Source organism: Salipiger mangrovisoli (assembly GCF_015223355.1).
Taxonomy (GTDB): Bacteria; Pseudomonadota; Alphaproteobacteria; order Rhodobacterales; family Rhodobacteraceae; genus Salipiger; species Salipiger mangrovisoli.
In genome coordinates, this window is record NZ_JADFFK010000001.1 from 444747 (window position 1) to 553123 (window position 108377).

General features: G+C 67.9%; 114 protein-coding genes and 1 other RNA gene (1 of these 115 only partly in view). 57 read left to right on the forward strand and 58 right to left on the reverse strand.

The features are described from left to right. Window positions 1-396: 396 nt before the first annotated feature. Window positions 397-1386, reverse strand: a complete 990-nt coding sequence (locus IQ782_RS02165) for a serine hydrolase domain-containing protein (protein ID WP_240989027.1) — start codon at window positions 1384-1386, stop codon at window positions 397-399. 45 nt (window positions 1387-1431) lie between these two features. Between IQ782_RS02165 and fabG the strand changes: the two genes are divergently transcribed. Further along, window positions 1432-2169, forward strand: coding sequence for a 3-oxoacyl-[acyl-carrier-protein] reductase (fabG, locus tag IQ782_RS02170; RefSeq protein ID WP_194132951.1), 738 nt, complete (start codon window positions 1432-1434; stop codon window positions 2167-2169). A gap of 219 nt (window positions 2170-2388) precedes the next feature. Further along, entirely contained in the window at window positions 2389-2622 is a 234-nt protein-coding gene (locus tag IQ782_RS02175; protein ID WP_007800270.1) for an acyl carrier protein, read from the forward strand. 248 nt (window positions 2623-2870) lie between these two features. On the opposite strand, the gene IQ782_RS02180 is transcribed toward IQ782_RS02175, so the two are convergent. The 10 genes from IQ782_RS02180 to IQ782_RS02225 all read right to left on the reverse strand — a co-directional run bounded on the left by IQ782_RS02180 (window position 2871) and on the right by IQ782_RS02225 (window position 13548). Then, complete coding sequence (locus tag IQ782_RS02180; RefSeq protein WP_194132952.1) at window positions 2871-4574, reverse strand: thiamine pyrophosphate-requiring protein; 1704 nt, start codon at window positions 4572-4574, stop codon at window positions 2871-2873. Window positions 4575-4577: 3 nt separating this feature from the next. Continuing rightward, on the reverse strand, window positions 4578-5936 hold the full coding sequence (locus tag IQ782_RS02185; RefSeq protein ID WP_194132953.1) for a TRAP transporter large permease: 1359 nt from the start codon (window positions 5934-5936) through the stop codon (window positions 4578-4580). Further along, entirely contained in the window at window positions 5933-6439 is a 507-nt protein-coding gene (locus IQ782_RS02190) for a TRAP transporter small permease (protein WP_194132954.1), read from the reverse strand. The genes IQ782_RS02185 and IQ782_RS02190 overlap by 4 nt, the downstream gene beginning before the upstream one ends. Next, window positions 6439-7488 (reverse strand): TRAP transporter substrate-binding protein, encoded by a 1050-nt coding sequence (locus tag IQ782_RS02195; RefSeq protein ID WP_194132955.1) that lies wholly within the window; start codon window positions 7486-7488, stop codon window positions 6439-6441. The genes IQ782_RS02190 and IQ782_RS02195 overlap by 1 nt, the downstream gene beginning before the upstream one ends. A 42-nt stretch (window positions 7489-7530) precedes the next feature. After that, the gene (locus tag IQ782_RS02200; protein ID WP_194132956.1) at window positions 7531-8979 is read right to left on the reverse strand and encodes an aldehyde dehydrogenase; all 1449 of its coding nucleotides are present in this window, start codon (window positions 8977-8979) and stop codon (window positions 7531-7533) included. Between the two features lie 18 nt (window positions 8980-8997). Further along, window positions 8998-9732 (reverse strand): ABC transporter ATP-binding protein, encoded by a 735-nt coding sequence (locus tag IQ782_RS02205; protein ID WP_194132957.1) that lies wholly within the window; start codon window positions 9730-9732, stop codon window positions 8998-9000. Then, the gene (locus IQ782_RS02210; RefSeq protein WP_194132958.1) at window positions 9725-10453 is read right to left on the reverse strand and encodes an ABC transporter ATP-binding protein; all 729 of its coding nucleotides are present in this window, start codon (window positions 10451-10453) and stop codon (window positions 9725-9727) included. The genes IQ782_RS02205 and IQ782_RS02210 overlap by 8 nt, the downstream gene beginning before the upstream one ends. Continuing rightward, window positions 10450-11388, reverse strand: a complete 939-nt coding sequence (locus IQ782_RS02215; RefSeq protein ID WP_194132959.1) for a branched-chain amino acid ABC transporter permease — start codon at window positions 11386-11388, stop codon at window positions 10450-10452. The genes IQ782_RS02210 and IQ782_RS02215 overlap by 4 nt, the downstream gene beginning before the upstream one ends. Before the next feature lie 4 nt (window positions 11389-11392). Further along, on the reverse strand, window positions 11393-12265 hold the full coding sequence (locus IQ782_RS02220) for a branched-chain amino acid ABC transporter permease (RefSeq protein ID WP_194132960.1): 873 nt from the start codon (window positions 12263-12265) through the stop codon (window positions 11393-11395). Between the two features lie 68 nt (window positions 12266-12333). After that, window positions 12334-13548 (reverse strand): amino acid ABC transporter substrate-binding protein, encoded by a 1215-nt coding sequence (locus IQ782_RS02225; protein ID WP_194132961.1) that lies wholly within the window; start codon window positions 13546-13548, stop codon window positions 12334-12336. A 176-nt stretch (window positions 13549-13724) separates the two neighbouring features. Between IQ782_RS02225 and IQ782_RS02230 the strand changes: the two genes are divergently transcribed. Next, window positions 13725-14591, forward strand: coding sequence for an AraC family transcriptional regulator (locus IQ782_RS02230; RefSeq protein WP_194132962.1), 867 nt, complete (start codon window positions 13725-13727; stop codon window positions 14589-14591). A gap of 152 nt (window positions 14592-14743) precedes the next feature. Here IQ782_RS02230 and IQ782_RS02235 read toward each other — a convergent pair whose 3' ends face one another. Genes IQ782_RS02235 through IQ782_RS02250 form a run of 4 tightly spaced genes read right to left on the reverse strand, consistent with a single transcriptional unit; the run spans window position 14744 to window position 17771 of the window. Then, window positions 14744-15793 (reverse strand): dihydropteroate synthase, encoded by a 1050-nt coding sequence (locus IQ782_RS02235; protein WP_194132963.1) that lies wholly within the window; start codon window positions 15791-15793, stop codon window positions 14744-14746. Window positions 15794-15820: 27 nt separating this feature from the next. Next, the gene (locus IQ782_RS02240) at window positions 15821-16471 is read right to left on the reverse strand and encodes an HAD family hydrolase (protein WP_194132964.1); all 651 of its coding nucleotides are present in this window, start codon (window positions 16469-16471) and stop codon (window positions 15821-15823) included. A 41-nt stretch (window positions 16472-16512) separates the two neighbouring features. Next, window positions 16513-17433, reverse strand: a complete 921-nt coding sequence (locus tag IQ782_RS02245; RefSeq protein WP_194132965.1) for a methylenetetrahydrofolate reductase — start codon at window positions 17431-17433, stop codon at window positions 16513-16515. A 23-nt stretch (window positions 17434-17456) separates the two neighbouring features. Further along, a complete protein-coding gene (locus IQ782_RS02250; protein ID WP_194132966.1) occupies window positions 17457-17771 on the reverse strand; it encodes a virulence factor in 315 nt (104 codons plus the stop codon). A 180-nt stretch (window positions 17772-17951) separates the two neighbouring features. On the opposite strand from IQ782_RS02250, the gene IQ782_RS02255 reads away from it, so the two are divergent. The 7 genes from IQ782_RS02255 to IQ782_RS02285 all read left to right on the forward strand — a co-directional run bounded on the left by IQ782_RS02255 (window position 17952) and on the right by IQ782_RS02285 (window position 25725). Then, a complete protein-coding gene (locus IQ782_RS02255) occupies window positions 17952-18644 on the forward strand; it encodes a sulfotransferase family 2 domain-containing protein (protein ID WP_194132967.1) in 693 nt (230 codons plus the stop codon). Window positions 18645-18675: 31 nt separating this feature from the next. Then, window positions 18676-19788 carry a Ppx/GppA phosphatase family protein gene (locus IQ782_RS02260; RefSeq protein WP_194132968.1) on the forward strand — a complete coding sequence of 371 codons (1113 nt, stop codon included), beginning with the start codon at window positions 18676-18678 and terminating at the stop codon, window positions 19786-19788. A 131-nt stretch (window positions 19789-19919) separates the two neighbouring features. Then, the gene (locus IQ782_RS02265) at window positions 19920-20636 is read left to right on the forward strand and encodes an RlmE family RNA methyltransferase (RefSeq protein WP_194132969.1); all 717 of its coding nucleotides are present in this window, start codon (window positions 19920-19922) and stop codon (window positions 20634-20636) included. 83 nt (window positions 20637-20719) lie between these two features. Further along, complete coding sequence (locus tag IQ782_RS02270; protein ID WP_194132970.1) at window positions 20720-21193, forward strand: lipocalin family protein; 474 nt, start codon at window positions 20720-20722, stop codon at window positions 21191-21193. Between the two features lie 131 nt (window positions 21194-21324). Beyond that, window positions 21325-23025 carry a CoA-binding protein gene (locus IQ782_RS02275; RefSeq protein WP_194132971.1) on the forward strand — a complete coding sequence of 567 codons (1701 nt, stop codon included), beginning with the start codon at window positions 21325-21327 and terminating at the stop codon, window positions 23023-23025. Further along, entirely contained in the window at window positions 23025-24293 is a 1269-nt protein-coding gene (locus tag IQ782_RS02280) for a DUF4147 domain-containing protein (RefSeq protein WP_194132972.1), read from the forward strand. Before IQ782_RS02275 ends, IQ782_RS02280 begins: the two co-directional genes overlap by 1 nt. Before the next feature lie 454 nt (window positions 24294-24747). After that, entirely contained in the window at window positions 24748-25725 is a 978-nt protein-coding gene (locus IQ782_RS02285; RefSeq protein WP_194132973.1) for an isopenicillin N synthase family dioxygenase, read from the forward strand. Between the two features lie 28 nt (window positions 25726-25753). On the opposite strand, the gene IQ782_RS02290 is transcribed toward IQ782_RS02285, so the two are convergent. Beyond that, the gene (locus IQ782_RS02290) at window positions 25754-27277 is read right to left on the reverse strand and encodes an MDR family MFS transporter (protein ID WP_194132974.1); all 1524 of its coding nucleotides are present in this window, start codon (window positions 27275-27277) and stop codon (window positions 25754-25756) included. A 137-nt stretch (window positions 27278-27414) separates the two neighbouring features. On the opposite strand from IQ782_RS02290, the gene IQ782_RS02295 reads away from it, so the two are divergent. Together IQ782_RS02295 and IQ782_RS02300 are read left to right on the forward strand one after the other, a co-directional pair. After that, window positions 27415-28068: a MarR family winged helix-turn-helix transcriptional regulator gene (locus IQ782_RS02295; protein ID WP_194132975.1), complete on the forward strand. Its 654-nt coding sequence runs from the start codon at window positions 27415-27417 to the stop codon at window positions 28066-28068. 267 nt (window positions 28069-28335) lie between these two features. Next, window positions 28336-28947, forward strand: a complete 612-nt coding sequence (locus IQ782_RS02300) for a 2-hydroxychromene-2-carboxylate isomerase (protein ID WP_194132976.1) — start codon at window positions 28336-28338, stop codon at window positions 28945-28947. Between the two features lie 16 nt (window positions 28948-28963). On the opposite strand, the gene IQ782_RS02305 is transcribed toward IQ782_RS02300, so the two are convergent. Together IQ782_RS02305 and IQ782_RS02310 are read right to left on the reverse strand one after the other, a co-directional pair. Further along, window positions 28964-31576 (reverse strand): AAA family ATPase, encoded by a 2613-nt coding sequence (locus IQ782_RS02305; protein WP_194132977.1) that lies wholly within the window; start codon window positions 31574-31576, stop codon window positions 28964-28966. After that, complete coding sequence (locus tag IQ782_RS02310; protein ID WP_194132978.1) at window positions 31573-32709, reverse strand: metallophosphoesterase family protein; 1137 nt, start codon at window positions 32707-32709, stop codon at window positions 31573-31575. The genes IQ782_RS02305 and IQ782_RS02310 overlap by 4 nt, the downstream gene beginning before the upstream one ends. 226 nt (window positions 32710-32935) lie before the next feature. Between IQ782_RS02310 and IQ782_RS02315 the strand changes: the two genes are divergently transcribed. The 8 genes from IQ782_RS02315 to IQ782_RS02350 are packed head-to-tail and all read left to right on the forward strand — an operon-like array spanning window position 32936 to window position 38939. Further along, on the forward strand, window positions 32936-33115 hold the full coding sequence (locus IQ782_RS02315) for a hypothetical protein (protein ID WP_194133224.1): 180 nt from the start codon (window positions 32936-32938) through the stop codon (window positions 33113-33115). Continuing rightward, a complete protein-coding gene (gene hemP, locus IQ782_RS02320) occupies window positions 33115-33273 on the forward strand; it encodes a hemin uptake protein HemP (RefSeq protein WP_240989071.1) in 159 nt (52 codons plus the stop codon). The genes IQ782_RS02315 and hemP overlap by 1 nt, the downstream gene beginning before the upstream one ends. A gap of 51 nt (window positions 33274-33324) precedes the next feature. Next, a complete protein-coding gene (locus tag IQ782_RS02325) occupies window positions 33325-34584 on the forward strand; it encodes an imelysin family protein (protein WP_194132980.1) in 1260 nt (419 codons plus the stop codon). Window positions 34585-34598: 14 nt separating this feature from the next. Beyond that, window positions 34599-34895 carry a (2Fe-2S)-binding protein gene (locus IQ782_RS02330; protein WP_194132981.1) on the forward strand — a complete coding sequence of 99 codons (297 nt, stop codon included), beginning with the start codon at window positions 34599-34601 and terminating at the stop codon, window positions 34893-34895. Then, entirely contained in the window at window positions 34843-35328 is a 486-nt protein-coding gene (gene bfr, locus IQ782_RS02335) for a bacterioferritin (RefSeq protein ID WP_194132982.1), read from the forward strand. Before IQ782_RS02330 ends, bfr begins: the two co-directional genes overlap by 53 nt. Next, on the forward strand, window positions 35288-36862 hold the full coding sequence (locus IQ782_RS02340) for a di-heme oxidoreductase family protein (protein WP_420832616.1): 1575 nt from the start codon (window positions 35288-35290) through the stop codon (window positions 36860-36862). Before bfr ends, IQ782_RS02340 begins: the two co-directional genes overlap by 41 nt. Next, the gene (locus IQ782_RS02345; RefSeq protein ID WP_194132983.1) at window positions 36863-37858 is read left to right on the forward strand and encodes an imelysin family protein; all 996 of its coding nucleotides are present in this window, start codon (window positions 36863-36865) and stop codon (window positions 37856-37858) included. A 4-nt stretch (window positions 37859-37862) separates the two neighbouring features. Beyond that, the gene (locus IQ782_RS02350) at window positions 37863-38939 is read left to right on the forward strand and encodes a DUF1513 domain-containing protein (RefSeq protein ID WP_194132984.1); all 1077 of its coding nucleotides are present in this window, start codon (window positions 37863-37865) and stop codon (window positions 38937-38939) included. A gap of 78 nt (window positions 38940-39017) precedes the next feature. Here IQ782_RS02350 and IQ782_RS02355 read toward each other — a convergent pair whose 3' ends face one another. Continuing rightward, entirely contained in the window at window positions 39018-39566 is a 549-nt protein-coding gene (locus tag IQ782_RS02355) for a peroxiredoxin (RefSeq protein ID WP_194132985.1), read from the reverse strand. 280 nt (window positions 39567-39846) lie between these two features. Here IQ782_RS02355 and lipA point away from each other — a divergent pair, with 280 nt between their 5' ends. Beyond that, window positions 39847-40797, forward strand: a complete 951-nt coding sequence (gene lipA, locus IQ782_RS02360) for a lipoyl synthase (RefSeq protein ID WP_194132986.1) — start codon at window positions 39847-39849, stop codon at window positions 40795-40797. A 137-nt stretch (window positions 40798-40934) separates the two neighbouring features. On the opposite strand, the gene IQ782_RS02365 is transcribed toward lipA, so the two are convergent. Further along, window positions 40935-41222, reverse strand: coding sequence for a hypothetical protein (locus tag IQ782_RS02365; RefSeq protein WP_194132987.1), 288 nt, complete (start codon window positions 41220-41222; stop codon window positions 40935-40937). Window positions 41223-41525: 303 nt separating this feature from the next. Between IQ782_RS02365 and IQ782_RS02370 the strand changes: the two genes are divergently transcribed. The 5 genes from IQ782_RS02370 (at window position 41526) to mltG (ending at window position 47061) form a co-directional block, all read left to right on the forward strand. Continuing rightward, on the forward strand, window positions 41526-42227 hold the full coding sequence (locus IQ782_RS02370) for a YoaK family protein (protein WP_194132988.1): 702 nt from the start codon (window positions 41526-41528) through the stop codon (window positions 42225-42227). 140 nt (window positions 42228-42367) lie between these two features. Further along, complete coding sequence (locus tag IQ782_RS02375) at window positions 42368-43651, forward strand: DUF3422 family protein (RefSeq protein ID WP_194132989.1); 1284 nt, start codon at window positions 42368-42370, stop codon at window positions 43649-43651. Window positions 43652-43732: 81 nt separating this feature from the next. Continuing rightward, window positions 43733-44527 (forward strand): glycosyl transferase, encoded by a 795-nt coding sequence (locus IQ782_RS02380; RefSeq protein ID WP_194132990.1) that lies wholly within the window; start codon window positions 43733-43735, stop codon window positions 44525-44527. 112 nt (window positions 44528-44639) lie between these two features. After that, the gene (gene fabF, locus IQ782_RS02385) at window positions 44640-45899 is read left to right on the forward strand and encodes a beta-ketoacyl-ACP synthase II (protein ID WP_194132991.1); all 1260 of its coding nucleotides are present in this window, start codon (window positions 44640-44642) and stop codon (window positions 45897-45899) included. A gap of 1 nt (window position 45900) precedes the next feature. After that, window positions 45901-47061 carry an endolytic transglycosylase MltG gene (gene mltG, locus IQ782_RS02390; protein WP_194132992.1) on the forward strand — a complete coding sequence of 387 codons (1161 nt, stop codon included), beginning with the start codon at window positions 45901-45903 and terminating at the stop codon, window positions 47059-47061. Between the two features lie 123 nt (window positions 47062-47184). Here the strand turns inward: mltG and rsmA are convergent, their stop codons facing one another. The 6 genes from rsmA to lptF form a co-directional block, all read right to left on the reverse strand. Continuing rightward, window positions 47185-48024 (reverse strand): 16S rRNA (adenine(1518)-N(6)/adenine(1519)-N(6))-dimethyltransferase RsmA, encoded by an 840-nt coding sequence (gene rsmA / locus IQ782_RS02395; RefSeq protein ID WP_194132993.1) that lies wholly within the window; start codon window positions 48022-48024, stop codon window positions 47185-47187. Window positions 48025-48091: 67 nt separating this feature from the next. Then, window positions 48092-49075: a 4-hydroxythreonine-4-phosphate dehydrogenase PdxA gene (gene pdxA, locus IQ782_RS02400; RefSeq protein ID WP_194132994.1), complete on the reverse strand. Its 984-nt coding sequence runs from the start codon at window positions 49073-49075 to the stop codon at window positions 48092-48094. Further along, on the reverse strand, window positions 49072-50298 hold the full coding sequence (locus IQ782_RS02405) for a peptidylprolyl isomerase (protein WP_194132995.1): 1227 nt from the start codon (window positions 50296-50298) through the stop codon (window positions 49072-49074). The genes pdxA and IQ782_RS02405 overlap by 4 nt, the downstream gene beginning before the upstream one ends. After that, on the reverse strand, window positions 50289-52454 hold the full coding sequence (locus IQ782_RS02410; protein WP_194132996.1) for an LPS-assembly protein LptD: 2166 nt from the start codon (window positions 52452-52454) through the stop codon (window positions 50289-50291). Before IQ782_RS02410 ends, IQ782_RS02405 begins: the two co-directional genes overlap by 10 nt. Then, on the reverse strand, window positions 52451-53545 hold the full coding sequence (lptG, locus tag IQ782_RS02415; protein ID WP_194132997.1) for an LPS export ABC transporter permease LptG: 1095 nt from the start codon (window positions 53543-53545) through the stop codon (window positions 52451-52453). Before lptG ends, IQ782_RS02410 begins: the two co-directional genes overlap by 4 nt. Continuing rightward, a complete protein-coding gene (gene lptF / locus IQ782_RS02420; protein WP_194133208.1) occupies window positions 53542-54666 on the reverse strand; it encodes an LPS export ABC transporter permease LptF in 1125 nt (374 codons plus the stop codon). Before lptF ends, lptG begins: the two co-directional genes overlap by 4 nt. A gap of 153 nt (window positions 54667-54819) precedes the next feature. Between lptF and IQ782_RS02425 the strand changes: the two genes are divergently transcribed. The 4 genes from IQ782_RS02425 (at window position 54820) to IQ782_RS02440 (ending at window position 58391) form a co-directional block, all read left to right on the forward strand. Then, a complete protein-coding gene (locus tag IQ782_RS02425) occupies window positions 54820-56292 on the forward strand; it encodes a leucyl aminopeptidase (RefSeq protein ID WP_194132998.1) in 1473 nt (490 codons plus the stop codon). Between the two features lie 3 nt (window positions 56293-56295). Beyond that, complete coding sequence (locus tag IQ782_RS02430) at window positions 56296-56715, forward strand: VOC family protein (RefSeq protein WP_194132999.1); 420 nt, start codon at window positions 56296-56298, stop codon at window positions 56713-56715. A gap of 4 nt (window positions 56716-56719) precedes the next feature. Beyond that, window positions 56720-57178, forward strand: a complete 459-nt coding sequence (locus IQ782_RS02435; RefSeq protein ID WP_194133000.1) for a DNA polymerase III subunit chi — start codon at window positions 56720-56722, stop codon at window positions 57176-57178. Window positions 57179-57731: 553 nt separating this feature from the next. Then, window positions 57732-58391, forward strand: a complete 660-nt coding sequence (locus IQ782_RS02440; protein ID WP_194133001.1) for a Crp/Fnr family transcriptional regulator — start codon at window positions 57732-57734, stop codon at window positions 58389-58391. 3 nt (window positions 58392-58394) lie between these two features. On the opposite strand, the gene IQ782_RS02445 is transcribed toward IQ782_RS02440, so the two are convergent. From IQ782_RS02445 to abc-f, 3 genes are read right to left on the reverse strand one after another with little or no spacing between them, the layout of a single operon-like run. Then, entirely contained in the window at window positions 58395-58979 is a 585-nt protein-coding gene (locus tag IQ782_RS02445) for a retropepsin-like aspartic protease family protein (RefSeq protein WP_194133002.1), read from the reverse strand. A 58-nt stretch (window positions 58980-59037) separates the two neighbouring features. After that, complete coding sequence (locus tag IQ782_RS02450) at window positions 59038-59664, reverse strand: MarC family protein (protein WP_194133003.1); 627 nt, start codon at window positions 59662-59664, stop codon at window positions 59038-59040. Window positions 59665-59714: 50 nt separating this feature from the next. Next, window positions 59715-61574 (reverse strand): ribosomal protection-like ABC-F family protein, encoded by a 1860-nt coding sequence (gene abc-f, locus IQ782_RS02455; protein WP_194133004.1) that lies wholly within the window; start codon window positions 61572-61574, stop codon window positions 59715-59717. A 324-nt stretch (window positions 61575-61898) separates the two neighbouring features. Between abc-f and ndk the strand changes: the two genes are divergently transcribed. After that, window positions 61899-62321, forward strand: coding sequence for a nucleoside-diphosphate kinase (gene ndk, locus IQ782_RS02460; protein WP_194133005.1), 423 nt, complete (start codon window positions 61899-61901; stop codon window positions 62319-62321). Window positions 62322-62396: 75 nt separating this feature from the next. Here the strand turns inward: ndk and IQ782_RS02465 are convergent, their stop codons facing one another. The 4 genes from IQ782_RS02465 to IQ782_RS02480 form a co-directional block, all read right to left on the reverse strand. Then, complete coding sequence (locus IQ782_RS02465) at window positions 62397-62747, reverse strand: DUF4112 domain-containing protein (RefSeq protein ID WP_194133006.1); 351 nt, start codon at window positions 62745-62747, stop codon at window positions 62397-62399. Window positions 62748-62824: 77 nt separating this feature from the next. Next, on the reverse strand, window positions 62825-63004 hold the full coding sequence (locus tag IQ782_RS02470) for a YqaE/Pmp3 family membrane protein (protein WP_092422166.1): 180 nt from the start codon (window positions 63002-63004) through the stop codon (window positions 62825-62827). Window positions 63005-63123: 119 nt separating this feature from the next. Next, window positions 63124-63474, reverse strand: a complete 351-nt coding sequence (locus tag IQ782_RS02475) for a TfoX/Sxy family DNA transformation protein (protein WP_194133007.1) — start codon at window positions 63472-63474, stop codon at window positions 63124-63126. Window positions 63475-63478: 4 nt separating this feature from the next. After that, window positions 63479-64666, reverse strand: a complete 1188-nt coding sequence (locus IQ782_RS02480; RefSeq protein WP_194133008.1) for a pyridoxal phosphate-dependent aminotransferase — start codon at window positions 64664-64666, stop codon at window positions 63479-63481. A gap of 344 nt (window positions 64667-65010) precedes the next feature. Here IQ782_RS02480 and IQ782_RS29620 point away from each other — a divergent pair, with 344 nt between their 5' ends. From IQ782_RS29620 to cysE, 18 genes are all read left to right on the forward strand, one after another. Further along, window positions 65011-65352 (forward strand): hypothetical protein, encoded by a 342-nt coding sequence (locus IQ782_RS29620; protein ID WP_240989028.1) that lies wholly within the window; start codon window positions 65011-65013, stop codon window positions 65350-65352. Continuing rightward, window positions 65330-66634: a DNA-packaging protein gene (locus IQ782_RS02485; protein WP_338092534.1), complete on the forward strand. Its 1305-nt coding sequence runs from the start codon at window positions 65330-65332 to the stop codon at window positions 66632-66634. Before IQ782_RS29620 ends, IQ782_RS02485 begins: the two co-directional genes overlap by 23 nt. 305 nt (window positions 66635-66939) lie before the next feature. Then, window positions 66940-68130 carry a phage portal protein gene (locus IQ782_RS02490; protein WP_194133010.1) on the forward strand — a complete coding sequence of 397 codons (1191 nt, stop codon included), beginning with the start codon at window positions 66940-66942 and terminating at the stop codon, window positions 68128-68130. Then, window positions 68123-68374 (forward strand): GTA head formation protein, RCAP_rcc01685 family, encoded by a 252-nt coding sequence (locus tag IQ782_RS02495; RefSeq protein WP_338092535.1) that lies wholly within the window; start codon window positions 68123-68125, stop codon window positions 68372-68374. Before IQ782_RS02490 ends, IQ782_RS02495 begins: the two co-directional genes overlap by 8 nt. 26 nt (window positions 68375-68400) lie before the next feature. Then, window positions 68401-68955, forward strand: coding sequence for an HK97 family phage prohead protease (locus IQ782_RS02500; RefSeq protein WP_194133011.1), 555 nt, complete (start codon window positions 68401-68403; stop codon window positions 68953-68955). A 28-nt stretch (window positions 68956-68983) separates the two neighbouring features. After that, a complete protein-coding gene (locus tag IQ782_RS02505; protein ID WP_194133012.1) occupies window positions 68984-70168 on the forward strand; it encodes a phage major capsid protein in 1185 nt (394 codons plus the stop codon). A gap of 70 nt (window positions 70169-70238) precedes the next feature. Continuing rightward, entirely contained in the window at window positions 70239-70832 is a 594-nt protein-coding gene (locus IQ782_RS02510) for a head-tail connector protein (RefSeq protein WP_194133013.1), read from the forward strand. Further along, a complete protein-coding gene (locus tag IQ782_RS02515) occupies window positions 70829-71167 on the forward strand; it encodes a head-tail adaptor protein (RefSeq protein ID WP_194133014.1) in 339 nt (112 codons plus the stop codon). Before IQ782_RS02510 ends, IQ782_RS02515 begins: the two co-directional genes overlap by 4 nt. Next, on the forward strand, window positions 71164-71571 hold the full coding sequence (locus IQ782_RS02520) for a DUF3168 domain-containing protein (RefSeq protein ID WP_194133015.1): 408 nt from the start codon (window positions 71164-71166) through the stop codon (window positions 71569-71571). The genes IQ782_RS02515 and IQ782_RS02520 overlap by 4 nt, the downstream gene beginning before the upstream one ends. A gap of 25 nt (window positions 71572-71596) precedes the next feature. Further along, window positions 71597-72019, forward strand: coding sequence for a phage major tail protein, TP901-1 family (locus tag IQ782_RS02525; protein WP_194133016.1), 423 nt, complete (start codon window positions 71597-71599; stop codon window positions 72017-72019). Next, on the forward strand, window positions 72020-72343 hold the full coding sequence (locus IQ782_RS02530) for a gene transfer agent family protein (protein ID WP_194133017.1): 324 nt from the start codon (window positions 72020-72022) through the stop codon (window positions 72341-72343). It abuts the gene before it with no gap. Then, a complete protein-coding gene (locus IQ782_RS02535; RefSeq protein WP_194133018.1) occupies window positions 72340-72540 on the forward strand; it encodes a rcc01693 family protein in 201 nt (66 codons plus the stop codon). The genes IQ782_RS02530 and IQ782_RS02535 overlap by 4 nt, the downstream gene beginning before the upstream one ends. After that, entirely contained in the window at window positions 72537-73199 is a 663-nt protein-coding gene (locus IQ782_RS02540; protein ID WP_194133019.1) for a phage tail tape measure protein, read from the forward strand. Before IQ782_RS02535 ends, IQ782_RS02540 begins: the two co-directional genes overlap by 4 nt. A gap of 9 nt (window positions 73200-73208) precedes the next feature. Beyond that, window positions 73209-73841, forward strand: a complete 633-nt coding sequence (locus IQ782_RS02545; RefSeq protein WP_194133020.1) for a DUF2460 domain-containing protein — start codon at window positions 73209-73211, stop codon at window positions 73839-73841. Then, on the forward strand, window positions 73841-74722 hold the full coding sequence (locus IQ782_RS02550; protein ID WP_194133021.1) for a DUF2163 domain-containing protein: 882 nt from the start codon (window positions 73841-73843) through the stop codon (window positions 74720-74722). The genes IQ782_RS02545 and IQ782_RS02550 overlap by 1 nt, the downstream gene beginning before the upstream one ends. After that, window positions 74719-75159, forward strand: coding sequence for an NlpC/P60 family protein (locus IQ782_RS02555; protein WP_194133022.1), 441 nt, complete (start codon window positions 74719-74721; stop codon window positions 75157-75159). Before IQ782_RS02550 ends, IQ782_RS02555 begins: the two co-directional genes overlap by 4 nt. Beyond that, window positions 75159-79067: a baseplate multidomain protein megatron gene (locus IQ782_RS02560; RefSeq protein ID WP_194133023.1), complete on the forward strand. Its 3909-nt coding sequence runs from the start codon at window positions 75159-75161 to the stop codon at window positions 79065-79067. Before IQ782_RS02555 ends, IQ782_RS02560 begins: the two co-directional genes overlap by 1 nt. A 114-nt stretch (window positions 79068-79181) precedes the next feature. Then, window positions 79182-80000 (forward strand): serine O-acetyltransferase, encoded by an 819-nt coding sequence (cysE, locus tag IQ782_RS02565; RefSeq protein WP_194133024.1) that lies wholly within the window; start codon window positions 79182-79184, stop codon window positions 79998-80000. A 123-nt stretch (window positions 80001-80123) separates the two neighbouring features. Here cysE and IQ782_RS02570 read toward each other — a convergent pair whose 3' ends face one another. Continuing rightward, complete coding sequence (locus tag IQ782_RS02570) at window positions 80124-81323, reverse strand: MFS transporter (RefSeq protein WP_194133025.1); 1200 nt, start codon at window positions 81321-81323, stop codon at window positions 80124-80126. A 335-nt stretch (window positions 81324-81658) separates the two neighbouring features. Between IQ782_RS02570 and IQ782_RS02575 the strand changes: the two genes are divergently transcribed. Continuing rightward, window positions 81659-83245, forward strand: a complete 1587-nt coding sequence (locus tag IQ782_RS02575; protein ID WP_194133026.1) for an arylsulfatase — start codon at window positions 81659-81661, stop codon at window positions 83243-83245. A 147-nt stretch (window positions 83246-83392) separates the two neighbouring features. On the opposite strand, the gene IQ782_RS02580 is transcribed toward IQ782_RS02575, so the two are convergent. The 5 genes from IQ782_RS02580 to IQ782_RS02600 form a co-directional block, all read right to left on the reverse strand. Next, a complete protein-coding gene (locus tag IQ782_RS02580) occupies window positions 83393-84715 on the reverse strand; it encodes a pyruvate dehydrogenase complex dihydrolipoamide acetyltransferase (RefSeq protein WP_194133027.1) in 1323 nt (440 codons plus the stop codon). A 10-nt stretch (window positions 84716-84725) separates the two neighbouring features. Next, window positions 84726-86108 (reverse strand): pyruvate dehydrogenase complex E1 component subunit beta, encoded by a 1383-nt coding sequence (locus tag IQ782_RS02585; protein ID WP_194133028.1) that lies wholly within the window; start codon window positions 86106-86108, stop codon window positions 84726-84728. 20 nt (window positions 86109-86128) lie between these two features. Beyond that, complete coding sequence (gene pdhA, locus IQ782_RS02590; protein WP_194133029.1) at window positions 86129-87151, reverse strand: pyruvate dehydrogenase (acetyl-transferring) E1 component subunit alpha; 1023 nt, start codon at window positions 87149-87151, stop codon at window positions 86129-86131. 355 nt (window positions 87152-87506) lie between these two features. Then, window positions 87507-87806: an FtsB family cell division protein gene (locus IQ782_RS02595; RefSeq protein ID WP_194133030.1), complete on the reverse strand. Its 300-nt coding sequence runs from the start codon at window positions 87804-87806 to the stop codon at window positions 87507-87509. Window positions 87807-88014: 208 nt separating this feature from the next. Beyond that, window positions 88015-89193 (reverse strand): phosphoglycerate kinase, encoded by a 1179-nt coding sequence (locus IQ782_RS02600; RefSeq protein ID WP_194133031.1) that lies wholly within the window; start codon window positions 89191-89193, stop codon window positions 88015-88017. 180 nt (window positions 89194-89373) lie between these two features. Between IQ782_RS02600 and IQ782_RS02605 the strand changes: the two genes are divergently transcribed. Beyond that, window positions 89374-89880, forward strand: coding sequence for a peptidylprolyl isomerase (locus tag IQ782_RS02605; protein ID WP_194133032.1), 507 nt, complete (start codon window positions 89374-89376; stop codon window positions 89878-89880). After that, on the forward strand, window positions 89873-90421 hold the full coding sequence (locus IQ782_RS02610; protein WP_194133033.1) for a peptidylprolyl isomerase: 549 nt from the start codon (window positions 89873-89875) through the stop codon (window positions 90419-90421). The genes IQ782_RS02605 and IQ782_RS02610 overlap by 8 nt, the downstream gene beginning before the upstream one ends. Window positions 90422-90506: 85 nt before the next feature. Here the strand turns inward: IQ782_RS02610 and IQ782_RS02615 are convergent, their stop codons facing one another. Further along, a complete protein-coding gene (locus IQ782_RS02615) occupies window positions 90507-91397 on the reverse strand; it encodes a GNAT family N-acetyltransferase (RefSeq protein ID WP_240989030.1) in 891 nt (296 codons plus the stop codon). Window positions 91398-91742: 345 nt separating this feature from the next. On the opposite strand from IQ782_RS02615, the gene guaB reads away from it, so the two are divergent. Further along, window positions 91743-93191, forward strand: a complete 1449-nt coding sequence (gene guaB / locus IQ782_RS02620) for an IMP dehydrogenase (protein WP_194133034.1) — start codon at window positions 91743-91745, stop codon at window positions 93189-93191. Between the two features lie 637 nt (window positions 93192-93828). Here the strand turns inward: guaB and IQ782_RS02625 are convergent. The 10 genes from IQ782_RS02625 to IQ782_RS02670 form a co-directional block, all read right to left on the reverse strand. Continuing rightward, window positions 93829-94062, reverse strand: a complete 234-nt coding sequence (locus IQ782_RS02625; RefSeq protein WP_194133035.1) for a ribbon-helix-helix domain-containing protein — start codon at window positions 94060-94062, stop codon at window positions 93829-93831. Beyond that, window positions 94059-94265: a DUF4169 family protein gene (locus IQ782_RS02630; protein ID WP_194133036.1), complete on the reverse strand. Its 207-nt coding sequence runs from the start codon at window positions 94263-94265 to the stop codon at window positions 94059-94061. The genes IQ782_RS02625 and IQ782_RS02630 overlap by 4 nt, the downstream gene beginning before the upstream one ends. A gap of 241 nt (window positions 94266-94506) precedes the next feature. After that, complete coding sequence (fumC, locus tag IQ782_RS02635; RefSeq protein ID WP_194133037.1) at window positions 94507-95901, reverse strand: class II fumarate hydratase; 1395 nt, start codon at window positions 95899-95901, stop codon at window positions 94507-94509. 204 nt (window positions 95902-96105) lie between these two features. Beyond that, window positions 96106-96576, reverse strand: a complete 471-nt coding sequence (locus IQ782_RS02640) for an SspB family protein (protein ID WP_194133038.1) — start codon at window positions 96574-96576, stop codon at window positions 96106-96108. 107 nt (window positions 96577-96683) lie between these two features. Next, window positions 96684-97934 carry a chromate efflux transporter gene (gene chrA / locus IQ782_RS02645; RefSeq protein WP_194133039.1) on the reverse strand — a complete coding sequence of 417 codons (1251 nt, stop codon included), beginning with the start codon at window positions 97932-97934 and terminating at the stop codon, window positions 96684-96686. Window positions 97935-97976: 42 nt separating this feature from the next. Next, the gene (locus tag IQ782_RS02650) at window positions 97977-98642 is read right to left on the reverse strand and encodes a DUF1194 domain-containing protein (RefSeq protein WP_194133040.1); all 666 of its coding nucleotides are present in this window, start codon (window positions 98640-98642) and stop codon (window positions 97977-97979) included. A gap of 118 nt (window positions 98643-98760) precedes the next feature. After that, window positions 98761-99110, reverse strand: a transfer-messenger RNA (tmRNA) gene (ssrA, locus tag IQ782_RS02655). 27 nt (window positions 99111-99137) lie between these two features. After that, a complete protein-coding gene (locus IQ782_RS02660; protein WP_194133041.1) occupies window positions 99138-99557 on the reverse strand; it encodes a hypothetical protein in 420 nt (139 codons plus the stop codon). A gap of 125 nt (window positions 99558-99682) precedes the next feature. Further along, window positions 99683-100102: a hypothetical protein gene (locus IQ782_RS02665; protein ID WP_194133042.1), complete on the reverse strand. Its 420-nt coding sequence runs from the start codon at window positions 100100-100102 to the stop codon at window positions 99683-99685. A gap of 162 nt (window positions 100103-100264) precedes the next feature. Beyond that, entirely contained in the window at window positions 100265-101764 is a 1500-nt protein-coding gene (locus tag IQ782_RS02670) for a CoA-acylating methylmalonate-semialdehyde dehydrogenase (protein ID WP_194133043.1), read from the reverse strand. Window positions 101765-101860: 96 nt separating this feature from the next. Between IQ782_RS02670 and IQ782_RS02675 the strand changes: the two genes are divergently transcribed. From IQ782_RS02675 to coaD, 3 genes are all read left to right on the forward strand, one after another. After that, window positions 101861-102757, forward strand: coding sequence for a LysR family transcriptional regulator (locus IQ782_RS02675; protein WP_194133044.1), 897 nt, complete (start codon window positions 101861-101863; stop codon window positions 102755-102757). Window positions 102758-102865: 108 nt separating this feature from the next. Then, window positions 102866-103300 (forward strand): CBS domain-containing protein, encoded by a 435-nt coding sequence (locus IQ782_RS02680; protein WP_194133045.1) that lies wholly within the window; start codon window positions 102866-102868, stop codon window positions 103298-103300. A 103-nt stretch (window positions 103301-103403) separates the two neighbouring features. Further along, window positions 103404-103901: a pantetheine-phosphate adenylyltransferase gene (gene coaD, locus IQ782_RS02685; RefSeq protein WP_194133046.1), complete on the forward strand. Its 498-nt coding sequence runs from the start codon at window positions 103404-103406 to the stop codon at window positions 103899-103901. Here the strand turns inward: coaD and IQ782_RS02690 are convergent, their stop codons facing one another. Then, window positions 103902-104063 carry a glyceraldehyde-3-phosphate dehydrogenase gene (locus IQ782_RS02690; protein WP_194133047.1) on the reverse strand — a complete coding sequence of 54 codons (162 nt, stop codon included), beginning with the start codon at window positions 104061-104063 and terminating at the stop codon, window positions 103902-103904. Window positions 104064-104377: 314 nt separating this feature from the next. Here IQ782_RS02690 and IQ782_RS02695 point away from each other — a divergent pair, with 314 nt between their 5' ends. Continuing rightward, the gene (locus IQ782_RS02695) at window positions 104378-104647 is read left to right on the forward strand and encodes a hypothetical protein (RefSeq protein ID WP_194133048.1); all 270 of its coding nucleotides are present in this window, start codon (window positions 104378-104380) and stop codon (window positions 104645-104647) included. Window positions 104648-104780: 133 nt separating this feature from the next. On the opposite strand, the gene gap is transcribed toward IQ782_RS02695, so the two are convergent. From gap to IQ782_RS02730, 7 genes are all read right to left on the reverse strand, one after another. Beyond that, a complete protein-coding gene (gap, locus tag IQ782_RS02700; RefSeq protein WP_194133049.1) occupies window positions 104781-105782 on the reverse strand; it encodes a type I glyceraldehyde-3-phosphate dehydrogenase in 1002 nt (333 codons plus the stop codon). Window positions 105783-105867: 85 nt separating this feature from the next. Beyond that, window positions 105868-106011 (reverse strand): hypothetical protein, encoded by a 144-nt coding sequence (locus IQ782_RS02705; RefSeq protein WP_194133050.1) that lies wholly within the window; start codon window positions 106009-106011, stop codon window positions 105868-105870. A gap of 31 nt (window positions 106012-106042) precedes the next feature. Beyond that, window positions 106043-106579: a helix-turn-helix transcriptional regulator gene (locus IQ782_RS02710; protein WP_194133051.1), complete on the reverse strand. Its 537-nt coding sequence runs from the start codon at window positions 106577-106579 to the stop codon at window positions 106043-106045. After that, window positions 106576-107127 (reverse strand): cytochrome b/b6 domain-containing protein, encoded by a 552-nt coding sequence (locus IQ782_RS02715; protein WP_338092536.1) that lies wholly within the window; start codon window positions 107125-107127, stop codon window positions 106576-106578. Before IQ782_RS02715 ends, IQ782_RS02710 begins: the two co-directional genes overlap by 4 nt. A 65-nt stretch (window positions 107128-107192) precedes the next feature. After that, a complete protein-coding gene (locus IQ782_RS02720; RefSeq protein ID WP_194133052.1) occupies window positions 107193-107441 on the reverse strand; it encodes a PepSY domain-containing protein in 249 nt (82 codons plus the stop codon). Between the two features lie 144 nt (window positions 107442-107585). Next, window positions 107586-108053, reverse strand: coding sequence for a disulfide bond formation protein B (locus IQ782_RS02725; RefSeq protein WP_194133053.1), 468 nt, complete (start codon window positions 108051-108053; stop codon window positions 107586-107588). A 4-nt stretch (window positions 108054-108057) separates the two neighbouring features. Next, window positions 108058-108377: the 3' portion of a YqaA family protein gene (locus IQ782_RS02730; protein ID WP_194133054.1), read on the reverse strand. It continues 259 nt past the right edge of the window; the window shows 320 of its 579 coding nt (coding positions 260-579); its start codon lies off the right edge, out of view; the stop codon is at window positions 108058-108060.

The following is a 108377-nucleotide window of genomic DNA, read 5'->3' on the forward strand; positions in this document are numbered from 1 at the left end:
CGGGCACGCATCGCGCGCCGCGGTGTGATCCGCGCGCAAGGCGGTCGTGCAATCTCTGCCGTGCTGGCGTGCCTGCGTCGCTGCCTGGCGGCCGTAAGGCGCTAGGGTGCTGCGTGGTCTGGCTGGCGGGAGATGGATGGCTGGCTGGCGTCTTGGCTGGCTCGCTATCTATGAACTGTCTCTAGCTGACCGACGATCCGCAGGCAAGAGGCACGGGTGAAAAAATGTAGAAAATCAATTAGTTGACTGAATTTGTCGGGTAGGTGTCGGGCTGGGTGATCGGGGCTAAGGTCTCGGCGCGCATAGATTTCCGCAGCTGCCGGATGGGCACGCGGCCCGCCGAGGCGCGGGACCAATTTGGCCAAGATGACCGCGGCGGCTCCCGTCTCGGGGGCCTCAGGCCCGTGCGAGTCGGACGGCGGCCTGCTCGGCGGGGGCTTCGGAAGGGCCGGGACCGAAGCTGGCCACGGTGACCGGGCGCGGGGCATCCGGGAAGTGGTACACCGCATTGGCGCAAAACGGACCCGCCCCGGAATGTCCGATGGCGCGCCCGGCGGCCCCGAAGGCACCGCTCATCAGTCCGAGCGCGTAACCGCAGTCGGTCCAGGGGCGGCCCGCGATGGCGCCGCCGAGCGGGTGTCTGACCAGCATCTGCCGCAGGCTGCGTGGGGGCAGCAGCGCGCCGCGGAACACCGCGTGCAGCAGGCGCGCGGCATCCGGCGCGGTGCCGATCAGGCAGCCATGGTAGACCCAGCCCGGATGGTAGCGGCGCGCGGCGGGCCAGTGCACGCGTGCGAAATCCGCGCGGCGCGTTGCCAGCGCGAGGCTGTGCAGCCCGAGAGGGGTGGCGAGGCTCTGCCGCACGAGGGTGCCGATGCATGCGCCGGTGACCTGCTCGATCAGTTCGCGCACCAGCATGTAGCCGAGGTTGGAATAGGCCCATCCCGTGCCGGGCGCGAAGAGCGGCCCCTGCGCCATGGTCTGCGCCCAGAGATGATCGCGTGGCCAGGGTTCCGCGTCGGCCGCGACAGCCGCGCGATAGGCGGGCAGGGTGACGTAGTCGGGCAGCCCGGAGGTATGGTTGAGCAGCTGGCGCAGGGTGACCGCCTTGTCCGGCAGGGGCGCGTCGAGGTGCAGGGCCCCCTCCGCCACCAGCCGCAGCGCGCAGATCGCGAGCACGGTCTTGGTGAAACTCCAGTAGGGCAGGATCTCGCTGCCGTCGCCGCCGCGCAACTCGGCGGCGGTGTCGGTGATGCGGCAGGTGAGAAGCGCTGCGTCCGGAGCCATGCAACCGGGGTAGCACGGGGCGCGCGCCCCGCCCAGCCGGGACGGTGCCGCGCCGCAGGTCGGGCGCAGGCTCTTGCCCGAAAGCGGCAGGGATGCCATATCGCCCGGAACGATTTACGGCAAAAGCAGAGGGGCACGGGCCTTATGTTCGATCTGACGGGAAAATGCGCGCTGATCACCGGCGCTTCGGGCGGCATCGGCGGCGCCATCGCCAAGGCGCTGCACGGCGCGGGCGCGACGGTGGCGCTCTCGGGCACCCGCGAGGCGCCGCTGCAGGAGCTGGCCGCAGAGCTCGGCGAGCGCGCCTTCGTGCTGCCCTGCAACCTTTCCGATCCCGAGGCCGTGGCGGCGCTGCCGAAGCAGGCGGCAGACGCGATGGGCGCGGTCGACATCCTGGTGAACAACGCCGGCATCACCCGCGACAACCTCTTCATGCGCATGTCGGATGACGAGTGGCAGTCGGTGATCGACGTCAACCTCACCGCCAACTTCAAGCTCTGCAAGGGCGTGCTGCGCGGCATGATGAAGGCGCGCTGGGGACGCATCGTCAACGTCTCGTCGATCGTCGGCGCCACCGGCAACCCCGGCCAGGGCAACTACGCCGCGGCCAAGGCGGGCCTCGTCGGCATGACCAAGTCGCTGGCCTATGAGGTCGCCTCGCGCGGGATCACCGCCAATGCCGTGGCGCCGGGCTTCATCGAGACCGCGATGACCGACAAGCTGAACGACGAGCAGAAGTCCGGCATCATGGGGCAGATCCCCGCGGGACGCATGGGCACGGCGGATGAAATTGCCGCAGCTGTCCTCTATCTTTCCAGTCAGGAAGCTGCTTATGTCACAGGCGCGACGCTGCATGTGAACGGCGGTATGGCGATGCTCTGACCGCGTGCCTTCGGGTGCGGCGGAAAGCGTTTGCCATCCTGCGAGCTTATGCTATAGGCGCGCAGGACCTTTGATCGGGTGGGTGCACGCGTGCCGGCCTGGTCATTCCCCGGACCTCCGGGGGTACGTTGCCCGGTTCCGGGCGGATTGAGCAGCCACCCCGCTGGGGCAAGGGCAAAGACGGGTCGAGAGACCCAGACACATTGTGAGGACAGAAGAATGAGCGATATCCCTGATCGCGTGCGCAAGATCGTGGTTGAGCACCTGGGCGTTGAAGAAGACAAGGTGACCGAGAGCGCCTCCTTCATCGACGATCTCGGCGCGGACAGCCTCGACACCGTGGAACTGGTCATGGCCTTCGAAGAAGAGTTCGGCATCGAGATCCCCGATGACGCAGCCGAGACCATCCAGACCTTCGGCGACGCGGTGAAGTTCATCAAGGAAGCCTCCTGAGCTTTTCCGACTCCCCAAGCGGAGTTGTGAACGGCGCCCCTCGCGGGCGCCGTTTTGCGTTTCGCGGGGGCTTGTCGCTCCTGTCGTGCCACAGGGGGCGCTGCCCCCTCGCCGCTGCGCGGCTCACCCCCGGCGTATTTTGAAAGAGAAGAGGGGCAAAGGCGGCCGTGCCCTTGCCCCTCTTCTCTTTCAAAATACGCAAATCCGGGGACGGATCCGGGCGCGCCGGCGGGCGGAGGCGCGCCGCCTCAGCCTGCAATGCGCACGTTGAGCAGGGCGCAGCGGCGCTCCTCGCGGATGACCGCGAGCGCGCTGTCGAGGGCCGGGCGGAGCTCACCCTGGGTCTCGACAGCGCGCGCCCAGGCATTGCTGGCCTCGGCGACCTTGCAGAAGTCGGGACTGGGCGCGAGACCGGTGAGCGGCATCACGTTGGCGCGGCCCGCCGCGCCCTCGGGGTAGAGCCCGGTGACAGAGGCGCGCACTGCGCCCCATTCGGCGTTGTTGAGGATCACGATGAGGATGGGCAGCGCCAGCGCCTCGGCGATCTGGTGGCAGGCCACCGGGTTGGCGAACATGTAGCTGCCGTCGCCGAGCGTCGCGACGCAGAGGCGGTCCGGTTCGGCGAGCTGCGCGCCGAGCGCGGCGGGGAAGGACCAGCCGAGCCCGCCGGAGTGTGGCTCCTGGAACCACGAGCGGTGCGCGCGGCGGGGCAGCGGGCCGAGCATCGTGCCGAGCTCGGAGAAGACCGTGCTGGGCGCTTCCTGCGCATCCAGCGCCTCGCCGAGGATGCGGCTGACCGCGGGCTTGGTGAGCAGCTCGCCCTGCGGCTGCGCGGCCTCCGACTGCGCCTTGCGGGCGCGGGCCGTGGTCTCGGCGAGGCGGGCGCGGCGCGGGGCGACGTGATCGCCCTTCGGCAGGTCTTCCATCGCGGCGATCAGGGCAGGGATCGTGCGGGCGTTTTCGCCCGTGATGCTGAGGTCCGAGCGGAAGTTGCGGACCGGGAAGCGCGAGAAGATCGGGTCGGGGCCCATGTTGGCGATCTTCGCCTCGGGGCGCGGCGCATGGGCGTCGGGCATCCAGGGGGCGAGGCAGTCGAGGATCAGCACCACGTCGGCCTGCGCCAGCCAGGGGCCGGGATCGGCGCCGACGTGGCAGGGGTGGTCGGTGGCGATGGCGAGATGCGTCGCCCACCACGAGCAGACCGCGATGCCCCAGTCCTCGGCCCAATCGGCGAAGGCGGCGAAGCTCTCGGCATCGCCGGCACCGCGCTGCGCGATGATCAGCGGCGCTTCGGCCTCGGCGAGCCAGCGGGCGAGGGTGGCCAGCGCCTCGGGGTTCGGCGCGGCCTCGGAAGCGGCCATGGAGGGGGCGACGTCCAGCCCCTCGGTCGGCACGGGCTCGCAGAGCACTTCGCGCGGGATCGACAGGTAGACCGGGCCCTTGGGGGTGGAGCTGGCGATGGCATGGGCGCGGTCCAGCAGCCCCGGCACCTGCTCGGGGAACTTCAGCTCGTACTCCCACTTCGAGGCCTCGCGCACCAGGGCCGCCTGGTCTCGCATTTCCTGGCCCCAGCCGATCGGGACGGTGCGGGCGCCGAAGCGGCCCGCCTCGGTCACCGGTGTGCGGCCAGACATGAGGATCATCGGGATATGCTCGCAGGCGGCGTTGATCGCGCCGATCGCGCCGTTGGCGAGCCCGACGTTGGTGTGCAGCATCACCGCCTGCGCCTTGCCGGTCATCAGGGTGTAGCCATGGGCCATGCCCATCGCGGCGTGCTCATGCGGCATGACCAGCGCCTGCGGCAGATCGATGCCCTCGGCGGCGGCCTGCGCCAGCCCCTCGATGATCGGCGGGAAGTCGGTGCCGGAGTTGGCGAAGACATAGTCGACGCCAAGCGCCTTCAGCCGGGGGAAGATCGCTCCCCCGGCGGTGACGGTCGTTTGGTCTTTCATTGTTCAGCCTCCCAGCAGGGTTGGCAGCCAGAGCGTGAGCACGGGGAAGGCGAGGATCAGCGCGACCCGCACCAGCTCGGCGCAGAAGAAGGGGGCGACGCCCTTGAAGGTTTCGATCATCGGCGTGTCCTTGGCCAGCGCCGAGATGATGAAGACATTCATCCCCACCGGCGGGGTGATCAGCCCCAGCTCGGCGACAATCAAGGCGAGGATGCCGAACCAGACCTTGAGATCCTCGGTGCTCATCCCGAAGCCCGCGCCGTCGGCCGTGGCGTAGAGCCCGCCGTTCAGCTCGACCAGCATCGGCCAGAAGAAGGGGATGACCAGCAGGATCATCGACATGCTGTCCATCAGGCAGCCGAGCAGGATCAGCGCGACGAGGATCAGCACCATGACCATCATCGGGGCCATGCCGCTTTCGGCGATCCATTGCGCCGCCTGCTGCGGCAGGCCGATGCGGGACATGAAGATCTTCATCAGCTCCGCGCCGAGCAGGATGACGTAGATCATCCCCGAGGTGCGGGCCGTGGATTTCAGCGCCACGACGATCTCGGAGAGGCCCACGCGGCGCTTTGCCAGCCCGTAGACCCAGACCAGGAAGACGCCGACGGCGGCGGCGGGGGTCGGGTTGAAGAAGCCGCCGTAGATGCCGCCCAGCACCAGCCCGAAGATCACCATGACCGGCAGCAGGCCGAGCGTGGCGGTGATGAACTCCGAGCGGCTGGCGGCGCCGCCCGCGGGGCCCGCGGCGGGGCGGACGCGGACGTAGATGGCGATGGTCAGGATGAAGAAAAGCACCGCGAGGATGCCGGGCAGCATGGCCGCGGCAAACATGGTGACGATATTGGCCTCGACGATCACCGCGTAGACGATCAGCACCACCGAGGGCGGGATCAGGATGCCCAGCACACCGCCCGCCGAAAGCGCGCCGGTGGCCAGCGCGCCGGAGTAGTTGTAGCGCTTCAGCTCGGGCAGGGCGACCTTGCCCATGGTCGAGGCGGTGGCCAGCGACGAGCCGCAGACCGCGCCGAAGCCGGCGCAGCCGGCAATGGCCGCCATGGCGGTGCCGCCGCGCATCCAGCCGAGCCAGGCGTTGGCGCCGCGGAACAGCGCGTGGCTGAGCCCCGCGACCGTGGCCAGCTCGCCCATCAGCACGAACATCGGCACGACCGAGAGGTCGTAGATCGAGAACTGCCCGTAGGCGAGCGTCTTCAGCTGGCTCAACAGCAGCATCGGGCCGTTGACCAGCGCGATGCCGACACCGCCGACGAGGATCATCCCGTAGGCGATGGGAATGCGGATGGCGATCAGCACGATCAGCACGACCAGCGACAGGATTCCGAGGGTGATGGGATCGCTCATGTCCGGACCTCCGACAGGCTTTCGCGGAAGGTGACGGCGGCGGCGGCGATGAGCAGCGCCAGCGAGACGAGGATCGGCACGAAGGCCCACCAGATCGGCACCTGCAGGATCGTCGTCGTGTAGTTGTAAGCCTTCTGGTCGAGCATCCCGAGGGACATGCGCCACACCAGGATGCAGGCGAAACCGAAGGCGATCAGCGAGGCGATCGCGCGCAGCACCGCCAGCACGGGGCGGGGGGCGTTCGCGGTGAAGATGTCGGCGGTGACGTTGGCGTCGGTCAGCTGGCAATAGGGCAGGAAGGCGAAGACGGCGACGGCCACGCCCATCTCGGTCAGCTCGAAATCGCCGGGAAAGGGTTTGAGCACCACGGCGCCGACAACCGAGGCGACGTTGATCAGCACGATCACCAGCAGCAGCGCGCCGCCCAGCAGCGCCCAGAGGGTGACCAGACGTGCGACCGCAGCGGATACCCCGCTGCGGCCCTGAACTTCTGCGGCGAACATCAGTTGCTCATGCTCGCGTCGGCATTCGCCTTGATCAGCTCGCGCGCCTTGGCGACCATGGCGGTGCCGTCGATGCCCTTGGACGAGACATCCTCGATCCAGCGGTCGACCACCGGCTCCAGCGCCGTCTCGAAGGCGGCGGTCTCTTCCTCGGTGAGCGTCACATGGGTGTTGCCCGCGTCGGTCGCGACCTTGATGCCGCGCTCATCGATGTCGCGCCAGATCTTGCCGACCTGCGCCACCCAGTCACGGCCGGACGCATCGCGGAAGGCCTTCTGGATGTCCTCGGGCAGGCCGTCCCAGCGGCCCTTGTTCATCGACACCTGGAAAGTGGTGGTGCCGAAGCGGGTCTTGTCCGCGCCCTCGATCTGGTACTGGGTCTGGTCCTGCAGCTTCAGCGCCGGGATGATCTCCCAGGGGATGAAGGCGCCGTCGACGACCTTCTTCGACAGGGCCTGCGGCAGGTCAGGGACCGGCATCGACACCGGCGAGGCCCCAAGCGCCTCGATCACCCAGGCACCGGTGCGGGTGGGGATGCGCATCTTCAGACCGGCGAGGTCCTCGGGCTTGCGGATTTCCTTGTCCACGGTGTGGATGGCCTGGCCCGCGTGCACGTGCAGGAACATCGGCTCCACGCCGGCATAGTCGTCCTTCAGGTACTCGTCGTACATGTCGTACATCGCGAGGTTGGTCGCCACCGGATCGTTGGTGAAGACGTTGGGCAGTTCCATCACCTCGGTGCGCGGGAACAGGCCCGGCGTGTATCCGTTCACCGTCCAGATCAGATCGACCACGCCGTCACGGGCCTGGTTGATCAGCTCTGGCGGGCGGCCGCCGAGGGTCATCGAGGGGTAGATCTCGATCTTCACCTTGCCGCCGGAGTTCTCTTCGACCGCCTTGGCCCAGGGTTCGAGCATCTCGGTCTGGGCCGGGGCCTTCGCGCCAAGGAAGTGGTGCAGCTTGAAGGTGTAGTCCTGGGCCCAGGCGCCGCCGGCGGCGACGCTCAGGGCCAGGACCGCAACCGCGGTTTTTGCCAGTTTCAGTTTCATGGATTTCTCCTCCCGTTTTGAACCGATCCGATCGCTTCCAGGTCAGATCGGGTAGTGCAGATCGCCGTCCTGCGTCGTCATCCAGCGCAGTTCGGTGAACTCGGCGACTCCCCACGTGCCGCCGAAGCGACCGTAGCCTGAATCCTTCACGCCGCCGAAGGGCATTTGCGCCTCGTCATGCACGGTCGGGCCGTTGACGTGGCAAATACCACTCTCGATGCGCCGGGCGACCGCCATGGCGCGGGCCTGGTCGCGGCCGAAGACCGCGGCCGACAGGCCGAATTCGCTTTCGTTGGCCACGCGCACCGCCTCGTCGACCGAGCCCACGCGGATGATCGAGGCAACCGGTCCGAAGCTTTCCTCGGAATAGAGCCGCATCTGCGGGGTCACCCCATCCAGCGCCGCGGCGTTGAGAATGGTGCCGGTGCCGCCGCCGCCGATCAGCCGCGCGCCCTTCTGCACGGCGTCCTCGATGAGGTCGCGGATGCGGTCGGCGGCGCCGATGTTCACGAGGCTGCCGAGCGGTGCCTTGCCCTCGCGCGGATCGCCCGCGGTGAGGCTTTCGACCTTTTCAGAGAAGGCCGCGACGAAGGCGTCGGCGATGCCGTCCATGACGATGATGCGCTCGGTCGACATGCAGATCTGGCCCTGGTTCATGTAGGCTCCGAAGCCCGCGGCCGCGACGGCGGCAGGGATGTCGGCGTCATCCAGAACGATGAACGGTGCCTTGCCGCCCAGCTCCAGCAGCGAGGGCTTGAGGTGGCGGGCCGAGAGTTCCGCGACGATGCGACCGACGCGCGTCGATCCGGTGAAGTTCACCCGGCGCACGGCGGGGTGGGCGATCAGCGTCTCGACCAGTTCCGGCGCATCCTCGGGGGCGTTCGAGATGGCGTTGACCACGCCCTTCGGCAGGCCCGCTTCGGACACGGCTTCAAGGATCAGCGCATGGGTGCGCGGGCAAAGCTCCGAGGTCTTCATCACCACGGTGTTGCCGCAGGCCAGCGGCGTGGCGATCGAGCGCACGCCGAGGATCACCGGCGCGTTCCAGGGCGCCATGGCCAGCACCACACCCGCCGGCTGGCGCACCGCGTAGGCGGTCGAGCCGGGGCGGTTCGAGGGCACGATCTCGCCCTTGATCTGCGTGGTAAGGCTGGCCGCTTCCAGAAGCATGTCGGCGGCGAGCATGACGTTGAACCGGGCCCAGGCCTCGGTCGCGCCGATCTCGGCCTTCATCGCGGCGACGATGTCGTCACCGCGCGCCACCAGCGCCTCGGAGGCCTTGATCAGCAGCTTGCGGCGCTGGCCGGGAGCCACGGCGGCCCACTCGGGGAAGGCCGCGGCGGCGGCATCCACCGCACGGATCGCGTCGGCCTTGCTGGCGGCGGCGGCGCGGGTGGCCACCTCGCCCGACACGGGGTTTGCGCGTTCGAATTCGCGGCTGTCCTCGGCGGGAACATGTTCGCCGTCGATAAAGAGGTTGAGGCTATCCATGCCTGTCCGTCTCCTTGGTTAAATCAGTTCGTTTTCCAGCGGTTCCGCCGTGCCGCCCAGGAAGGCGCGCTGCACGGCGGGATCGCTCTGCAAGTGTTGTGCGCTGCCTTCGCCCACCACGCGCCCGGCTTCCAGCAGGTAGCCGCGGGTGGCGAGCGCGAGGCTGGCGCGCACGTTCTGTTCCACGATGAGCAGGGTCAGCCCGGTCTCGCGGATGCGGCCAAGGGCGGCAAACACCTCCTTGGTCACGATCGGGGCAAGGCCGAGGCTCGGCTCGTCGAGCAGCAAGAGGTCGGGGTTCGACATCAGCGCGCGGGCGATGGCGACCATCTGCTGCTCGCCGCCCGACATGGTGCCGACCAGCTGCTTCTGCCGCTCGGCAAGGCGCGGGAAGAGCTCCAGCACCTCGCGACGACGCTTCTCCGCCCCGCCACGCGCGCGGGCCGGATGGCAGCCGAGCGCGAGGTTGTCGGCGACGCTCATCCGGGCAAAGACGCCGCGCCCCTCGGGCACCAGCGCGATGCCGCGCTCGACGATCTCATGCGCGGGCACCTGCGCCAGGTCCTGCCCCTCGTGCAGGATGCGCCCCGAGGCGGGGCGGACCGTGCCGCCCACCGCCTTCAGCAGCGAGGATTTCCCCGCGCCGTTTGCGCCGAGGATCACCACGCATTCGCCCCTGTCCACCGCCATGCTCACCCCGCCAAGCGCCATGTGCTTGCCGTAGGTGAGGCGCAGGTCGTCGATCTCAAGCATCCTCTTCTCCCAGGTAGGCGGCGACCACATGCGGGTCCGACAGGACTTCGACCGTGGGGCCGTCGGCGATCAGCGTGCCGGAGTTCATCACCGCGCAGCGCGGGCAGAGCGCGCGCACCGCGTCCATGATGTGCTCGACCATGATGATGGTGATGCCGGTCTGCTCCAGCTCGCGGATCAGCCTGATCCCCTCGTGCAGCTCGGTCGGGTTGAGCCCGGCCAGCCACTCGTCGAGCAGCAGCAGCTTCGGTGCCGAGGCGAGCGCGCGCGCCAGTTCCAGCCGCTTCTGGTCGATATATGTCAGCTCCGAGGCCTGCTGTCCGGCGCGGGACGTGAGCCCCACCATGTCGAGGCATTCGGCCACCTGCACCTTCAGCGCGCGGCCCCAGAGCCCCTCCGGGCCGAAGGCGGCGGGGACCATGACGTTCTCTTCCAGCGTCAGCGAGGGCAGGATCTTCACCAGCTGGAAGGTCCGCGCCACGCCCGCCTTCGCGATGCGGTGGGGTGCGGAGCCGGTCATGTCCTTGCCATTGATCAGCAGCGCCCCCTCCGAGGATTTCAGCGCCCCCGAGATCAGGTTCATCAGGGTGGTCTTGCCCGAGCCGTTCGGCCCCAGCAGCCCCAGCACCTCGCCGCGCCTGACGGTGAGCGACACGCCGTTCACCGCCGTCAGCCCGCCGAAGCGCTTGGTGAGGCCCTGCGTTTCCAGAAGCACGCTCATGCGCTGGCCTCCTTTGCCGGTTTGGTGGCGGAGGTGCCGTTGCCCCGATGGCGGACCTTCTCAATCGCCGCCAGCACGCCGTCGGGCAGGGCGTAGACCACCGCCATGAACATCAGCCCCAGCAGGATCGAGAAGTGATCGGGGAAGCGCGCCGAGAGCCACTCGAACAGCAGGAACAGCGGCACCGCGCCGCAGAGCGGACCCCAGAGCCTTGTCGCGCCGCCGAGCAGCGCCATGATCACCGTCAGGAAGCTGACCGTCGGGTTGAAGACGATCGAGGGCTCGACATAGACCCAGCGCGGTGCCTGGATCGCGCCGACCAGCGTGATGATCGTGGCCGAGACGACGAAGAGCACGAGCTTGGTGCGGGCGAGGTTGATGCCGGAATGCGCCGCGACGGTCTCGTCGTCGCCGATCACCCGCAGCGCGAGGCCGAGGCGGGAGCGCCGGATCCAGGCCGAGAGCACGAGCGTCGCCGCGCCGAGCGCGAGGAGCTGCCAGTAGATGTGTTTCGCCTCGAGATCGAGGAAGATGTAGCGGCCGAGCGTGCCGGTCACGTTGACCTCGAACCAGGTGATCAGCTGGCGCACAAGTTCCGCCAAGCCGAAGCTGAAGATCACGAAGTAGATGCCCGCGAGCCGCAGGGTGGAGAGCCCCACCAGCAGCGCCATGGTCGCGCCGATCCCTGCGGCGCAGAGCAGCACCAGCGGGTAGGGCAGTACCTCGTTCAGCACCGCGACCGTGTAGGCGCCGACGCCGAAGAAGGCGACCGTGGCCAGCGAGATGTAGCGCGTTGGCCCAGAGAACATCGCCCAGGAGGTGACCAGCGTCACGTAGCCCGCGAGGCCGACCAAGAGCCCGGTGCCGTAGTCGCCGAAGACCATCGGCAGGGCGGCCAGAGCCGCAAGTGCGGGGATCGCAAGAAGATAGCGCATCGGATCAGCCTCCCGCCCTGCCGAAGAGCCCCGTCGGCCGCCAGAGCAGCACGGCAAGGAACATCGTGTAGGTGGCGGCCATCGTCAGGCCGGGATCGATGAAGGCGGCGACGAAGGTCTCGGCGAGCCCCAGCAGCAGCCCGGCGATCAGCGCGCCGAGGATGTTGCCGACGCCGCCCATGATCACGACGATCAGCGCCTTCATGGTGAAGACCACGCCGTCTGTCGCCGAGAAGGTCTGGAACATCGAGACCAGCGCGCCTCCGGCGGCGGCCAGCGCCCCGCCGAGCGCGAAGCCCTGGCGGCCCAGCTTGCCCACGTCGATGCCGACGAGATAGGCCGAGTCCGGGGCCAGCGCCACGGCGCGCAGCGCGCGGCCCCAGCGGGTGCGGATCAGCACGGCGTAAAGCCCGAAGCCGATGACCAGCGAGACCACGAAGGCGATCAGCCGGTTGGCGGCGATGGTGGTGCCGAGGATGCCGATGCCCTGGTTGAGATAGCTGTAGGAGGTGAAGTCGCTGCCGAAAGTGACCAGCATCAGCCCCTGCACGACGAAGAGCAGGCCGAAGGTGGCGAGGATCGTGTCGACCTCGAGCCGGCCTCCGCCGCCCGAACGCTTGATCAGCGGGCGCATCATGACGGTGTGGATGATCCAGCCGAGCGCGTAGCCCAGCGGCACGACGATCAGCAGCCCCCAGAGCGGGCCGAGGCCCCAGCTGGTGAACATCATGGTCACCGCGAAACAGGCGAGCAGCATGAACTCGCCATACGCGAGGTTCATGATCCGGGCGATGCCGTATTGCAGCGACAGCCCCAGCGCCAGAAGCGCGTAGGTGCCGCCGAGCACGAGCCCGAGAAAGAGGGTGGAAAGAAACATCTAGCGTCCCTGCGAGAGGGTTCGGGCGGGGCGGGCACAGGGCCCGCCTCCGCGGATTGACACGTGGATTACCATTCGGGCTTCGGGATGACCGGGGCGGATGCTCCGGTCTGGTCCGCCGGGCTGACGGCGACGAAGTGCTCGCCCTGCCACTGGCCGACCCACCAGAGCTTGCGCAGCTGGTTGTCCTCGAGTTTGACCTCGCCGATCACCGTGTCGAAGCTGCCGGTCGAAAGCTCGGAGGCGAGCGCCTCGTGGTCGAGGCCGACGCGTTTCACCGCCTCTTCGAGCATCTCCAGCGAGGCGTAGGTGATGGCGCTCGCCCAGCTGTCGGGCGGGGTGCCGATGACCTCGGTGTGCTTGGCGAAATACTCGGCGATCTCGGGGCTGTCCGCATTGACGCCGCCGATCGACATGACGCCCTCCTGCTTGCCCTCGGCAATCTTGCCGTAGATCGGGAAGGCCCCGCCGACGCCGATGTAGAAGACCTTGGGGTTGAAGCCCGTGGTCATCGCCTGCTTGGTCACGCCGAAGCTGCCCGGCGGGTAGGAGAAGGCGACGAAGCTGTCGGCACCCGAGCCCTGCACCTCGTTGAGGATGGCGGCGAAATCGGAGGTGCCGAGCGGGTAGCTCTCGTCGTAGACCAGCTCGAAACCGGCTTCCTCGAAGGCGGGGCGGGCCGCCTTCACGAGGTCGATGCCGAAGCCGTCGGCGACCGAGATCATCGCGACCTTGTCGTTGATCGTGCCGGCCTCCTTGGCGGCGGAGAGCGTCTCGACGAGGGCAGTGGCGTAGTCATGCCCGCCCCCGAGCATCCAGAACGAGCGGTCCCAGCGCTTGGCGAACTCGGGGGCCATGTCGGTCACCGAGGTCACCGCCAGCTGCGGATAGCCGAAGCGGTCCATCAGCGGCGCGATGGCGAGGTTGCCGCCGGTGCCCCAGGGCGGCAGGATGAGGTCGACCTTGTCCTGCGTCGCGAGCCGCTCGATGGCGCGCACGAGATCCTCGGCGGTCGAGCGGTCGTCGTATTCCACCACCTCGATAGGGCGGCGAGAGCCGTCGGGCATCTCGAGCCCGCCGGCCTCGTTCACTTCCTTCACCCAGAGCTCGTAGTTGGGGATTGTGGTGATGCCCGCGCCGGTGGCGTTGGGGCCGGATTTCGACACCGCGTACCCGATGGTGACGGGCTCTTGCTGGGCTGCGAGCGGCGCGGCCAGCGCCAGCGCCGAGACCATTGCAAGCGGCAGGGCGCGCAGCACAGCGCGCCTGGTGTTCTGTGTCATGTTGTCCTCCCGGTTGATGCCTTTGCAGCATCGCGTTGCGCCTCAGGCGTCCCTCTCCCCGAGACGTCCTGTGGCGGATGCAGCAGAAGTTATCTGAAAAATGCGTTGATAAAATGCACGTATGAGCGGATGAATTGCACAGATACGTCCAAAAGCGCGCCCAAATCATGAGCACGATGAAAACTTTCCCCCTGCGGCCTGCGGCCCATCACGGCATCACCGCACATGAGATCCGCAGCCCGCTGGCCGAGACCACCTATGGGCTGCGGGCCGAGAACGCCTGTCTGTTGGTGCTGCAATCGGGGCGGGGGCGGGTTCAGAGCGGCGAGCGTGACATGGCGCTGGAAGCGCCGCGATTCGTCTGGCTCGCACCGGGCCGGGATGGCGCGCTGCGCCTGTCACCGGGCAGTCGCGGCGAGCTGGTGACGCTGACCAAGGGGGCGCTCGCACGTGTGCTCCCCGGGTCCGCCTTCGGCGACGAGTTGAGCCAGGTGCTTGCCGCCGACCTGTCGGTACCGCTTGGCGCGCAGCGCGAGCGCGTGGCGCGGCGGCTCGCCGAGCTGCGCGAGGAGCTGACGGAAAGCGCGCCGGGGGTCGAGATCATGGCCGGGCACATGCTGTCGATGCTGCTGATCCAGCTCTGGCGCGGGGTCAAGGAGGGGCGAGCGCGGCCCGACGTGGCGACAGGCGGGCTGGTGCAGGGCTTCGTGCAACTGGCCGGGCTGCACCTGCGCGAGCACTGGGAGGTGGGCGATTATGCCCGCGCGCTGGGGGTGTCGCGGGACCGTCTGGCCGGGGCGGTGAGGCGCGCCACGGGACGCTCGCCGCAGGGTTGGCTGCACGAGGCGCTGCACCGCGAGGCGGCTGAACTGCTGACCAACTCGGGGCTGCAGGTGGCGCAGGTCGGGTTCCGGCTGGGGTTTTCGGACCCTGCCTATTTCAACAGGTTTTTCAAACGGATGGAGGGCGTTCCTCCGAGCCGGTTCCGGCGGCGGGTGATGAAGCGCAGCGCGCCGGCAACCTCCTATGCGGCCTGGCCGTGAGGTGGGGCGTCTGAAACGGGAAGATGCATTCACGATCTCGGTCCCCGCTTGTCCCACGTCCGGGCCAAAGCGGAAGAGCGCATTTCGGATGCGTCCTGTTGCGCCCCTCGGGCTCAGGCTCGGGCGCGTTCCTCAACCCTGAACCGGAGAGGTCAGGCCCGCCGCCGCCGTCCGCCCCGCCGCCCGCCACGGGCCTCGCCGCCGCTCTCCTGGGCCTTGTTCATCGCGATCCAGGCGGTGCCGTGTGGGTCCTGGTTCACAAGGAAATTCGCGGCGCGTATCGCCTGCATCTCGGCGCCGGGGCCGGCGGTCAACGACCCGAGCCCGAAAAGCCGCACGAAGTCCGCATCCTCCAGCGGCGGCAGCATCACCCCGGCGGCCTCCAGTTCGGCCTTCTTGGCGGCGATCTTGCTTTGGCTCACCGGCATGGCCACGGGATTCATGATCGCCGAGGTCATCCCGGCACCGATCGCCATCGGCAGGAAGGCGGTGTTGATCCCGTGCCGGTTCGGCAGGCCGAAGGAGATGTTCGAGGCGCCGCAGGTGGTGTTCACCCCCAGCTCTTCGCGCAGCCGCCGGACCAGTGCAAAAACCTGCTGCCCGGCGGTGGCCATCGCCCCCACCGGCATGACCAGCGGGTCGACCACGATGTCCTGCGCGGGGATGCCGAAATCGGCAGCGCGCTCGACGATCTTGCGCGCCACGGCGAAGCGTATTTCGGGATCTTCCGAAATGCCCGTGTCGTCGTTCGAGATCGCCACCACCGGCACGTTGTATTTCTTGACCAGCGGCAACACGCGCTCCAGCCGCTCCTCCTCGCCGGTGACAGAGTTGAGCAGGGGGCGTCCCTTGGCCGCCGCCAGACCTGCTTCAAGCGCGCCGGGCACCGAGCTGTCGATGCAGAGCGGCACATCGACCGTCTGCTGCACGAGCTCGATCATCTGCCGCATCAACGGGGGCTCGGTCACATTCGGATCGGGGTTGGAGTTGTAGACCACGCCCGCGTTCACATCGAGTACCGCGGCACCTGCCGCCACCTGCGCCAGCGCGTCCGCCACGACGGTGGAGAAGTCTCCCGCCTCCAGTTCCGCCGCCAGCTTCTTGCGTCCGGTGGGATTGATCCGCTCGCCGATCACGCAGAAGGGCTGATCGAAACCGATGATCACGGTGCGGGTCTTCGACTCCAGAACGGTGCGGGTCATCGGTGCTTCTCCTTGCGGGTGTGGGCTCTATTCCAATCTGGCCAGCAGCGCGGCGAGCGCCGGGTCGGTGTAATCGGTGACAACGGTCTGCGCCCCGGCGTCCTGAAGCTGGCGCACCGTCAGCCCCGACGAACGGATGCCGACGGTATGCGCGCCCGAGGCGGCGGCGGCGCGCATGCCCGAGGGGCTGTCCTCGAAGGCGAGGCACTCCCGCGGGGCGACGTCGAAGGCGCGCATGGCGGCGAGATAGGGCTCGGGGTCGGGCTTGGCGCGGCTGCATTCGTCGCCGATCACCAGCAGCTCGATGCGCGGCCGCAGGCCGATCGCGCGCAGCATGGCCTCGGCATTGACCCGCGGCGCATTGGTGACCACGGCAATGCGCCAGCCACGCGCTTCGGCCCGGTCGAGCAGCGCCACGGCGCCCGGCATCGGCGCATGGCCCTCAACGAGCCGGTCGCGGAACCGAGCCTCCTTGAGGTCGGAGAGAGCGTGGGCATCCTCTCCGGGGAAGAGTTCGGGGAAACTGTCGAGGTTGTGCCGCCCGTGGATGTCCGAGAGGTAGCCCGCTTCGGTCAGCTCGCGGCCGCGCTCGGCGTAGAGGCCGGCGAAGACCTCGAAATGCAGCGGGTCCGAATGGAGGAGTGTGCCGTCGAGATCGAAGAGGAGTGCCTTGATCATGCCTGTCCCTTGCGCGTTGGTTGCCTTGACGGACCGGCCCCTCAGACGGCCCGCGAGGCCGGCTGCGCGGCGGCGCCGCCATGTCGGGCGGCCCAGTCCGTCGCCGCAGGGATGCCCCCGAGCGGGAAGAGATGCAACCGCGCGATGGGGAGATCTGGCTCGGCGGCGCAGGCATGGGCGATCTCGGCGACAAACTCGGTGGGCTCATAGGGCAGCATCAGCTTGCTCACGTCGCGGGCGCGCTTTTGCAGCACCTTGAGCGAGGGCCCGACGCCGCAGGTCACGGCAAAGCGGATCAGCGTTTGCAGCTTCGCCGGTCCGGCGATGCCAAGGTGCACGGGCAGGGTGATCCCCTCGGTCCGCAGGCGGCGGGCCCATGCGAGCACCGGCTCCGCGTCGAAGGCGAATTGCGTGACCAGTGCCATCTCTGCGTCGCTGCGCTCGGAGAAGGCCTGCTTCCAGTGCAGCGCCTGCATCACCGCGCGATCGGAGCCGTCGGGATCGATGTCGCGGTTGCCCTCGGGGTGGCCGGCCACGTGCAGCCGGGTGAAGCCGGCGTGGTCGAAGAGGCCGGTGTCGAGCAGCTGCATCGAGGAGTGGAAGTCGACGCGCGCTTCGGCAATTCCCCCGGCGAGGATCAGTCCCTGATGCACCCCCGCCTCGCCCCGGTAGCGGGCGATCCAGTCACGCAGCGTGGCGGCATCGGGGATTGCCCGTGCCGGAAAGTGCGGCATGACGCTGAAGCCGTCCTTGGCAAGGCGCGCGGCGGTGGCCACCATGTGCTCGATTGGCGTGCCGTCGATATGGGCGATGTAGACGCGCGTGCCCTCGGGCAGCAGGGCGCGGAAATCGGTGATCTGCGCGGCGGTGCGCGGCGTTACCTCGATCGAATAGCCCCCGAGCGCCGAGGGCGGAAGATGCGGTGCGGCGGCGCGCCTGCGCCGGAAGGTCAGCAGCTTCATCCGGGTCCTTTCCCTTCTGGCGGTCAGCTCTCCGAGCCGCCTCGATCCGCCAGCGCGGCAAGCCGCTCTGGTCCGTAGTCCGCGTCGAGCCGGGCGGCAAGCGCCGCGGCGATTTCCTGTGCCGTGCCCGTCTGTGCCGGACCCGGCTGTGCGGGCGCGGGCGCTCGGCGCCAGGCCGAAAGATAGGCCTCTGTCGCATGGGCGCCGCTGCGCATGGCGGCGCGGTCGATGGCGGCGGCGAAGCGCTGCGGGAGCACGCATTTCGCCGCGTGCCGCCCGGAGCCGACGATCACCTGCGCCGGGATGTCGCGCCAGTAGAGGATCGTGGTCTGCGTCATCCCGCCCGTATCCGCGCCGCCCGTCTCGCCCAGTCTAGGATGCGCCGCACTGCCCGGGCGGTCAGTTTTCGACCGCATGGCCACCTTGAGCGACGCCGGCCGGGCGCGGGGCGCTTGGCCATTGTGCCCGCGTCTCCGGTTGCTTAGGCTCGCTGTCGTCAGGGAAAGGCAGCGCTGGTCATGGTTATCGCCGTTGAGGCACATCGCATCGCCTACATGGCGCTTCCCAAGGCCGGGTGCACCACGGTGAAGACCGCGCTGGCGCAGATCGATCCCGCCGTGCGGCAACAGGGCGCGCCGGACACGGCAAATGTCCACGCGCTCTATCCCACCCGGCGCTTCCGGCCGCACCGCTGGCAGGGCTACGCGGGCTACTGGCGGTTCTGCGTGGTGCGCGAGCCGTTGCAGCGGCTGCTGTCGGTCTACACCAACCGGGTGGTGGAACTGGGCGAGCTTCACAATTCGCGCCGGCTGCGCCGCGCCAGGCCCGATTTGCCCTGCGATCCCGACCCGGATTTCTTTTTCCGCAACCTTGCCGGCTACCGTGACATGGCGTCCGTGATCCGCCACCACGTGCTGCCCGCCTGGCTGTTCCTCGGGCCGGACCTGGATCGCTATGACCGCATCTACACGACCGGCACGCTTGATCAGCTCGCCTCGGATCTCGCCCTGCGCAGCGGCGCGCAGGTCACCATGCCTCGGGCCAATGCCAGCGCCCGCAGGCTCGCCCCCGAGAGCCTGAAGCCCGAGACGCTCGCCGCCCTCGGGGCGCATCTCGCGCCGGAGTACGAATATTTGAATGCCTTCTTCCCAAACCCGTTCAAACCGGGCGGAAGGTTCTCTTGCGCCGCCTCCTTGCGCCGCGTATCCTGACCGCAACAAGATATACGGAAAGGCGCAGAACATGGCGCCAAGGCGTCCCAGAGGTGCGGGCGCTTTCCCGAAGCCGGTAGAGAGCCCCGCGCCGAACAAACCCGATCCCAATGCGCTTTACGCGGCGCTGGATCTGGGGACCAACAGTTGTCGCATGCTGATTGCCCAGCCAAAGGGCAGCCAGTTCCATGTGGTCGACTCGTTTTCGAAATCCGTCCAGCTGGGCCACGGGCTCGAGCGGAGCGGTCGGCTGTCGCGTGCCTCGATGGCGCGGACCGTTGCGGCGCTGCGCGTCTGCCAACAGAAGATCCGCCGCCACGAGGTGACGCGGATGCGGCTGGTGGCGACCGAGGCCTGCCGCCGGGCGAAGAACTCCCGCGACTTCATCCGCCAGATCAAGCGCGAGACCGGCCTGGAGATGGAGATCATCCAGCCCGAGGAGGAGGCCCGCCTGGCGGTGATCTCCTGCGCGCCGCTGGTCTCGACCCGCACCGAGCAGCTCCTGGTGGTGGACATCGGCGGCGGTTCGACCGAGCTGGTGTGGATCGACCTCTCGTCGGTGCCCAACCGCGACCGGCCGCGCGCCATCATGCGGCTGCACTCGGGCTTCCATCCGCCCGAGAGTCCGTTCCCGGCGGCCAAGGTGGTCGACTGGATCTCGGTTCCGCTCGGCGTTGCGACGCTGCGCGACCAGTTCAACGACGTGCAGGACGACGCCGCGCGCTACGCGTTGATGAGCTGGTTCTTCGAGGAGAACCTCTCGGAATTCGCACCCTACAAGGACGCGCAGAGCCGCGAGGGCTTCCAGATCATCGGCACCTCGGGCACGGTGACCACCGTGGCCGCCTCGCACCTCGGGCTGCGCCGCTACGACCGCACCAAGGTCGACGGGCTGCGCATGTCCTCGGACCAGATCGAGGCGGTGATCGGCAAGTACCTGGAGATGGGCCCGGCCGGGCGGCGGCGTGATCCGCGCATCGGCCAGGACCGCCAGGCGCTGATCATGTCGGGCGCGGCGATCCTGCAGGCGCTGTTGCGCATCTGGCCCACCGACCGGCTGTCGGTGGCCGACCGCGGGCTGCGCGAGGGTCTGCTCTATGCGCAGATGTCGGTGGATGGTGTTCTGGAGGACGGGCCGCTATAGGAGCGGCTTGACTTCATGGGTCATGACCGGAAAAGGGGGCGCTGCCCCCGTCTGCCTGCGGCAGACTCCCCCGGGATACTTGGGCCTAGAAGAAACCTGTTGATCGAAGCGGCTGGAAGAAGAGCGGGACCATGGCGAAGACACCTGACGGCAAGAACACTTCGGGACGTGGCCAGCGTGACCTCAAGGTCAAGGTGAAGTCGGCGCGCGGGCGCAAGCTCAGCTCGACGCGCTGGTTGCAGCGGCAGCTCAACGACCCCTACGTGAAACGCGCCCAGACCGAGGGCTACCGCGGCCGCGCGGCCTTCAAGATCCTCGAGCTCGACGAGAAGTTCCGTTTCCTCGTGCCCGGCGCGCGGGTGGTCGATCTTGGCTGCGCCCCCGGCGGCTGGTGCCAGGTGGCGGTGCCGCGGGTCAACGCGCTCGGCGAGAAGAAGGGCAAGGCGATTGGCACCGTTCTGGGGGTCGATCTGCAGGAGGTGGCGCCGATCGCCGGCGCCGAGATCCATCAGCTCGACTTCCTCGAGGATGGCGCCGACGAGAAGGTCAAGGAATGGCTGGGCGGCAAGGCCGATGTGGTCATGTCGGACATGGCGGCGGCGTCGTCGGGCCACAAGCAGACCGACCACCTGCGCATCATCGCGCTCTGCGAGGCAGCGGCCTATCTGGCCTTCGACGTGCTCGAGGTGGGGGGCACCTTCGTCGCAAAGGTTCTGGCGGGCGGGGCCGAGGGCTCCCTGCAGCATCTCCTGAAGCAGCGCTTCGACAAGGTCGCCAATGTGAAGCCGCCGGCAAGCCGCTCGGATTCTTCGGAAAAATTCGTCGTGGCGAGCGGCTTCCGCGGCTGATTTCCGCCCGTATCGCGGCGCGGTGCTTGCACCTCTCAAGCGGCTGGGACAGGCTGCTCCCGACGTTCCGGGAGTTTGCCGCCATGGCTGTGAAATGCCGTCCATCGCGCCTTGCCGCGCTGCTTTTGCCAGCGCTGCTGCTGGCCTGCGCCGACGCCGCGCCGCCGCCGCCCGCCGAGATCCCGCTGCGCAATCCGACCGCGCCGGTGGGCTCGCAGGCGGACGCGGGGTTGGCGCGGCTCCTGGGCGGCTGGACGGTCACCGAGGCCGCGGGCATGACGCCCGGCGCGCACATCGAGATCGCGGCCGGCGAAATGCGGATCGACGGCGTGGCGCTGCCGCTGCGCGAGGAGACGCCCGGTCGGCTGCGCGTCGGCGATGAGCCGCTTTGGGTGCATTGGATCGACGCCGACAACCGCACCGCGGTGATCGGCGCGCCCGGGGGCGGGCGGGTCTGGATCATGGACCGCCGTGGCGCTCCGGGCGAAAGGCGCACCGCGGCGCGCGAGATCCTCGCGTGGTACGGCTACGATCTGGCGCGGCTTCGGGGCCGCTGATGCTGCGCGGATGGGCGGGGCTGTGGCAATGCCGTGCCTGTGCCGCGCGACCCTGTGCCAAGATCCGGTTTGCACTCGCTTTTCGAGAGTCATTCGGGTGTGATTGAGTGGCAGAAACCCGGTGTGTTCCCATGTCCAAGGCGTTGTCCCGCTCGCTTGCTCCAAGGTCGGTCGCGGTCATCGGTCCCAGTGCCGAGATCGCCCCGGTGATCGCCGCGCTGCGCCGCGACGGCTATCCCTGGACGATCCGGCCGGTGACCGAGGAGGCGCCGACGGTGGCGGGCATCGCCGCCATAGCGCGGATCGCCGATCTGCCCGAGCCGCCGGATCTGGCGCATGTGGTGCTGGCCGGGGCGGCGCTGGACAAGGCACTGACCGAGCTTGCCGAGCTGGGCGCGGGCGCGGCGGTGCTCCCGGAGCTTGGGGCCGAGGCGCTGGCAGGGCTGGCGGCACCACTGCCGGTCTTCGCCGGCGGGTTGCTGTCGCCCGCCGCGAGGCTGCCGCTCTGGCGGGACATCGCGCCGCTGGAGCCGGTGACTCGCGGTGTTGCGGTGCTGCTCTCGGACGCGCGGGGGGTGGCGCGGCTGCTGGCATTGCGCCACGGGCTGCCGCTGGCCATGGTCCTGCCGCTGGCCGGCTGGCAGGGACCGGGCCTTGCGGCGCTGGTGTCGGCGCTTGTGGCGGACGACCGCATCACCGCTCTGGCGATCGAGACCGCGGGACCGGGGTCGGCGGAGCAGGTGCTGGCGCTTGGGCGGCTGGCGCAGAAACATGGCAAGCCGCTGATCTTCCTGACTCCCGACCTGCCATCCGGTCCCGCCGCGGTGTTGCGCCGCGCCGGGCTGTCGCATGTCGCGGAGACCGCCGCGCTGGTCGAGGCGCTGTGGATTCTTCACCTTGTCGGCCCGCTGCCGGCCAATGCGCTTTCGGTCACCGTCTTTGATGCGGGGCTGGTGGAACGGGCGGCGGTCCTCGCCGGGGGACAGGGCGTCGAGCTTGCCCCTCTCAGCCCGTTGCAGGAGGAGGCGTTGCGGCGCGATCTGCCCGAAGGGCGTGCGCCGGGCAATCCGCTGGATGCCTCGGAGCTGCTCACGCATGACGAAGCGCGGATCGCGCGGGTCCTGGCCGAGATGATGGCGGGGGCTGCGGTGCTTTCCCTTGGGGTGGTCCGCAGGGCCGACGATGTCGCCTGGGCGCGGGTGCAGCGGGCTGCGGCGCGGGCACGGGCGCGGGTCGGGATGCCGCTGGCGCTGCTGTCGCTCAACCGTGTCGAGATGACCGAGGCGCGCGCCCAGGCTCTGCTCGCCGACGGGGTGATCCCGCTGGCGGGACTCAAGCCGGCCCTCGCTGCGCTGCGTGCGGTGATCGAGATCGGCTCGCAGGCACCGGGTGGTGCGCCGCTGCTGATGCCGGCGGGCGGCGGTGCAGGGCGCGCGCGCCGGCGCGGTGCGGAGGCCGGCGCGATGCTGGGCCTCGAGATGGCCGCGGCGGCAGAGGGCGACGCCGGGCTGCGGCTGGTGCTGACCTCGGATGTGTCCTTCGGCTATCTCGTCACGCTTACGGCAGCGTCGGGGGGCTCGGCCTCGGGACTTCTGCCGCTTTCACCGCCGGCGTGCCGGGACATGGCCTCGGCGGTGGCGGGCAGCGCCCCGCAGCAGGAGGCCCTGGTGGCGCTCCTGGAGGTGGTGCAGGATCGGGTCACAGAGGCGGCGGGGGCGCTTGCGGGGCTGGAGATCGCGCTCGATTTGGGCGAGAACGGGCCTGCGCTCGCGCGGAGCATTGAGCTTTGCACCTGGATCGAGGACGCGACCACGCCGAAGAGGAGCCCGTAGTGACCGACGAAAAAGCATTTCTTGCCAGTCTCTTCGAGGCCGCTGTTGCGGCGGCGGACCCAGAGCGGGCCCTGCGCGCCGCGCTGCCCGAGGCGCCCGAGGGGCGCACGGTGGTGATCGGTCTCGGCAAGGGGGCGGCGCAGCTTGCGCGCGCCTTCGAAACGCTCTGGGAAGGGCCGCTCGAGGGGGTGGTTGTGACCCGCTACGGCTATGCCGCGCCCTGCGCGCGGCTGCAGGTTATGGAGGCGGCGCACCCTGTGCCCGATGCTGCCGGGCTCGCGGCCAGCGCGGCGCTTTTCAAGGCGGTCGAGGGGCTGACCGAGAAGGACCTCGTGGTCGCGCTGGTGTGCGGCGGCGGCTCGGCGCTGCTGCCCGCCCCACCGGACGGGCTGACGCTGGAGGACGAGCAGGCGCTGAACCAGGCGCTGCTCGCCTCGGGCGCCCCGATCGGGGTGATGAACGCGATCCGCAAACACGCCAGCCGGATCAAGGGTGGGCGGCTCGCCGCCGCCTGCGCGCCCGCGAAGGTGGTCAGCCTTATCGTCTCGGACGTGCCCGGCGACGATCCGGCGCAAGTCGCCTCGGGCCCGACCGTGCCTGACGCCGTGGATGCCGCGGCGGCGCTGGCGATGGTGGATGCCTGGAACATCGCGCTGCCGGAGAGGATTCTCGCGCATATGCGCAGCGATGCCTCTGCCGCGCCGAAGCCGGAGGATCCCCGGTTTGCCCGTAACGAGGTCCGCGTGATCGCCTCGGCGCGGCTCTCGCTCGAGGCGGCCGCGGCAAAGGCCGAGGCGGCCGGGTTTCCGGCGGTGATTCTCTCGGATGCCATGGAGGGCGAGGCGCGGGATGTCGGCCGGGTGCACGCGGCCATGGCACGCGAGGTGGTCGCGCGCGGGCGTCCCTTCGCCGCGCCGGTGGTGATGCTCTCGGGCGGCGAGACCACGGTGACCCTGCGCGGCAAGGGCGGACGCGGGGGGCGTAACACCGAGTTCCTGCTCGCCTTTGCCCATGCCATCGACGGTGTTGTCGGCATCCACGCGCTGGCGGCCGACACCGACGGCATCGACGGCACCGAGGACAACGCCGGGGCCTTTGCCGACGGCACCAGCGCGGCACGGCTGCGGGCCGCGGGAGGAGACGCCATGGCCGCGCTCTCGCGCAACGACGCCTGGGGCGCTTTCGACCTGATCTCCGATCTCTTCGCGCCAGGGCCGACGGGAACGAATGTCAATGATTTCAGGGCTGTGCTCATCAAGGCAGAGTGACGCCCTCTGCCGAAGGCCCTAGTCCCCGGCGCCGGTTCCGTCACCGCAACGTCATGGCCCTGTCACGACTCCGTGATGCCCTTGGGTCAATCTTGGGGTGCCGGGCCAGGGGACGTTCCGGCGTGCTGCAATCCGGGGACAAGAGCCATGATGGTCATCGATCCTGTGCGTTTCGTGCTGACCTGCTGTTTCCTGCCGGCACCGAACGGGCGCATCGCACAGCTGCTGCGGCGCACGCTTCGCTGAGCTTGACCCAGGCTGACACGACGTCATCGCTGCCCGCCGCCAGAAGATTCTGAGCTTTCCGATCAAACCGGCGCGATTCCGCGCAGTTCGGGTTGCCAAACCGCTTGCGAAGCCCTTCGGATGGTGGAGAATTGCCGAACCTGTCCGGAAGGTGCTGCGACACTCGCTGCGGCATCCGGCAGGTCCGGTCCACGGAAGGAGAGCAGCGATGATCCCCGTGCTCGATTTCGAAGATCTCGACGACGATCCCGAGGGCTTTGCCTTCGCGCTCGGGCAGGCATGCCGCGAGGATGGGTTCTTTCTTCTCGCCAACCCGCCGATCCCCGAGGCGCTGATGGCACGGGTCTTCGCCGCGTCCGAGGCGTTCTTCGCGTTGCCCGAATCGCGCAAGGCGCAGCTCGGCATAAGCTCCAACGCCCGCAACCGGGGCTGGGCCGGGCTCGGCTCGGAGCAGCAGGACGGCGCCAGTCATCCTGATCGGAAGGAAGCCTTCAACATCGGGCTCGACCTGCCCGCCAATGACCCGCGGGTGCTGGCCGGCGAGCCCTTCCGTGGCCCGAACCTCTGGCCGGACCTGCCGGATTTTCGCGACGCGATGCTGGCCTATTATGCCGCGGCGATGGCGCTGGGGATCAAGCTGCACGAGGCGGTCGCGATGGATCTCGGTGTGCCGCAGGGATTCTTCGCACAGCATTTCACCGAGCCGATGGCGACGCTGCGACTGCTGCACTATCCTCCGGGCACCGGCGCGACGGATGAGCGCGGTGCCTCGGCGCATACCGACTACGGCGCGCTGACGTTGCTGGCCACGGACGGCGAGCCGGGCTTGCAGGTGCGTCCTCGCGGCGGGCATTGGATGGACGTGCCACAGCTTCCCGGCGCGCTGATCGTCAATATCGGCGACTGCCTGATGCGCTGGACCAACGACATCTACGTCTCGACCACCCACCGGGTGCTGCCACCGGTGCGGACGCGGCATTCCGTGGCCTTCTTCCTCGATCCGAATCCCGAGAGCCTGATCGCCGCGCTGCCGGGCACCGGCACCCCGGTCTACCCGCCGGTGCGCGCGGTCGACTACCTGCGCTGGCGGCTGGAAAGCACCGAACCCGAAGCCGAGCAGGCGGAGAGCGGAGCGGCCGAGATACCGGCGCATCAGGCCGGGCAGGCGGCGGGGGCCGCCCCCTGAGAGGCAGCGGCTCGGGCTTCGGGAGGGACTAGTCCTCGAGCGGGCGCTCGCGCAGGAAGAACCCGATGACGCAGGCCAGGGCAGCCCCGGCGGAAGCGATCAGGAACACCGGGTGCAGCGCCGCGCTGAAGCCCTCGATGATCGCCTGCTGCTGCCCGGCGGGCAGGGCGTGGACCATCTCGGCGCTCATGCTGCGGATGCCGCCCTCCATGCCCTCGGGAAGATGCCCCTCGAGGTTGCGCGCGAGCCCAAGACCGAAGATCGCACCGAAACCCGCTGTGCCGATCGAGCCGCCGATCAGCCGGAACATGTTGGCGCTGGCGGTGCCGACTCCGATCATGCTGCGCGGGACCGAGTTCTGGATCGCGGTCACGCCGACGCTGAAGACCGGGCCGAGTCCCAGCCCTACACCCACCATGTTGAGCGCCAGCAGCCAGAGCGGCGTGTCGCCCGACAGCCGGCTCAGGGCCAGCATCGACACGCAGAGCAGTGCCGTCGAGAGGATCGGCATCACCTTGTAGGTGCCACGCTTCGACATGATGCGCCCGGCACCGATCGAGCCGCCCAGCAGCCCGCCCATCATCGGCACCAGGAACAGCCCGGACTGGGTCGGCGAAATGCCCTTGGCGACTTGCAGGAACAGCGGCAGGAAGGTGATCGTGCCGAACATCGCCATGCCGATCAGGAAACCCATGGAGTTGACCGTCAAGAAGGCATTGTTGCGGAACAGCGAAAGCGGCAGGATCGGCTCGGGCGCGCGGCGCTCCACCAGCACGAAGCCGACGAGCGCGGCGAGACCGAGCGCCGCCAGCGCCAGCACGCCGGGGTGGCTCCAGGGCAGCACCGTGCCGCCCATGTTCGAGATCAGCACCGCCGAGGCGAGGATCGTCGCCAGCAGCACCGCGCCCGCGTAGTCCACCGACTTGCGGCTGCGGTCGCTGCGCGAAGGCAGCGCCATGCCCAGCACCACGAAGGCCAGTGCGCCGACGGGGAAGTTCACGAAGAAGATCCAGTGCCAGGACCAGTGCTGCACGATGAAGCCGCCGAGCAGCGGGCCGACCACGGTCGAGACGCCGAAGGCCGCCCCCATGAGGCCCTGCGCCTGACCGCGCTGGCGTGCAGGCAGCAGGTCGCCCACCACCGCCATCGAGGTCACGATGAGCGCGCCCGCGCCCGAGCCCTGGATCAACCGCCCGGCAATGATCATCCCCATATTCGCCGCGAAGCCGCAGAGCACCGCGCCAGCCAGGAAGATGCCGATCGCGGTCTGGAGCACCGCCTTGCGGCCGTAGAGGTCCGAGAGCTTGCCGGCGATCGGCGCGCCGATGGTCGAGGCCATCAGGTAGGCGGTGATCACCCAGGTGATGTGCTCCATGCCGCCGAGATCGGCCACCATGATCGGCATGGCCGTCGAGACGATGGTCTGGCCGAGCGAGGCGAAGAGCAGCGTGGCCGAGACCGCGAAGAGCGCGAGGCGCACCACCGCCGGGTCCTGCTCGGCAGGGGCGGCAACGGGCTCACGAAGGTCGATGGGGTCGGCGCGGTCACTCATGCGCGGGGGTCCTTGCAGGCTGGCAGGCGCGGCGGCACCGCGCAACAGGCACCGCGCGCGCGCCCGAAAAAGGGCGACTCGCGGGGCACCTTGCGAAAAATGATTGCTGAGCGCATATATGTGCCGAGGGCATATACATGTCAACTGCACGTAATTTGGAGCGCGCCACGATGCCGGACAAGGACGCGAGAATCCGGGACCACCTGCGCCGGGCAGGGATCGACGACGCCTCTGCGCAGGCGGCGATCGAGATCGACGTGGCGCTTCAGAAGTGGCGCCGCAGGGTGATGAAGCGCGAGCTGGGGCAGCGCGCGCTGGCCGATCTGTGCCTGCCCATCGATCTGGCGCAGCTTGATGTCCTCTTGGCGGTGCGCGCGCCGGAGGGAGAGTTCGAGGAACCCGCTGCCTGTGGCGAAGACGCCGAAACCATGGTCTCGACCGTGGCCGCGCGGCTGCGCATCGACCCGTCGCGCGCCAGCCGGATTGCCTCGGACCTCATCCGCCTTGGGCTGATCCGTCGCGCGGTCAGCCAGCAGGATGCGCGCCGCACGGTGCTCGAGCTGACGCCCTCGGGGGCCGAGATCGTCTCGGCCGTGCGCAGCTACAAGTTTCTTGTGCTGGGCAGCTTCCTCAAGGATTGGAGTGCCGAGGAGATCGCGCTGTTCCTGCCGCTGCTCGACCGCTTCAGTGCCTGGTCGGACCGTGCCGGACAGCACAGCCCCGAGGTGGCCGAGCGCATCTCGGAGCTGCGGAGCGCGCTTTCGGCGCTGCCGGAACGCGACGCCGGCTAGGCGCGCCGGCTTTTCCAAAGCGTTTCAAAACTGCGAATTTTACGGGCTTTCCTGCGCGGGCCTTGGCGGGATCTTGCCGCCCGTGCTTGGGGGCAGAGGTGTCCCTGCACCGCGTGCCGCGCGGCTTGTGGGCGAGACGTTGACCGTCCGGTCGGGTTTTGGCCTCATTGGATCAAAGCGTCCGTCGCCGAGCGGCCCTGCCAGCCGCGATCCCCCGCCGGGCGTGACCGCAGACCTGCCGCCCACGGGCGCCACACGGAGACCCGAATGACCCTACCGCCGGTGATCGACTACTTCTTCGCGCCGATGTCGGGCTATGCCTACCTCGGCCATCAGGAGGTGACGGCGCTGGCGCGGCGCGTGGGGGCCAAGCTGCGCTTCCTGCCGATGGAGGTTGCGCGTGTCTACGAGGCCGCAGGGGTCACGCCGCCCTACGAGCACACTGACCCGCGCCGCAGCTACCGCATCGAGGACCAGGCCCGCTGGGCGCGGATCCGGGGCCTGCCGATGGCGGCCATGCCGCCGAGCTGGCCGACCGATCCGCGCCTGGCCTGCCGCTGCATCCTTGCCGCCGGGCGGTTGGGGCTGGATCAGGACGCGGTCACCTTTGCCTGCCTGCGCGGGGTCTGGGCCGAGCATCGCAACCTGGCTGATCCGGGCGACCTGCAGGAGGCGTTCGAATCCATCGACCTGCCGGCGGCGCGCATCCTGGCGTTGGCGCAGCGCGAAGAGTTGCGCGACGAGGCTGACGCGGTCACCGAGGAGGCGATCGCGCGAGGGATTTTCGGCTCGCCCACCTACGTGCTGCACGGCAAGCGCTATTACGGGCAGGACCAGTTCGACTTCCTCGGCGAGGCTCTGCAACGCGCCGCCGCCTGAGGGCCGGTATCGCTCGCTAGCGCGCCTCTTCCGGCAGCTCGCCGCTCTCGTAACCCAGCATTCGCCCGCCGAGGTCGCGGAAGGCGCGCTGGCGGCAGGTGAGCACGAGGATCTGCAGGTCGCCCGCCTGCCGGTGCAGCGCATCGAACATCCGCTCGATCCGCGCGTCGTCGGTATAGACCAGCGCGTCATCGAGGATCACCGGCGCAGGACGCCCGCCGCGCGCGAGCAACCGCGCGAAGGCCAGCCGCACCAGCAGGGCGATTTGCTCGCGGGTGCCTCCGGACAGCACCTCCATCGGCTCTTCCTGGCCATTGCGCGACAGCGCGCGCGGCAGCGCGCTGTCCTCGTCGAAAACCAGCTCGGCCTCGGGCCAGAGCAGGCGGAGAAGCGGGGTGAGCTCGCGGGTGACCGGCTCGAAGTAGTGCTCGCGCGCCTCCGAGCGGGCGGTCTCCAACGTGTGCTTCAGAAGCACCAGCGTATCGCGCTCGAAGCCATAGCGCTCGGCGGTGTCACGGGCCTTGGCGAGCGCCTCCTCCGTGGCGGCGAGTTCTTCCTCGACGCCCTCGCCGGCGCGCAGGCTGATCTCTGTGTCGAGTGCGGCTTTGCGCTCCGACAGGTCGCGCTGGCGTTTGGCGGCCTGGTCGAGCACGTCCTGCGCGCGGGTCAGCGTGGCCTCGGCGCTCGCCAGGTCGGGGGCCTCGCCCTGCACCTCCGCCAGCGCGGCGCGGGCGGCCGCCAGGGCGGTCTCTGCCTCTGTCCGTGCCTCGGCGAGGGTCGCCGCCGCGCCCTCCGGGTCGTCCGGCAGCGTCTCGCGCAGTTCGGCAAGGCGGATCTCGGCAGCTTCGCGGCTGGTGAGCGCGCGAATCTCGGCCAGCCGGGCCATCTCGTCGCCGCTGCGCGCGGCTTCGAACGCGGTTTCTGCCGCGGCCTGCGCCTCCTCGGCCCGGCTCAGTGCCTCGGCGGCGGCCTCGGCGTCGGGGGCTTCGGTGAACGGGCGCGGCGCGGGCAGGGCAGCAAGGGCATTTTCCAGCGCGCGCAGCCCCTCGGGCGCGATGCCGCGCAGGGCGGCGCGGCTTTCCTGCAGCCGCGCTTCCGCCTTGCGCCGGGCTTGCGCAGCCTCGCGCGCGGCCGCGGCATCCTCGCAGCCGGTGGCGGCAAGCGCCGCGGCAAAAGCGTCGCGGGCCTGGTCCAGCGCGCCGGTCTGCGCGGCAGCGCCGGGATCGAGCGCCAGGCGACCGATCCCGGGCAGATCGAGCGTCACCGGGCGGTTTAGCGGCCGCTCCGTGCCATCGGCCAGCGGTGCGCCATCGAGCAGCACCTCGGCGGCGCCGGACGCATAGTCGAGCCGCAGCCGGGGGGCGGTTCGGGCGTGCAGTTCTTCCTGTACGCGCAAGTCTCCGGCGGCACGGCCGAGCGCCTCCATCGCCGCCTCGTCGGGCCCGCCCCGCGCCGCAGCCGTTGCCTCGGTCTCGGCCTTGGCGAGGGTGCGGGCATCGGCGAGGCGCTTTTCAAGCGCGTCGCGCTCGGCCGCCAGCCGGACCTGCTGCGCCGCTTCCTGCGCTTCGGTCCGGGCCTTCAAAGCCGCGCGCTGTGCGGCGCGGGCACCGTCGCGGGTGGTCTCGGCCGCGGCCAGCTTGGACTTGGACTCGGCGGCGGTCTTGCGGGCTTGTGCCTCGGTGTCCGAAAGCCCCGCCAGCCGGGTCTCGGCCTCTGTGACGGCGGTGCGGGCGCGGGCCAGCGCCTCGGCTTTCTCGGCGGTGGCATCGCGGCCCGCCTCGAGCGCCGAGACCCGCTCGGACGCGCGGCGCTGGCGCTCGGCAAAGGCGCGGGCGGATTCGGCAGCGGCGCGGGCCTCGGTCAGCCGGGCCACGCGCGCGGCCTGCGCCTCCGGGTCCTGCAACTCGGTCAGTTCACGGCGCAGCCGGCGGCGGTCGGCGATCGCCTGCTCGAGCGCCCGAGCGGTGCCGGCAAGCGCCTCGCGGCGCTCGCCCAGCGCGGCGAGCTCATCCTCGGCGGCCTTCAGTGGCCCGCCGGCCTTGGGCTTGCCGGAAGCGGTGACCAGCTCGGCAAGCGCCGCCTCGGTCTGCGCCAGCGCCCGCTCCATGCGGCGGCCGCCGGTCAATGCTTCGACCTCTCCCGCGACCGAGGACAGCAGATCGCGCCGGGCTCGGTGAGCGTGGTCCTGTTCGCGTTTCTCGCCCTGATCGAGCGCCACCAGCCCCTGACGCACCCAGAGCAGCCCCGCCGGGCCGCCGTCCTCGGGGGGCTGGGTGAGGCCCGAGATCCACTCTTCCGCCGCCTCGCCCTTGGCGACGAGCCGGGCGCCCTCGTGCACCTCGGCCATGGGGCGCGAAAGCCAGCGCTTGGTCAGGCGGTAACTGCGGCCATCGTCCTCGATCTCGGCCGAGATCGTCGGCGCGCCGCCCGCATGAGGGCGCAGCGCCGCGATTTCCTTTGCGCGGCTGCGGTGAGGAATGAAGAACAGCGCCTGCAACGCGTCGAAGAGCGTCGACTTGCCGTCCTCGTTGGGCGCCGAAAGCACGTTGAGGCCCGGACCGAAGCCTTGCACGGTGACCGGGCGGGCAAAGCGGCGGACGTCCGAAAGGGTGACGGACAGCAGTCTCATGCGTCGCCCTCCCGGAGCAGCCCGTAAAGCCGGTTGAGCGCCGCCGAGGCCACGGCGCGCGCGCGGCCGTCGGCATCGCCGTCCTCGGCCGCCGCGGCGAGCCGCTCGGCGGCCAGGCGCAGCGCCCCGGCGCGGTCGATGGCGTCGAGATCGGACAGTTCATGCTCGGTGCCGAGGGCGGAGGTGTCGAGCTCGAAGTACCCGAAATCCGGGCCGACGTCGCGACCGGCGGCCTCGAGTTCGGCGCGCCCGGCAAGCGTCGTGCGCCCCTCGGCGCGCAGGCGCAGCAGGTGATCGCGGCGTGCGGCGCGGCCCTCGGGCAGGGCTTCGTGCAGCGCCCGCGTCGCGTCCTGTCCGGGCAGCAGCGGCAGGGCGGTGTCCTGCCAATGGTAGAGCCCGGTCTCGATGCTTTCGATCTGCGGCGCGGCCCCGGCGGCGGTGAGGGTCACCGCCAGGCAGAGGCCGCGGCCCTCGTGGCGGAAGCCATCGCGTTCGGGCGTGCCGGAATAGCGGGTGCGCGGCCCGAGCGCCACCTGTCCGTGCCAGTCGCCGAGCGCGAGATAGTCGAGCCGGGCGGTCTCTGCCCGGTCGGGCGGAATCACCTCGGAGGCGCGGGCGTCCTCTTCGTCGAAGCTGCGCACCGCGCCATGCGCGAGGCCGATGCGCAGCGCGCCGTGCGGCGTCTCGGCAGTGGCCATCCAGGCGGTGAGATCGTAGCCGGGGAACTTGCGCGGCAGCGGCGCGGGCAGGAGCCAGACGCCGGGGACCATCTCGGCAGGCTCGGCCTTGTCGAGCAGGCGCAGGTTGGCGGGCGCACGGGAGGCGACCTCGGCCCAGAGCGCCTCGGCTCCGAGGCTGTCGTGGTTGCCGGGCAGCACCCACCAGGTGAGACCGTCCTCGGCCCCGAGGGCATTGAGCGCCTGGACCAGCACGCGCGGGCTGGGGGTCGGCGTGTCGAAGAGGTCCCCGGCGATCAGCACATGCGCTGCCTGGGCTGCGCGGGCGGCAGCGGCAAGCCGTGGAATGGCGCCGTGGCGCGCCTCGGCGAGATGCGGACGGATGTCCTCGGGCATGGCGGCGAAGCGCCGTCCCAGGTGCAGGTCCGAGGCGTGGATGAAGCGGAAGTCTGCCATGATGTCCCCTTTGCGCAAGTGATTGCGCATCTCTCCGGCGAACGCAACGCGAACAGGGCGGAATTTCGCACGTGCCTGCTGAGGTTGTGAAGTCCGACCGAATTTGTCGGATTGACAAACCCGATCTATTTGCTCAGTTTTGGCCGAAAGCAAGCCACCTCGTGCCGGTTCGTGCCGGAGCCCGAGGAAGCCGACAGACGAGGGCACTTGGACAGAGGGAGCCGTTGTGAAGCACGAGATCGGATATGCGACCGCGGCTCAGGCGCGCGAGATGCAAGCGGAGCTTCTGGCCATGGTCTTCGGGGCGTTCTGGCCGGCGGAGGGCGCGCTCGAGGCGTTGCTCGACCGCGTAGAGATGTCGCGCGACGTGCCCGGTGCGCGTTCCGCACGAGGAGTAAAGCAATGATGATCGACCGGTTCCAAGCTGACGCAGCACATCCCGCAATCCCGCGCCACGACGCGCGCCTGCTGACCGACAGCGGCAACCTCGCCGAAATCGAACTGGACGGACAGGTCTACACGCTGCGCATCACCAAGGCGGGCAAGCTGATCCTGACCAAGTAAGACGTCTTCACCAGCCGCAAGAACAAGAAAGCCACGAGGGGACACACCTAGATGAAATTCCTGACCACATCCGCGCTCGCGCTCTGCATTGCCGCACCGGCGCTGGCCGCCACCGACAAGGCCGCGGTGATCGAAACCTACGCGAATATCGCGCAGGCCGGATATGAGGACAGCCTGAGCACCGCCAAGGCGTTGCAGGAGGCCGTTGCCGCGCTGGTCGCAACGCCCTCCGCAGAGACGCTGGCCGCAGCCCGCGAAGCCTGGCTCGCCGCGCGCAACCCTTATCAGCAGACCGAGGTCTTCCGCTTCGGCAACCCGATCGTGGATGACTGGGAGGGCAAGGTGAATGCCTGGCCGCTCGACGAGGGTCTGATCGACTACGTGGACGGGTCCTATGGCGGCGCGTCGGACGAGAACCCCTTCGCGGCCTCGAACGTGATCGCCAACCCGGTGCTGGAACTGGCGGGTGCAGAGGTCGACGCCTCCGAGATCACTCCCGAGCTGATCGCCGAGACGCTCAACGAAGCCGATGGCATCGAGACCAACGTGGCGCGCGGTTACCACGCAATCGAGTTCCTGCTCTGGGGGCAGGACCTCAATGGCACCGAACCGGGCGCGGGCGAGCGTCCCTACACCGACTACGTCACCGGGGATGACTGCACCGGCGGCAACTGCGACCGCCGCGCGGCCTATCTGACCGCGGCGACGCAGCTGCTGGTCTCGGACCTCGAGGAAATGGCGGCGAACTGGGCCGAGGGCGGCGCAGCGCGCGAAGAGGTCAGCGCCAATGCCGACGCCGGCATCGTGGCGATGCTGACCGGCATGGGCTCGCTCTCCTACGGTGAGCAGGCCGGCGAGCGCATGCGCCTCGGGCTGATGCTGAACGACCCCGAGGAAGAGCACGACTGCTTCTCGGACAACACCCACAACTCGCACTTCTACGACGGCAAGGGCATCCAGAACGTCTATCTTGGCAGCTACACCCGCGTGGACGGCAGCACCGTCGAGGGTCCGTCGCTGAGCGATCTGGTTTCGGAAACCTCGCCCGAGCTTGACGCCGAGATGAAGGGCAAGCTCGACGCCACGATGACCGCACTCGGTGAAATCAAGAGCGCGGCCGAGGGCGGCTTTGCCTACGACCAGATGCTCGAAGCGGGCAACGAGAAGGGCGAGGCGCTGATCATGGGCGGCGTCAACGGCCTGATCGACCAGACCCGCACGATCGAGCGGATCGTCACCTCGCTGGCGCTTGAGGGCATCGAGTTCGAGGGGTCGGACAGCCTCGACAACCCGACCTCGGTCTTCCAGTAACAGGAGCCTTTCAGATGATCGTCTGCCACTGCATGGGTATCTCGGATCGCGACATTCACGCCGCGATCGACTGGATGCGTCAATCGGATCCGCAGACGATCATCACGCCCGGCAAGATCTATCACGCCTTGGGAAAAGCTGCCGATTGCGGAGGTTGCATGCCGCTCTTCTTGCAAACCATGCGACGTAACGACAATCTGGAAGTTCCCATGCACCTCCGTGGCCTGCGCGGCCACGGAAAAACACAGGAAGGCGGATATGAAGGGCGACGAGAAGGTCATCGAGTACCTCAACAAGGCACTCCGTTCTGAACTCACCGCGGTCAGCCAGTACTGGCTCCACTACCGGCTGCAAGACGACTGGGGACTTGGCCACATGGCCAAGAAAAGCCGCGAGGAAAGCATCGAGGAGATGCACCACGCGGACAAGCTGATCACACGGATCATCTTCCTCGGCGGCCATCCGAACTTGCAGAAGCTCGATCCGCTGCGCATCGGCCAGACGCCGAAGGAAACGCTCGAGGCCGATCTCGCGGCCGAAGAGGAGGCCCGCGCGCTTTACAAGGAAGCCCGCGAGTACTGCAATTCGGCGGGCGACTACGTGACCATGAAACTCTTCGAGGAGTTGCTGATGGACGAGGAAGGGCATATCGACTTCCTCGAAACACAGCTGGACCTCTACGAAAAGCTCGGAGAAGAACGCTATGCGCTTCTCAATGCGTCCAAGATGGACGAAGCCGAGTAGCCTCGCGCTTTGCGCCGCCCTCGCGGGCGGCGCTTCCCACGCTGCCGAGGGCACGCCCTCTGACAAGATGGTGTCCGGGCTGCAGGACCTGCATCTTCACATCCTTCCCCGCACCGAGGACGAGACCGCGCGCATTGCCGCGGTGACCGCCCCGCCGCAGGATTTCTCGGCTCCCGAACAATTCGAGGACTTGCCCGCCGGGGCCGCCACCGTCCGCCCGCGGCGCAATGCCGAGGCTTTCTCGCAGCCGTCGGGCAACATGGAATTCGACCGCGAGCTCGAATTCAAGGTGGGCAACGGGCTGTTCCGCAAGCTCTGGGTCTCCTCGCCCTCGTCGACGCTCGCCTCCGACGGGCTCGGGCCGCTCTACAACGCGCGCGGCTGCCAGAACTGCCACCTGAAGGACGGGCGCGGCCATCCGCCCGAGGGGCCGAACGACGGCGCGGTATCGATCTTCCTGCGCGTCTCCGTGCCCGCGCGGCCCGGTGCAGAGATGCCGGAGATCGCGGAGTGGATCGCGACCGAGCCCGACCCGGTCTACGGCAGCCAGATCCAGGACTTCGCCACTGTCGGGCAGGGCGGCGAGGCGCGCTTCGAGGTGCGCTACGCGGAAATCGACGTGCCGCTCTCCGGCGGCGAGATGGCCTCGTTGCGGGAGCCGACCTATGCGGCTGCGGATCTCGGCTACGGTCCGCTGGGCGAGGGCGCGATGCTCAGTCCGCGCGTTGCGCCGCAGATGATCGGCCTCGGCCTGCTCGAGGCGATTCCGGCGCGGGACATCCTTGCCCATGCCGATCCCGAGGATGCCGACGGTGACGGCATCTCCGGCCGCGCGGCGATTGTCTGGTCGCTCGAGCAGGGCGCGCCGATGCTCGGCCGCTTCGGGCACAAGGCGGGCATGGCGACGATCCGCGAGCAAAGCTCGGCGGCTTTCGCCAGCGACATCGGCATCTCGACCCCGCTGCATCCCGAGAAATGGGGCGATTGCACCCCGGCGCAGGTGGCCTGCCGCGAAGCGCCCGGCGGCGACGATGCCGCGCACGGCGGCTTCGAGGCGGACATGGCCGCGCTCGATCTCGTCACCTTCTACAGCCGCAACCTTGGCGTGCCGGCACGGCGCGATGTGGACGATCCGCAGGTGCTGCGCGGCAAGAGGGTCTTCTACGAGACCGGCTGCCCCGCCTGTCATACCCCGAAATTCGTCACCCACCGGCTCGACGCTCAGCCTGAGCAGAGCTTCCAGCTGATCTGGCCCTATAGCGACATGCTGCTGCATGACATGGGCGAGGGGCTGGCGGACCACCGCCCCGAGGGCCGCGCCACGGGGCGCGAATGGCGCACCGCGCCTCTCTGGGGCATCGGCCTCACCCAAAGGGTGAGCGGCCACACCACCTTCCTGCACGACGGACGGGCCCGCAGCCTGCTGGAGGCGATCCTCTGGCACGGCGGCGAGGCCGAAACGCAGCGCGCGCAGGTGGTTTCCATGGAGCCCGCCGAGCGCGCGGCTCTGATCCGGTATCTGGAGAGTTTGTGAATGAAGAAAACACTGACCGTTTGTGCCGCGCTGCTGGCAGCGCCGCTTGCGCTCCCGGCGCGGGCCGGTGTGCCGGAGGCGCTGAAAGAGCATATCCTGCCCGGCTACGCGGGTTTCGCGCAGGCCACCGAGACGCTCGCAGGGGCGGCGCAGGCCGATTGCACGGCGCCGGCGCTCCGCGGCGCGTGGATGCATGCCTTCGACCTTTGGAACGCGGTTGCCGATATCCATATCGGACCCTCGGAGACAGGGGCGCTGCCGGTCGCCTTCTGGCCCGACAGCCGCGGCTTCACCCCCAAGACGCTGACCAAGCTGATCTCGGGCGAGGAAGAGATCGGCCACGACCCGCTCGGCTACGGCGATGTCTCGATCGCGGCGCGCGGGCTCTACCCGCTGGAATTCATGCTCTATGATCCGCAATTCTCGGACTACGAGAAGGGCAGCTATGCCTGCACGCTGGTGCAGACCATGACCCGCGACCTGGCGCGGCAGGCGGCGACGCTGGATGCCGGATGGGAAGAGCAGTTCGCCGATGTGCTGCGCACCGCAGGGCAGGAGGGCAACGCCACCTACATGGGAGAGGACGAGGCGGTCCGCGCGATCTACACGCAGATCCTCACCGGGCTGGAGTTCACCGCCGACACCCGCCTCGGCCGTCCTCTCGGGACCTTCGAGCGGCCGCGCCCGACCCGCGCCGAGGCCTGGCGCTCGGGGCGCAGCCTGCGCAACGTGCTGCAGGATTCCAAGGGTGCCTACGACATGGCCGCGGCGCTGGCAGACTGGGATTTGCCGCAGAGCAAGGCGGCGCTGGATCGGCTCTACGAGCTGGCCGAGCGCGTCGAGGATCCGAGCTTCCAGAAGGTCGAGGATCCGGGCGAGCGGCTGCACGTCGAGATCCTCCAGCAGCAGGTGCGCGCCCTGAGCGACGCGCTCGAGCAGGAGATCGGCGTGCGTCTCGGCATCCAGCCGGGCTTCAACTCGGGCGATGGAGACTGACGCCATGACAACCAGACGCAGTTTCATCGCCAGCCTGCTGGCCGTTTCGGCCGCACCTGCGACCGGCTGGGCGGCGGTTGGCGATCCCAGCTACCTTGCGGCCGCGAAGCAGGGCGACGGCAGCTTCGTGCTGATCGGCCTGCGCGAGGGCGGCGACGAGGCCTTCCGGGTGCCGCTGCCGGCGCGCGGCCACGCCGCCTGCGCCCATCCCAGCCGCGCCGAGGCGGTGGGCTTCGCGCGCCGTCCCGGCACCTACGCGCTGGTCATCGACTGCATCTCGGGCGAGGTGCTGCACGAGCTGAGCGCGCCCGAGGGGCACAGTTTCAACGGCCACGGGGCCTTCTCTGCCGACGGCACCGTGCTCTTCACCTCCGAGCAGGTGGCCGAGGGCAGCGAGGGGCGGGTCGGCATCTGGGACGTCGATGCCGGTTACGCGCGGGTCTCGGATATTCCGACGCATGGGCTTGGCCCGCACGAGCTGCGGCTGATGCCGGACGGGCAGAGCCTGGTGGTCGCCAATGGCGGCATCCAGACCGACGCCTTCGACCGCAACCAGCTCAATGTCGACACCATGCAGCCGAGCCTCGCCTATGTCGGCTTCGACGGCAGCCTGCTGGAGCGGGTCGAACTCGACCCCGAGCTGCATCAGAATTCGATCCGCCATCTGGCGCTGCGGCCCGATGGTCTGGTCGGCTTCTGCATGCAGTGGCAAGGCGAGGCGGGAGCGGCAACGCCGCTGCTGGGGCTGCACCGCCGCGGCGCGGCGCCGGTGCTCTGCGAGGCGCCGCTGGAGGATGAGCTGGTGATGTCGGGCTACGCGGGCAGCGTCGCCTTTGCCGGAGGCGGGAGCGAGATCGCCATCACCTCGCCGAAGGGCGGGCGGATGCACCGTTTCTCGGATGCGGGAGAGTTTCTCGGGGCGGTGTCGCGGACGGATGTCTGCGGGCTGGCCACGCATGACGGCGGCTACATGGCCAGCGACGGGCTGGGCGGGCTGATCCTGGTGCAGGGCAAGACCCCGAAGCCGCTGCGCCGGGCCGAGGTCGCCTGGGACAACCACCTGGTGCGCATCGCGGGCTAGGGGCAGGGCCACGCCGCCACAGGTCAAGAGAAAAGCGGGCCGCAACGGCCCGCTTTCAGCATCGGATGGGGGGAAGCCTCAGGCCGCCGCTTCGGTCTTCGCGTTGGCGAGGTACTCGAGCAGGTTTTCCGGGCTCGACACGCCGTAGGGATCCTCGCCGTGGTTGTCGCACAGGCCCGGCTCCTCGAACCATGCCTCGACCACGCCGTCGTCGATGATCGCCGCATAGCGCCAGGAGCGCATGCCGAAGCCGAGGTTGTCCTTGTTCACCAGCATGCCGATGCGGCGGGTGAACTCGCCCGAGCCGTCCGGGATCACCTTGACGGCCTCGAGGTTCTGCGACTTGGCCCATTGGTTCATCACGAAGCTGTCGTTGACCGACATGCAGTAGATCTCGTCGATGCCATTGGCGCGGAAGGTCTCGGCGTTCTTTTCAAAGCCCGGCAGCTGGTAGGTCGAGCAGGTCGGGGTGAAGGCGCCCGGCAGCGAGAAGAGGATCACGCGCTTGCCCTTGAAGTAATCCGCCGTGGTCATGTCCTGCCAACGGAAGGGGTTCGGTCCCTCGATCGCTTCGTCGCGGACGCGGGTGCGGAAGGTGACATTGGGAAGCGCGACGCCGGTTCTCATTCTGATGTCCTTTCGGGAACTTGGGTCATGGGCTCTCCTCCTTGCCGTGGGGATAGGCGGCGGCGACGGCGGGCGCAAGCGGAAGCCGGCCGCTACGGAAAGCTGCCGTCCACTTGTGACCACGGTTGCCCGGCGATTGCGCTTTTGAGCGGATCGGCGTAGGGGAGGCAGCGACACGTGACGCCTCGCGGGGGGTGCCGATCCAGGGTGCGGGGGTGGAACCTCTGCCGGAACGGGTCTATCCTGCGGGCATCTTGACCCACATCGCGGGGGAAACGCTTTGCGAGACCTGAAGATCCCGGCGCAGCGCCATCCGGAGAAGGCGCATCGTCCCGACAATGCCCAGCCCAAGAAACCGGACTGGATTCGCGTCAAGGCACCGGGCGGTGCGGGCTATAACGAGACCCGCCGCATCATGCGCGAGCACAAGCTGGTCACCGTCTGCGAAGAGGCCGGCTGCCCCAACGTGGGCGAGTGCTGGAGTCAGGGCCACGCCACCATGATGATCATGGGCGACATCTGTACCCGTGGCTGCACCTTCTGCAACATCGCCACCGGCCGCCCCGACACCCTCGACGTCTTCGAGCCCGGCCGAGTCGCCGACTCGGTGCAGAAGCTGGGGCTGAAGCACGTCGTGATCACATCGGTGGACCGCGACGACCTCGACGATGGCGGCGCTGAACATTTCGCCCAGACCATCCGAGCGATCCGTCACCGCTCGCCGGAAACCACCATCGAGATCCTGACGCCGGACTTCCTGAAGTCCAAGCCCGGCGCGCTGGAGACCGTCGTGGCCGCGCTTCCCGACGTGTTCAACCACAACCTGGAAACGGTGCCCGGCCTTTATCCCACGGTGCGCCCCGGCGCGCGCTACTTCCATTCGCTGCGCCTGCTGCAACGGGTCAAGGAACTGGATCCGCACATCTTTACCAAATCCGGCATCATGGTCGGTCTGGGCGAGGAGCGTCAGCAGGTTGTGCAGGTGATGGACGACATGCGCGCCGCCGACATCGACTTCCTGACCATCGGCCAGTACCTGCAACCGACGCCGAAGCACCACCGGGTTGACCGTTTCGTCACGCCGGACGAGTTCGCATCCTACGAGAAAGCGGCCTTCGGCAAGGGCTTCCTGATGGTTTCGGCGACGCCGCTGACCCGGTCGAGCTATCACGCCGGCGACGACTTCGCCCGCCTGCGCGCGGCCCGCGAGGCCAAGCTCGCCAACGGCTGACCCGCCCGAAGGGCGCGCAAGCCCCGGACATGGATAGGCCCTCGCAGGTGACTGCGAGGGCCTTTCTCGTCAGTGCCGGGGTCCGGCAGTGCCGTCGCGCAGGGCGGCGGCACCTTGGCGAGACCGAGCGTCGAGGCTCAGTCGGCCTTCGGAAGCATCACGACGGTGGTCGAGATGTTGTAAGGCAGGATTACGATTTCGTGCACTTCGGGATCGCCGCCGGCGAAAGAAATCTGCATTGCTGCTTCGCAGATTTTTTCCTCTGCAGCGGTCATGGAACCGGCCTGTTTTTCGGCTGCGGCGGCGATATCATCCGAAACAGCGATGATGAACTTCTCGCAGTTGACTTGCTTCACATTTGCAAACGCTGCGCTCGACGACATGACAAGCACAAGCGAAATAGCGGAAATTTTCGTGAACTTCATCTCAATAACTCCAAATTAATATGAATCAGACGTTACCTAGGGGCAACCATTCTTGCAACCTAATGTTGCTGGCGCCGGATGTGTAAACTACCATGCTGCGAGTGCAAAATCCTGCACGAGGGTACTAAAATAAGGTCATATCACTCCCGGACGATTTGTAGAAGAACAAGGTTTCTATCCGTCGGACGCGCTGTGTCGCAGCGTTGCGGCCGATCGCGGCGCGGAAATCGCTTCGGATGGGCTTTGCGTTCCTGCCGCGCGCCTCTTAGGATTCCGTGATCACGGCAGGGAAGGGTGCGCGGGATGCTGATCCGGGTTGGGGATGATCGGACCGGGGTCATCGACCTTTTCCTCGCCGGTGTGCTGTCGTCGGTGTCAGGGGCCCTGAACGCGGTGGGGTTCCTGATCGCAGGGTCGTTTACCGCGAATATGACCGGCAATATCTCGGCCTTTGCCGACCATATGGCCGGCGGCGCGGTGCTGCTGTCCTTGTCCTTCCTTGGACTGGTGGCGGCCTTCATCTGCGGCGCGGCGGCCGCGGGTTTCGCGATCCAGTCGGGAGAACGCCATCACCTGCGAACGATCTATGCGCTGGCGATCGTCGCCGAAGCGCTGTTCGTGCTGCTGCTCGGGGTCTTGCTGGCGCTCTGGCCCTCGGTGCCGCAGGGGCTGCTCGTCAGCGCGCTCAGTTTTGTCATGGGGCTGCAGAACGCGGTGACCACGATGATCTCGAGCTCGCGTGTCCGCACCACCCATGTCTCTGGCATGGCGACCGACATCGGCATCGGCCTGGCGCTGCTGTTCGGCAACCCCGGAGCGCGGCGGGATACGCTGCCGAAGCTGCGGCTGCACAGCCTGACGCTGGTCTGCTTCGCCTGTGGCGGGGTGCTCGGGGCCGTGCTCTTCGGGCTTGTCGGCCATTGGCTCTTCACGCTCTGCGGCGCGGTGCTGCTGCTCATCTCCGTGCCACCCGTCCTGCGCGCAGCGGCGTCTTCGCGGCCGTGAGCGCAATCAGGTGGCGGGGAATATCCCGGCTTCATCCTGTATACGAATGTATTCAGTTAATTATCTGAAATAGAAGGATTAAATTCTTTACATCGGGCCGGGTGACGCTAGTGTCCCCGCAACGTCCCGGAGCCAGACCCATGCCGCCCATCACAGATCATCCGCTGCGCTACGAGCTCGCCAACGAGCTTCACGCCCGTCCGTTTCCGTCGCTCGAGGTGCCGTGCCGCGCGATCTACCTCGCCATCAAACGCCCCACCGATGCCGCGTCGCGTGATCGGAACGAGGATCTTGCGCATCTGGTCGACCTGCTGGATCGCCACGGCGCTCCGCACCCGCAGCCCGAGGCGCGGCATTATGCCGGCCGGATTGGCAAGGCCGAGATCAAGTGGGAACTGCACACCGAGTTCGTCACCTATACCGCCTTCCTGCCGGGACTTGGCGAGATGCCCTTCGATCCGCGCGATTTCGGCATTTTTCCCGAGGATTGGCTGCAGACGCTGCCCGGCGTCCGGATGACCTCGGCGATGATCCGCGTCACCGAGCGCCCGGCGGATCCCGCGGCGATCAACGCTGCCTGCGGCGACTGGTTCGTGCCCGACAGCATCGCGGTAAGCCGGATGCTCGACGACGCGCTGGTCACCGCCGGCGATTTCCGCATCGACCCGGCGGGTCATCAGCGCTTCGCCATCTTCGTCAGTCCCGGCGTCGGCGCGCAGCGGGTGGGGCGCGTCGTGCAGCGCATCTGCGAGATCGAGGTCTACAAGACCATGGCCATGCTCGGCTTCACGCGGGTCAGCGCGATCCGGTCCGAGCTGACGCGCATCGACGAGACCCTGACGCGGCTCTCGACCGAGATGTCGCACGGCGATGCCCCCGAGGAGGACGTGTTGAAAGCGCTGCTCGGCGTGTCCTCCGAGCTGGAGACCGTGCAGGCGCAGAGCGCCTTCCGCCTGTCGGCCACGGCGGCCTATGAAGCATTGGTCAACCAGCGCATCACGGTGCTGCGCGAGGAGCGTTTCGAGGGGCGGCAGACCTTCCGCGAGTTCATGGCGCGGCGCTTCGAGCCGGCCATGCGGACTGTCAAGAGCAGCGAGAAGCGGCTCGCCGAGATGTCGGCGCGGGCGATGCGTGCGGGCGAGCTGCTGCGCACCAGCGTCGAGGTCAAGCGCTCCGCCCAGAACCAGGAGATCCTTGCCAGCCTCGATCGCCGGGCCGATCAGCAGCTGCAGTTGCAGACCACGGTCGAGGGGCTGTCGGTTGTGGCGATCTCCTATTACGCGGTCTCGCTTGTGGGCTATCTGCTCTACCCGGTGGCGGATGTCGTCGGCATCTCCAAGGGCGCGCTCACCGCGCTGGCGGTGATCCCCGTGGCGTTGCTGGTCTGGTTCGGCATCCGTCGCATCCGCCATTCGGTGCACTGACGCCGCGCCTGTTCCGCGAGAGGTTGGCCTTTGCCGGCGCTTTGGGCTAAAGCGCTGGCAAGACCGATCCGGAGAAGCATCATGCGCGCCAATATCTTCTGCATCAAATGGGGCACTGCCTTTGGCCCGGAGTACGTCAACCGGCTCTATTCCGGCGTGCGCCGCCACATGGACCGCCCGGTGCGCTTCTTCTGCATGACCGAGCACGCCGAGGGGCTGCATCCCGACATCGAGATCCTCGATCTGCCGGTCGAACCTTTCGCCGAGCCGATGGCCGCAGCGCTGGCCGTGGCCAACCGGCAGGGCGCGATGCGCAAGATTTCCCTGTTCCGTCCCGGACTTGTGCCCGACCTCGAAGGGCCGGTGCTGGGCTTCGATCTCGATGTCGTGATCACCGGGCCGCTCGGCGACATTCACGACCTCGTGCCGGGGACCGTCGCCATGCGCCACGACTGGACCGAGAAGCGCAAGGGCCGGCCCACCGGGCACGGCTCGGTGTTCCGCTTCGATCCGGCGCAGCACGGGTTCCTTTACGAGGATCTGGCAGCCAACGCCTACGCCGAGGTCGAGAGGGCCCGCGGCTCGGAACAGAGATACACCTCTCACAAGGCGATGGACAATGGTGTTTTCACATACATTCCAGAGCCTTGGGTCGTTTCGTTCAAGTATGACTGCAACCCGTTTCCGGGCAATTGGCTGCATGCGCCGCGGCTGCCCGAGGCTGCGCGCGTGGTCTGCTTCCACGGCCATCCGAAGATGTCCGAGGCCCTCGAAGGCTACAACGGCAGCTTCATTCGCCACTCCAAGCGCTGCGACTGGCTGCGGGAGCATTGGATCGACCGGGCGCAGGCGGATCTCGGCTCAGACTGGGCCTGAGCGGTCCGCCGGACCTGATCGGACACACAAATTAACCGTTATGCTTGCCGAGCAAGCCGCCCGCGCGGTATGAGCGGCGTCAACATTGGGAACTTGAGAGAGAGGCAGAGCAATGCGTCGCGTTGTGGTTACCGGGCTGGGGCTTGTCACGCCGCTGGCGGATGGGGTCGAGAAAAGCTGGGAACGTATTCTGGACGGGCAATCCGGTGCCGGGCCGATCAAGGGCTTCGACACCGAGGGTCTGACCACCACCTACGCCTGCGAAGTGCCGCTGGGCGACGGCTCTGACGGCACCTTCAATGCCGACACCTACATGGAGCCGAAAGAGCAGCGCAAGGTCGATACCTTCATCCTGTTCGGCATGGCCGCCGCGCAGCAGGCCGTCGAGGATTCCGGCTGGCTGCCGACCGAGAAGGAAGATCAGGAGCGCACCGGCGTGCTGATCGGCTCGGGCATCGGTGGTCTCAATTCCATCGCCAATACCGCCGTCATGATGCAGGAAAAGGGCCCGCGCCGCGTGTCGCCCTTCTTCGTGCCCGGCGCGCTGATCAACCTGATCTCGGGTCAGGTGTCGATCAAGTACGGCTTCCGCGGGCCGAACCACTCGGTGGTCACCGCCTGCTCGACCGGCGCCCATGCCATCGGCGACGCGATGCGCCTGATCAAGTACGGCGACGCCGACGTGATGGTCGCGGGCGGTGCCGAGGCGGCGATCTGCAAGATCGGCATCGCCGGCTTCAACGCCTGCAAGGCGCTGTCGACCAAGCGCGCCGACGATCCGACCAAGGCCAGCCGTCCCTATGACGCCGACCGCGACGGCTTCGTCATGGGCGAGGGCGCGGGCGTCGTCGTGCTGGAAGAATACGAGCACGCCAAGGCGCGCGGCGCGAAGATCTACGCCGAGGTGCTCGGCTACGGCCTGTCGGGCGACGCCTACCACATCACCGCCCCGTCGGAAGACGGCGACGGCGCCCTGCGCTCGATGGGCGCGGCACTGAAGTCGGCGGGCCTCGAGGCGAGCCAGATCGACTACATCAACGCCCACGGCACCTCGACCATGGCCGACACGATCGAGCTTGGCGCGGTCGAGAAGCTGCTTGGCGAGCATGCTGCCCATGTGACCATGTCCTCGACCAAGTCCGCGACCGGCCACCTGCTGGGCGCTGCTGGCGCGATCGAGGCGATCTTCTCGATCCTCGCGATCCGTGACCAGGTTGCGCCGCCGACGATCAACCTCGACAACCCGGCGGTGGAGACGCCGATTGACCTCGCGCCCAATGCCAAGCGCGCGCGCAAGATCGACTACGCGCTCTCCAACAGCTTCGGCTTCGGCGGCACCAACGCGAGCGTGATCTTCGGGAAGGCCAGCTGAGATGTGGCGCAACATCGCCTCCAACGCGATGACCTTCCTCGTCGTGCTCGTCTTCCTCGCCGGGGGGTTCCTGCTCTGGGCGCAGAACGAGTATAGCGCCGAGGGGCCGCTCACGCAGCCGATCTGCCTTCAGGTGCAGCGCGGCTCGAACTTCGGTCGGGTCTCGCGCGATCTTGCCGAGCAGGGGGCGGTCAGCTCGGACATGCTGTTCCGGCTCGGCGCGGATTACACCGACAAGACCGGCGCGCTGAAGGCGGGTTCCTACCTGGTGCCCGAGCGCGCCTCGATGTCGCAGATCACCGACATCGTCACCAAGGGTGGCGCCTCGACCTGCGGCACCGAGGTGGTCTACCGCATCGGCGTGAACAGCGCCGAGGTGCAGGTGCGCGAGCTCGACCCCGAAACCGGCCGCTACGTCGAGCGGATCGAATTCGATCCCGCCAGCGAGGAGCCGCATCCCGAGGGCTACGAGACGATCAAGTCCGAGGTCGGCACGCGCTTCCGCGTGGCGCTGGCCGAGGGCGTGACCAGCTGGAAGGTGGTCGAGGAGCTGGGCCTCATCGACATCCTAGAGGGCGAGGCGGGCGAGCGCCCGGCCGAGGGCTCGCTGGCCCCCGACAGCTACGAGATCACCCCCGGCGACAGCCGCGCCGATCTCGTCACGCGGATGCGCCAGGCGCAGGAGGCGATCCTCGCCGAGGCCTGGGCCAATCGCGCCGAGGGCGTGCCCTACGAAAGCCCCGAGGAAGCGCTGGTCATGGCGTCGATCGTCGAGAAGGAAACCGGGGTCGCCGACGAACGCCCGCTGGTGGCCTCGGTCTTCGTCAACCGGCTCGAACGCGGCATGCGCCTGCAGACGGACCCGACGGTGATCTACGGGCTGACCAATGGCGAGGGTGTGCTGGGCCGGGGCCTGCGCCAGTCCGAACTGCGCAAGGAAACGCCCTACAACACCTATGTCATCGACGGGCTGCCGCCGACCCCGATCGCCAATCCGGGCCGCGCCAGCATCGAGGCGGCGTTGAACCCGGCGCAATCGGAGTATCTCTACTTCGTGGCGGATGGCTCGGGCGGCCATGCCTTCGCGGCGACGCTCAACGAGCACAACCGCAACGTCGCCAACTGGCGCAAGATCGAAGCGCAGAAGACCGAGGGCAACTGAGGGTTTCCTGCCGAAGACAGAAAAGGCCGGGCGCGATGCCCGGCCTTTTTCGTATTGGGCTGTGTGTGCAGGATGCCTGTCGGCCCGGGCTCAAGCCGACGCCGACGCAGCGGGGCGGGCGTTTCAGCCCTTGATCACCCGCGCCAATGCGCAGAACTGCTCGAGCGAGACCTGCTCGGCGCGCTCGGTGGGCTCGATGCCCGCGGCCAGCAGCTTCTCCTCGATGTCCGGCGCCAGCCCCTTGAGCGCGGCGCGCAGCATCTTGCGGCGCTGGTTGAAGGCCATGGCGACCACCCGTTCCAGCGTCTTGGCATCGGCGGGGAAGCGCGGCTCGGGCAGCGCCTTCAGGTGCACCACGGCCGAGGAGACCTTGGGCGGCGGGGTGAAGGCCGAGGGCGGCAGGCTGATCACGATGCGCGCCTCGCAGCGCCATTGCGCCAGCAGCGCCAGCCGACCGTAGGCCTTCGATCCCGGCTGCGCCACGATGCGCTCGGCCACTTCGCGCTGGAACATCAGCGTCAGCGTCGACCAGAACGGCGGCCAGTCGGTCGGGGTCAGCCAGCGCACCAGCAACTCGGTGCCGACGTTGTAGGGCAGGTTGGCGCAGATGGCGATCGGCGGGGTCAGCTTCTCCAGCGGGTCGACCTGCAGCGCGTCGCCATTGATCACCTCGAGCCGGCCCTCGTAATGCCGCGCGATCTCGTCCAGCGCCGGCAGGCAGCGCTCGTCCTTTTCCACCGCAAGCACCCGGCGCGCGCCCTCGGCGAGCAGGCCGCGGGTGAGGCCACCCGGGCCGGGGCCGACCTCGAGCACGTCCATGCCCGAAAGGTCCCCCGCCGCCCGCGCGATCTTGGCGGTCAGGTTCAGGTCGAGCAGGAAGTTCTGGCCCAGCGACTTCTTGGCGCTGAGCTGATGCGTCGCGATCACCTCGCGCAGCGGAGGAAGGCCGTCGATCCCGCTCATGCTGTCATCTTTCCTTGAATACTCCGGGGTGTGCCCGCAGGGCGAGGGGCAGAGCCCCTCTATACCCTTACCCGCGTGCCGCGCCAGCCGAAAGCTCGGCGGCCATGCGCAGCGCGGCCAGCGTCGAGGAGGGATTGGCGATCCCCTTGCCCGCGATGTCGAAGGCGGTGCCATGGTCGGGCGAGGTGCGCACGAAGGGCAGGCCCAGCGTCACGTTGACGCCCTCGTCGAAGCCCAGCGTCTTGACCGGGATCAGCGCCTGATCGTGGTACATGCAGACCGCCACGTCGTAGCGGGCGCGGGCGGCGGCGTGGAACATGGTGTCGGCGGGCAGCGGGCCGGCAAGGTCCATGCCTTCGCCGCGCAGCCGGTCCAGCAGCGGGGAGATCATCTCGATTTCCTGCATCCCCATGCGTCCGCCTTCGCCGGCGTGCGGGTTCAGTCCCGCGACGGCGATGCGCGGATGCGGAATGCCGAAGCCCGCCATGGCGTCATGGGTGATCCTGAGCCGCGCTTCCAGAAGCTCCGAGGTCAGCGCCTGCGGCACCTCCTCGAGCGCGATGTGGATGGTGGCGGGCACCACCTTCAGCTCGGGGCAGGCGAGCATCATCACCACCTCGGGCACGCCGCCAAGATGGGCAAGGAACTCGGTGTGGCCGGGGAAGGCGAAGCCGCATCCCTCGGCCAGCGCCTGCTTGGAGATGGGGAGGGTGCAGAGCGCCGCCGCCTCGCCAGACCGGCAGAGTGCGACACCGCGCTCGATGGCCGCCACCACGCCCGCCGCCTGCACCGCCTGTGGCACGCCGGGCAGGCGCGGACCCGGCATTTCCTGCACCAGCACCGGCAGACCGCGGGTCGCGGCCCCGGCTGCCTCGGCGGGGCGGTCGATCACAACGTGCGGAACGCCGCCCGGAAGGTGCCGGGGCTCGCCGATCCAGAAGAACGGCAGCGAGGCCCCCAGCTCTGACCAGCATGCCTCGGCAAGCTCGGGACCGATGCCCGAGGGCTCGCCGCAGGACAGCGCGATGGGCAGGGCCGGGGCCGCGCTCATTTCTCCACGATATGCGCGTTGGCGCGCAGCTGGGCGAGATAGGCCTCGGCCATCTGGTTGAGCCGCTGGTTGCGCAGCCCGATGGTCACCTGCTGGCGATCGGCGTCCGCCGCGACGCTGGCGGTGCGGCCGCACAGCATGAGCACCATCAGCGTCTGCCCGTTCGAGCGGGTCAGCGCCGTGGAGATCTCGCCCGGATCAAGCTTCGAGAGCTCGTAGGCGATGTCGGTCGGAAGCTCGGAAGGCGCCATCGATTGGCGCTGGAGCACCTCGGCGGGCTGACCCTTGGCATAGCCATAGAGATCATCGCAGCGATCGACCTTGCTGGCCAGCACGCGGGCCTTGGCCAGGGTCTCGGGGCTGCGGCCGCCGGCCATGTAATAGGTCGCGTAATCCACCGAGGCGATCTCGGGGGCCGAATAGCCGGTTTCCTCGACCTGGCGCATCTGGAACAGCGCCACGGCCCCCGGGATCGGGATCGGCGCGGTCACCTCGCCCGGCGACAGGCCGATGACCAGCGGGCGCAGCACCGGCGGCAGCTCGGACAGGTCCTGCCAGGGCAGGCGGCCGCCTTCGCCGCGGGTCGCGGTGGCGGAATATTCGCGCGCGGCGGCCGAGAACTCGGCGGTCGAGCGGTACTGCGAGATGCGCTCGGCCAGGCTCTGGACCTGCTGCTCGGTGCCGGGGCGGATCGGGATGATCAGCTCGGACAGGAGCACGCGCACGTTCGAGCCGGTGCCGCTGCCCGAAAGCGCGCGGTCGACTTCCTCGTCGCTGACGTTGGTGCGGGCCTGGAAGCGCTGCTGCACCAGCTGCCGCCAGGCGAAGCCGGCGCGCACGAAGTCGCGGAAGGTCTGTTCTTCAACGCCGTTCTGCGCCAGCACGCCGACGAACTGCTCCAGGCTGAGGTTGCCGCGCTGCGCGAACTCGGTCATGCCGTCGCGAAGTTCCTCGTCGGTCGGCACGATGCCGGCGTCCTTGGCGGCTTGCAGCCGCAGCCGGTCGTCAACGAGCTGCTCGCGGGCGAGGGAGATCGGATCGGTGCCCGAGTTCAGCACCTCGATCATCCGGGCGCGCTGCTGGATCTCGTAGGTGGTGATCACCATCTCGTCGACGAGGATCGCGGGCGAGAAGAGCCCCTGTGCCGGCAGCGCCACCGGGGCGAGCGCCAGCCCGGCGGCACAGATGACGGAGCGGAGGAAACGTGCGGGGATCACTTGCATTGGCGTCGATACTCCTTGGCGCTTTCCGAGGTTCCGAAGCCAGTCAGCGCCACGGAGAGGCCATAATCGGTGGACGGTTCCAGGTTGGTCGAGGACGCGTATTTGCGCGTCACCGAGAAGTCGACCTGGACGCATTCATTGCGGTATTGCAGGCCGAAACCGCTGCGGTCAAGCCGTTGATCGGCAAGGTCGTAGCGCCATTCTGCCGAGCTGGTCCAATTGGTCGCGAAACGGTAGCTGCCTTCGAGTGACCATTCGGACTGGGTCTCGTCGCGCTCTTCCTGAGCGTCCTGTACCAGCAGCAGGTAAGAGGCGCCGAGATCGATACGGTCGTTGGACCAATCGACCCGTGCCTCGGCCTTGTTCAGGTCGCTGGCATCCGCCATCAGCCCGCGGGCAGAGATGGTCAGGCCGCTGTCGTTGCTGAAGCCGGCGGCGACGAGCCAGTCCGACAGCGCGCTGTCGAGGCCCGTGGACTGGCTGAAGTCCTCGTCGACCTCGTCCTGCCAGACCCGGCCCATGGTCATGCTGGCGCGCCAGCCCTGGGGCGCCTCGTGCAGCCAGCGCAGGCCGGCGGCCAGCGTCTGGCCGTGCTCGCGGCGGTCGGCCGCTGGGAAGCGTGACAGCGCCAGCAGGTTGGCCTCGTCGAATTCGACGCGGGTGCTTTCATCGGCGACGATGTTGACCCGGCTGCCGCCCATCAGCCCGTATTGCATCACCGGCTCGAGCAGCGTGTGCGAGCCGTCCGCGCCGTGCCGGACAAGCGGCCAGCGCAGTTCAAGCGCGGTGCCTGCCATGGCGCGCGAGACATCGCTTTCTGACAAGCTGTCCTGGCGGTAGGCGTAGCGGTCGAACCAAAGCTCGGTGGTCACCCCGAAGCGGAGCCCGCCGTCCAGCGTCCAGCGCCGCCGCCAGCTCGCCTCGGCGCTGAGCCGGGCAACATCGCGCCCTTCGATATCGTCCGAAGAGGCGCGGTAGTGGCCATGGATCTCGGTGCCCAGCCGCAGCTCGCCACCGATCCGGTTCGGGAAGAAGCGCTTTTCGTAGGACGTATCGATGATCCAGGACGGCAGCAGCGCGTCCTTTTCCGAGGCGCGCAGGGACTGGTAATGCGCCAGGCCGATCTGCAGCAAGTCGTCCGAGCGTGCGCGCGACAGCTCGATCGTGCTGTCGAGACGGTCGAGATCCTCGTAGTCGTAGTCGTTGAGATAGGCCTCGTCGCTGACCATCTTGAGGTCGAAATCGAGCTGGAACTCGTTGCGCAGGCCGAAATTGCCCTCGGCGAACAGGTAGCCGCGGGTCTCGTCGCTGGTCAGCGTGTCGCGGGTCAGCGCGCCGTTGACCTCGACGTCGCCGTTGACGAAGGCGCGGCGGTAGCGCGTCTCGAGGGTTTTGGTGACCGAGGAGATATAGGGCGTAAGCGTGACGTCCTGGTGATCGCCGATCGGGATGAAATAGGGAATCTTCACTCCGAAACCGAGCAGCGTCGTCGTCCGGTAGGAAGGGACGAGGAAGCCGCGCGCGCGTTTCAGCGAAGGGTCGGGCAGGCGCACGCTGGGCAGCCAGAGGAGCGGCACGTCGAGCACGCGCAGCTGCGCTCCTTCAAGGTAGAATTGCCGGGAGACCTGGTCGTGCACGATGCGCTCTGCGCGAATTGCCCAGAGTGGCACCTCGTCGGGGCCGCAAACCTGGCAGGAGCTCACGGCGACGCGGCTGAGCTGGGTGAAGCGCCCCTCCGCCCGGCGCGCCTCGACCGCGGCGAGCTGGAGCTGGTCTTCCATCACCATGCGGGCCCCAAGCAGGATGCCGTTGCGGATGCCCTCGTCGAGTTGCGCGCTTTCGGCGAGCAAAAGGTTGCCCGAGGCGTCGGTGATGCGCACCGGGCCTTCGATGTCGAGCGTTCCCGACTTCTGGTCATAGACGATCCGGCTGGCGGCAAGCCGCGTACCATCCTGGAGCGCCTCGACATTGCCCTGGGCGATCAGGCGGTTGCCGTCTTCGACAAAGACTTCGTCGGCGACGAGGATCGCCGGACTTTCGCCCTCGGAGGGGGAAATCTGGGTGGAGGTCTGCGCGCGCAGGGTCTGAGGCAGCGCGGCGGCGAGCGGCAGGCTCAGCGCCAGCGCCGTGGCGAGCAGGCGGGTCTTGGGAGTCATCCTTCCTCCATCTGAAGCACCAGTCCGAGCGCCAGCAGCAAGGCGGCGACGGGTGGCACCCATGCGGCGAGCAGCGGGTTGAGCTGCCCGTTTTCGCCGAGGATCTGCGCGAAGTTCCTGACGTAGTAAAGCCCGAAGCCGAGCATGACCGCCGCGAGCACCGACAGACCGGTGTTGGCGAGCCGTGCGGGGCGCATGGTGAACCCCGCGGCGACCAGCACCATGGCCACCAGGAAGATCGGCTGCGCCAGTTCCGATTGCAGCCAGACGATGTGGCGGCGCGCCGAGAAGCCTGCTTCTTCCAGGCCGTGAATGAACGCCGGCAATTCCCAGATGGGAATCGCCGAAGGCTGGCCGAAGCGGTCGCGGATGCCGTCTTGGGTCAGGTTCGAGGGCAGGCGCAGCTCGGCGTAGGTTTCTGCGGCCTGCTCCGGGTTGGCGGTGTCGCCCAGCGGCCAGGTCTTGGCATTGGTCAGAACCCAGTCGCCGGCCTCGAGCTGGCCGCGTTCGGCGACGATCCGCTGCTCGGGTCCGCCGCCCGCAGCGTAGGAGACGAAGCTCACGTCGTAGAGCACACTGGCATCGGGGTTGGTGCGGCTGGCGCGGATCACCGTCTGCGCGCCGCCCGTGCCCTGGCGCAACCACAGGCCCTCGGCGCCGATCGACAGGATCGAGCCGCCGTCGCTGTCCCAGTCCTGTTCGAGGTCCGCGGCCCGCTTCGAGGTGGCGGCGACGATGGGATTGAGCATCCCGACGGCCAGCCCGGCGATCACCAGGGCAACGCCCACCGGACCCATCAGCGCGGCCAGCCCCGACCGGCCCGCTGCCCGGCTGACCACCAGTTCCGAGCTGCGCGCCAGCGAGATGCAGAGCGCGATGGCGGCAAGAATCGTGACCAGCGGCAGGATGGTGTAGGTGCCGCCGGGCAGGTTCAGCAGCGTCATGTGCAGCACCTGCCCGAAGCTCACCTTTTCGCCGAATTTGCGCAGTTGCTCGACCAGGTCGACCAGGAAGAAGAACAGCGCGAAGATCAGCGCGATGGCGAGGAAGAACTTCAGGAAACGCCGGGCGAAGTAGAAATGCAGGATCATGCCGCCGCTCCGGGGACAGGTGTGGTGCGGCTGCGCTTGCCGGGTCGCCGCATCCGAGAGGCGTGCCAGAGCATGGTGCCGCTGATCGCGAAGCCGACGAGACTGGGCAGGTATATGAGCGGCCAGAGCGCGGGGTTCGTCCGCACCGGCGTCGAGACCGAACTCTCGATGATCTTGATCAGCACCAGCAGGAAGATGGCACCGACGATCTGCCGCGTGACGCCGAAGCGCGAGAAGCTGCCGGTCATCAGCGCCGCGTAGCCGATCAGCGCCGCCACCACGCAGAGCAGAGGTTGCTCGAAGCGCATATGCGCTTCCTCGAGGATTTCGCCGATGGTGTCATTGACCTCGATGGCGACGGCCTCGGTGTCGGCCAGCAGCTCGAACGTGCCGATCTGCCGCGCGCGGCGGCCGGGGCGGCGGTCCGGGGTGATGAGGCTCGAGATATCGTAGGTCAGGTCGCTGAAGGTCGTGGTGGACAGCGCCTTGTCCGCGCGGCGCAGGGTCTGTGCGGTGCCCTCGACCATGGTCAACATCGTGGCATCGTTCTCGCTGCGCACGATGTAGGCGGTGCGCGCGGTGTAGATCACCTCGCGGTCCTTCAGGCGGCGGTCCGACAGGAAGACGTCGCGCAGCTCGCCCTCGGGCGAAATCTCGCGGATGTAGAAGGTGACGCCCTTGGCCGGATGCAGGAAGGTGCCCTCGTGCAGCAGCCGGGCCGAGACCGAGCCCGAGATCTCGGCCTCGCGCTCGCGCAGCTGCCCGTAGGAGAGCGGCACCAGCACATGCGCCAGCACCGCCATCATCGCGCCGATGATCAGCCCGAACACCAGCACCGGGCGGGCCAGACGCCATGGCGAGTAACCGGTGGCCTGCACCACGGTCAGCTCCGAATCGTTGCTCGATCGGTTGATCACGTAGACCGAGGCCGCAAAGGCGGCGATGGGCAGCACGATGGCGATCACCGCGGGCAGGCTGAGCAGCGTGAATTCGATGAAGACGCTGCCCGAGTGGCCATCGGCGATCAGGTCACCGAACAGGCTTACCGCGCGGTTCACCCAGTAGACCATCACCAGAACCAGCGAGAAAAACCCGAACAGGACCATGAGCTGCGACAGCATGTATCTGTCGAATCTCTGCACTATTAATCCCCCGGCTTTCCTTTGGTGACGACCCTAGACCAACGCTCATCGCGGGAAAAGGTGCCTCTGGTCAACCCGATTGCGGGGCTCTAGGACTCTCGGACCAGAGACGGCAACAGGGGAGGCAGGCGGATGACGCAGCTGCGCAGATTCGAATTCTCGGCGGTGGACCTCGATGGGCTGGCGGAATGCTCCGGCAGGATGGCGCTGCTGATCAATGCCGAGGGCCGCATGAGCCCGGCTGCGCGGCGTCTCAACCGGCTGACGAAGGGCGCGCTGGCGCGTGTTCTGGCCTCGGATCGCTGGCAAAAGGCGAAAACCGGCGAGATGGTGACGCTGACCTATCCCGCCGGGCTGGCGGTCGAGGCGCTGGACGTGGTGAAACTCGAGCGCCGCGGAACCGCTGCCGAGGCGCGCAGCGCGGGTGCCGCGCTGGCGGTGGCCACAGGCACCATGGCGCTGACCGTTGTCGCGGAAAGCACCGCGCGGCTGCCGCATTTGGCGCTGGGTCTGGCGCTGCGGGGGCACGCGGTGGTCAATCACAAGTCCGAGAGTTCCGAAGCGCCGGCGACCGCGACCATCCTTTGTGCCAAGCCCGATGAGACCAGCAAGGCCGCGGCCTCGCTGCTGGCGGTGGGCGAGGGAGTCGCCTTCACCCGCGATCTGGTGAGCGAGCCCGCCAACGTGCTGACCACCGAGGAGTTCGCGGGCCGGCTTCAGGAGTTGACCGCGCTCGGGATCGAGGTCGAGGTGCTCGAAGAGGCCCGCATGGCCGAGCTTGGCATGAACGCGCTGCTGGCCGTGGGGCAGGGCTCTGCCGCGCCGTCGAAGATGGTGGTCATGCGCTGGAAGGGGGCCGAGGGCGATCCGCTGGCGCTGGTCGGCAAGGGCGTGGTCTTCGACACCGGCGGCATCTCGCTGAAGCCGGGTCCGGGAATGGAAGACATGACCATGGACATGGGCGGCGCGGGCACCGTCGCGGGCGTGATGAAGGCGCTGGCGCTGCGCAAGGCCAAGGCGCATGTGGTGGGGCTTGTCGGTCTGGTCGAGAACATGCCCTCGGGCACGGCGATGCGTCCCGGCGACATCGTGGCGTCGATGAAGGGCGACACGATCGAGATCCTCAACACCGACGCCGAGGGGCGGCTCGTACTCTGCGACGTGCTGTGGTACGCGCAGCAACACGTGAAGCCCATCGCGATGGTCGATCTCGCGACCCTGACCGGGGCCTGCATCGTGGCGCTGGGGCACGAGAACGCGGCGGTCTACGCCAATGATGACGGGTTTGCCGACGCCTTCCTCAAGGCCGCGAAGGCCGAGGGCGAGGGCGCCTGGCGGATGCCACTGGGACAGGCCTATGACGATATGCTGAAGTCGCCGCTGGCAGATATGAAAAACATCGGCGGGCGGCCCGCGGGCTCGATCACCGCGGCGCAGTTCCTCAAACGCTTCGTGAAAGACGACATGCCGTGGATCCATCTGGACATCGCCGGCGTTGCAAAGCTGAAGTCGGCCTCGCTGCTGGCACCCGCCGGGGCCACCGGCTGGGGGGTCCTGTCGCTCGACCGTCTTATCCGTGACCGTTTCGAGAGCAAGGACGGCTGAGGCATGATCGTTCCCGCGCTGCGCTATCGTGACACCGAGGCGATGCTCGCCTTCCTGACCGGGGCTCTCGGGTTCCGGGACCATGCGGTCTATCGCGATGCGGAGGGTGGAATCCTCCATGCCGAGCTGAAGCTTGGCGACGGGATCATCATGTTCGGCCCGGCAGCGCACAACAACGACTTCGGCAGGCTGATCGTCTCGCCCGAGGCAGCGGGCGGCGTCACCGGCACGATCTATGTGGTGGTCTCCAACGTGGCGGGGCATTACGCCCGTGCCGTGGCGGCAGGCGCCGAGGTCGTGCTGCCTTTGGAAGAGCAGCCCTATGGCGGGCAGAGCTATACGGTGCGCGATCCCGAGGGGCAGATCTGGACCTTCGGCGAGTACCATCCCGAGGCCGATCACGGCGAAACCGAGGAGGGCTGAGGCCATGGGTGTCGCGATGTTTTATCATCTCACGCAGCGGCCGGTCGAGGAAACCCTCTCGATGCTGCTGGAAAAATCCCTCGCGGCGGGCTGGCGTGTCGCGGTGCGCGGCGGCGACCCGCGGCGGCTGGACTGGCTGGACGAGCGCCTGTGGCTGGGCCCAGAGGACGGTTTCCTGCCGCATGGCCGGGCCGGGGGTCCGCATGACGCGGATCAGCCGGTGCTGCTGACCGAGCGGGCGGATCTGCCCAACAGCCCCAGCTGCCTGATGTCGGTGGACGGCGCGGCGGTCTCCGCCGAAGACGTTGGCGCGATGGAGCGGGTCTGCATCCTTTTCGACGGAATGGATCCGCAGGCGCTCGACGTTGCGCGCGGTCAGTGGAAGGCGCTGACCGGCGCTGGAATCGCCGCGCAATACTGGTCCGAGGAAAGTGGGCGCTGGGAGAAGAAAGCGGAATCCTGAGCGTGGCGCTTGTCGCGCTTTGGACACTGCTTGCCGGGGATTTACCCTTCGGAACTCGCGCTTAAGGTGATCATGTTTGACATTTGGGCAATTTTTCGCCCATCGTGAATGTAAGTGGGCGTGTTTCCATGCCCAGAAAAAAAATGAACAAATAAATAGAAAATTTCTTGAGAATAATGAGAGCAGTGTCGTCTCACTTACACAGATCGGCGGAAAATCACCTACATGGAAGCCGCAGGCCCGATGCCTCTGGCATGTTTTTCGGGGCTCGAGCCTGTCTTGTGCGGTCCTTGCCGCGCGAGGGTGAGGGTATACGAGTATCGGCCATTTCGGCATCGTCTTCCGTCGCCGCCGCAAGATTGGATCGTTTCGGTCTTGGGCGACGCAGGCACGATGCCGAAATGGCCATGTCTCATCCACGCCGTGCAATGCACATGCCGGGCCCCTGTGCCCCGGAGCGGCTCGTCCTCGGGCCGGTTTTTTGTGCGTCCGACAACAATTTCACGCGTTTTGCCCTTGCGTCATCCCGCCAAGTGGCTATCGGACTGATTTCATGACAACTCCTATCGAATACGGGCCGCTGCTCGATTGTCCTCTCTTCGAGGGGATGGGCCGCGAGCAAACCGAAGCCCTGCTTGGCGAGTGCATCGTCCAGCGCCATGAAGCGCCGACCGACATTCTGCGGCAGGGCGAGACCACGCCGTATATGTACCTCATCGCGAAGGGGCGGGTCGAAGTGATCTACCTCGACAAGCAGGGCAATGCCGCCGTCTTGCACGTTGCCGGGCCGGGCGAGGTGCTGGGAGAGGTCGAGGGGTTGTCCGGAACGACCTGTTCGTCGACCTGCCGCACCTTGCCGGACGCCGTGGTGCTGGCCTGTTCCTTCGAGCTGCTGCTGAAGCACATCCCGCCGGCGCTGTTGCTGCGCAACTCCGCGGCGATCATGCAGACCCGGCTGACCCGCGACAACGAGCTGCGGGCCATTGCGCAGTTCTTCTCGGTCGAGGAGCGGCTTTGCATGTACCTGCACCAGTTCACCACCGAGACCCATCGCGAGGCACGGCTGAGCCAGTCCTACCTGGCCTCTATGGTCGGCTGCTCGCGCCAGACGATCAACAAGCTGCTGGGCGACCTGCGGCGCGACGGCGTGATCGAGATTCGGCGCGGTGCCATCGCGGTGCTCGACCGCGACCGTCTGAAGATCGAGGTCTGAGGCTCAGCGCCGTTCGAGCACCATCTTGCCACCGGAGATTTCCAGCCGGTCGAAGCGCTGAAGGTAGCTCATTCCGAGCAGCGAGTTGTCCATCTCGCCGCCGTTGACGAAGGCCGGAAGGTTGCGGTCCTCGATCGCCCCCAGCGCGACCCGGTCGAGCCGGACCGGCGCGGTTTCCACCGCGCCGTTTGCCGTGCGGGCGCTGGCGTGAAAGGCCAGGTCGTCCGGGGTGATTCCGACGCGCTCGGCGTCCTGCCGGGTCAGCACCATGCCGGTTGCGCCGGTATCGACGACGAAATTCACCGGCGTGCCGTTGATCAAGAGCGTCATGTAATAATGCCCGTCCGGCGCGCGCGGCAGCTCGATCCGGCCCTGATCGGCAAAGACCGACTGCTGCGGTGCCACCGTGTGGCGGATGTCGTCCCACAGGCCGATCGCGGCGATCACCGCCAGGAAGATCAGCCCCCAGGCCGCGAGCTGCTGGAGTTTCTGCACCAGCCGTCCGCGGTGCTGCACGAACATCCACAGCACCAGCGCCGTGAGCAGCAGGCCGAGATAGCCGAGGCGGCCAATTTCAATGTCGGACAAATGCGTGCTCCCCTGGCTTCAAGAGCAATGTAGGGGCTTTGCCCGCATCCTGCTACTCTCAGCCGAAGACGCCGGACCAGTCGATCCCGCGGATGCCGTCGATGACGAATTGCACCGCCAGCGCCGCGAGCAGCATGCCGAAGAGCCGGGTGACCACCACGATGCCGACATGGCCGAGCGCGTGCTCGATCGGGCCGGCGACGAAGAAACAGGCGAGGGTCATCAGCAGCACGACCACCAGCACGCCAAGCACCATGGCGGTTTCGAGCGGGCCGCCGGACTGACCGACCAGCAGGATGATCGAGGCGATGGCGCCGGGGCCGGCGATCAGCGGGATTGCGATGGGGAAGATCGAGGGATCGGGCATGACCTCGTCCTCGACCTTGTCCTCGCGCCGCTTGGTGCGGCGCTCGAACAGCATGTCGAGCGCGGTGAGGAACAGCAGCAGCCCGCCCGAGATGCGGAAGGCCGACATCGAAATCCCGATGAAGCCCAGCACCGCCTCGCCGAAGAAGGCGAAGAGCATGAGGATCGCCAGCGCGGTGATGCAGGCCCGGATCCCGACGGCCCGCCGGTGCGGGGCATCGGCGCCCTGGGTCAGCGCGATGAAGACCGGGGTCAGCCCGATCGGGTCGATCACCACGAAGAGCGTGGCGAAGGCGCTGATGAGAAAGGCCATGTCCATGCGAAATGGCTAGGGCCTTTGGATGGGCCTGTCCAGCGAAGCCTTGCGTCTCAGCCGGCTTGTGCGATCTCGAGCTTCTCCATCGCCGCTTCCCACAGCGCCTCGGCGCGGTGCAGCCCGTCCATGACCTCGGCGTACTTGCGGTTCCAGGTCTCCAGCTCACCGGCGCGGCTGGTCTCGTAGAGGTCCGGGTTGGCGAGCTTGGTGGCGAGCTTCTCGCGCATCTCCTCGATCTTGGCGACGCGCTCCTCGCATTTGCGCGCCTCGGAGCGCAGCGCGAGGATCTCGTCGCGGCTGGCGCGCTTGGGCTTCGCCGCCGCTTTCTCCGGCTTGCCCGGCTTTTCGGGCTTGTCCTGGGTCAGCAGCAGCTTGCGGTAGGCCTCGAGGTCATCCTCGTAGGGGGTGACCGTGCCGTCCTTGACCAGCCACAGCCGGTCGGCCACCAGTCCCAAGAGGTGCATGTCGTGCGAAACGAGGATCACCGCGCCGGAATAGGCGGTCAGCGCCTCGACCAGCGCCTCGCGGCTTTCGATGTCGAGGTGGTTGGTCGGCTCGTCGAGGATCAGCATGTGCGGCGCATCCAGCGTCGCCAGCAGCAGAGAGAGCCGCGCCTTCTGCCCGCCCGAGAGGCGGCCCACCTCGGTCTCGGCCTGGTTGGCGCCGAGCCCGAAGCCCGCGAGCTGCGCGCGCAGCTTCGAGGGGGCGGTGTCCGGGCGCTCGCGCTGCAGGTGCTGCAAGGGCGTTTCGTCGAGATGCAGCTCGTCGACCTGGTGCTGGGCGAAATAGCCGATGCGCAGCTTGGAGCTTGACGTCATCTTGCCGTCCATCAGCGCCAGCCGCCCGGAAAACAGCTTCGACAGCGTCGACTTGCCCTGGCCGTTGCGGCCGAGCAGCGCGATGCGGTCGTCCTGGTCGATGCGCAGCGAGAGCTTGCGCAGCACCACCTTGTCGCCGTAGCCGGTCGAGCCGTTCTCGATGGCGAGGATCGGAGGCGACAGCTCGTCGGGCTGCGGGAAGGTGAAGACGCGCTTCGCCGCCTCCTCGGGCGCGGTGATCCGCTCCATCTTCTCGAGCATCTTGACGCGCGCCTGCGCCTGCCGGGCCTTCGAGGCCTTGGCGCGGAAACGGTCGACGAAGCTTTGCAGGTGGGCGCGGCGCTCGTCCTGCTTCTTGGCCGCCGCCGCGAGCACGGCGCGGCGCTCGGCGCGGGTGCGCGCGAAGGTGTCGTAATTGCCCTGGTAGAGCACCAGCTTGCGCTCCTCGAGGTGCAGGATCGCCCCCACCGCGCGGTTGAGCAGGCCGCGGTCGTGGCTGATCACGATCACCGTGTGCGGGTAGCTCTGAAGATAGCTTTCCAGCCAGAGCGCCCCCTCGAGATCGAGGTAGTTGGTCGGCTCGTCGAGCAGCAGCAGGTCCGGCTGGGCAAAGAGCACGCCCGCGAGCGCCACGCGCATCCGCCAGCCGCCCGAGAAGTCCGAGCAGGGGCGCTGCTGCGCCACCTCGTCGAAACCGAGCCCCTTGAGGATGGTCGCGGCGCGCGCCTCGGCGGACCAGGCGTCGATGTCGGCGAGCCGGGTCTGGATGTCGGCGATGCGGTGCGGGTCGGTGGCGGTCTCGGCCTCGGCCATCAACGCGGCACGCTCGAGATCGCAGGCCAGCACCGTCTCGATCAGCGAGACATCCGAGGCCGGGGCCTCCTGTGCCACGCCGCCGATCTTGGCGCGGGCGGGCAGCTCGATCTCGCCGCCGTCGAGCGTCAGCTCGCCGCGGATGAGCCGGAAGAGCGTGGTCTTGCCCGCGCCATTGGGACCGACGAGGCCAACCTTGTGGCCCGCGGGAATCACGGCGGAGGCCTCCTCGAGCAGAGGGCGGCCTTCGACGGAATAGGAGATGTCTCGAATACTCAGCATGGCCCGCCCATAGCAGAGCCTTCGGGCGGGCAACATCCCCCTTCGCGCGCATATCGCCTTTGCCCACCGATCCTCTCGACCGCGATGCTGCGCCGTGCGTATTTGGGAAGAGAAGAAGCACGCCTCGGCCCGGATTCTTCTCTTCGAAAATACGCCGGGGGTGAATTGGCCTTTGGCCAAGAGAGGGCGGAGCCCCCTTTTTGCCTAGGGAAAAGGCACGAAGGGCGCTCGGGGTCTTCCCAATTCCTCAACCCCATGGTAACGCCCCGTCGAGAGAATACCGGCCGGGCCACCGCCCGGCCTTATGACATTGGAGAGACCAAAATGGCCGTCGAACGCACCCTGTCGATCATCAAGCCCGACGCAACCCGCCGCAACCTGACCGGCAAGATCAACGCCAAGTTCGAAGAAGCTGGTCTGCGCATCGTCGCGCAGAAGCGCATCCAGCTGACCCCGGCGCAGGCCGGCGAGTTCTACAAGGTGCACGCAGAGCGTCCGTTCTACGGCGAGCTGTGCGACTTCATGGCGTCCGAGCCGGTTGTCGTGCAGGTGCTCGAAGGCGAAGGCGCGATTGCCAAGAACCGCGAAGTGATGGGCGCCACCAACCCGGCAGACGCCGCTGCCGGCACCATCCGCGCAGAGTTCGCCGAGTCGGTCGGCGAGAACTCGGTGCACGGCTCGGACGCGCCGGAAACCGCCGCGGAAGAGATCGCCTACTTCTTCTCGGGCCTCGAGCTCGTCGGCTGAGCCTGAGGCTCGCCAAGGTCGAACGAAGGGCGCCCCGCGGGGCGCCCTTTTTTGTACGGCGTTCGGTGTGGGTGTTCAGGCCGCGGCGTCGATCGGCCGGTCCGGGGTCACCGCGGGGGCGCTGCCCGGCGTCGCCTGACGGCTTTCGAGCCAGCGCCGCAGCAGGGCCGCGTTGCGCGTATTGGCCCGGAAGCCGATGTCGAAGACATCACCGACCAGCGGGATGAGGCCCGCGACCCAGTCGGTCGCGAGGTTCGCACCCATCTGGCCGAGCAACACCTTGGGCGCGCCCATGCCATGGGCCTCCTTCACGATCCACAGCGCAGGGGCGAGAGCCAGCGTATCGCCAATGCCCGGCACGAGCCCGAACATTGCGTCCCAACCGAAGCGGATCCCGGTGAAGGGGATGCGGTAGGCGCGGTCCATGCGGCGGGCCTAGCGGTCGATCCTCTCGAGCCGCTGGAAGTCCGGGTGCAGGGTGTGAGGCTGTGCGCTCATGGCGATCACGCGTGCTGGCGGCTCGGGCCGGTGCGGGCGATTACCCAGACCGCGTGCACGATGCCCGGAATGTAGCCGAGGATGGTCAGCAGGATGTTGATCCAGAAGTGCTTGCCCAGACCCACCTGCAGGAACACGCCGAGCGGCGGCAGGAGGATGGCGAGGATGATGCGGATCAGGTCCATGTCGGTCTCCCATTGGGGTGAATGATGCGTTGGCGAACCAACTCGGAGACCGGGCCCGGAGTTCCCTTGGGGTCCGAGGCGTGACGTTTAGAGCGTTGTCACGGCGTTGAAAAATTGACCTATTTGCGCGGGCGACGCAGCGGGTCGATCACGCCGATCTCGTCGAGGATCGCCTCGATCCCCGCCAGCGGAGCGTCGCTTTTCCGCTCGGCGACCAGCGCGTCGAACCGGGCCCGGAGTTCTTCTTTCTCCTTGCCCCGTGCGTCGTTCCACGGGCGGCCCTGCAGCGCCATGTGCAGCACGTAGAAGCCGATGAAATGCGGCTTGGTGCCATGGGCCAGAAGGCGGCGGTAGGTCTCGTCGGCGCCGAGCGCGCGCAGGGTTTCAGCGTCCTCGATCCCCGCGCGCCTGCAGGCCGCTTCCACCGCGGGTCCGAGATTGCGGATGCTGGAGATCGGCGTGCCGGACATGGGGTCAGGCGGCCCTGGAGAGCGTGGCGGCAAAGCCGGTGAGGGTGGCGAGGGCCTCGGCGAACCTGTCGTCGGGGATGGTCAGTGCGACGCGCAGGAACCCGGTGGCGGAGGGGCCGAAGCTTTCGCCCGGCATCACCGCGATACGGTGGGTGTCGAGCAGCGCGTCCGCGAAGTCGATGCCCGAAAGGCCGGTCGCGCGGATGTCGAGGAAGAGGTACATCGCCCCGCCCGAGGGCAGGAGGCCCACCGCGCTTTGCCGGGCGAGGATGTCCTGCGCCAAGGCGCGGCGGCGGCGGAAGGGCTCGGCGACGCGCGGCTCAAGCGCCGGATCCGCGGTGAGCGCGTAGAGCGCCGCGTCCTGGATGTAGCCGGGCACGCCATAGGTGGTGTTGGTGGCCAGATCGATCAGCGCCGCAATGGCGGGTTCGGGGGCGATCAGCCAGCCGATGCGGCTGCCGGTCATCGCGTGGCTTTTCGACAGCGAGCCGATCACCATGGTGCGCCCCTCCATGCCGGGCAGCGCGCGGGGGCTGAGGTGTTCGCCCTCCCAGATCTGCGTGTCGTAGACCTCGTCGGAGATCAGCCAGAAATCCTCGTCGCGGGCGGCCCCGGCGAGGCCCTCCAGCGTGGCGCGCGGATAGATCGCGCCGGTCGGGTTGTTGGGCGAGTTGACCAGCAGCGCCGAGGCGCCGGTCTCGCGCGCCTTGCGGCGGACCTCGGCGGCATCCGGGAAGAAGCGGTGCTCCGGGCGGGTCTCGATGCTGTGCGGGATCGCCCCGGCGGCGCGGATTGTGCCGGGGTAGGTGACGTAATGCGGCTCGATCATCAGCGCGGCGTCGCCGGGGTTGCAGGCGGCCATATGGGCGGCAAAGAGCGCAGATTGCCCGCCCGGGGTCACCAGCACGTTGTCGCGGCTGGTGGCGACGCCGGTGCGCTCGGTCACGCGCGCGGCGATGGCGTCGCGCAGCGCCGGGATGCCGGGCACGATGGCATAGCCGGTGTGGCCCGCCGTGGCGGCGCGGTGCATCTCGGAGAGGATCGCCGGATCGGTGCGCTCGTCCGGCTCGCCGATGGTCAGCTCGGTCACCGGCACACCGGCGGCGCGCAGGGCGCGGGCCTTGTAGAAAATCTCCCAGCCGTCTCCGCCACCGGCGTTGAGGGAGGTGATGCGGCTGGACAGGGTCGGCATGGCGGGCTCCGCGAGATGTGTGTTGGGAGCGTTGTGCCAGAGCTCCGGAGGGGCGGCAAGAGTGCGGGTGCAAAGGCGGCAGCGCGCGGAGCTGAAGCGGTTTATTATTGAATATAAACAGATGTTTACCTTCGTACGTTCGGGCGGGTAATCTTGACTTTGCGGACGGTTCCGGGTAGCTTTTCCTGATGCTGGACGAAATGGGCAGGCGGCCCCGGGGTGACCCCGGCGGCCGCTTTTTCGTTCCGCACGCATGCGTCCCGACGTCGGCGTTCAGATCGGCGCGGCCGCCTGCGAGGCACTCTCTACAGGCAAGACCATACAGGCAAGAAAGGTATCGAGCGATGATCCTCATCCATCTCGAAGAAGAGCTGACCCGTCTTGAAGAAGAGCGGGAGCAGCTGGCCGACATGCTGCGGCATCTCGGCAACGACATGCGGCGCCTGCGCGACCGCTTCGACGAAGACGGAACCCTGGACAAACCCGAGACCTCCAAGGCAGCGGCGGACCTGCGCTACTGGCTGAAGGTCGCCCATGAAACGGAGGCACAGATCAGACATGTCAGACGCAAGCAGAAGGGAATTGCCGGAGACTGGGCGCTCGATCTCGAGCGCGCACGGGTTGAGGTCGGCTGCCGCATGGCTCGCCTCCGCCGGTGCTGCGGTGCAGGAGAGCTTCCTGAATGAACTGTCGGAGGGGGAGCGCCTGGCGCTCCCCTTTCTGTTCGAGTTCTGGGCGTTGGAGCACCAGCTGCCGCCCGAAGGGAACTGGCGCAGCTGGGTGATCATGGGCGGGCGCGGCGCGGGCAAGACCCGGGCCGGGGCGGAATGGGTGCGCGCCATGGTGGAGGGCGCGCTGCCGCTCTCGCAGGGCCGCTGCAAGCGCGTGGCGCTGGTGGGAGAGACGCTCGACCAGGCGCGCGAGGTGATGGTGTTCGGTGACAGCGGCATCCTGGCCTGTTCGCCACCCGACCGGAGGCCGGACTGGAGCGCCACGCGGCGCTGCCTCACCTGGCCGAACGGGGCCGAGGCGATGGTGTTTTCCGCCCATGACCCCGAGGCGCTGCGCGGGCCGCAGTTCGATGCGGCCTGGGCCGACGAACTGGGCAAGTGGCGCAAGGCGCGCGAGACCTGGGACATGCTGCAATTCGCGCTGCGTCTTGGCGATCAGCCGCGCGCCTGCGTGACGACGACCCCGCGCAACATCGCCGTGCTGAAGGAGCTGCTGGAGCTGCAGAGCACCGTGGTGACGCGGGCCCCGACCGAGGCGAACCGGGCCAACCTCGCGGCCAGCTTCCTCGATGAGGTCCGGGCGCGCTACGGGGCCACGCGGCTGGCGCGGCAGGAACTGGACGGCGAGATGGTCTCGGACGTGGACGGCACGCTCTGGACGCAGGAGGTGCTTGAGCGCGCGCGGCTGCGCGAGATGCCGGGGCGGTTCGATCGTATCGTGGTCGCTGTGGACCCGCCTGCGGGGGATGGCGCTGGGTCGGACGCCTGCGGCATCGTGGTCTGCGGGGTGCTGTGTGACGGCCCGCCGCAGGGCTGGGAGGCCTTCGTGCTGGAGGATGCCTCGGTGCAGGGCATGGGCCCCACAGGCTGGGCACGTGCGACGGTCGAGGCCTACGAGCGCTGGCAGGCTGACCGGATCGTCGCGGAGGTGAACCAGGGGGGCGCCATGGTCGAGGCGGTGCTGCGGCAGGTGGCGCCTTCGGTGCCGCTGCGCAAGGTCACCGCCACGCGCGGCAAGGTGCTGCGCGCCGAGCCGGTGGCGGCGCTTTACGAGCAGGGGCGCATCGGCCATGCCCGGCGGTTCCACTTGCTGGAGGAGCAGATGGGATTGATGACCGGGGCTGGATTTCAGGGGCAGGGCTCGCCCGACCGGGTGGATGCGCTGGTCTGGGCACTGACCGAGCTTGTCACCGGGCCGTCGGAGAGCTGGCGCCGGCCTCGGCTGCGGGTGCTGTAGCGGCGGCGAAGGAGGGGGGCGCTGCCCCCCTCGGCCTGCGGCCTACCCCCCAAGCGTATTTGCAAAGAGAAGAAGGCTCTGCAGGCTCCCTTTGCTTCTTCTCTTTGAAAATACGCATGGCGCGATCCTGCCGCTCTGTGTCCCGCCTGTGGGAGGGCGCAGGTCGCGTCAGGGGGCTCCGGACGGGTGTTGCGGGACCGGCGCGCGGCGTGGGAGCGAATGGTTAACAGGACAGGTCTAATTTCTCTCTCAACGCGAACCGGGGCCGTGACGGCCTCGGACCGGAGACCAGCGAGGAGCGGGACATGGTGTTCGACTTTCTGCGGCGGGGAAGCGGGGCGGAAGAGCGCCCCGAGACCAAGGCGTCGGCCGCGGGCAGGCTGATTGCCGTCCAGGCGTCCGGTCGCGTGGCCTGGTCGCCGCGCGATACCGGCTCGCTCACACGGCAGGGTTTCTCGGGCAACCCCGTGGGCTTTCGCGCGGTAAAGCTGATCGCCGAGGCCGCCGCGGCACTGCCCCTGGTGTTGCAGGATGCCGAGATGCGCTATGCGGCACATCCGATCCTGCGCCGCATCGCCGCGCCGAACCCGATGCAGGGCAAGGCGGAACTGCTTGAGGCGCTCTATGGCCAGCTGCTGCTGTCGGGAGATGGCTATCTCGAGGCGGTGGGCGGTGCAGGGGAGGTGCCGGCCGAGCTGCACGTGCTGCGCTCGGAACGCATGCGGCTGGTGCCGGGCGGGGACGGATGGCCGGTTGCCTATGACTACCAGGTGGACGGGCGCAGCCATCGCTACGACGTGCGCACAGAGCCGGCACCAATCTGCCACGTGAAGAGTTTCCATCCGCAGGACGATCACTACGGGCTCTCGCCGTTGCAACCCGCCGCGCAGGCGGTGGACGTTCACAACAGCGCCTCGCGGTGGTCCAAGGGGCTGCTCGACAATGCCGCGCGGCCCTCGGGGGCGATCGTCTGGAGCGGTGGCGACGGCCAGGGTGCCATGGCGCAGGACCAATACGAGCGTCTGGTCTCGGAGATGGAGAGCCTGCACCAGGGCGCGCGCAACGCCGGGCGGCCAATGCTGCTGGAAGGCGGCCTGGACTGGAAGCCCATGGGGTTCTCGCCCTCGGATATGGAGTTCCGCCAGACCAAGGAGGCGGCGGCACGGGAGATTGCCATAGCCTTCGGCGTGCCGCCGATGTTGCTGGGGATCCCCGGCGATGCCACCTACGCAAACTACCAGGAGGCCAACCGTGCCTTCTACCGGCTGACCGTCCTGCCGCTGGCGCAGCGGGTGAGCGCGGCGCTGGGCAGATGGCTGGCCGGGTTCACCGGCGAGGAGGTGGAGCTGATGCCCGACCTGGATTTGGTGCCGGCGCTCTCTGCCGAACGCGAGATGCATTGGCGCAGGGTCTCGGAAGCGGCCTTTCTGACCACACCCGAGAAACGGCGGATGCTGGGACTGCCGCCGCTGGCCGAGGAGGGAACGGGTGATTGAGCGTGGCTCCGGGAGTGATCATGCGCGCGGGCTGGCCTATGAGCCCTTCGCCTGCGCCCCGGCGCTGAGGCTCGAGGCGCACGAACGGCTGAGCGCCTTGCAGACCTCCGCGCTCGAGGATCGGCTCGCGCGGCTGGAAGTGGTGCTTGAACGGCTGGAAAGGCGTCTGTGGCTGGCGGTTTACGGCGTCGCGGCAGGGCTGCTGGCACAGGCGTTGCAGGGGCTGATCACCATGACCCCATGACGGGGTGACAGCGAAGGGAGCTGCCGATGGAACTCGAACATAAGTTCTGCCGCCTGGGCGGGGAAATCACCGCCGAGGCCACCCTCGCGGAGGGAACACGGATCGAGGGCTATGCCTTGTTGTTCGGCAATCCCGATCAGGGGGGAGATATCGTGATGCCGGGGGCCTATGCCGCCTCGCTCAAACGGCTCGCCGCCGAGGGGCGCGCGGTGCGGATGCTCTGGCAACATGATCCCGCACAACCCATCGGAATCTGGGACGAGGTGTCCGAAGACGCGCGCGGCCTGCGGGTCAAGGGGCGGCTGCTGGAGACGGTGGCAAGGGGCCGCGAGGCGGCGGCTCTCATCGCCGCGGGGGCCATTGACGGGCTCTCCATCGGGTATCGGACCGTTGCGGCGGTGAAGGATCGCGAGGGGCGCAGGCTTCTCAGGGAACTGGAACTCTGGGAGGTGTCGCTTGTCACCTTTCCGATGCTTCCCAGTGCGCGGGTGGCGGCGAAGGGAGAAAGCCCCGAGCCGGACATGCTGCGTGAACTGGCGCTGGCCATTGATGCCGCGCGCCTCGATCTGGCGGGCGACTGACGCGCGCCTTCAACACGGGACCGAGCTGATGAGCACAACCGAGAGTCTCTCTCGGACCGGGGAGGACTTGTCCCCGGTCGCCCGAGTGGGCGCCGCGATGGCGGGGCTGACTGCGGACATCAGGGCCATGCGGGCCGACCTTCATGCGAAACTGGACACATACGAAGAGCGATTGACCATGCTGGACACGAAGACTTCGCTTGCCGCGGCACGCCCGGCGCTGGGCACCATGGCCGAACTGGACCTGCCGCATCGCAAGGCGTTCAACGCCTATCTGCGCACAGGAGACGACGACGGGCTGCGCGGGCTGGTGCTTGAGGGCAAGGCGCTCTCGACGACCGTCGCTGCGGATGGCGGCTATCTGGTCGACCCGGCGACATCGGAATCGGTGCGCTCGGTGCTCGAGAGCGGCGCCTCGATCCGGGCTGTCGCCGCCGTGGTGACCGTCGAGGCTGCGTCCTACGACGTGCTCGTTGACCAGGGCGACACCGGCGCGGGCTGGGCCGACGAGGTGGCCGAGACCGGCGAGAGCGAAACGCCGACCATCGACCGCATCCAGATCAAGCTGCACGAGCTTTCGGCCATGCCCAAGGCCTCGCAGCGGCTGCTGGACGATGTCGCCTTCGATCTCGAGGCCTGGCTGGCGGGGCGCATCGCGGACCGTTTCGCGCGCGCAGAGGCCGCGGCCTTCATCACCGGCGACGGCATCGACAAGCCGATGGGCATCCTGTCGCACGACATGATCGACAATGCGCTTTGGGAGTGGGGCAACCTCGGCTACGTGCCCTCGGGGGCGGTGGCCGGGATCGGCGACGGCGATGCGATCATCGATCTGGTCTACGCGCTGGGCGCCGAGTACCGGGCCAAGGGCTGCTTCGTGATGAATTCGAAGACCGCGGGGTCGCTTCGCAAGCTCAAGGACGCGGACGGGCGGCACCTGTGGTCGGACGGGCTGGCGGCGGGCCAGCCGGCGCGGCTGCTGGGCTACCCGGTGCTGATCGCCGAGGACATGCCGGATATTGCCGCTGACGCATATCCCATCGCTTTCGGCGACTTTGGCGCGGGCTACACCATCGCCGAACGTCCGGACCTGCGTGTGCTGCGTGATCCGTTCAGCGCCAAGCCGCATGTGCTGTTCTATGCCACCAAGCGCGTTGGCGGGGATGTCAGCGATTTCGCTGCAATCAAGCTGCTGCGCTGCGCCACCAGCTGAGCAGGTGAATGAAGGCGGCGGGCACGATGTCCGCCGCCGTGCAGCCGCAGCGACAAGCGGAGAGACCTTCATGATGGTGATCGAAGAAACCCAGGTGCCGGACGCGATCCTGCCAGTCGCGGCGCTGAAGCGTCAGCTGCGCATGGGCAGCGGCTTCGCCGAGGACGGATTGCAGGATGATGTTCTGCATTCGTTCTTGCGTGCGGCGCTCGCGGCGATCGAGGCGCGCACCGGCAAGGCGTTGCTGACGCGCGGCTTTCTGTGGACACAGAACCGCTGGCGCGACGACGAGGGGGCGGTCTTTCCACTCGCGCCCGTGGTCAGCGTGACGCAGATGACGGTCGTGGACCGTTATGGCGTGTCGCAGGACGTGCCCGCAGAGCGCTACCGGCTGGAACGCGATGCGATCACGCCCATGCTGCGTCCCCAGCGCGGCACGCTGCCAGAGATTCCGACCGGAGGGTCGGCCGAGATAAGGTTCAGCGCGGGCTACGCCGAGGAGTTCGACGGGTCGCCGCCGGACCTGGGGCAGGCGGTGCTGCTGCTGGCGGCGCATTACTACGAGTATCGGGACGAGACCGCCTTGAGCCAGGGCTGCATGCCCTTCGGTGTCAGCGCGCTAATCGCCCGCTACCGCCCGCTCCGGCTGGGGTTCTCGGCATGAAGACGGTCCGGCTGACGCAGAATCTGGTTCTCGAAACTCCATGGGAGGTGCCCGACGGCACCGGCGGCTTCGAAGCGGGCTGGCAGGTGCTGGGCACGCTCTGGGCGGAGCTGAGTCCACGCTCGGGGCGAGAAGTGCAGGGCGAGGCCGGGCCGGTGGCGCGCGGGCGCTACCGCATCACTGTGCGCGGTGCGCCCGTAGGGGCTTCGAGCCGTCCGGTGCCGGGTCAACGCTTCCGCTTGGGGGAGCGGGTCTTCGATATCCTGACGGTCAGTGAGCGGGATGTATCCGGGCGATACCTGGCCTGCGAGGCGCAGGAGGAGGTGGCGTCATGAGCTACGCGGTGTCCGGAGCACTTCAGGCGGCCATCTACGGGATTCTCAAGGATGATGCGACGCTGGCGGGGTTGGTGGGAGGGGCGATCTACGACGCGCCACCTTCGGGAACCTTGCCGGAGCTATACGTCACCCTGGGGGCCGAGCAGGTGCGCGCGGCCTCGGACGGAACGGCTTCGGGGGCCTGGCACGACCTGACTGTCGCCGTCGTGACCGGGGCGTCGGGCTTCTCGGCGGCCAAGGCTGTGGCCGCCGCGGTGTCAGACCTGCTGCACGAGGCCGACCTCGGGCTGAGCCGCGGTCGCTTGGTGAGCCTGCGTTTCCGCCGCGCCGCGGCGCGACGGGAGAGCGGCGGGCTGCGCCGCATCGACATGACATTCCGCGCGCGCGTCGAAGACGCGTGAGGCGACACAGCAAGGAGGACGCATCATGGGTGCGCAAAACGGCAAGGACCTTCTGATCAAGCTAGACCTTACGGGCGACGGGCAATTCGAGACCCTGGCGGGGCTGCGCGCCACGCGGGTCAGCTTCAACGCCGAAACCGTCGATGTCACCTCGCTTGAAAGCACCGGCGGCTGGCGAGAACTGCTCGCGGGAGCCGGCGTGAAATCGGCCAACCTTTCGGGCTCGGGCGTGTTCCGGGACGCAAGCACGGACGAACGGGCGCGGCAGATATTCTTCGACGGCGAGACCCCTGACTTCCAGGTGATCATCCCCGATTTCGGAACGGTCGAGGGCCCGTTCCAGCTGACCTCGATCGACTACGCGGGCAGCCATGACGGCGAGGCGACCTACGAGATCGCACTCGCCTCGGCCGGGGCCCTGAGCTTCGTGCCGGCGCCGGGGGCGTAAATGGTGAATCCCTGGCGCGGCGAGGTGGAACTGGTGCTGGACGGCGAGCGGCGGCTCATGCGGCTGACGCTCGGCGCGCTTGCCGAGCTTGAAGCGACGCTGGACGAGGGCTCGCTTGTCGATCTGGTGCACCGCTTCGAGGGCGGGGCCTGTTCCAGCCGCGACGTGCTGGCGCTGATCGTGGCGGGGCTCCGGGGCGGCGGATGGCGGGGCTCGGCGGCGGATTTGGTGAGCGCGGAGATCGCCGGCGGACCGGTCGCGGCGGCGCGGGCAGCGGCGGAGTTGCTGGCGCGTGCCTTCGCCTTGCCGGGGGATGCGAGATGACCGGCTTTGACTGGCCCGCATTGCTGCGCACGGGCCTGTGTGGACTCGGGCTGCGCCCAGAGGAGTTCTGGCTGCTCACCCCGGCCGAACTGCGACTGATGCTGGGTGAGGAAAGCGGCGCGCGTCCGATGGGGCGGGCACGGCTTGAGGAGTTGATCGCGGCCTTCCCGGACGCGACTGCAGGAGAACGCAGATGATCGAGACAGACGGGTTCGACGACCTGGAGCGCGCGCTTCAGGAGCTCGAAGGCGGGCTTGGCGGCGCGGCCGCCATGGTCTCCGGGTTCGATGCCGAGTTGAAGCGCATCCACCAGACCTTCTCGGACACCGGGCGCGGGGTCTCGAAACTCGAAGGCACGCTCAGCAGGGGCCTGGCAAGGGCTTTCGATGGCGTCGTGTTCGACGGGATGCGTGCCTCTGAGGCGCTGGAGCGGGTGGCGCGCGGGGTCATCGACAGCGCCTATCGCGCCGCCGTAAGGCCGGTGACCGACCAGCTAGGCGGCGCGCTCACGGCAGGAATGACGCAGCTTTTCGGGGCGTTTTCACCCTTCGCGCAAGGAGGTGCCTTTGCGCAGGGACGGGTCGTGCCCTTTGCCAGCGGCGGCGTGGTCAGCGCGCCGGTCCGCTTTCCCATGCGCGGCGGCACCGGGCTGATGGGCGAGGCCGGGCCGGAGGCAATCCTGCCGCTTTCGCGCGGGGCGGACGGTCGACTTGGGGTCCGTGCTTCGGCGGGGCGGGCGCCGGTCAGCGTGGTGATGAACATCCAAACGCCCGACCTTCAGGGCTTCCAGCGCAGCCGGTCGCAGATCGCCGCGCAGATGAGCCGGGCGTTGAGCCAGGGCGCACGCAACCGCTGAGGTGCCAAGATGAGCTTCCACGAGACACGCTTTCCCGCTGATCTGAGCTTCGGGGCCATGGGGGGACCCGAGCGGCGCACCGATGTGGTGGAACTCAGTTCCGGCCACGAGGAGCGCAACACGCCCTGGGCTGACTCGCGGCGGCGCTTCGATGCCGGGCTTGGGCTGCGCTCGCTCGACGACATCGCGCAGCTGCTGGCCTTTTTCGAGGCGCGGCGCGGCCAGCTCCATGGCTTCCGCTGGAAGGACTGGTCGGATTTCAAATCGTGCCCGCCTTCGGGCACCGTTGCGGCGATCGATCAGGTGATCGCGCATGGCGACGGGGCACGCCGGGTGTTTCAGCTGACCAAGACCTACCGCTCGGGCAGTGCCAGCTACGCACGGCCGATCACCAAGCCGGTGGCGGGCACGGTGCTCGCGGCGGTGCAGGATGTCGAGATGCAGGAGGGGGTGCATTTCGAAATCGACTGCAGCACCGGGCTTGTGACCTTTGCCGAGCCGCCGCTCGCCGGCGTCGAGGTCAGCGCGGGCTTCGAGTTCGACGTGCCGGTGCGTTTCGACACCGACCGGATTAGCGTCTCAGTGGCGAGTTTCCAGGCCGGACAGGTGCCCGACGTGCCGGTGGTGGAGCTGCGGGTCTGATGGGGGCTTCGGATCTTCACGCGCATCTCGCGGGCGGGCCGACCACGGTGGCGCGCTGCTGGGCGCTGACACGGGCGGATGGCACGCGTCTGGGGTTCACCGACCACGACCGCGATCTCAGCTTCGACGGGCTGCTGTTCCGCGCGGGCACCGGGATGAGCGCTTTGGCTCTGCAACAGGTCACCGGGCTGTCGGTGGACAACACCGAGGCGATGGGCGCGCTCTCGGATGCCGCCCTGTGTGACGCGGACATTGAAGCCGGCCGTTTCGACGGGGCCGCGCTGACGGCCTGGCTGGTGAACTGGGCGGATGTGGCGCAACGGCAGCTGATGTTCCGGGGCACGATCGGGGAAATTCGCCGCGGCGACGGCGCTTTCCACGTCGAACTGCGGGGGCTCACCGAGGCGCTGAACCTGCCGCGCGGGCGGGTCTACCAGAAACCCTGTTCGGCGGTACTTGGCGATCGCGGCTGCGGCTTCGATCTTGCGACGCCGGGTTATGTCCACTCTGCGGTGGTGCTGGCGGTTACAGAGAGCCGGCGGTTCGACCTGGGGCCGATGCCGGGTTTCGAGGAGGGCTGGTTCACCCGCGGGCGGCTTGACATGCAGAGCGGCGCGGGTGCCGGGCTGGGCACGGCGATAAAGCGCGACCGCACGGTCGACGGTGTCCGGGTGATCGAGCTCTGGGAGCCGCTGCGGGCCGCGCTGGCGCCGGGCGATATCTGCCGGATCACGGCCGGTTGCGACAAACGGCTCGAGACATGCCGCTTCAAGTTCGACAACCTGATCAACTTCCAGGGCTTCCCCGATATTCCCGAGGACGACTGGATGCTGGTGCATGCGAGCCGTGCCGCGGTGACAGACGGCGGGTCGCGGCGATGAGCGGGGCAGCTATCGTCGGCGCGGCGAGGCAGTGGATTGGCACGCCTTACCTGCATCAGGCCTCGGTGCGCGGCGCGGGCTGCGACTGCCTCGGGCTGCTGCGCGGAGTCTGGCGCGAGGTGATCGGGGCAGAGCCCGAGCCGGTGCCACCCTACAGCCGCGACTGGTCGGAACCGCAGGGCGACGAGGCGCTGCTGCGCGCGGCGCTGCGTCACCTGAGTGCCAAGGCGCTTCGTGACGAGGCTCCAGGGGACGTTCTGCTGTTCCGAATGCGGGAGGCGGCGGTGGCCAAGCATCTCGGGCTTCAGGCGCGGACCGGGGAGGCGGCCAGTTTTATCCATGCCTACAGCGGTCACAAGGTGACCGAAAGCGCACTGACCGCGCCCTGGCGCCGCCGCATCGTGGCGCGCTTTGCCTTTCCCAAGGAGCTAGACTGATGGCTACGATCCTGCTTTCGGCCGCTGGAGCGGCGCTTGGTAGCTCGGTTGGCGGTTCCGTTCTCGGCCTGTCCATGACCGCCGTTGGCCGGTTCATCGGCGCAGGGCTCGGGCGGGCGCTGGACCAGCGGTTGTTGGGCGCGGGCTCCGAGACGGTCGAGACCGGCCGGATCGAGCGCTTCCGTCTTGCCGGGTCGGGAGAGGGGGCGGCGGTGCCGCACGTTTGGGGCCGGATGCGCGTGGGCGCGCAGGTGATCTGGGCGACGGAGTTCACCGAACACATGCGTAAGAGCAAGGTGAGCAGCGGCGGCAAGGGCAGCCCCCGCAGCGAAACCACGGTGAAGAGCTACAGCTATTCGCTCAGCCTCGCGCTGGCGCTCTGCGAGGGCGAGATCACCGGTGTCGGCCGGGTCTGGGCGGATGGCGCGGAAATCGCTCCGCGTGATCTCAACATGCGCGTCTACACCGGGTGCCGCGAGCAGCTCCCCGACCCCAAGATCGAGGCGGTGGAAGGAGCGGGCAATGCACCGGCCTATCGCGGCACGGCCTATGTGGTGATCGAAGACCTGATGCTCGAGCGCTTCGGCAACCGCGTGCCGCAGTTCAGTTTCGAGGTCACCCGTCCCGAGCTCGGGGACGCAGAGGACGTGCCGCGCGCTCTTCGCGGCGTGGCGATGATTCCGGGCACCGGTGAGTACGCGCTGGCGACGCAGCCGGTCTACCTTGAGTACGGCGGCGGGGCACGGGGGGCGGTGAACCTCAACACGCCCGCCGAGGTGCCGGATTTCCTCGTCTCCCTGAACCAGCTGCGCGACGAGCTGCCGGAGTGCCGTGCCGCGTCGCTGGTGGTGAGCTGGTTCGGCAGCGATCTGCGCTGTGGGACGTGCTCCATTCGACCGAAGGTGGAGCAGAGCGAGTGGGATTCGGCGCAGATGCCCTGGCGCGTCTCCGGGCTCGGACGCGACGGCGCGGAGCTTGTGCCGCAGCAGGGCGGTCGTCCGGTTTACGGCGGCACGCCCGCTGATGTCTCGGTGATCGAAGCGCTGCAGGAGATGGCGGCCCGCGGGTTGGACGTGGTGTTCTACCCGTTCGTGCTGATGGACCAGATGGCGGGCAACACGCTGACCGACCCCTGGACCGGCGCCGAGGGCCAGCCGGCGCTGCCCTGGCGCGGGAGGATCACCACCAGCCTCGCGCCCGGGCAGAGTGGCTCCCCGGACGGCAGCGCGGTGGCCGACGCCGAGGTCAGCGCCTTTTTCGGTACAGCCACGGCTGCGGATTTCTCGGTGGCGCCGGGCGCGGTGGTCTATGCAGGGCCCGAGGAATGGTCCTTCCGCCGTTTTATCCTGCACCAGGCGGCGCTCTGCGCGGCGGCGGGCGGCGTCACGGCCTTCTGCATCGGCTCGGAAATGCGTGCGCTGACCCAGATCCGGGGGGCCAGTGGTTTTCCTGCGGTGGCAGGGCTGCGGGCGCTGGCCGCCGAGTGCCGCGCGCTGCTGGGACCGGAGGTGAAGATCGGCTACGCGGCCGACTGGAGCGAGTATTTCGGCTTTCATCCGCAGGACGGTACGGGGGATGTCTATTTCCACCTCGATCCGCTGTGGAGCGATGCGCAGATCGATTTTATCGGCATCGACAACTACATGCCGCTCGCGGACTGGCGCGATGGCGACGATCATGCAGATGCGCATTGGGGGGCGATCTACAGCCCGGACTATCTCAAGGCGAACATCGAGGGCGGCGAGGGGTTTGACTGGTATTACCCCAGCCCCGAGGCGCGCGCGGCGCAGCGCCGCGCCCCGATCACCGATGGCGCGCATGGCGAGGATTGGGTCTACCGCTACAAGGACCTGCGGAGCTGGTGGTCGCGGCTGCACCATGAGCGGATCGCCGGTGTGCGCCAGGATGTGCCCACCGGCTGGCAACCGCAAAGCAAGCCGATCTGGTTCACCGAGCTTGGTTGCGCCGCCATCGACAAAGGTGCGAACCAGCCCAACAAGTTCCTCGATCCAAAAAGCTCTGAAAGTAAACTTCCGCATTACTCCAATGGTTTGCGTGACGAGCTTATGCAGCGCCAATACCTGCGCGCCGTCCATTCCTACTGGAACGATGCAGCCCACAATCCGGTCTCGGAGGTCTACGGCGCGCAAATGCTCGACATGTCGCGGGCGTTGGTCTGGGCCTGGGACGCGCGGCCTTACCCCTGGTTTCCGGGGCTGGGAGAGCTGTGGAGCGACGGGGCGAATTATCGGCGCGGGCATTGGTTGAACGGGCGTGCCTCGGCGCGGACGCTGGCCTCTGTGGTGGCAGAGATCTGCGTGGAGGCGGGATTGACCGGGGTGGATGTGAGCCAGGCCTGGGGGTGGGTGCGGGGTTACCACCTCGACCGGATGGGCGACGCACGTGCCGCGCTGCAACCGCTGCTGCTCGCGCATGGCGTCGATGCGGTCGAGCGCGACGGGATGCTGCGTTTCGTGCAGCGTCGTGGGCGGGCACCGGTCCGGCTCGATCCTGCGGAGTTGGTGCATGACCTGAGGGAAGAGGCCGATCTGCTGCACATCCGCGCCGCCGAGGCGGAAATGGCCGGGCGCCTGCGTCTGCGCTTCGTCGAAGCGGACGGCGATCATGGGATCACCGGAGAAGAGGTCGTGCTTCCCGACACGAAGAGCCAGGGCGTGGCCGAGACCGAACTGGCCATGGCGCTTACCCGTGCCGAGGGGCGCATGGTGCTCGAGCGCTGGCTGGCCGAGGCGCGCATCGCCCGCGACACCTTGCGCTTCGCGCTTCCGCTCTCGCAAATGGCGCTTGGCGCGGGCGATATCGTCGAGCTGCCCGCCGCTTCGGGGCCGCTGCGCGCGCGCATCGATCGGGTCGAGAGCGGCAGTCACCGGAAGATCGAGGCGGTGCGCATCGAACCCGACACCTACCTGCCCGCCGATATGGACGAGGGCGAGCCGCTGCTGCGTCCCTTCGCGGCACCGGTGCCGGTGGAGCCGCTCTTTCTCGACCTGCCGCTGCTGCACGGTTCCGAGATGGACCACGCGCCGCATCTGGCGGTGACGGCCTCGCCCTGGCCGGGCAGCGTGGCGGTCTATGACGCGGCCTCGGATGCGGACTACCTGCTCAACGACATCATCGCGGCGCGGGCGACGGTCGGGGTCACCGAGACGCCGCTCGCCGCCGCACCCGCGGGCCGCATCGACCGGGGTGCGCCGCTTCAGATCGTGCTGCGCTCGGGGGCATTGCAATCGGTCAGCGAGGACGCCTTGCTGGGCGGTGCGAACGTCCTGGCGATCAGCGATGGCGCGCCGGGCAATTGGGAACTGCTCCAATTTCGCGATGCCGAGCTGCTTGCGCCTGGGCGCTGGCTGGTCTCGCACCGGCTGCGCGGGCAAGCGGGCAGTGACGGGCTGATGCCAGAGGCCTGGCCGGCGGGATCCTGGGTGGTGCTGCTCGACGGCGCGCCGCAGCAGATCGCGCTGGCGCCGTCTCAGCGGCGGCAGGCCCGGCACTACCGCATCGGGCCGGCCAGGCGCGGCTACGACGATCCGTCCTACGTGCATCGGGTGCTGGCCTTCGACGGCAACGGGCTGCGCCCCTACCGACCGGCGCATCTGCGCGCGGCCCCGGCCAGCGGCTCGGCGCTGCGCCTGAGCTGGATCCGCCGCACGCGCATCGATGGCGACGACTGGGAATTGCCCGACGTGCCGCTCGCCGAGGAAAGCGAGCGCTACCTGATGCGCGTCCTTCAGGGCGGCGCGGTGCTGCGCGAGGCGTTCTGCACCGAGCCGCAGCTGGTCTACGATCCTGCGCAGGATAGCCTCTCGGGGGCGTTCGAGGTGCAGGTGGCGCAGGTCTCGGCGCGCTACGGGGCGGGTCCTTTCGCGCGGCTCACGCTCTTTGCCTGACAGCGGCTTCCGCAGGGTCTTCCATCTCTGCTCGCGATCCCCTAGATCACAGTTTTGCATGTCGACCCGCAGCGGCTATCTGCTAGAGTAGGCCGCAACCGACGGAGGACTCCCATGGCCAAGACCCGCGCCAAGATCGCCGAACTGGACCCAGTCTGGGCCCGCATCGTCCGCGAGGCCGAAGAGGTTGTCGCTGCCGAGCCACTGCTGGGCGGCTCGGTGCACATTTCGATCCTGCACCATCCGACCATCGAGCGGGCCTTGGCCTATCGCATCTCGCTCAAGCTGGCGAACGGCGAGATGTCCGAGCAGATCCTGCGCGAGATCTGCGACGAGGCCTATAGCTCCGATCCCTCGCTGGCGCTGAACGCGCGGGCCGATATCCAGGCCACCTTCGAGCGCGATCCGGCCTGCCACCGCTACCTGCAGCCGCTGCTCTACTTCAAAGGGTTTCAGGCGGTGCAAAGCCAGCGTGTCGCGCATTGGCTCTGGAACCAGGGCCGCCGCGACCTGTCGTATTTCTTCCAGATGCGCTCGTCCGAGGTGTTCGGCGTCGACATCCACCCGGCCGCGAAGATCGGCAAGGGCATCATGATCGACCACGCGCATTCTATCGTCATCGGCGAGACGGCGGTGGTCGGAGACGACGTGTCGATCCTGCATTCGGTGACGCTCGGCGGCACCGGGAAAGAGGACGAGGACCGTCACCCCAAGATCGGCAACGGCGTGCTGATCGGCGCCGGGGCGAAGGTGCTCGGCAACATCAAGGTGGGCGACCGCTCGCGGATCGCGGCGGGGTCCGTGGTGCTGGCCGAGGTGCCGCCCTGCAAGACCGTGGCCGGGGTTCCGGCGAAGATCGTCGGTGAGGCCGGCTGCGACCAGCCCTCGCGCTCGATGGATCAGAAGCTGACTGGCTGCAATTGCAGCGATTGAGACCGGGTGCTTCCCGGAAACGGAGCTTTCCCGAGAAATTCAAGAAGGCGCGGTCCGCAGGGACCGCGCCTTTTTGATGAAGCGTTGCCCAGGCCCCGGCTGCGGGGCGCAGGGCGCGGGTGATCAGGCTCCGGCGGCCATTGCCGGAAGTACGCGCCGCGCCCGGCTGCGGCCCTCCATCCAGGCCAGACCCAGCATGACGATGCCGCCCGCCGCCAGCGCCGCGCCGACCTGGCCGGTCGATCCCCAGCCGTGACCGGCGGCCAGCGCGCGCCCGGCAAGGAACGGCCCCAGCGCATTGGCGGCGTTGAAAGCGGCATGGTTGAGCGCCGCGGCCAGGGTCTGGGCCTCGCCAGCCACGTCCATCAGCCGCATCTGCAACGGAATGGCGAGGCTCGCCGTGGTGCCGAGCAGGAAGAGCGACAGGCCCATCATCAGCCAGTCGCCGACCACCGCGGTATAGAGCAGGCACATGGCGGTCATGCCGACCAGCAGCAACAGCGCGCCGCCGAGCCGCGACCAATCCGCCAGCCTCCCGGCAATCAGGTTGCCCAGCACCCCGCCGATGCCAAAGCCCGAAAGCGCCGCCGGGATCGCCCATGCAGGGGCGTTGGTGGCGTCGAGCATCGCAGCCGAGAAATAGGAATAGACCGCGAAAACCCCGCCAAAGCCGATCGCGCCAACCAGCAGCGTGCTCCAGACAGCGGGGTTGGCAAGCGCCGAGAGCTCGCGCAAGGGGCTCGGCATCGGGCCGCTCTGCACGTTCGGAGCCATCCGCGCAATCATCAGCGCCGAGGCGGCGGCGATCACGGTGGTGGCGACAAAGCAGAGACGCCAGCCGAAGATCTGCCCGACCGCACCAGCCAGCGGCACGCCGATGACATTGGCCAGCGTCAGCCCCATCAGCACCTGTGCAACGCCGCGCGCCTTGCGGCCCTCGGGCGAGAACTCGGCGGCAAAGAGCATCGAGATGCCGAGAAACGCCCCATGCGGCAGCCCTGCAAGGAAGCGTCCGACGATCAGCAGCGGCAGGTCGGGGGCCATCGCGCTCACCAGGTTGCCGAACCCGAAGAAGCAGATCAGCAGGATCAGCAGCAGCTTGCGCGGGATCATCGCGCCAAGCACCGCGAGCACCGGGGCGCCGACGACCACGCCAATGGCATAGGCGCTCACCGCATGGCCCGCATCGGGCTCGGTCACGCCAAGCTCGGCGGCGTAGTAGGGAAGCAGCCCCATCGCGGCGAACTCGGAGACGCCGATTGCAAAGGCGCCAAGCGCCAGCGAGAGAATCGTCAGCAGGCCCTGACGGTCTTGGGTAGCCATGTCTCAGCTCCGAGGGGAGGATGTGGGTCGGAAATCGGATTTCTGGAGCGCCCGAGCACGGAGGGGGTGACCCATCCGCCGCAGTGCAGCATGGCGCAATCGTATGCCGCGGATGCATCTTCGCAAGCGACGCTTGCGCAATCTCGTCATGCAGGCAGCGCATGACGCATGGCCCGAGGTCCGCGTGCAACCGCCCGATACGGAAGGGCATGACGGTGTAACGTTACGTCACGAGGCGGACAGCGACCCGGATTCTGCGAGCAATACGCGCGGAGGGTGTGGATAATTCCCTTTGGGGAGCATTGCCCAAGCGTCTGTAATTTTGGAGAAAAGTAATGTCGAGGACACATATTCTGGCGGTTCCGCTGTCGGTCCTTGCGCTCGCGGCACCCGCTGTCGCGCAGGAGCAGGCCGAAAAGCCGAACATCCTTGTGATCTGGGGCGACGACGTTGGCTGGTCCAACCTCTCGTCCTACGGGATGGGCACGATGGGCTACACGACGCCCAACATCGACCGCATCGCCATGGAGGGGGTTCGCTTCACCGACCATTACGCGCAGCCAAGCTGCACCGCTGGCCGGGCCGCCTTCATTACCGGCCAGTACCCGATCCGCTCCGGCATGACGACGGTGGGCCAGCCGGGCTCTGCGCTCGGGCTTCAGGCGGCCTCGCCGACGCTGGCGGAGGAGCTGAAGCAAATCGGCTACCGCACCGGCCATTTCGGCAAGAACCACCTCGGCGACCGCAACGAGCACCTGCCGACCGTGCACGGTTTCGACGAGTTCTTCGGCAACCTCTATCACCTCAACACCCAGGAGGAGGCAGAGCAGCGTGACTACCAGCGCTTTGGCGAGGCCTTCTCGGGGTCTCTCGAAGCCTATGAGGAGCAGTTCGGCACCCGCGGGGTGATCCACTCCTTTGCGTCCGAGACCGACGATCCCACCGAGCAGCCGCGCTTCGGCAAGATCGGCATGCAGACCATCGAGGACACCGGCCCGCTCACCCAGGAGCGGATGAAGATGTTCGACGAGGAAGAGGTGCTGCCGCTGGCGATCGACTTCATGTCCGCGGCCAAGGAGGCGGGCGAGCCCTTCTTCGTCTGGCTCAACACCAGCCGGATGCACCTCTACACGCGGCTCAACGACGAATGGCGCTACGCGGCCGAGGAATACACATCCGAGGCCGATCTTTACGGCTCGGGGATGCTGCAACATGACCACGATATCGGCATGGTTCTCGATTGGCTCGACGCGCAGGGGCTCTCCGACAACACCATCGTCTGGTACTCGACCGACAACGGGCCCGAGCACAACTCGTGGCCGCATGGCGGCACCACGCCGTTCCGCGGCGAGAAGATGACCACCTACGAGGGCGGTGTGCGCGTGCCGTCGATGGTGCGCTGGCCGGGACATCTCGAGGCCGGGACGATCCTCAACGGCATCCAGGGCCACCAGGACATGTTCACCTCGCTGGCTGCCGCCGCCGGGATCGAGGACGTGGCCGCCGAGGTCATGGAAGAGAAGCAGCAGTACATCGACGGGGTCAACAACCTGCCGTACTGGATGGGCGAAGAGGACCAGTCGGCCCGCAACAGCATCTTCTACTACTACGAGAGCAAGCTGACCGCTATCCGCATGGGGCCGTGGAAGTTCCACTTCTCCACCAAGGAGGACTATTACGACAGCCTGCAGGCGCGCACCGCGCCGCTGGTGTTCAACATCCGCATGGACCCCTTCGAGAGCTACAGCAGCACTGACGCCTACGGACACCTGATGCAGAAGGTGTCCTGGCTCATGCAGCCGATGAGCGTGCTCATGGGCCAGCACCTGCAGACCCTGGCGGAATATCCGCCGGTGCAGGGCGGGGCGTCCTTCGACATGTCGAATGTCGTGGCGGACTTCATGGAAAAGGCGATGCAGTAAACACTGCGTTGCGAACGAAGGCGGGGCGCGGTCCGGAGGGTCCGCGCCCTTTGCGGTCCGGGGCCGAAAGCGGGGCCGGGGGCCGGGCAAAGCAAAACGGCCCCACCTTGCAGTGGGGCCGTTCTTTGTTCCAGCGATGCGCCCGGATCAGGCGAGCATTACCATCGGGTTCTCGAGGTTGTCGGCAATCGCCTGCAGCAGCTCGGCCCCCAGCGCGCCGTCGATGACCCGGTGGTCGACCGAGAGCGTCACCGACATCACCGTCGCCACGGCGAGCTCGCCATCGGCACCCACGACCGGCTTCTTCACGCCCGCGCCCACGGCGAGGATCGCGCCATGCGGCGGGTTGATCACCGCGTCGAAGTTGTCGATGCCGTACATGCCGAGGTTGGAGATCGCGAAGCTGCCGCCGATGTACTCATGCGGTGCCAGCTTCTTGTTCCGGGCGCGGCCCGCGAGGTCCTTCATCTCTGCCGAGAGCGCCGAGAGCGACTTCATCTCGGCATCCTTCAGCACCGGGGTGAAGAGACCGCCTTCGATCGCCACGGCCACCGCCACGTCCGACGGCTTCAGCTTGAAGATGCGGTCGCCTGCCCAGACGGCATTGGCATCCGGCACCGACTGCAGCGCCAGGGCACAGGCCTTGATGACGAAGTCGTTGACCGAGAGCTTCACGCCGCGCGCTTCCAGCTGCTTGTTGAGCTGGCTGCGGAACTTCAGCAGCGCGTCGAGCTTGATGTCCTTGCGCAGGTAGAAGTGCGGGATGGTCTGCTTCGCCTCGGTGAGGCGGCTCGCCACCGTCTTGCGCATGCCGTCGAGCTTGACCTCTTCGATCTCGCGCCCCTCGTACATCTTGCGCACCGCGTCCGAGGACGGGCCCGAGGGCATCGCCGCGGCCTTCGGAGCCTCGGCTGCCTTGGTCTCGGCTGCTGCCGCCGGGGCGGCTGCCGCGCCGGGCTTGGCGGCCTCGACGTCGGCCTTCACGATGCGGCCGTGCGGGCCGGTGCCCTTGACCTGTGCAAGGTCGAGCCCCTTGTCCGCCGCGATGCGGCGGGCCAGCGGCGAGGCGAAGACGCGGCTGCCGTCGGCCGCCGCGGGGGCAGCCGGGGCAGGGGTCGCGGAGCCGGCTGCCGGGGTGGCCGCCGCTGCCTTGGCCTCTTCCGCCTTGGGCGCTTCGGCCTTCGCCTCGGCCTTGGGGGCCGAGGTGTCGATGTCATCGGCGCTCTCGCCCTCTTCGAGCAGGACCGCGATGGGGGTGTTCACCTTCACCCCTTCGCTGCCTTCCTCGATGAGGATCTTGCCGATCACGCCTTCGTCGACGGCTTCGAATTCCATCGTCGCCTTGTCGGTCTCGATCTCGGCGATGATGTCGCCCGAGCTGACCGTGTCGCCCTCTTTCACCAGCCACTTGGCCAGCGTGCCTTCCTCCATGGTGGGGGACAGCGCGGGCATCAGGATTTCCGTGGGCATGACGCTCTCCTTACCGGTAGGTGACTTGGCGGACGGCGTCGATCACCTCTGCAGTGGTGATCAGCGCGTGCTTCTCGAGGTTCGCCGCATAGGGCATCGGCACGTCCTTGCCGGTGCAGTTGATCACCGGGGCGTCGAGCCAGTCGAAGGCGTTCTGCATGATGTAGGCCGAGAGGTGGTTGCCGATGGAGCCCACCGGCCAGCCCTCTTCCACGGTCACGCAGCGGTTGGTCTTCTTCACCGACTCGATGACGGTGCCGTAGTCGATCGGGCGCAGGGTGCGCAGGTCGATGACCTCGGCCGAGATGCCGTCCTCGGCCAGCTTGTCCGCCGCTTCGAGCGCGTAGGTCATGCCGATGCCGAAGGACACGATGGTGACATCGGTGCCCTCGCGCCAGATCTTCGCCTTGCCGAAGGGCACGGTGAAATCGTCCATCACCGGCACCTCGAAGGAGCGGCCGTAGAGGATCTCGTTCTCGAGGAAGATCACCGGGTTCGGGTCACGGATGGCGCTCTTCAGCAGGCCCTTGGCGTCGGCTGCCGAATAGGGCATCGCCACCTTGAGGCCGGGCACCATCGCGTACCATGCGGCGTAATCCTGGGAGTGCTGCGCGCCGACGCGGGCGGCGGCGCCGTTCGGGCCGCGGAACACCATGGGCGCGCCCATCTGACCGCCGGACATGTAGAGCGTCTTGGCCGCCGAGTTGATGATCTGGTCGATCGCCTGCATGGCGAAGTTGAAGGTCATGAACTCGACGATGGGCTTGAGCCCGCCGAAGGCCGCGCCGACGCCGATGCCGGCAAAGCCGTGCTCGGTGATCGGCGTGTCGATGACGCGCTTGGAGCCGAATTCGTCGAGCAGGCCCTGGGTCACCTTGTAGGCGCCCTGGTACTCGGCAACTTCCTCGCCCATGACGAAGACGTTGGGATCGTTGCGCATTTCCTCGGCCATGGCGTCGCGGAGAGCTTCGCGCACGGTCTGGGTCTTCATCTCGGTGCCCTCGGGCCAGTCGGGCTCGACCGCCTTGGCCTTGGGGGTGGCGGGGGCAGAGGCGGGGGCCGCCTCGACCGGCGCTGCCGGGGCTTCTTCCGCGGCGGGCGCGGGGGCGGTGTCGCCACCCGAAGAGGTCTCGATCGACGAGGCGTCCTCGCCTTCCTCGACCAGCACGGCGATCGGGGTGTTGACCTTCACGCCCTCGGTGCCCTCGGCGATCAGCAGCTTGCCGACGATGCCCTCGTCGACCGCCTCGAATTCCATCGTCGCCTTGTCGGTCTCGATCTCGGCGAGGATGTCGCCCGAGCTCACGGTGTCACCCTCTTTGACCAGCCATTTGGCCAGCGTGCCCTCTTCCATGGTCGGCGAGAGCGCGGGCATGAGAATTTCGGTTGCCATATCCGTCTAGTCCTTCTGCCTCAGGCCTCTACCGCGTCGCCTTGCGGCACTTCGTCGGCGTAGATGTCGGTCCAGAGTTCCTCGAGCGCCGGCTCCGGGCTCTCCTTCGAGAACTCCGCCGAGGCGTTCACGATGTCCTTGATGTTCTTGTCGATCGCCTTGAGGTCGTCCTCGGTGGCATGCTTGCCCTGCAGCAGCAGGTCGCGCACGCTCTGGATCGGGTCACGCTCGTCGCGCATCTTCTGCACTTCCTCGCGGGTCCGGTACTTCGCCGGGTCCGACATCGAGTGGCCGCGGTAGCGGTAGGTCTTCACTTCGAGGATGTAGGGGCCCTTGCCGGCGCGGCAATGCGCCACGGCCTTCTCGCCGGCTTCCTTGACCGCCAGCACGTCCATGCCGTCGACCAGCTCGCCGGGGATGCCGTAGGGCGCGCCGCGGGTGTAGATTTCCTCGGTCGAGGTCGAGCGCTTCTGGGCGGTGCCCATGGCGTACTGGTTGTTCTCGATGACGAAGATCACCGGCAGCTTCCAGATCGAGGCCATGTTGAAGGTCTCGTAGACCTGGCCCTGGTTGGCCGCGCCGTCGCCGAAGTAGGCGAAGGTCACGCGGTCATTGCCGAGGTAGGCGTCGGCGAAGGCGAGGCCGGCGCCGAGCGGCACCTGCGCGCCGACGATGCCGTGGCCGCCGTAGAAATGCTTCTCGCGGCTGAACATGTGCATCGAGCCGCCCTTGCCCTTGGAGTAGCCGCCCTCGCGGCCGGTGAGCTCGGCCATCACCCCGTTCGGGTCCATGCCGCAGGCGAGCATGTGCCCGTGGTCGCGGTAGGAGGTGATGCGCTTGTCCCCCTCGCTGGCCGCGGCCTCGAGGCCGACGACAACGGCTTCCTGGCCGATGTAGAGGTGGCAGAACCCGCCGATGAGCCCCATGCCATACAGCTGACCCGCCTTCTCTTCGAAGCGGCGGATGAGCAGCATGTCATGATAGTATTGCTTGAGCTCCTCGGGCGAGACGTTCGGCTTGGCGGATGGTTTCCGGGCGGCCATGGGGACTCCTCCCAACTAGTTTAGTGTTAAACTTTCTTCCACAGTAAATCGCCCACGCCAGAGTGTCAAAGGGCCGGGACGGCTGTTTTGTCAAAAAATGGCGCGCGGCGACGCAGGGGCAAGCCGAAGGCGGAAGACCGCCGTTCGCGCGCCGTGCAGGCGCCGCGCCCGATGAGCCGGTGCCGCGGCGCGTATTTGGAAAGAGAAGAAGCGGCAGGCCTGGCCCGCGCGCTTCTTCTCTTCGAAAATACGCCGGGGGAGCACGGCGCGCAGCGGCGTGCGGGGGCGGAGCCCCTGCGGCGCAGGCAGGCGCGCGGCAAGGCCGGAAAGGAGGGGGGGAGCGCTGGCGCCGCGCTCAGCGCACGACGATCTCGTCCGAGCGGATCATGCCGAGCACGTCGCGCGCCTGCTGATCGAGCAGGTCGAGATCGAGATACTCGTCCGAGAGGCGCAGGGTGACGTTTTCCATATGCGCCACCTCGGTGTTGATCGAGGCAAGCTCCGAGGCGAGGCGGTCGGCCTCCACCTCGATCTCGGCGCGGCGGAAAAGCCCGTAATCGCCCTGCACGGCGGCAAAGGTGAAATAGCCCGACAGGCTGAGGGTGATCACCGCGAAAACAAGGCCGCCGAAGGCCGGTTTGCGTCTGCCTGTCATCTGCGTGGGTCCTGATGCCTGTCTGCCGTGTGCTCTGCTCGGCGCCGGGATCCCTCTTTGCGCGGGGATGCGTCCGACGTCGGGGAAACCCTGCCACAGCGCGGGACGCATGGAAATCCCCCGCGGCGATGCTTGCTGGAGTTTCTCTGCGATTGCCCGCTGATTGTGGCCGATCGGCCCGCCGAGCGGGCCGATCGGTTCGATGTGGTCAGCCGAGCGCGGCGACGCCGGGCAGGGTCTTGCCCTCCATCCACTCGAGGAAGGCGCCGCCGGCGGTGGAGATATAGGTGAAGTCGTCCGCGGCACCGGCCTTGTTCAGCGCCGCCACCGTGTCGCCGCCTCCGGCCACCGAGACCAGCTCGCCGCGCGCGGTGCGCTTGGCGGCGAATTTCGCCGCGGCATTGGTCGCCGCGTCGAAGGGGGCGATCTCGAAGGCACCGAGCGGGCCGTTCCAGATCAGCGTCTCGGCGCGGGCAATGGCCTGCTCGACATGGGCGACGCTCTCGGGGCCGGCGTCGAGGATCATCGCGTCGGCCGGGCAGCTTTCCGCGGGCACCACCTCAGAGGGCGCGTTCTCGCGGAATTCGCGCGCCACCACCACGTCGCGCGGCAGGATGATCTCGCAGCCCGCCGCGGCGGCCTTTTCGGCGATCTGCTTCGCGGTGCCGGTCATCTCGTGCTCGCAGAGCGATTTGCCCACGTCGACACCCTGGGCGGCGAGGAAGGTGTTGGCCATGCCGCCGCCGATCACCAGCATGTCGACCTTTTCCACGAGGTTGCCCAGCAGGTCGAGCTTGGTCGAGACCTTGGCGCCGCCGACCACCGCCAGCACCGGGCGCTTGGGCGCGCCGAGCGCGGCCTCGAGTGCCTCGAGCTCGGCCTGCATCAGGCGGCCGGCGCAGGACGGCAGCAGATGCGCCAGCGCCGCGGTCGAGGCATGGGCACGATGCGCCGCCGAGAAGGCGTCGTTGCAGTAGATGTCGCCGAGCGCCGCGTAGCGCTTGGCGAGCTCGGCGTCGTTCTTCTCTTCGCCGGGCTCGAAACGGGTGTTCTCCAGCAGCACGACCTGGCCCTCGGCGCAGGCGCCGATCACCGCGGCAGCCTCGTCCAGCGTGGCGAAGTTCACCGTCGTGCCAAAGGCGGCCTCGAGCGCGGGCACCAGCATCTTCAGCGACATCTCGGGCACGACGCTGCCCTTGGGGCGGCCGAAATGCGCCAGCAGCACGGGGGTGCCGCCGCGCGACAGGATATCCTGCACGGTGGGGGCCACGCGCTCGATCCGCGTCGCGTCGGTCACCACGCCGCCATCCACCGGCACGTTGATGTCGACACGGGTGAGCACGCGCTTGCCGGCCAGTTCCATGTCGTCGAGGGTCTTCCAGGCCATTTCGGTCCTCCTGATGTCTTGCTTGCGCAAAGGTCTGCCCCGAGCCGCGCGCAAGGTCAATGCGCCAGCCCCGGCGCCGCGGCGGACGCGGGACCGGCGCGCACCGGCGGGCGGCGGATCTTGGCATTCGCGCCCGGTCGGACTAAATCTCGCGCAAGTCACGCCATAGGGAGTATCGTCATGGCCGAGATCAAAGACCCGGAAAACACCATCCTCATCGAGCTGAAGGGCGGCACCGTCACCATCGAACTGCTGCCCGACGTGGCACCGCAGCACGCCGAGCGCATGAAGGAACTGGCGCGTGCGGGCGAATATGACAACGTCTGCTTCCACCGCGTGATCGACGGTTTCATGGCGCAGACCGGCGACGTCGAGCATGGCGACATGGAAGACGGCTTCAACCTGCGCCGCGCCGGCACCGGCGGCTCGCAGCTGCCCGACCTGCCCGCGGAATTCTCGCGCCTGCCGCATGACCGCGGCACGCTTGGCGCGGCGCGCTCGATGAACCCGAACTCGGCCAACTCGCAGTTCTTCATCAACTTCAAGGACAACCATTTCCTCAACGGCCAGTACACCGTCTACGGCCGCGTCATCGAGGGCATGGAGCATGTCGATGCGATCACCCGCGGCGAGCCGCCTGCCGAGCCCGACCGGATGATCTCGGTGAAGGTGGCATCCGATGCGTAAGCTGGCGCTGCTGCTGTCGGTGCTCGCCTCGCCCGCGTTGGCGGCGGGGCTTGACGTCGAGGTCGCGGGCGAGGGGGCCAATGGCACCTTCCACATCGAGCTCTATGACGATGTTGCCCCGCAGCACGCCGCACGGCTGACCGAGCTGGCCAAGTCGGGCGATTACGACGGGGTGTACTTCCACCGCGTGATCGAGGGCTTCATGGCGCAGACCGGCGACGTGCAGTTCGCGCGCGACGGCGGCGACATCCGCATGGCGGGCATGGGCGGCTCCGACCTGCCGGACCTGCCGGCGGAGTTCTCGGACAAGCCCTTCGCGCGCGGCGTGGTGGGCATGGCCCGCTCGCAGAATCCGGATTCGGCCAACTCGCAGTTCTTCATCATGTTTGCCGCGGCGCCGCATCTCAACGGCGACTATACCGCGGTGGGCGAGGTGACCTCGGGCATCGAGGTGATCGACGCGATCAAGCGCGGCACCGGGCCGAACGGCGCCGTGGTCGGCAAGCCCGACATGATGGTGAAGGTCACCCCGACCGAGTGAGGCGTGCGCCGGTCAGGGGCTCCGCCCCTCGGCGCTGCGCGCCTCACCCCGGCGTATTTCAAAAGAGAAGAAGGGCTGGCCGCCGTCAGGTGGCCAGCCCTTTCGGCAGGTGGCGGGCGAGCGGCGCAAGGGCGCGGCAGCGCAGCCATGTGCCGCCGAGCCGATGCGGCCGCGCGCCGGTGCCGAGCTTGAAACGGGTGACGCCGGGCGCGTCATCGTCGTTGAGAATGCCGAGATCGAGCTGATCGTGACCGCGCGCGGCCAGCCAGCGCATCGCCTCCCACAGCAGCAGGGGCATCGCGTTGGCGGCACGGCCCTGCGCTGTTGCGACGCCGGTGGTCCAGCTTGCCATGCGCCCATGGCGCAGCACCGCGATGGCGGCCACCGGGGTGCCGCCCTGCCGTGCCTCCCAGATCAGCGCGGCACCGGGGTTGGCCTTGGCGAAGGCGGCAAGGAAGGCCGGCGGCAGGTTGCGGTAGCGGCGCGCGCGCGCCTGGGCCGCCTCGGCACCCAGCAGCCAGTGCGCGCCCTGCAGGGGCATGCGGCGCAGCGCCAGATTTCCCCGCGCGCCGCGCGCCAGGCGGTTGCGCCATTTCTGCCGCAGCGCCGCGCGCATCTCCGTCTCCGGGCCGAGCGGCACCAGCGCCAGCGTGGCGGGGGTGAGCAGCGGCCAGAACCCCGCGCGGCGCAGCGCCGCGCCGGAGAGCCCGTCGGCGTTCAGCACCAAAGGCTCCGCCATGCGCCATTCGCGCAGCCAGCTCTCGGCATCCGCGGGCTGCGCCGCGACCGGGCCGCGCGAGAGCAGCGACACCGTCCCGACGAGCGGCAGGCGCCGCGTCTGGAGCTGCCAGCGCAGCGCCGCAGCGCCGGGCAGCATGTCCTCGCCGACCCGGCAGGTGATCCCCAGCACCGCGCAGGCACGGGCGTATTCCGGTGATTGCGGCAGGGGGAGGGGCAGGTCCGTCATGCTGCGCATTTACCACTCATAAGCTGAGCACGTGGTTAACTGCGGCCATGTCCGCTTCGCGCCGCCGCCCGCCCGTTCACGCCCCTCGGCCCCGCCCGACCCGCGCCGCGGCACTGCTCGTCGCGCTTGTCCTTTCCGTGCCCTTTGCCCTGCTCGCGCTCGCCGAGGCGTTGCTCTAGACCCCTTCTTCTAGGCGCAAATATCCCGGGGGAGCCCGCAGGGCGGGGGCGGAGCCCCCTCTGGCCGCGGCCTCCGGGCCGCGCCGAACAAACGTTGGCCCGAGGGGTCTTTCCCCCGCCGATCATCCGTGCAATAGGGACGTGCCAACCGATACCCTCCCAAGGAGCCGCCCCCATGGAGATTCGCGAGGCCTTTACCTTCGACGATGTTCTGCTGTTGCCCGCAGCATCCAGCGTTCTGCCGTCCACGGCCGACACGCGCACCCGCGTGACCAAGAGCATCGCGCTCAACATCCCGCTGCTGTCCTCGGCCATGGACACGGTCACCGAGGCGCGCATGGCGATCACCATGGCGCAGGCCGGTGGCATCGGGGTCATCCACAAGAACCTCGACGTCGAGCGCCAGGCGCAGGAAGTGCGCCGGGTGAAGCGCTTCGAGAGCGGCATCGTCTACAACCCTGTGACGCTCACCCCCGACCAGACGCTGGCCGACGCGCAGGCGCTGACCGAGCGCTACGGCTTTACCGGCTTCCCGGTGATCGATGACCAGCACCGCGTCGTCGGCATCGTCACCAACCGCGACATGCGCTTCGCGCAGAAGCCGGACACGCCGGTGCGGGTGATGATGACCTCGGAGAACCTCGCCATCCTGCGCGAGCCCGCCGACCGCGACGAGGCGATCAGCCTGATGAAGGCGCGCCGGATCGAGAAGCTGCTGGTCACCGACGCGCAGGGCAAGCTGACCGGGCTGCTGACCCTGAAGGACACCGAGAAGGCCGTGCTCAACCCCACCGCCTGCAAGGACGAGCTGGGCCGCCTGCGCGTGGCCGCGGCGACCGGCGTGGGCGATGCGGGCTTCGAGCGCACCTCGGCGCTGATCGACGCGGGCGTCGACATCGTGGTGATCGACACCGCCCACGGCCACAGCGCCGGGGTGATCGACGCCGTGGCCCGTGCCAAGGCGCTTTCGAACCAGGTGCAGGTCATTGCCGGCAACGTCGCGACCGGGGACGCCACCCGCGCGCTGATCGATGCCGGGGCCGATGCGGTCAAGGTCGGCATCGGGCCGGGCTCGATCTGCACCACGCGCATGGTCGCCGGGGTCGGCGTGCCGCAGCTCACCGCGATCATGGATTGCGCCAAGGCGGCGGGCGACGTGCCGATCATCGCGGATGGCGGCATCAAGTTCTCGGGCGATTTCGCCAAGGCCATCGCTGCCGGGGCGTCCTGCGCCATGGTCGGCAGCATGATCGCCGGCACCGACGAGAGTCCGGGCGAGGTGATCCTCTACCAGGGCCGCTCGTTCAAGGCCTATCGCGGCATGGGCAGCCTTGGCGCCATGGCGCGCGGCTCGGCCGACCGCTACTTCCAGAAGGATGCGGCGAGCGACAAGCTGGTCCCAGAGGGCATCGAGGGCCAGGTGCCCTACAAGGGCGCGGCCGGCGCGGTGATCCACCAGCTCGTCGGCGGCCTGCGCGCCGCCATGGGCTATACCGGCAATGCCACGGTCGAGGAGATGCGGCGCAACTGCCAGTTCGTGCGCATCACCAACGCCGGCCTGTCGGAGAGCCACGTGCACGACGTGCAGATCACCCGCGAGTCGCCGAACTACCGGATCGGTTGAGCGATGATCTTCTGAAAAACGAAAAGACCCGGGCGCTTTCCCGCTCGGGTCTTCTCGCGCACGAAGGGCTGGTCCTTCCCGGAGCCGGACAGTGCATCGGGGCCTTGGCTGATACAGACGCAGATGAACTGTCACGCGAACCGATGCGCCTGATGCGTTTCTCGGGGCGGCGCCGAGGTGCGGCGCATTTGCGCGCCGGAGTTTCGTCTGCGCCCTCGTCTGTGCCTTAGTTCGGCGCGACAAGGGGGCGTCAAGAATGGGCGAGATGTCGCCCTTTTCAGCGTGCTGACGGCGGTGGGACCCTCGCGCGGAAAGAATCCCACGGGGTCCCAAGGTCCTTCATCGGCGACGGCTTTGCCTTCTTGCCTGCCTTTTGCGCGGAGAGCATGGCTCAGGTTCCGCGCGGTCCGCCTTGGTGACATTCAAGCGCATCGCGCTGCGTCTATCGCGCAGCGGCTGCAGCGTGCCGTGCAGATCGACATGCGCTGCCGTCGCGAGACACCCTTGGACTGCCTCGGTCCCGCTGCTGTCTGGCCGTACGCCGGAAAATAGCGGCGGAGCAGGGGGGCGCTGCCCCCGCTTCGCCTGCGGCGAATTCACCCCCGGCGTATTTGCAAAGAGAAGAAGCCGCTGCGTGTCAGCGCTGCGCGTCGAGCCGGGCGCGGAGATGTTCGAGCACATGCACGCGGATCGCCGAGGCGAGCCCGGCGTCCACGCCGCGGCGGGTGTCGATCTCGGTGGCGAGCGCGTTCAGCGTCTTGCCCTCGGCCTCGGCGATGCGGCGGAATTCGTCCCAGAACGGCGCTTCCAGCGACACCGAGGTGCGGTGGCCGCGGATGGTGAGCGAATGTTTGATCGGGCGTCCGGTCATCGCTTGGGCGTCGGGTCGGGGGTGTCGCCCGCCTCCAGCCTGTGGCCGTCGAGATCGCGCGCGGTTTTTGCCGCCTCGGTCGCCTCACGCTGCTTTTCGGCCTTGCTCCGCCCGTGGCGCGCGGCGTTCTCATCGGCCTGCGCGCGCTTCTCGGCGCGGGCGCGATCCTTGCGGAACCGGTTGAGGTTGATGACATTGCTCATGGGGGCGGAGAATAGCGTGGCCGGCGCGGGCGGCAATGGGCCGGCGGCGGATTTCGGTGCGGCCCGCGCGTGTGGATGCCGCGCTTGGCCTTTGGGGGGATGGCGCGATCGGGGATGTGTCGCGGGCCGGGGCGGGCATCCACACGGGTGATACGCTGGCCATCGCAAAGCCCGTCGGTCGCTGCGCAAAAGAAAAGCGGGGCCGTGCGGGCCCCGCTTCTCGTGGTCTTCTTGCGAGGGCTCAGCCTTTCGGGCCGATCATGTCCTCGGGGCGCACGATGCGGTCGAAGGTTTCCTCGTCGACGAAGCCGAGCGCGATCGCCTCTTCCTTCAGCGTGGTGCCGTTCTTATGCGCGGTCTTGGCGACCTTGGTGGCGTTGTCGTAGCCGATGGTCGGGGCCAGCGCCGTCACCAGCATCAGCGATTCCTTCATCAGCTTGTCGATGCGCGCCACGTTCGCCTGGGTGCCGACGACCATGTTGTCGGTGAAGGCCGAGGCGCTGTCGCCGAGCAGCTGCATCGACTGCAGCACGTTGTAGCTCATCATCGGGTTGTAGACGTTGAGCTCGAAGTGACCCTGGCTGCCGGCGAAACCGACGGCGGCGTCATTGCCCATGACATGGGCGCAGACCATGGTCAGCGCCTCGGCCTGGGTCGGGTTGACCTTGCCGGGCATGATCGACGAGCCGGGCTCGTTCTCGGGCAGGATCAGCTCGCCGAGACCCGAGCGCGGGCCCGAGCCCAAGAGGCGCATGTCGTTGGCGATCTTGAACAGCGAGGCCGCCACGGTCTTCAGCGCGCCAGAGAACATGACCATCGCGTCATGCGCGGCGAGCGCCTCGAACTTGTTGGGGGCGGTGACGAAGGGCAGGTCGGTGATCTGCGCCATGTTGGCGGCAACCATCTCGGCCCAGCCCTTCTGGGTGTTGAGACCGGTGCCGACGGCGGTGCCGCCCTGCGCCAGCTCGTAGATGTCGCCAAGGCAGGCCTCGACGCGCTCGATGCCCTTTTTCACCTGGTGGGTGTAGCCGCCGAACTCCTGGCCCAGCGTCAGCGGGGTGGCGTCCTGCGTGTGGGTGCGGCCGATCTTGATGATGTCCTTGAACTCTTCGGACTTCGCCTCGAGCGCGGCGTGCAGCTTGCGCAGGCCGGGCAGCAGCACGTCGCGCGCCTGCATGGCGATGGCCACGTGCATGGCGGTCGGGAAGGTGTCGTTGGACGACTGGCCCATGTTGCAGTGGTCGTTGGGGTGCACGGGCTTCTTCGAGCCCATCTCGCCGCCCAGCATCTCGATGGCGCGGTTCGAGATCACCTCGTTCGCGTTCATGTTCGACTGGGTGCCCGAGCCGGTCTGCCAGACCACCAGCGGGAAGTTGTCGTCGAACTTGCCCTCGATGACCTCACCGGCGGCGGCGATGATCGCGTCGGCGACCTTGGCCTCCATCGTGCCCAGTTCCTTGTTGGCCATGGCGCAGGCCTGTTTCACCACGCCGAGCGCGCGGATAATCGGAACCGGCTGCTTCTCCCAGCCGATCGGGAAGTTCATGATCGACCGCTGGGTCTGGGCACCCCAGTACTTGTCGGCGGGAACCTCAAGCGGGCCGAAGCTGTCGGTCTCGGTGCGGGTGTTGGCCATCTGTGCCTCCTGCAAAGCATACCATTGTGTGCCGTTTAGCCGCGTCGCGTGCCGGGGGCAACGGGCAAGCGGCTGGCGAATGGGGTGTTAGCGCAGCGACACCGCGGAGATTTCGTTGGCTGTCGCAGTGAAAACGCAAACGCGCCGGGGCTGGAGGGCACCGGCGCGCGGATCGCGGAGCTTCGGGGCAGAGGCCCCGGCAGGTCACTTGCGGAAGGAATCGAGGCGGACCACCTCGGCGTCCTGCTTGACCGGTGCGCGGGGGCTGTCGTCCGGACCGCCCTCGGGCGGGGTCGGCTCGTCGTCGTCCTCATCCTCTTCCTCGTGCGTCTCGAAGCGCAGGCCGAATTCGACCGAGGGATCGACGAAGGTCTTGATCGAGTCGTAGGGGATGTAGAGCCGCTCCGGCGCGTCACCGAAGTTGAGCGTCACGGCGAAGCCGTCCTCGGTCACCTCGAGGTCTTCGTACCAGTGTTGCATGACCACGGTCATCTCGCCGGGGTAGCGGTCCGAGAGCCAGTCTGCCAGTTCCACGTCGGGATGCTGCGTGTCGAAGGTTATGAAGAAGTGGTGGTCTCCGGGAAGGCCAGTCTCCTGAACCCCTACCAGCACGTCGTTGATGAGCCCGCGCATGGCGCGGTGCATGAGATTGCCATAGTCGATGCCGCCGGGCATTGGCTGCTCCTCGTCGCTTTCGTTTCACCATATTAGATTTGGCGGCGAGGAAAAGGGGACATGGCGGAAAAATACCGTGCTGCGGCATATTCGTGGAAAGTTAAATTTTAATAAAGACTTACTGCGTATGAGGAGAGTGCCGTGACGGCAAGGGTCAGCGGTACCGAACGGCGCAGCGGACCCAACAACAGCGCCGCAAGAAGCGTGAGCGCAAGGGCGACGGGCTGGAGGCTGGCGAGGACGGGCAGTTCCGGCGCGATGGGGCCGAAACTCGGCATCCGCGTTTCGGCGAAGAGCACGTGCAGGGCGAACCACAGCGCCAGATTGGCGATGACGCCAAGCACCGCGGCTGTGATGGCGTCGAGCATGGCCTGTAGCCGGGGCCGGGCGAGCAGCCGTTCCAGATGTGGCGCAAAGGCAAAGATCCACAGGAAACACGGGATGAACGTGACCCAGAGGACCATGGCTCCGGCCGCAAGTGCCAGCGGCCAGCCGCCGGCGGCGAATCCGGTGATCATGCCGACGAACTGGGTCACGAGGATCAGCGGGCCGGGGGTGGTCTCGGCCAGACCCAGCGCGTCGGCCATCTGCGCAGGCTCGAGCCAGCCGCGCGCGGTGACGGCCTCCTGCGCCAGCCAGGCAAGCACCGCGTAGGCACCGCCGAAGGAGAAGACCGCCAGTTTCGAGAACAGCATGCCGATGTCGTAGAGCAGGTCTTGCCCGGCCAGCGCGGCCAGCACCATCGGCGCGAACCAAAGACCCACCCAGAGCGGCCAGACCCAGAGCCGGTCGGTGACCGGGGCGGGGACCGGGTGCAGCTCTCCGGCCGGGGTCGCAGGGGTGCCCAGCCAGCCGACCAGCGCGGCCGCGCCGACGACCAGCGGAAAGGGCAGGTGCAGCACATAGAGCGCGGCGAAGGCGGCGAGGGCAATCAGCGGCGCGCCGCGGCGGGTCAGCACCTTGCGCCCCAGTCGCAGCAGCGCCTGTGCCACCAGGGCGATCACCGTCGCCTTGACGCCAAGCATCAGCCCCGTCACCTCGGGGCGCGCGCCGAAACTGGCGTAGGCCAAGGCGAGCCCTGCGATGACCAGCGCGCCGGGCAGCACGAACAGCCCGCCCGCGATCAGCCCGCCAAGCGTGCCGCGCAGGCGCCAGCCGACCCATGTGGCAAGCTGCATGGCCTCGGGGCCGGGCAGCAGCATGCAGAAGGACAGCGCCTGAAGGTACTGGCGTTCGGTCAGCCATCCGCGATCCTCGACGATCTCGCGGTGCAGCAGGGCGATCTGCGCGGCGGGGCCGCCGAAGCTCAGCAGGCCGATGCGCAGGAAGGTGAGGAAGAGTTGGGAAAGCGACGTCATGGCAGGCATTTGCACCGGCGTCTGTGACGGTTCCATGTCGGTTCAGCCAAGCACGCGCGCGAGCTCGCGCAGGATCTTGCGGCGCAGCGTTTCGGCGAAGCCCTGGTGGCTGCGGGCGGTCATCACGAAGCCGTCGCGGGTGATCAGCACCTGGCGGTAGTAGTTGCTGACCGGCAACCCATGTCCTGGTCCCTCGATCGCCAGCCCGTTCACCGTGACCCCCATGCGCTCGGCCCGCACCCGCGCCGCCGACGCGGAAGGGCCGGAGTTCGGCGTGCCATCGCCCGAGATGTCGATCACCCGCCGCGTGCAGGAGGGGGCGGCTTCCATGGCGTCGAGCGCAGCGGTCAGCGCGGCTCCGGGCGCGGTGTCGGAAAGCACAAAGGCCCTCTGCATGCGCTCGGCGGCCTCGGCGAAGCGGGTCAGCTCGGCAGGTTCGGTGATCTGCGTCCAGTCGAGTGTGAGCGCCTGGTGGGCGGGGCCGGACCATTGCAGCACCGCCAGCGCGATCCGGTCCTCGACCATGAGCGCGGCAATTTCGGGGTCGCGCAATGCCTGCGCAAGCCCCTCGGCCTGGATGGCGTACTCGGCGGGGTCGATGGAGTTCGAGACGTCCATGGCCAGCAAGAGCGCGGTTTCGCAGGCGCGGACCGGCGCGGCGCAAAGCGCGGCGAACAGGGCGACACTGGCAACGGGTGCGGGGGCCATGCTGAATATGCTGGCAGGCAGTTGACCTTCGGTCAATCGTGCTGAGGCGGAGGGCAGGCCCAGAGGCTGATTGTCGCGGAAGCGAGATCCGTGAAGTGGGAACTGTCGAGGGGAAGGAAGTGCAGGTTTCTGTTGCCAGGTACCTGCGAACCCCGCCTTAAGCTGCTAGGCCCAAGGGCTTAAAGTTCGGTTTTTCGGACTGCTTACGCAGCCAGAGCAACCGGAGCACGATTGTTGTTGGCAATTATGCTTTATGAACCGATAACGGTGGTATCTCACCGGGACAAAGCTACATCTTTACGCGTTCGTCGATCCTATTTCGGCCCCATGAACCCCCAACAAGGGTTTATTGGTGGAGCCGCCGGGTACCGCCCCCGGGTCCGATCCGTTTATTCCATGCGCGTTTATGCCCATAGTTCCTTGCGGAACATCCCTCATATAGGCTGGCCGTCCGGCGCTTTCAATGGCTCATCTGTGCCTTGCCGCGTGCTTCTCTCACGCGGTGGTGGCGAACAGCTCCGACAGCTGTGTTTCGGCCTGGCCGAGCAGGGCGAGGGCGCCGGCCTCATCGCGGAACACGTGAATGTCGAGCGGCAGGCGCTTGGCGAGCACCTGCTGCGCCATGCGCGCAACGCCGAAAGAGAGGTCCGAGGGAGAGTAATAGGCGACCCGGATCGTGCATTCCGCAAAAGCCCAGATGCCTTCGAGTTTTTCGCCGAAGCGCTGCATGTCCGGAAAGTCGCCGTGGTAGGTGGTGACCCGGGAGTTATCGACCAGCAGCCCATATTGCGGGCGCCATTCCGGTGCCTTGGCGAGTTGCGTCAGGGTTTCCAGGCACTCGTCGATGTGGGTCTCTCCGGAAAAATTCAAGTAAACCAAGCCACGCTCGGCAAATATCCTGAATTCTCCCGACATATAGACACCTCCGAAGGGCAAAATTTCTCCTGCGTCTTCGACTCATGTGCTATTTCCGGATGGCTCTGTCAAATGGTATGTCGCCAACGCGACAGTTCGGGTGAAGTGACTTCGCGGAAGGGAAATCACCCCGCATTTTCTAGCAATTGCGCGAAACTTGTCTCGGGAGTCCCGAGCAGGGTGAGGCAGCCCAGTTCGCTCTGCTGGACCAGGGCAACCAGCCCATCGAGCCCGTCCCAGGACTTCAGCGCCAGCTGGCTGAGTTCAAAGCCGATGGGCGTGGGGGCATAATAGACCAACATCGTCTGGATCCCGGCGGATGCGAGCGCTTCGATCTTCATGGCCTGAATTTTCATGAGCTCGAGGAAATCTCCGTCCCAGCCGGTCAGCGCGGAAAGGTCGACCAATTGTTTCTGGCCGGGCCGGAAATTGGGATGGGCCACATATTCCGCGAAAGCCGCGGTCGTATCGGTAAGCCGGGCGCGGCCTTCGTAGCGGACGTAGACAAGGCCGTATTTCTGGAGGATACGAAACGTGATGGGCATGACGTCATGATTTATTGAGTTGTATCAAACCTTTGCTGCCGACGGACCATGAGGTCAACGATGAGTCTCAGATACATGTTTGATCGGGCAAATATCTGCCTGCAAACGAAAAGGCCGCCCCGGGGGTCCGGGACGGCCTGAACGTCTGTCGGCGGCAGATGGTCAGTCCATCGCCTTGAAGTTGAACTCGCCACCTTCCTTGATACCCGAGAACCAGCGCGCCGTGACGGTCTTGGTCTTGGTGTAGAAACGGAAGGCGTCCGGCCCGTACTGGTTGAGATCGCCGAAGGCCGATTTCTTCCAGCCGCCGAAGGTGTGATAGGACAGCGGCACCGGGATCGGGAAGTTGATGCCGACCATGCCCACGTTCACCCGGTGCGCGAAGTCGCGCGCGGTGTCGCCATCGGCGGTGTAGATCGCCGTGCCGTTGCCGTAGGGGTTGTCGATCACCAGTTCGAGCGCCTCTTCGTAAGAGCCCGCGCGCACGGTGCTCAGTACCGGGCCGAAGATCTCTTCCTTGTAGATATCCATGTCCGGGGTGACGTTGTCGAACAGCGACGGGCCGACGAAGAAACCGTCCTCGTAGCCCTGCAACGAGAAGTCGCGGCCGTCCATGACAAGGGTCGCGCCCTGTTCGACACCCTTGGTGACAAGCCCGTTGATCCGTGCCTTGGCGGCGGCGGTGATCACCGGGCCGTAGTCCACGTCCTCGCCGGCGGTGTAAGGGCCGACCTTCAGCTTCTCGATGCGCGGCACCAGCTTCTCGATCAGCGCATCGGCGGTTTCCGCGCCCACCGGCACGGCGACCGAGATCGCCATGCAGCGTTCGCCCGCGGCGCCGTAACCGGCGCCCACCAGCGCGTCGGCGGCCTTGTCGAGGTCGGCGTCGGGCATGATGATCATGTGGTTCTTGGCGCCGCCGAAGCACTGCGCGCGCTTGCCGTTGGTGGCGGCGCGGCCGTAGATGTACTGGGCGATCGGCGTCGAGCCGACGAAGCCGACGGCCTGCACGGTCTCGTTGTCGAGGATCGCGTCCACCACTTCCTTGTCACCGTTGATCACCTGCAGGACGCCCGCGGGCAGCCCGGCCTCGGTGATCAGCTCGGCCAGTCGCAGCGAGGTCGAAGGGCAGCGCTCGGAGGGCTTGAGGATCATCGCGTTGCCAGCGACCAGCGCCGGGGCCATCTTCCACAGCGGAATCATCGCCGGGAAGTTGAACGGGGTGATGCCCGCGACCACGCCGAGCGGCTGGCGCATCGAGTAGAGGTCGATGCCCGGGCCGCCGTCATCGGTGAATTCGCCCTTGAGCATGTGCGGCGCGCCCATGCAGACCTCGACCACCTCGAGGCCGCGCTGCACGTCACCGCGCCCGTCGGGCAGGGTCTTGCCGTGCTCGCGGCTGACCAGTTCGGCCAGCTCGTCCATGTGCTCGTTGATCAGCGCGCCGAACTTCATCATCACGCGGGCGCGGCGCTGCGGGTTGGTCGCGCCCCAGACCTTCTGCGCCTCGGCGGCCTTGGCCACGGCGTCGTTCAGCTCTTCGACGGTCGCCAGTGGCACCTTGGCCTGAACCTCGCCGGTGGCGGGGTTGAAGATCTCGGTGAAGCGGCCGGACGTGCCCTTCACATGTGCGCCGTTGATGAAATGCGTAAGTTCCTGCATGGGAGCCTCCTTCTGTTGGCCGAAACAGTAGCCTTGCGGAAATGCAGCGAACAGGGGTATTTCGGCAAAGATGTTTTGCAAAAATACAGGTGCGAAATGCGCGAGAACTGGGATGATTTGCGGATTTTCCTCGCCGTCGCGCGGGGAGAGAGCCTGTCGGCCGCCGGGCGTGTGCTGCGCATGGATCCGGCGACCGTGGGGCGGCGCGTGGCGCGGCTCGAGCAGGCGCTTGGTCATCCGCTCTTTGCCAAGTCGCCGCAGGGCTACACCCTGAGCGAGGCGGGCGCGCGGCTGCTGGTCCATGCCGAGAGCGCCGAGGCCGCACTGGGGCAGGGCGCGCAGGCGCTGATGGGCTCGTCAGAAGGATTCGCCGGGCAGATCCGCATCGGCGCGCCGGACGGCTGCGCCAACTTCCTGCTGCCGCAGGTCTGCGCGCGGATTGCCGAGACCAACCCGGGGCTCGACCTGCAGATCGTTTCGCTGCCGCGGGTGGTGAACCTGTCGCGGCGCGAGGCTGACATGGCGATTGCGGTCTCGGCTCCGACCGCGGGGCGGTTGGTGGTGCAGAAGATCTCGGACTACCGGCTGCATCTCGCGGCCTCGGAACACTATCTTGCCAAGCATCCGCCGATCCGCGCGCGCGCCGATCTGCAGGGCCACCGCATCGTCGGCTACATCCCCGACATGATCTTCGACCGCGAACTCGACTATCTCAGCGATCTGGGTCTCGAGCGGGTGCGGCTGGCGTCAAACTCCGTGGCGGTGCAATTCCACTGGCTGCGGCTCGGGGCGGGTCTCGGGATCGTGCATGATTTCGCGCTGCCCGCGGCGCCGGGGCTGCGCCGGGTTCTGCCCGAGGAGGTCTCGCTGACCCGGAGTTTCTACCTGGTGCGCCACGCCGATGACCGGCGGCATGCGCGGCTTAACGGATTCGCAGCGCTTCTGGCCGAGGCTGTGCGCGGCGAACTCGCGGCGCTCGAAGCGGCGGCATAGCATCGGCGGGCCTCGGGCGGCGCGGGCCACGACCGGAGGTTGCTGTTGACAGAAGATGCCGACGGGCGGACGCTTGTGAGTCTCAGCAGCGCTTAGGAGGAAAGCCGCATGCAGGTACAACAGATTCTCAAGGACAAGTCCGACGATGGCGTGGTCACCGTCACCCCCAAGAGCAGCGTTGCCGATGCCGCACAGGTGCTGAGCGAGCGTCGCATCGGCGGGGTGGTGATCTCGGACGACGGGCAGAGGCCGCTGGGGATCCTTTCAGAGCGCGACATCGTGCGCGCGCTGGCCGCGCAGGGCGCATCCGTGCTCGGCCTGAGCTGCGAGGATCTGATGACCCGCAAACTTCAGGTCTGCACCCGCGACGAGGACACCAACGTGGTGCTCGCCCGGATGACCGAGGGGCGGTTCCGCCACATGCCCGTGGTCGAAGATGGCATGCTGGTCGGGATCATCTCGATCGGTGACGTGGTGAAGGCGCAGATCGCCGAACTGGCGATGGAGAAGGACGCGCTTCAGGGCATGATCATGGGCTTCTGAGGCCCTTCTCTCCGCGAGGAGAGCCGGTTTCGGGGTTGCATTCCGGAGCGCAATATCGTTGCGTGCGCCGAACATGCCCCCGCTGGCGACCCTGGAGGACCTCATGCGCATCGGCCTTTATCCCGGCACCTTTGATCCGATCACCTTGGGCCATATGGACATCATCCGCCGGGCATCGGCGCTGGTGGACCGGCTGGTGATCGGCGTCGCGATCAACCGCGACAAGGGCCCGCTCTTCACGCTCGAAGAGCGCGTGGCGATGATCGAGATGGAATGCGCCGAGCTGTCTCAGGAGACGGGGACCGAGATCATCCCGCATCCTTTCGAGAACCTGCTGATCGACTGCGCCCGCGACGTCGGGGCGCAGATCATCATCCGCGGTCTGCGCGCCGTCGCGGATTTCGAGTATGAATTCCAGATGGTCGGGATGAACCGCGCGCTCGACACCAGCATCGAGACCGTCTTCCTGATGGCCGAGGCCCGGCATCAGGCGATCGCGTCCAAGCTGGTGAAGGAGATCGCGCGGCTGAACGGCGACGTAAGCAAATTCGTCACGCCCACCGTGAACGAAGCGCTGAAGGCGCGCTTCGAGAAGGTCTGATCAGCGGCCGTAGACGGCGGCGCGGGCGGTTTCGTCCTCGCGGCCGATCAGGTCGCAATCGATGCGCGTACGCATCGGCAGCGACATCAGCGCCTGCCGGGTGCGGTGATAGGCGAAGCGGCGGGCGAAGGTGTCACGGACGGCATTGATGGCTTTGGTCATGGCTTTGTTCCATTTCATCGGGGGACGCCTCCATCGGGAAGGCGCCGCATCGGCGGATTGGTCTGTGTGAAAACCGGGGTCGTGAAGGCGGCGACGGGTCTGTCGTCGTTGGCGCTAACTTAGGCCTCGCCGCGATGCAGCACAATTGACGGTTTTCCAGAGCCGCCTTGCACGGGATGCATGGCCCGGACACGGGCCGGGCAAGGCTTTGTAAACCAATGTCGATTAACCCTGATCCGGACAGGAGGGCGCGTTGCGCCCGCCGCGGCCGCTGCAAAAGCGCGGCCGGATCCGTGCCAGAAGGGAGACAAGCGATGGAGATTCCACGCGACCTTGCAGGCTTTGCCAGACCCAGTCGCCCGCGACCGGCCCCCGGGCGGGCCGCAGCGGGGGGCGAACCGGGGGCGGAGGCGCCGCCGCGCCCGCTGCCGCCGCCGGTGCCTGTCACCACGCAGACCTTGCCGCTTGCCTTGCTCTCGCAGGTCACGCCTCGGGCGCGGCCTCTCGGGTTGGTGGCGGCGGAGGGCTACGGCGCGGCGCTTGGCATCGTGCGCGACGGCGCGGCGGCGGATGAAGCGGATTAGAGGCAGCAGGGAAGGCAAGGCGGTGCAGGCAATACGGCGCGGGCCGAAACGCCCTGGCGGAAAACAAGAGGCGGGGCAAAGCGCCCCGCCTCTCATGGTCACGTCGATCCAGCCAGCGCCGGGCCGCTGATCCTCAGATCAGCTTGCCCATCGCCACGGCGGTGTCGGACATGCGGTTCGAGAAGCCCCATTCGTTGTCGTACCACGACAGAATGCGCACCATCGTGCCTTCCATCACCTTGGTCTGGTCGGTGTGGAAGATCGAGCTGTGCGAGTCGTGGTTGAAGTCGATCGAGACGTTCTTCTTGTCGGTGTAGCCGAGGATGCCGCTGAGCTTGCCGTTGGCCGCGACGCGGATGGCGTCGTTGATCTCTTCCACCGTGGTTTCGCGCTCGGCCTCGAACACCAGGTCCACGACCGAGACGTTCGGGGTGGGCACGCGGATCGCCACGCCGTCCAGCTTGCCGTTGAGCTCGGGCAGCACGAGGCCGACGGCCTTGGCCGCGCCGGTCGAGGTCGGGATCATCGACAGCGCCGCTGCGCGGGCGCGGTAGAGGTCCTTGTGCATCGTGTCCAGCGTCGGCTGATCGCCGGTGTAGCTGTGGATGGTCGTCATGAAGCCCTTCTTGATGCCGACGGTGTCATGCAGCACCTTGGCGACGGGCGACAGGCAGTTGGTGGTGCAGGAGGCGTTCGAGACCACGAGGTCGTCCTTGGTCAGCGTGTCGTCGTTCACCCCGTAGACGATGGTCTTGTCGGCCCCGGCGGAGGGCGCGGAGACCAGCACGCGGCTCGCGCCATTGGCCAGGTGCGCGGCGGCCTTCTCGCGGTCGGTGAAGATGCCGGTGCATTCCATCACCACGTCGACATGCGCCCAGGGCAGGTCGGCCGGATTGCGCTCGGCGGTCACCTTGATCGGACCGCGGCCCGCATCGATGGTGTCGCCGGACACGCTGACCTTATGCGGGAAGCGGCCGTGCACACTGTCGAATTGCAACAGGTGGGCGTTGGTCTCGACCGGGCCGAGATCGTTGATCGCCACGACCTCGATGTCGGTGCGGCCAGATTCGATGATTGCGCGCAGCACGTTGCGCCCGATGCGGCCGAAGCCGTTGATCGCTACCTTGACGGTCATGATGTCTCCTCGCTGTCCGAGAGTCTTGGGTTGTCCAGAGGTCAACAGGATACGTGGAGCAAGTCAATACATGGACTGTTAGCGCTCACCGCCAAAATGCCATCCAATCGAGCAGAATGAAAATCTTGCGGCCGAGCAGGACGAGATGACGGCTGTCATAGAGCGTGACATCCAGCGCGATTGCGAGGATCAGCAGGGCTCCGAGCCAGAGGGCGATGCGATTGGTCATTTTCTCGTGATGCCAGAGCCTTGGGGTTCTGTCACCTGTCTTCTGCAACGGCCGGGGCAGGCGGCGCGTCGGCGGCGCTTCCGGTCATCAGCTCTTCGATGAACAGCGACAGCAGCGCCCCGCGCCCCGATACGCCGGCCTTGCGGTAGATGGCGTTGAGGTGCGATTTCACCGTGCCCTCGGCCGAGCCGCGCAGCGCGGCGATCTCTGGGATGGTCATCCCCTTGAGCGTGAACATCGCCACGTCGCGCTCCGATCCTGTCAGCCCCCAGGCCGAGAACTGCGCCTCGACGATCTCGTGAAAGGCGCCGGTGGCCAGCGAGACCTGACGTTCGAGATGGGCGTTGTGGCGCAGCAGCTTGAGCAGGAAGCGCAGCTCGACCCAGACCGCGGCGGCAAGGCACAGCACCATGCTGCCCTCGAGAAAGGCCCCGGGATCGGTCATCGGGTTCCAGCCCGCCTCGGTGGCGTCGAAGACCACGTCGATCACGAAGAAGGCCGTGCAGAGCGACTGCACGGCGATCAGAAGGGTGAGGATGAGCGGGCGGTCGGCGGTCTGCGGCGTCATGCCTCGATCTTTGCGTCATCCGGCACGCATTTGACACCCGTGACCATCGCCTTGGGCAAATTTACCCCGGTGCGGCGGCTCTCCCACAGCACCGCGCCGATGTGCAGCACCACCGAGACCTCGGCCCAGGTGACCAGCGCCTCGTGCATCTCTTGGACCCAGGCGACGCCCCAATAGGCATTTGTGGTCATCATCCAGCCGCTGGCGATGATCCCGCAGAGGGTGAGCAGCAGGTTGAAGATCATCAGCGCGCCGAGCGGTGTGTGCAGCAGGTGCACGCGGCGGCGGCCGGTGGCCATGTCGGTGACCTGCCGGGCAAGCCCGGTGCGGGTGGGCACGAAGCTGGCGAACCGCGCGGAATAGGGGCCGACGAACCCCCAGATGAGCCGCAGCGCGATCAGCCCGGCGATCGCATAGCCGATCCAGCGGTGCAGCTTTGTCTCGGGGCTGTCGAACAGCGCGTTGGCGGCAAAGAGAGTCACCAGGCTCCAGTGGAAGATCCGCAGCAGCGGATCCCAGATGAAATGGCGGGACATGTGGTCTTGCATCGGCGAGGTCCTCGGTCTGGGCAGGAGGGCGCGGCGGCCCCGCGCCGGGGCGGGGCCGGGCGGCATCACTCGGACTTGCTGCGGACGATCTTCAGGCTGTCGTCGAGGTAGATCTCGAACTTCTTGCCGTCCTTCATCGCGTAGACCTCGATCAGACCATCCTCGCTGTCGATGCGGCGCACCTCGTAGCCCTCGGCGGTGAGCTTCTCGCGCACCTGGGCCTGGGTCTGTTCGGGGATTTCGGGGGAGGCAAAGGCGGCGCCGGTGGTCAGCAGGACGGCGACGAGGCCAGAGGTCAGAAAGCGATAGGTCATCGAAGGGTCTCCTGTATGGGAGGGCGGGTCATCCGCGCCTCGAAGACCGATCTGACGTGGGGCAGGCGGGCTCGCCATGCACCGCAGGGGGCAGATTGCGCCCCCTGCAACTTTGGTTGGGACGGGAATTCCGCCGCTGGCGGATCAGGCGGTGCGCCGCCAGGCGGCGATCCAGACCAGGGCGAGACCGAGCGAGATCACCGCGTTCCAGCTTGCCATCGACAGGCCGAGGAACTGCCAGGCGACCTCGTCGCAGCGCACCAGCGGCGCGTTCATGATCTGGTTGAGCAGGTCGTCGGTGGACATGCCGCCCACCGGTCCGGACGTGCAGGTGGTCGGGCCTTCCCACCAGCCGCGCTCGACGCCTGCGTGATAGACGCCGATCCCCGTGGTGATCAGTGCCGCGAGCGCGCCGAGCAGCGGCAGGATCCGCGCCCGGAAGGCCAGCGCCAGCGCGCCGATCAGCACCGCCGCCGCGTGCGGCCAGCGCTGCAGGATGCACAGGTGACACGGGGCGAGCCCGCCGATGTATTGCGAGCCGATGGCGCCGAGCAGCACGGCGGCCGATCCGCCGGCGGCGATCAGGATGAGGAATTTGCGCAGGTCGGTCATGGTCTCAGAGGTATTTCACCAGGAAGAAGCCGCCGGCGAGCAGCAGCACGAAGACAGTAAACACCAGTCCGAGACGATTTTCGATGAAATCCCGGATCGGCGCACCGAAGGCGCGCAGCAGCGCCGCGACGATGAAGAAGCGGAAGGCGCGCGCGACGACGGCGGTGGTGACGAAGATGCCAAGCGGCATCGCGGTCCAGCCCGACATGATGGTGATCACCTTGAACGGGAAGGGGGTGATGCCGGCGATCAGCACCGCCCAGAAGCCGACACCGTTGAACCGTGCGTTGAAGGCTTCCATCGAGTCGGCCTTGCCCAGGGACT

Bases quoted from the DNA above. Each gene is read 5' to 3' on its own strand.
- IQ782_RS02165 (WP_240989027.1), bottom strand. From the start codon at position 1,386: ATGGCATCCCTGCCGCTTTCGGGCAAGAGCCTGCGCCCGACCTGCGGC.
- fabG (WP_194132951.1), top strand. From the start codon at position 1,432: ATGTTCGATCTGACGGGAAAATGCGCGCTGATCACCGGCGCTTCGGGC.
- IQ782_RS02175 (WP_007800270.1), top strand. From the start codon at position 2,389: ATGAGCGATATCCCTGATCGCGTGCGCAAGATCGTGGTTGAGCACCTG.
- IQ782_RS02180 (WP_194132952.1), bottom strand. From the start codon at position 4,574: ATGAAAGACCAAACGACCGTCACCGCCGGGGGAGCGATCTTCCCCCGG.
- IQ782_RS02185 (WP_194132953.1), bottom strand. From the start codon at position 5,936: ATGAGCGATCCCATCACCCTCGGAATCCTGTCGCTGGTCGTGCTGATC.
- IQ782_RS02190 (WP_194132954.1), bottom strand. From the start codon at position 6,439: ATGTTCGCCGCAGAAGTTCAGGGCCGCAGCGGGGTATCCGCTGCGGTC.
- IQ782_RS02195 (WP_194132955.1), bottom strand. From the start codon at position 7,488: ATGAAACTGAAACTGGCAAAAACCGCGGTTGCGGTCCTGGCCCTGAGC.
- IQ782_RS02200 (WP_194132956.1), bottom strand. From the start codon at position 8,979: ATGGATAGCCTCAACCTCTTTATCGACGGCGAACATGTTCCCGCCGAG.
- IQ782_RS02205 (WP_194132957.1), bottom strand. From the start codon at position 9,732: ATGCTTGAGATCGACGACCTGCGCCTCACCTACGGCAAGCACATGGCG.
- IQ782_RS02210 (WP_194132958.1), bottom strand. From the start codon at position 10,453: ATGAGCGTGCTTCTGGAAACGCAGGGCCTCACCAAGCGCTTCGGCGGG.
- IQ782_RS02215 (WP_194132959.1), bottom strand. From the start codon at position 11,388: ATGCGCTATCTTCTTGCGATCCCCGCACTTGCGGCTCTGGCCGCCCTG.
- IQ782_RS02220 (WP_194132960.1), bottom strand. From the start codon at position 12,265: ATGTTTCTTTCCACCCTCTTTCTCGGGCTCGTGCTCGGCGGCACCTAC.
- IQ782_RS02225 (WP_194132961.1), bottom strand. From the start codon at position 13,548: ATGACACAGAACACCAGGCGCGCTGTGCTGCGCGCCCTGCCGCTTGCA.
- IQ782_RS02230 (WP_194132962.1), top strand. From the start codon at position 13,725: ATGAAAACTTTCCCCCTGCGGCCTGCGGCCCATCACGGCATCACCGCA.
- IQ782_RS02235 (WP_194132963.1), bottom strand. From the start codon at position 15,793: ATGACCCGCACCGTTCTGGAGTCGAAGACCCGCACCGTGATCATCGGT.
- IQ782_RS02240 (WP_194132964.1), bottom strand. From the start codon at position 16,471: ATGATCAAGGCACTCCTCTTCGATCTCGACGGCACACTCCTCCATTCG.
- IQ782_RS02245 (WP_194132965.1), bottom strand. From the start codon at position 17,433: ATGAAGCTGCTGACCTTCCGGCGCAGGCGCGCCGCCGCACCGCATCTT.
- IQ782_RS02250 (WP_194132966.1), bottom strand. From the start codon at position 17,771: ATGACGCAGACCACGATCCTCTACTGGCGCGACATCCCGGCGCAGGTG.
- IQ782_RS02255 (WP_194132967.1), top strand. From the start codon at position 17,952: ATGGTTATCGCCGTTGAGGCACATCGCATCGCCTACATGGCGCTTCCC.
- IQ782_RS02260 (WP_194132968.1), top strand. From the start codon at position 18,676: ATGGCGCCAAGGCGTCCCAGAGGTGCGGGCGCTTTCCCGAAGCCGGTA.
- IQ782_RS02265 (WP_194132969.1), top strand. From the start codon at position 19,920: ATGGCGAAGACACCTGACGGCAAGAACACTTCGGGACGTGGCCAGCGT.
- IQ782_RS02270 (WP_194132970.1), top strand. From the start codon at position 20,720: ATGGCTGTGAAATGCCGTCCATCGCGCCTTGCCGCGCTGCTTTTGCCA.
- IQ782_RS02275 (WP_194132971.1), top strand. From the start codon at position 21,325: ATGTCCAAGGCGTTGTCCCGCTCGCTTGCTCCAAGGTCGGTCGCGGTC.
- IQ782_RS02285 (WP_194132973.1), top strand. From the start codon at position 24,748: ATGATCCCCGTGCTCGATTTCGAAGATCTCGACGACGATCCCGAGGGC.
- IQ782_RS02290 (WP_194132974.1), bottom strand. From the start codon at position 27,277: ATGAGTGACCGCGCCGACCCCATCGACCTTCGTGAGCCCGTTGCCGCC.
- IQ782_RS02295 (WP_194132975.1), top strand. From the start codon at position 27,415: ATGTCAACTGCACGTAATTTGGAGCGCGCCACGATGCCGGACAAGGAC.
- IQ782_RS02300 (WP_194132976.1), top strand. From the start codon at position 28,336: ATGACCCTACCGCCGGTGATCGACTACTTCTTCGCGCCGATGTCGGGC.
- IQ782_RS02305 (WP_194132977.1), bottom strand. From the start codon at position 31,576: ATGAGACTGCTGTCCGTCACCCTTTCGGACGTCCGCCGCTTTGCCCGC.
- IQ782_RS02310 (WP_194132978.1), bottom strand. From the start codon at position 32,709: ATGGCAGACTTCCGCTTCATCCACGCCTCGGACCTGCACCTGGGACGG.
- hemP (WP_240989071.1), top strand. From the start codon at position 33,115: ATGATCGACCGGTTCCAAGCTGACGCAGCACATCCCGCAATCCCGCGC.
- IQ782_RS02325 (WP_194132980.1), top strand. From the start codon at position 33,325: ATGAAATTCCTGACCACATCCGCGCTCGCGCTCTGCATTGCCGCACCG.
- IQ782_RS02330 (WP_194132981.1), top strand. From the start codon at position 34,599: ATGATCGTCTGCCACTGCATGGGTATCTCGGATCGCGACATTCACGCC.
- bfr (WP_194132982.1), top strand. From the start codon at position 34,843: ATGAAGGGCGACGAGAAGGTCATCGAGTACCTCAACAAGGCACTCCGT.
- IQ782_RS02340 (WP_420832616.1), top strand. From the start codon at position 35,288: ATGCGCTTCTCAATGCGTCCAAGATGGACGAAGCCGAGTAGCCTCGCG.
- IQ782_RS02345 (WP_194132983.1), top strand. From the start codon at position 36,863: ATGAAGAAAACACTGACCGTTTGTGCCGCGCTGCTGGCAGCGCCGCTT.
- IQ782_RS02350 (WP_194132984.1), top strand. From the start codon at position 37,863: ATGACAACCAGACGCAGTTTCATCGCCAGCCTGCTGGCCGTTTCGGCC.
- IQ782_RS02355 (WP_194132985.1), bottom strand. From the start codon at position 39,566: ATGAGAACCGGCGTCGCGCTTCCCAATGTCACCTTCCGCACCCGCGTC.
- IQ782_RS02365 (WP_194132987.1), bottom strand. From the start codon at position 41,222: ATGAAGTTCACGAAAATTTCCGCTATTTCGCTTGTGCTTGTCATGTCG.
- IQ782_RS02370 (WP_194132988.1), top strand. From the start codon at position 41,526: ATGCTGATCCGGGTTGGGGATGATCGGACCGGGGTCATCGACCTTTTC.
- IQ782_RS02375 (WP_194132989.1), top strand. From the start codon at position 42,368: ATGCCGCCCATCACAGATCATCCGCTGCGCTACGAGCTCGCCAACGAG.
- IQ782_RS02380 (WP_194132990.1), top strand. From the start codon at position 43,733: ATGCGCGCCAATATCTTCTGCATCAAATGGGGCACTGCCTTTGGCCCG.
- fabF (WP_194132991.1), top strand. From the start codon at position 44,640: ATGCGTCGCGTTGTGGTTACCGGGCTGGGGCTTGTCACGCCGCTGGCG.
- mltG (WP_194132992.1), top strand. From the start codon at position 45,901: ATGTGGCGCAACATCGCCTCCAACGCGATGACCTTCCTCGTCGTGCTC.
- rsmA (WP_194132993.1), bottom strand. From the start codon at position 48,024: ATGAGCGGGATCGACGGCCTTCCTCCGCTGCGCGAGGTGATCGCGACG.
- pdxA (WP_194132994.1), bottom strand. From the start codon at position 49,075: ATGAGCGCGGCCCCGGCCCTGCCCATCGCGCTGTCCTGCGGCGAGCCC.
- IQ782_RS02405 (WP_194132995.1), bottom strand. From the start codon at position 50,298: ATGCAAGTGATCCCCGCACGTTTCCTCCGCTCCGTCATCTGTGCCGCC.
- IQ782_RS02410 (WP_194132996.1), bottom strand. From the start codon at position 52,454: ATGACTCCCAAGACCCGCCTGCTCGCCACGGCGCTGGCGCTGAGCCTG.
- lptG (WP_194132997.1), bottom strand. From the start codon at position 53,545: ATGATCCTGCATTTCTACTTCGCCCGGCGTTTCCTGAAGTTCTTCCTC.
- lptF (WP_194133208.1), bottom strand. From the start codon at position 54,666: ATGCTGTCGCAGCTCATGGTCCTGTTCGGGTTTTTCTCGCTGGTTCTG.
- IQ782_RS02425 (WP_194132998.1), top strand. From the start codon at position 54,820: ATGACGCAGCTGCGCAGATTCGAATTCTCGGCGGTGGACCTCGATGGG.
- IQ782_RS02430 (WP_194132999.1), top strand. From the start codon at position 56,296: ATGATCGTTCCCGCGCTGCGCTATCGTGACACCGAGGCGATGCTCGCC.
- IQ782_RS02435 (WP_194133000.1), top strand. From the start codon at position 56,720: ATGGGTGTCGCGATGTTTTATCATCTCACGCAGCGGCCGGTCGAGGAA.
- IQ782_RS02440 (WP_194133001.1), top strand. From the start codon at position 57,732: ATGACAACTCCTATCGAATACGGGCCGCTGCTCGATTGTCCTCTCTTC.
- IQ782_RS02450 (WP_194133003.1), bottom strand. From the start codon at position 59,664: ATGGACATGGCCTTTCTCATCAGCGCCTTCGCCACGCTCTTCGTGGTG.
- abc-f (WP_194133004.1), bottom strand. From the start codon at position 61,574: ATGCTGAGTATTCGAGACATCTCCTATTCCGTCGAAGGCCGCCCTCTG.
- ndk (WP_194133005.1), top strand. From the start codon at position 61,899: ATGGCCGTCGAACGCACCCTGTCGATCATCAAGCCCGACGCAACCCGC.
- IQ782_RS02465 (WP_194133006.1), bottom strand. From the start codon at position 62,747: ATGGACCGCGCCTACCGCATCCCCTTCACCGGGATCCGCTTCGGTTGG.
- IQ782_RS02470 (WP_092422166.1), bottom strand. From the start codon at position 63,004: ATGGACCTGATCCGCATCATCCTCGCCATCCTCCTGCCGCCGCTCGGC.
- IQ782_RS02475 (WP_194133007.1), bottom strand. From the start codon at position 63,474: ATGTCCGGCACGCCGATCTCCAGCATCCGCAATCTCGGACCCGCGGTG.
- IQ782_RS02480 (WP_194133008.1), bottom strand. From the start codon at position 64,666: ATGCCGACCCTGTCCAGCCGCATCACCTCCCTCAACGCCGGTGGCGGA.
- IQ782_RS29620 (WP_240989028.1), top strand. From the start codon at position 65,011: ATGATCCTCATCCATCTCGAAGAAGAGCTGACCCGTCTTGAAGAAGAG.
- IQ782_RS02490 (WP_194133010.1), top strand. From the start codon at position 66,940: ATGGTGTTCGACTTTCTGCGGCGGGGAAGCGGGGCGGAAGAGCGCCCC.
- IQ782_RS02500 (WP_194133011.1), top strand. From the start codon at position 68,401: ATGGAACTCGAACATAAGTTCTGCCGCCTGGGCGGGGAAATCACCGCC.
- IQ782_RS02505 (WP_194133012.1), top strand. From the start codon at position 68,984: ATGAGCACAACCGAGAGTCTCTCTCGGACCGGGGAGGACTTGTCCCCG.
- IQ782_RS02510 (WP_194133013.1), top strand. From the start codon at position 70,239: ATGATGGTGATCGAAGAAACCCAGGTGCCGGACGCGATCCTGCCAGTC.
- IQ782_RS02515 (WP_194133014.1), top strand. From the start codon at position 70,829: ATGAAGACGGTCCGGCTGACGCAGAATCTGGTTCTCGAAACTCCATGG.
- IQ782_RS02520 (WP_194133015.1), top strand. From the start codon at position 71,164: ATGAGCTACGCGGTGTCCGGAGCACTTCAGGCGGCCATCTACGGGATT.
- IQ782_RS02525 (WP_194133016.1), top strand. From the start codon at position 71,597: ATGGGTGCGCAAAACGGCAAGGACCTTCTGATCAAGCTAGACCTTACG.
- IQ782_RS02530 (WP_194133017.1), top strand. From the start codon at position 72,020: ATGGTGAATCCCTGGCGCGGCGAGGTGGAACTGGTGCTGGACGGCGAG.
- IQ782_RS02535 (WP_194133018.1), top strand. From the start codon at position 72,340: ATGACCGGCTTTGACTGGCCCGCATTGCTGCGCACGGGCCTGTGTGGA.
- IQ782_RS02540 (WP_194133019.1), top strand. From the start codon at position 72,537: ATGATCGAGACAGACGGGTTCGACGACCTGGAGCGCGCGCTTCAGGAG.
- IQ782_RS02545 (WP_194133020.1), top strand. From the start codon at position 73,209: ATGAGCTTCCACGAGACACGCTTTCCCGCTGATCTGAGCTTCGGGGCC.
- IQ782_RS02550 (WP_194133021.1), top strand. From the start codon at position 73,841: ATGGGGGCTTCGGATCTTCACGCGCATCTCGCGGGCGGGCCGACCACG.
- IQ782_RS02555 (WP_194133022.1), top strand. From the start codon at position 74,719: ATGAGCGGGGCAGCTATCGTCGGCGCGGCGAGGCAGTGGATTGGCACG.
- IQ782_RS02560 (WP_194133023.1), top strand. From the start codon at position 75,159: ATGGCTACGATCCTGCTTTCGGCCGCTGGAGCGGCGCTTGGTAGCTCG.
- cysE (WP_194133024.1), top strand. From the start codon at position 79,182: ATGGCCAAGACCCGCGCCAAGATCGCCGAACTGGACCCAGTCTGGGCC.
- IQ782_RS02570 (WP_194133025.1), bottom strand. From the start codon at position 81,323: ATGGCTACCCAAGACCGTCAGGGCCTGCTGACGATTCTCTCGCTGGCG.
- IQ782_RS02575 (WP_194133026.1), top strand. From the start codon at position 81,659: ATGTCGAGGACACATATTCTGGCGGTTCCGCTGTCGGTCCTTGCGCTC.
- IQ782_RS02580 (WP_194133027.1), bottom strand. From the start codon at position 84,715: ATGCCCACGGAAATCCTGATGCCCGCGCTGTCCCCCACCATGGAGGAA.
- IQ782_RS02585 (WP_194133028.1), bottom strand. From the start codon at position 86,108: ATGGCAACCGAAATTCTCATGCCCGCGCTCTCGCCGACCATGGAAGAG.
- pdhA (WP_194133029.1), bottom strand. From the start codon at position 87,151: ATGGCCGCCCGGAAACCATCCGCCAAGCCGAACGTCTCGCCCGAGGAG.
- IQ782_RS02595 (WP_194133030.1), bottom strand. From the start codon at position 87,806: ATGACAGGCAGACGCAAACCGGCCTTCGGCGGCCTTGTTTTCGCGGTG.
- IQ782_RS02600 (WP_194133031.1), bottom strand. From the start codon at position 89,193: ATGGCCTGGAAGACCCTCGACGACATGGAACTGGCCGGCAAGCGCGTG.
- IQ782_RS02605 (WP_194133032.1), top strand. From the start codon at position 89,374: ATGGCCGAGATCAAAGACCCGGAAAACACCATCCTCATCGAGCTGAAG.
- IQ782_RS02610 (WP_194133033.1), top strand. From the start codon at position 89,873: ATGCGTAAGCTGGCGCTGCTGCTGTCGGTGCTCGCCTCGCCCGCGTTG.
- IQ782_RS02615 (WP_240989030.1), bottom strand. From the start codon at position 91,397: ATGCGCAGCATGACGGACCTGCCCCTCCCCCTGCCGCAATCACCGGAA.
- guaB (WP_194133034.1), top strand. From the start codon at position 91,743: ATGGAGATTCGCGAGGCCTTTACCTTCGACGATGTTCTGCTGTTGCCC.
- IQ782_RS02625 (WP_194133035.1), bottom strand. From the start codon at position 94,062: ATGACCGGACGCCCGATCAAACATTCGCTCACCATCCGCGGCCACCGC.
- IQ782_RS02630 (WP_194133036.1), bottom strand. From the start codon at position 94,265: ATGAGCAATGTCATCAACCTCAACCGGTTCCGCAAGGATCGCGCCCGC.
- fumC (WP_194133037.1), bottom strand. From the start codon at position 95,901: ATGGCCAACACCCGCACCGAGACCGACAGCTTCGGCCCGCTTGAGGTT.
- IQ782_RS02640 (WP_194133038.1), bottom strand. From the start codon at position 96,576: ATGCCCGGCGGCATCGACTATGGCAATCTCATGCACCGCGCCATGCGC.
- chrA (WP_194133039.1), bottom strand. From the start codon at position 97,934: ATGACGTCGCTTTCCCAACTCTTCCTCACCTTCCTGCGCATCGGCCTG.
- IQ782_RS02650 (WP_194133040.1), bottom strand. From the start codon at position 98,642: ATGGCCCCCGCACCCGTTGCCAGTGTCGCCCTGTTCGCCGCGCTTTGC.
- IQ782_RS02660 (WP_194133041.1), bottom strand. From the start codon at position 99,557: ATGTCGGGAGAATTCAGGATATTTGCCGAGCGTGGCTTGGTTTACTTG.
- IQ782_RS02665 (WP_194133042.1), bottom strand. From the start codon at position 100,102: ATGCCCATCACGTTTCGTATCCTCCAGAAATACGGCCTTGTCTACGTC.
- IQ782_RS02670 (WP_194133043.1), bottom strand. From the start codon at position 101,764: ATGCAGGAACTTACGCATTTCATCAACGGCGCACATGTGAAGGGCACG.
- IQ782_RS02675 (WP_194133044.1), top strand. From the start codon at position 101,861: ATGCGCGAGAACTGGGATGATTTGCGGATTTTCCTCGCCGTCGCGCGG.
- IQ782_RS02680 (WP_194133045.1), top strand. From the start codon at position 102,866: ATGCAGGTACAACAGATTCTCAAGGACAAGTCCGACGATGGCGTGGTC.
- coaD (WP_194133046.1), top strand. From the start codon at position 103,404: ATGCGCATCGGCCTTTATCCCGGCACCTTTGATCCGATCACCTTGGGC.
- IQ782_RS02690 (WP_194133047.1), bottom strand. From the start codon at position 104,063: ATGACCAAAGCCATCAATGCCGTCCGTGACACCTTCGCCCGCCGCTTC.
- IQ782_RS02695 (WP_194133048.1), top strand. From the start codon at position 104,378: ATGGAGATTCCACGCGACCTTGCAGGCTTTGCCAGACCCAGTCGCCCG.
- gap (WP_194133049.1), bottom strand. From the start codon at position 105,782: ATGACCGTCAAGGTAGCGATCAACGGCTTCGGCCGCATCGGGCGCAAC.
- IQ782_RS02705 (WP_194133050.1), bottom strand. From the start codon at position 106,011: ATGACCAATCGCATCGCCCTCTGGCTCGGAGCCCTGCTGATCCTCGCA.
- IQ782_RS02710 (WP_194133051.1), bottom strand. From the start codon at position 106,579: ATGACGCCGCAGACCGCCGACCGCCCGCTCATCCTCACCCTTCTGATC.
- IQ782_RS02715 (WP_338092536.1), bottom strand. From the start codon at position 107,127: ATGCAAGACCACATGTCCCGCCATTTCATCTGGGATCCGCTGCTGCGG.
- IQ782_RS02720 (WP_194133052.1), bottom strand. From the start codon at position 107,441: ATGACCTATCGCTTTCTGACCTCTGGCCTCGTCGCCGTCCTGCTGACC.
- IQ782_RS02725 (WP_194133053.1), bottom strand. From the start codon at position 108,053: ATGACCGACCTGCGCAAATTCCTCATCCTGATCGCCGCCGGCGGATCG.